Source organism: Paracoccus sp. SCSIO 75233, assembly GCF_027912675.1.
In the GTDB taxonomy this organism is placed as follows: domain Bacteria; phylum Pseudomonadota; class Alphaproteobacteria; order Rhodobacterales; family Rhodobacteraceae; genus Paracoccus.
This window is the reverse complement of the sequence record NZ_CP115757.1, coordinates 2,637,653-2,749,364: the sequence shown is the minus strand read 5'-3', so window position 1 is coordinate 2,749,364 and position 111,712 is coordinate 2,637,653. Positions and strand designations below refer to the sequence as shown.

Here is a 111,712-nt window from a genome sequence, read left to right as displayed (position 1 = left end):
CAGCTTGCGGATCCGGTTCCAGACCGGGGTTTTCGATGACCCGATCTTGCGGGCAATATCGTCCAGCGACTGGCTTGCATCGGCCTGTAGCTCGGTCAGGATTTTCCTGTCGAGCGGATCAAGGCGGAGTTTCTTTTCGCTCGTCTCGTTCATAGCGGGTGTTTGTCCTATCTGACCGTGATACCGGAACAGTATTCCTTATTCTGTCGGGATACTAGTATAAAGACGGAATAATATCCCATATTATGCCCAGCAAGCATGGAGATTCGTCATGGCCCGCAAATTTAAGCCGGTTGTCATTTCAGCCAACGACCTTTTCGACGGTCGCGTCATTTATTTGACCGGCAAGGACGAATGGGCCGATCAGCTCAAAGAAGCGGAGCTGATCGTCGACGAAGACCGCGCGAAACACCGTATGGCACAGGCGCTGGCACTGTCGGATCACGCAGTTGGGGTGTTCCTCGCCCCCGCTCGTCCGGGTGCTGACGGCAAGCCCGAACCCGGCCACCCGCGCGAGGCATTCCGCGCCAATGGCCCCTCCAATTATTTCCACGGCAAGCAGGCAGAAGCGTAATGTATCACCATTCCGAATTCGACCGCGCCTTCGTCGTCGACCGCGCCAAGCGGTTCCGCGATCAGGTCAACCGCCGCATCGACGGCTCGTTGACCGAAGAAGAATTTCGCCCGCTCCGCCTGATGAACGGCGTTTATCTGCAGTTGCACGCCTATATGCTGCGGATTGCGATCCCCTACGGCACGATCAACCCCGACCAGATGCGTCGGCTGGCCCATATCGCGGATCGCTGGGACAAGGGTTACGGGCATTTCACCACCCGCCAGAATATCCAGTTCAACTGGCCGAAGCTGGTCGATATCCCGGATATGCTCGACAGTCTGGCGGAAGTGGGGATGCACGCCATCCAGACCTCCGGCAACACCATCCGCAACGTCACTGCCGACCATTTCTCCGGTGCCGCAGCGGATGAGATCGCCGATCCGCGCCCTTATGCCGAACTGATCCGCCAGTGGTCCACGGACCACCCGGAATTCCAGTTCCTGCCGCGCAAGTTCAAGATCGCCGTTTCCGGCAGCCCGAATGACCGCGCCGTGGTGAAATCCCACGATATCGGCCTGCGCATGATCGAGCAGGACGGTCAGACCGGGTTCGAGGTCTCCGTCGGCGGCGGTCTGGGCCGCACCCCTCTGGTCGGCAAGGTGGTCCGCGATTTCGTACCCGTCGCCGATCTGCTGCCCTATCTGGAGGCGATCCTGTCGGCCTATAACTCCGTCGGCCGCCGCGACAACAAGTATAAGGCGCGGCTGAAAATCGCCGTGCATGAGCTTGGCATTGACCATATTCGCGAGCTGGTTGAGGCGCGCTTTGCCGAAATCCGCCCGCTGTTCGACGGCTCCGATCAGGAAATCCTAGCGGAGATCCGCAAGCGCTTCGTCTCGCCGGAACTCGTGCAGGGCCGCAGCACGGCAGATTATGACGCGGCGTATCAGGCAGACCCGATTTTCCGCTCATGGGCCGATACCAACCTGCACGACCACAAGCAGGCCGACCACGCCATCGTCACCATCTCGATCAAGAAACAGGGCGCGACGCCGGGCGATGCGACCTCGGATCAGATGCGGGTGCTGGCTGATCTGGCCGAAAAATACGGCCACGGCGACCTGCGTATCAGCCATGAACAGAACGTGGTCCTGCCGCATATCCACCGGGCCGATCTGCCCGCCATCCACGCGGCGCTGCGCGAGGCGGATCTGGCGACGGCGAATATCGGGCTGATCAGCGACATCATCGCCTGCCCGGGCATGGATTACTGCGCACTGGCCACGGCGCGCTCGATCCCGATTGCCCAGCAAATCGCCACTCGCTTCTATGAGTTGAAGCTGGAGCATGAAATCGGCGAGATGAAAATCAAGATTTCCGGCTGCATCAATGCCTGCGGGCACCACCATGTCGGCCATATCGGGATCCTCGGCCTCGACCGGGCAGGGGTGGAGAACTATCAGGTCACCCTTGGCGGCGACGGCACCGAAACCATGAGCGTGGGTGAGCGCGCTGGCCCCGGTTTCTCGAAGGACGAAATCATCCCGGCAATCGAACGCCTGATCTACGGTTATCTGGACGTCCGCGAGGACGCTGACGAAACCTTCCTGCAGGCTTATCGCCGTCTGGGTCCGGCCCCGTTCAAGGCGGCGCTGTACCCGGCCGAGGAAAAGGCGGCCTGATATGGCACAGGTTCAGACCATCCCGACCCGTCCGGCCCGCGTTGCCGCGCTGAACAAGCGCTATCGTCATCGCGCGGCCATTCAGGTGCTGCGCGAGGCGCTGACCGACCCGGAACTGGGCCGCGTCGCGATGGTGTCGTCCTTCGGGGCGGACTCGGTCGCGCTTCTGCATATGATCGCGCTCGTTGACCGTGACACGCCGGTTCTGTTTGTCGACACCCAGATGCTGTTTCCCGAAACGCTCGCCTATCAGACGGAGGTTGCGGCGAAGCTGGGCTTGACCGATGTCCGTACCATCCGTGCGACCCCGGCGGCGATTGCGGCAGGCGACCCGGATGGCGATCTGAACCAGACCAACCCCGATGCCTGCTGCGATCTGCGCAAGACCGCGCCGCTGAACAAGGCGCTGGCCGGTTTCGACAGCTGGATCACCGGGCGCAAGCGGTTTCAGGCCGCCAGCCGCGCCGATATCGAGTTTTTCGAGGAAGACCCGGCGGGCGACCGCATCAAGATCAATCCGCTGGCGCACTGGACGGCACAGGACGTCGCGGATTATATCACCAACAATAATTTGCCGCGCCATCCGCTGATTGCGAAGGGTTACCCGTCCATCGGCTGCATGCCCTGCACCAGCCCGGTGAAGGACGGCGAGGATCCGCGCGCCGGACGGTGGCGCGGTCAGGATAAGACAGAATGTGGGATTCATTTCGTGAACGGTAAGCTACAACGCATCATGCCCGCCGAGGCCGCGCCAGCCGCTTTCGAGCCCGTTGAGGGGCAGCCGGTGATCGTCCGGGACGAGGGGTTCGCATCCGATGATTTCGCGGGCGAGATCCTCGATCTGGACAGCGACACCGATCTGGACGAGGCGAATGTGAACTTCCGCGAAGCGCCGATGATCCGCATTGCCTTCCCGAGCTTCACCGACGGGCGCGGCTTCACGCTGGCGCGGCGGTTGCGGGTTGCGGGCTACAAGGGCCGGCTGCGCGCTGCGGGTCACGTCATTGCGGATCAGTTCCCGATGGCGCGCCGCTCTGGCTTCGATGAGGTGGAGATCGACGCCGATCTTGCCCGCCGACAGCCGTTCGAGCAGTGGAAAGGTGCCGCCAATGTCGCGCCATCCTATCTGAACAGGCTGGGCCGTCGCGCATCCTGAGCGGCGGACTCCGTGACGTCATGCTTGCCTCAGGGCGGCTGGTGGCAAATATATCAGGCGAAACCGTTTCTTAGGAGCCGCCCATGTCGTTGCCGCCCGTCCTGTCCCAACTCCGCATTCCGGTCATCGGGTCACCGATGTTCATCGTTTCGAACCCGGAACTGGTCATTGCGCAATGCAAGGCCGGCATCGTCGGCAGCTTCCCGGCGCTGAACGCGCGCGAGAAGGATGGCGAGCCGATCCAGCTTGAGGCTTGGCTGACCCGGATCAACGAAGAACTCGACCGGCATAATCAGGCCAATCCCGATGCGCCTGCCGCGCCCTTCGCCGTGAACCAGATCGTGCATCGCTCGAATGGCCGGCTGGAACGCGACATCGAGATCTGCGTGAAGCAGAAGGTGCCGCTGTGGATCACCTCGCTCGGTGCCCGGCCCGAGGTGAACGAGGCCGCGCATTCCGTCGGCGGGGTGGTGCTGCACGACATCATCAACAACCACTTCGCCCGCAAGGCCATCGAAAAGGGCGCGGACGGTCTGATCGCCGTGGCCGCCGGGGCAGGGGGCCATGCCGGAATGCAGTCGCCCTTTGCGCTCATTCAGGAGATTCGCGAGTGGTTCGACGGTCCCCTTGCGCTGTCTGGTTCCATCGCCACGGGTCGCGCGGTGCTGGCGGCACAGGCTGCAGGCGCGGATCTGGCCTATATCGGCAGCCCCTTCATCGCGACGGAAGAGGCCAATGCGGTTCCGGAATACAAGCAGATGATCTGCGATTCCGGGGCGGAGGACATCGTCTATTCCTCGCTGTTCACCGGCGTCCACGGGAACTACCTGAAGCCATCGATCCGCAATGCCGGGATGGACCCGGACAATCTGGAACAGGCCGATGCGTCGAGCATGAATTTCGGAGAGGGCCGGTCGAAGCCCAAGGCATGGAGCGCGATCTGGGGTGCGGGGCAGGGGATCGGCGCGATTGACCGGGTGCGTCCCGCAGCCGAATATATCGACCTCCTCGCTCAGCAATATGCCGAGGCAAAACAGGCCATCACAGCCTGACGTAGGGTGCGTTTCAGCGCACCAACCCGGTGATATGAAGGTGCGCTGAAGCGCACCCTACGGCGATCACGTTCCGACCACATCAGCGCATAGAGCAGCGGCGCAAACAGGAAATTAACCTCCTCACGCCGCAACGCCATCACAGCCCAACGTAGGGTGCGCTTCAGCGCACCATCACAATCACCATCACCGTCCCAATTGGCGCACCGAAGCCTACCTACGCCTTCACCACTTCCGGCTCATCGTCGACTTTGTCCTTCCGGCCAAGCGCACGCCGCATCAGCGTATAGAACAGCGGCGCGAACAGGATGCCGAAGATCGTCGCGGCAAGCGTCCCGCCCAGCACCGTCATACCAATCGCGTTCCGGCCAGCCGCGCCAGCGCCCGTGGACAATGCCAGCGGCAGAACACCCAGCGAAAACGCGATGGAGGTCATTATGATCGGACGGAAACGCTGTCGCGCCGCCTCGACCACGGCGCGGAACAGCGGCACACCCGCCTCCGATTGCTCCCGGGCAAATTCCACGATCAGAATGGCGTTCTTGCCGGTCAGACCGATCACCGTCAGCAGCCCGACCTGAAAGAACACCCCGTTGTCAAAGCCGCCAACCGTTGCGCCAATCAACGCGCCCAGAACCCCGATGGGCATCACCAATATGACCGCCAGCGGGATTGACCAGCTTTCGTAAAGTGCTGCGAGACACAGGAACACGGCGGCCAGCGACAGCGCATAAAGCAGCATCGTCTGATCGCCCGATTCCCGTTCCTCCAGCGACAGCCCGGTCCAGGCGACGTTGAACCCGGCGGGAAGCTGGCTCGCCAGACGCTCCACCTCCGCCATTGCATCCCCAGAGCTAACGCCCGGCACGGGACTGCCCTGTATCTGCATCGAAGGCACGCCGTTATAGCGGTTCAGACCCTGCGGCCCAAAGGTCCACTCCCCTTCCGCAAAGTTGGAGAACGGCACCAGCCCCCCGGTCGCGTTGCGCACCCGCCACTTGTCCAGATCGGTCGGCACGGCGCGGCTGTCGGCCTCACCCTGAATATAGACCTTCTTGATCCGGCCACGGTCGACGAAATCGTTCACATATGCGCCGGTCCAGGCGACCTGCAACAGATTGGCGACGTCATTCGCGTTGATCCCCATGGCCCCGGCCTTGCGCCAGTCGATGTTCAGCCGGTACTGGCTTGCATCTTCCAGACCGGAGGGCCGGGTCTGGGTCAGCAGCTCGCTTTGCGCGGCCATGCCCAGCATCATATTGCGCGCTTCCAGAAGCTGCTCATGCGTCTGTCCGCCGCGCGCCTGAAGATAGAAATCGAAGCCCGAGACGTTGCCAAGCTCGATCACCGCGGGCGGGACCACCGGGAACACCATTGCGTCCCGGATCTGGCTCAGCGCGCCATAGGCGCGACCGGCGACGGCCTGCACCGACAGGGCGGGGCTGGTCCGTTCCTCCCAGTCCTTCATCCGGACGAATGCCATGCCGACATTCTGGCCCTGACCTGCGAAACTGAAACCGACGACGCTGAACATCGAATCCACGGCCTCGGCTTCCTGAGTAAGGAAATATTCCTGAACCTGATCGACGACGGCCTGCGTGCGTTCGGTCGTGGCCCCGGTCGGCGCCTGGATCAGGACGAACATGATCCCCTGATCTTCCTCCGGCAGGAAACCCTGCGGGGTGCGCATGAACAGCGTCACCATGATTGCGCCCATGCAGACATAGACCAGCAGCATCCGCAGGGGTCGCCGGACCAGCCAGCCGACCGCGCCGGTATAGCCGCGCGTTGTCGAATCAAAGCCCCGGTTGAACAGCCCGAACAGCCCGCCCCGCTTGCCATGCGCAGGCTTCAGCATCGACGCGCAGAGGGCCGGCGTCAGGGTCAGCGCCACGACAACCGACAGCCCCATTGCAGAGACGATGGTGATCGCGAATTGCTGATAGATCACCCCCGTCGAGCCGCCGAAAAACGCCATCGGCACGAACACGGCGGACAAGACCAGCGCGATCCCGATCAGCGCGCCGGTGATCTGGCCCATGGATTTATGGGTGGCCTCGCGCGGACTCAGCCCCTCTTCCTCCATGATCCGCTCGACGTTCTCCACCACAACGATGGCGTCATCGACCAGCAGACCGATGGCCAGCACCATCGCCAGCATGGTCAGCGTGTTGATGGTAAAGCCGAACGCGGCCATGATCCCGAACGTCCCCAAGAGAACGATCGGAACCGCCAGCGTCGGGATCAGTGTCGCCCGCCAGCTTTGCAGGAAAATATACATCACCACAAAGACCAGCGCGATGGCCTCGATCAGCGTCTTGACCACCTCCTCGATGGAGATTTCCACGAAGGGCGAGGTGTCGAACGGGATGACATATTCGACGCCTTCGGGGAAGAACTGCGCGAATTCCTCCATCCGGGCCTTGACCCGTTGCGCCGTGTCGAGCGCGTTGGCCCCGGGCGCGAGGCTCAGCGCCATACCGGCAGAGGGGCGTCCGTTATACAGCGCGTCCGCCACATAGGACTCCGCCCCGATTTCCACCCGCGCGACATCCTGCAACAGCACCAGCCCGCCATTTTCCTGCGCACGCAGGACGATCTGGCGGAATTCTTCCGGCGTCGAAAGCAGCGACTGAGCGGTCACTGTCGCGTTAAGCTGCTGTCCCTCGACCGTCGGTTGCGACCCGAACGAGCCTGCGGAGATCTGGGTGTTCTGCGCGGAAACCGCCGCGACCACATCGGATGGCGCAAGCTCGTAAGCCGCCAGTTTCGCCGGATCCAGCCAGATCCGCATGGCGTATTGCGCGCCGAAAACCTGAACGGAGCCGATCCCCTCCACCCGGCTCAGATCGTCGACGAGGTTTGTCACCATGTAATCCGACAGGTCCGCCTGATCGTATTCCTCGTTGCCGATCAGGCCGATCACCATCAGGAACCCCGATGTCGCCTTTTCGACGGAAATACCCTGACGCTGCACCGGCTGCGGCAGAAGCGCCGTCGCCTGGCTCAGCTTGTTCTGAACCTGCACCTGCGCGATATCGACATCCGTGCCGGTCTCAAAAGTCAGCGTCGTTGACGACGACCCGGCGGAGGTGGAGCTGGATGACATATAGCGCATCCCGTCCAGCCCGGTCATCTGCTGCTCGATAACCTGCGTCACCGTGTTCGACACGGTTTCCGCCGAGGCCCCCGGATATGTCGCGCGGATCGAGACCGAGGGCGGGGCGATCTGCGGATATTGTGCCACCGGCAGCGACAGGATCGACAGCACCCCGATCCCCATGATCAGGATCGAAATAACCCATGCGAATACCGGGCGATCAATAAAAAAACGGGCCATGTCTCTGCCTTCGATGATCCGGGTTGATACGGCTCAGTTTTCGGTGCCGGCTTCGGCGGCTTCCGCTCCGCCTTCGGCGGGCGCTTCGCCATCCTGTGCGGCGGGTTCGGCCTCTGCCGGTGCTGCTGCGGCGTCATCGGCGGGGGCTTGTCCTGCCGCGCCGCCCTCAGCTGCGTTGCCACCCTGCTGGGCTGCTGCGCCCTCGGGCGGCGCATCCTGCCGTTCCTCCGGCGTCACCGGCATACCGGGGCCGATCCGCTGGAACCCGGCAACGATGATGCGGTCGCCATCAGCCAGACCGTCGCGCACCACCCACGCGTTGCCGCGATCCTGAATGATGTCCAGCATCCGCTCTTCGACGATATTTTCAGCATTCACCACATAGGCGACCGGGCGTCCCCGCCGGTCGCGGGTCACGCCCTCCTGCGGGGCAAGGATCATGCCGGTCAGCTCCGCCTGCGGAATATCGGCCAGCACATACATGCCCGGCAGCAGCAGCTTGTCGGGGTTGGCGACCTCCATTCGCAGCGTCACGACGCCGGTCGTTTCGTCCACCTGCGGTTCCGCCCCGGTGAGTGAGGCGGTCTGGTCATAGGTCGACCCATCTGCCAGCCGCAAGGTCACGGTCGTATCGCTGCCATGCGGCAACGATGCCGTCGCACCCTGACGCTGCCAGCGCACGATCTCTGCCGCCGACTGGGTAACGTCGACCTGCACCGGGTCAATGCTGCGAATCACGGCCAGCGGGGTGGCCTGACTTGCCGTCACCAGCGCCCCTTTCGAGGTCTGCGCCAGACCGATCACCCCGTCCAGCGGTGCCGTGATCGTGGTCCGGCTGAGGTCGATCTGGGCGGCCTGCAACCGTGCTTCCGCAGCCTGAACCGACGCAAGTGCCGCGTCCCGCGTTGCAATCGCGCTGTCTTCGGTCTGCTGGCTGGCAACGGCGCGGTCGCGCAGCGCGGCGACACGGTCCGCCTCACGCGTGGCGGCATCGGCCTGCGCCTGTGCCTGTGCAAGGGCAGCTTCGGCCTGCGCCACTGCCGCCTCGTAGCTGCGGGGGTCGATCCGGTACAGCGGATCGCCCTCGGTGACGACGCTGCCTTCTTCGAACAGCCGGTCGGTGATGATTCCGCTTACCTGCGGGCGCAGCTCCGCCACGGCGGAGGCGACGACACGTCCGGGCAGGCTGGATGTCAGCGTGACGTCCTGCGCCTCCAGTGTCACCACTGTGACCGCAGGCGGCGGCATGTCACCACCGGGTTGCTGGGCGAACGATGACGTTGCGACGGTCAGCCCGAAAAACGATGCGCGCCAAAGGATACGAAACTGTTTCATTCTCACCAAGCCAATGCCCGAAAACTGTTGAAGGACCGAAAGACGGAACAGACCATCCGTGACGGTTCACGATTGAGTGTACCCTATGAGAGCCCGCCGTGAGCTTCAATCGCCGTTTTTGTCCAGCACCGGCACTCTGCCACGGGGCTGAAACATTCCTGCAACGCCGGATCTGCGTCCAGCCGCGCCTTGCGCCACCCTTGTCTTTGCGTCACCTTCCGTGTCGCAGCATGAGGAGAGCCGATGCGCAAAGCCGGACCGGACAAACCGTTCCACAGAACCATCCTTGCCGATCTGGCGTCCTGGGGCATTACCAGCTTCGCCCGGCTGCTGACCGCAGTGCAGGCCGAATGGGCGGGGATCGACCCGGCCGCAAGGCGACAGCGGATCTATTTCGCCAATCATGTCAGCCACGGGGATTTCGTCCTGATCTGGACCGTCCTGCCCAAACCCCGGCGGCGTGAGACCCGGCCAGTCGCCGGCGCGGATTACTGGCGCAAGGGCGGGCTGCGTGAATTTCTCGGCACCGATGTGTTCAACAGCCTGCTGATCGAGCGGAACCGGACCGGCGCGCAGGACGACCCGATCAGCCAGATGGCCGGGGCGCTGGATCAGGGATCGTCGCTGATTATTTTCCCCGAAGGCACCCGCAATATGACCGATGCAGAGCTGCTGGAATTCCGCTCCGGCCTCTATCGTCTTGCACAGGCAAGGCCCGAGATCGACGTGGTCCCGGTCTGGATCGAGAACCTGAACCGCGTGCTGCCGAAAGGCGCTTTCGTGCCGGTGCCGCTGATGTGCAAGGTGATCTTCGGCGCGCCGCTTCATGTCGGCGCGGATGAGGGCAAGGATGCGTTTCTGGGCCGCGCCCGCGACGCGCTGCTGACGCTGAACCCGAAACAGGAGGGGTGAGGATGCAGAATATCAACTCCGACCTGCTCGCGGTCATTGCTGGGCTTGGCGTCGTGCTGGCCATCGCCTCCGTCATCGGGTTCGTCCTGCAACGCCGCCTGTCGCCGGAGGGTGAGAATGCGGCGATTGAAAATCTCAACGACCGCATCCGGGCATGGTGGGTGATGGCGGCGGTGATGTCTGTGGCACTCCTGTTCGGGCGCACCGGGGCGATACTGCTTTTCGCCATCTGCTCTTTCGCGGCGCTGCGCGAATTCATGACGCTGACCAATGCCAGCCGCGCCGATCACCGGACGCTTGCAGTGGCGTTTTTCATCGCGCTGCCGGTGCAGTATTACCTGATCTGGGCCGGGCGCTACGGCATCTATTCGATCTTCATCCCGGTCTATATGTTCCTGCTGCTGCCCATTGTGTCCGCACTGGCCGGGGAGACGAAGAATTTCCTGATCCGGGTCGCGGAAATGCAATGGGCGCTGATGATCTGCGTGTTCTGCGTGTCGCATGTCCCGGCGCTGATGAACCTGCAAATTCCGGGGTTCGAGGGCCGCATGGTGCTGATGATCGCGTGGCTGGTCATCGTCGTGCAGCTGAGCGACGTGCTGCAATATGTCTGGGGCAAGCTGATCGGGCGGCACAAGATCGCCCCCAGCCTGTCGCCATCCAAAACCGTCGAGGGCTTCGTCGGCGGCTGCCTGTCGGCCACCCTGATCGGGATGGCGCTGTCCTTCATGACGCCGTTCAATCTGGCTCAGGCCGCCGCAATGGGGTTTGTGATCACAATGATGGGGTTCCTTGGCGGGCTGGTCATGTCTGCGATCAAGCGCGACCGCGGGGTCAAGGATTGGGGTCATACCATTGCCGGACATGGCGGCTTCATCGACCGGCTCGATTCGGTGATTTTCGCCGCGCCGATCTATTTCCACCTGACCCGGTTCTTCTGGAGCCTCAACTGACACAACTGCCGACTGACCCGGAGACGTGATGCCTGACCCGACCAATCGCCGCCCGCTCGCCAGCCGCAGCACCGGCTGGGCGAATATGTTGTCGCGCCGCCTTGCCGCGACCTCGGTCACGCCGAACCAGATCTCGATCATCGGCATCGCCGCCGCCGCCCTGTCCGGCCTGCTGTTCTGGGCTTCCGGCGGGGCGGATGGCGTGGCCCGTGTGGTTCTGCTGATCGCCGCGGCGCTGTTCTGTCAAATGCGCCTGCTATGCAACCTGCTCGATGGCATGGTCGCGATCGAGGCCGGGCGAGCGGCACCGGATGGCGCATTCTGGAACGAAATGCCCGACCGGATCGAGGACGCGCTGATCCTTCTCGGCGTCGGGCTGGGCGTCGGCGCGTCCGGTCTCGGCTGGGCGGCGGTCAGCTTCGCCTTCCTGACCGCCTATATCCGGGCGTTCGGTGTCAGCCTCGGCCAGCTCGCCGATTTCCGGGGACCGATGGCGAAACCGCATCGCATGGCGCTCATCACCGGCGCGGCGGTGCTGACACTGTTCGAGCCGCTCTGGTCCGGCGAGGGCGAGGTGTTCCGCGTGGCACTCTGGATCGTTATCCTCGGCGCGGCCCTGACATCGGCCAGACGCGCCTGGCGTTTGCTCCAGTCCCTCCGGCACCCCGCCCCACCACCAAAGACCAACCCGTAGGGTGCGCTTCAGCGCACCTTGATCGGGATGGGTGGTGCGCTGAAGCGCACCCTACATCATAATTCCGTCCAGCTCTGCTCGATCACGGCTTCCATCGCCACGAAACTGCTGGTCGAGCTGACATAAGGCAGCGTCGAGATCCGATCCGCCATGATCTCCCGGAAATGCATCATGTCGCGGGAGCGGATTTTCAGCAGATAGTCGAACCCCCCGGCGATCATATAGCATTCCTCAATTTCGGATATGCCCCGCACCCGGGCATTGAACTCCTCCAGAGCCTTCTTGCGCGTGTCCGACAACCGCACCTCCATATAGGTCACATGCGTCAGCCCAAGCTGCAACGGCGACAGGATCGCGCGATAGCCCTGGATCAGCCCCATCTCCTCCATCTGCCGGATCCGTGCCGCGACCGGGGTTTTCGACAACCCGACCTTGCGCGCCAGCTCACTGATCGGGATGCGCGCATTTGCCACCAGCTCCGCCAGTATTTTGCGGTTGGTACTGTCCAGTTCTTTCATGAGGCTGATCCGAATTGAAATGAAAGGCTTTCGCTTCTGCCTATCCTGACCCGCAAACAGGATGAAGGTCCAGCCATCTGGGGACCGGAAAAGGCGAACCCGATCTGTCCTGGCATATGTGTTCAGCATCAATTTCAGCTTGAAATTGCCCGCGCATGAACCAGCGTCGGAATGATTGCCGGGTTTCGACGGATCGGTTGAAATTGACGTCGCAGGTGTTTCATCGCCGCCATGTGCAAATCACTCATATTAAGTTAAGATATTAAATTAATTAGGAATTATTTGCCGCTGCGATAGATATCCAGAAGGATTGTTTTAAGACGGCTGGTTTCTGGCGGACACGACCCGGAAGGGTGACCGCGCTTCCGGGCGATGTTTTCAGGGTGCCGAATTTCTCAACTCCAACGTGAAGCGAAGGGCGATCTTTGGTGACGCGTGTCTGATTTCGATTTTGCGAAATATTGCGACGCTGATGTCCGGAAAGACCGGCAAATAATATGCAGTTGTACAAATTTTCCCGCCATAGCGGCGTGCGCCTCCTTTCTCCGCCAAAAAATCTTGCCGAGCCGGTCCTTCTCGGAAATATCGTTGCGCATAATCTGGTAACCAACGACCGGCGGCGGGACGCCCTGACCACCCATATGTCGGAGTATTTCTGGCATCGTCGTATGCTGGCCGGCTTCTCGCTGAAATCCATCCCTGCTGAGGTTTCAAATCCGGGGTTCAAGCGTGGCTTTCTCGCGTCTGACGGACGTATTCTGCTGAACGGCGCAGCCGGTGACCGGGCGCGGAACATGATACGCCGGGCGCTGGATTATTCCGAAGAGAGTATCGAGTTCTTTGCGAAACACTTCGCGGAACGGGCTGATCCCGACAGCGTTCCGGTAGGCGACAGCACCGCCAGGCAGGTCTGGATCGAAGCGAAGAACTATTTCAACTTTTTCCACTTCCTGACCGAATCCCTGCACAAGATAAGCGTTTCGGACGACATTTTGCGGCAGGCTGAAAAGATATTGTTGTTCTCACGCGATAACGAAGTGAAGGGCTTCGTGAACAACTGGATCGCTGCGACGGCGCGTCCGGGCTGTCCAGCCCCTGTCGCGCTCAACGTGGGTCAGGCGAAGCCGGACGGTCCGATTATCACGCCGTTCTCTGCAAAACATCTTCTGTATCAGTTTGATGGCGCACACCACCTGCAGATCGAAGATGTTCATCCCGCGGGCTGGACATGGCAGGGCTATGACGCGCGGCCCCATCCGGTGACGACGCTGGCACTGAACTCTTTTGACGAAAGCCTTGCCGCTTTCCGGCATCAGATGATCGCGCTGGCCCGGCGAACGGTCAAGAAGCAGTGGGGCAAGAAGATCTACGTCGCCCGCGCCCCGAATAATTCCAGAAAGCGGGAGATGCGGGGTGAGGAGCGGCTTATCAGCGCGCTGACCGAACGCGGCTTCAAGCGGGTCTATTTCGAGGAGCTTTCGCCGCTTGAGCAGGTGAAGTGCATGAGCGGCGCGCGATGCGTCGTCATGCAGCATGGTGCCGGAATGGCCAACATGCTCTTCGTGCCGGAAAATGCGCATGTGTTCGAGTTGGGAACCTATCAGACCGCAATGGGTCGCTGGGGTGACTTCATAACGATATCCCATGTCCCGGGTTGCCATTATCATCATGTCTTTCTGGATATGGATTATGAGCACGAAGATGAGGATCCGGTATTTGTCCGGGATGGCCTGATCGCGCCGGTGATCTCCGATACCGATCTCGACAATATCCTGAACCTTGTTGCGGATGCGCTGCGGGACAAGCGGCCCGGCCGGACCGCTGGCTGGATCGCTCATGCGGATTATTTCGTATCGCGCGAGGCGTATCGGCAGACCTACCGGCTGCTCGATGTCGTTCGGCCCCATGCCGAGGGCGCCCATGAATACTGGGAGACGCGGGCAAAGGTGAACGAAGCCTGCGGCCATATCGGCGCGGCCCGCACCAATCTTCTGAAATCCTGGGAGATCGCCCAGAGCGCAACGGCCAAGCGGAATTTTCTTCGCCTAACAGATGACTCCGATGAACGGCGGCAGCTTTTTGCGTGAAGCGCGTTTCGCCGGGGTCTCATAGACGTTGGTGTCGCGAAGCTTCGGTCTGACGGCCCGAGCGGCACCAATGTTGTGCGCTATTCGGGCGTAGACGGATGCCCGGACTGATAGCCGGTAACTCCGGCGACCGGGCCTGAAAACGCCCGGATCATCCCCGAAAATAAGTCCATCCGACTATAAAACCCGCAAATTTCAGCCGCAATCGCCAAATCAGATTCGCTACTATGCCTTATTCAACAGGAGGATGGATATGAGCGCGACCGATCTGACCGCATTCACCACCGAGGCGAAGTTTCGTCCCGCCGAGGAATTGTTGCCCGAACTGACCGGCCTCGCCGCCCTGTCAGTCGAGGATCGCGCCCAGATTTCCGCCCGCGCCGCGGAACTGGTCCGCCGCATCCGGCGTGAGGACAAGCCGACGCTGATGGAGCATTTCCTGTCGGAATACGGCCTCTCCACCCGCGAAGGCATCGCCCTGATGTGCCTCGCCGAAGCGATGCTTCGCGTGCCCGACAAGATCACCATCGACGCGCTGATCGAGGACAAGATCGCGCCCTCCGACTGGGGCAAGCATCTGGGCGAGGCCTCCTCCAGCCTCGTCAATGCCTCCACCTGGGCGCTCATGCTGACCGGCAAGGTGCTGGACGACGATCAGCCCGGCGTCGTCGGCACGCTGCGCGGCGCGATCAAGAGGCTGGGCGAGCCCGTCATCCGCACCGCCGTCAACCGAGCCATGCGCGAGATGGGCAAGCAATTCGTCCTTGGCCAGACCATTGACGAGGCGCTGAAAAACGCCGCCGACCTTGAAAAACAGGGCTACAGCTACAGCTACGACATGCTGGGTGAGGCCGCGATGACCAGCGCCGACGCCGACCGCTATGCCCGCGAATATGCGAACGCGATCAAATCCATCGCCAAATCCTGCGACAAGGAAACGGTGCGCGACAATCCCGGCATCTCGATCAAGCTGTCCGCTCTGCATCCGCGCTACGAGGTCGCGCATGAGGATCGCGCGATCGCCGATCTCGTCCCGATCGTCCTCGGCCTCGCCCGGTCCGCCAAGGCGGCGAATATGGGCATGAATATCGATGCGGAAGAACAGGACCGGCTGGTGCTCTCGCTGAAGATTATCGAGGCTGTGCTGTCCGATCCCTCGCTGGAAGGCTGGGACGGGTTCGGCGTCGTCGTGCAGGCTTACGGCAAACGCGCGGGCATGGTCATCGACTGGCTGCACGCCCTGGCCCAAAAGCTCGACCGCAAGATCATGGTCCGGCTGGTCAAGGGCGCCTATTGGGATACGGAGATGAAACACGCGCAGGTGCAGGGCCTGCCGGGTTTCACGCTGTTCACCCGCAAGGTGGAAACCGATGTCTCCTACATTGCCAATGCCCGCAAGCTGATCGGCTATGCCGACCGCATCTATCCGCAATTCGCCACCCATAACGCCCACACCGTCGCCGCGATCCTCGATATGGCGGGCGATGTCGAATATGAATTCCAGCGCCTGCATGGCATGGGCGAGCGTCTGCATGAGATCATCATCAAAGAGGCAAAGAACCGCCGCTGCCGCATCTACGCCCCGGTCGGCGCGCATCGCGACCTGCTGGCCTATCTGGTCCGGCGTCTGCTGGAAAACGGCGCGAACTCCTCCTTCGTGCATCAGATTGTCGATGAGGATGTCCCGCCGGAGGAGATCGCGCAGGATCCCTTTGCCCAGCTTGAAACGGCGCGCGCGCCGCTGCTGCTGGAGCGACCGGAGAATATCTTCGGCGCGAACCGCCGCAACTCGCAGGGCTATGACCTCACCGATGAGGCGACGCTGACCCGCATCCGCGCCGCCGCGCCAGCGCGGATTGCCGATGCCGCGCCGCTGACCGTCTCCGACCCAAGCGGGACGACCCGTCCGGTCAGGAACCCCGCCACTGGCGAAACCGTGGCCGAGGTGACGGAGGCTGATGCCGACACGACCGCCCGCGCCATCGCGGATGCGGCGATCTGGGACGCGCCTGCCAGTCAGCGGGCAGAAACCCTGCGCCGTGCCGCCGATCTTTATGAGGAACATCACGGCGAAATCTTCGCAACGCTGCATCGGGAGGCCGGGAAATCCCTGCCCGACGCCGTGGCCGAACTGCGCGAGGCGGTCGACTTCCTGCGCTATTACGCGCTGCAAGGCGAAGCCCGCGACGAACCCGCGCGTGGCATCTTTACCGCGATCAGCCCGTGGAACTTCCCGCTGGCGATCTTCACCGGCCAGGTGGCCGCAGCCCTGATGGCGGGCAATGCCGTGCTGGCGAAACCCGCGGAACAGACACCGCTGATCGCGGCTGTCGCCACCCGACTGCTCCATCAGGCCGGTGTGCCTGCATCGGCGCTGCAATTGCTGCCCGGCGATGGCGGAACGGTTGGCGCGGCGCTGACCTCCGATCCTCGCATCAACGGGGTGGTCTTTACCGGCTCGACCGATACCGCACAGATCATTGCCAAGGCGATGTCGAAGAACCTCGCCCCCGGCACGCCGCTGATCGCGGAAACCGGCGGGCTGAACGCGATGATCGTCGATTCGACCGCGCTGCCCGAACAGGCCGTGCGCGACATCGTCGCCTCCAGCTTCCAGTCGGCGGGCCAGCGTTGTTCCGCGCTGCGCTGTCTCTATGTGCAGGAAGACGTCGCGCCGCAGATGATCGAGATGTTGAAAGGCGCGATGGATGAACTCGGCATCGGCGATCCGCGCAACCTCTCCACCGATGTCGGCCCGGTCATCGACGGCGAGGCGCAGGCAGATATCTCCGGCTATATCGAGGCGCAGAAGGACAAGCTTCTCCATAAGCGCGATGTCCCGGCGACGGGCAGCTTCGTGCCGCCGACCCTGCTCAAGGTCAGCGGCATCGACGATCTGGAACGGGAGGTCTTCGGCCCGGTCCTGCATCTCGCGACGTTCAGGAACCGCGATCTGGAGAAGGTGATTGCCGATGTGAACGCGCGCGGTTTCGGCCTGACCTTCGGCCTGCACACCCGCATCGACAGCCGCGTGCAAGAGGTCGCGGATGCGATCCATGTCGGCAATATCTATGTGAACCGTAACCAGATCGGCGCCATCGTCGGCAGCCAGCCCTTCGGTGGCGAGGGGCTGTCCGGGACCGGCCCCAAGGCGGGCGGCCCGAATTACCTGCCGCGCTTCTACGCCCCCGCAGCCCCTGCCGTGCAGCCGGTCGGCTTCGGCGGCAAGGCCGATGTGAATGCCGTGCAGAAATCGCTGACCGGCGCGGCGGAACGTGACATCACCGAAACCATCATGCCCGGCCCGACAGGGGAGCTGAACCGGCTGACGACCATCACCCGTCCGCCGCTTCTCTGCCTCGGTCCCGGCAAGCGGGCGGTCGAGGCACAGGCGAAAGCGGTCGAGGCGCTCGGCGGTCTGGCGGTTCCGGTGAATGGCGATCTTCCGGCGGAGGCGCTGAAAACCCTGACCGGCTTCTCCGCCGCGATCTGGTGGGGCGACGCGGATCAGGCCCGCGCCTATGCAGAGGCGCTTGCTGCCCGCGATGGCGAGATCAAGGCGCTGATCACCGCCATGCCCGACCTCGCCCATGTCGCCCATGAGCGGCATCTCTGCGTGGACACGACGGCCGCAGGCGGCAACGCGGCGCTTCTGGCCGGATAACCACCCCCCGTAGGGTGCGCTTCAGCGCACCCCACTCGAAAATTGGTGCGCTGAAGCACACCCCACAACCCCGCACCGAAACGAAAAACCGGGCGTACACACAACCTGTGTACGCCCGGTGTACAATCTGTGTACGCGCTGTGCGGCCCTCAGGCGGCGTATTTTTCGACCGCGCCGCCCTGCTTCGACCAATCCGCATACCACGCGTCGAACAGCTTCAGCTGAGCCTCGACAAAGCCCTTCTGGCTCTCGCTCAACGCGTCTGTTTCATTGAAATGCAGCGCAAATTCCGCGTGCCCGCGCAGCACCATCATATGCTTGAAATACAGCACCAGATCAGGCCCTTCGTCGAATTTCGACAGCACCGCCAGCGCCTCTTCCAGCTCTTTCGCCCGCACCCGCGCCTCGGCATCGCCTTGCGCCGCCGCCTGGCAGAGATTGACCAGATGCAGCACTTCCTTGGGCAGTACACAGCCGATCCCGGTGATCGCCCCGGTCGCGCCGCAATTGACGAAACCGTGGTAAACAGCGGTATCCACCCCGATCATCAGCGTCACGTCGTCGTCGCGACTTGTAATATTCTCGGCGGCGTAGCTGAGGTCTTCATTGCCGCCAAATTCCTTGAATCCGATCAGGTTCGGATGTTCTTCGCGCAGAGCAAAGAACAAATCCGCCCGCGTCGCGAAGCCGTAATACGGGCTGTTATAGATGACGGCTGGCAGGTCCGGCGCCGCCGCAAGGATCGCCTTGAAATGCGCCTTCTGCGCTGCGATGACCGGCCCACGCGACAACACGCGCGGGATCACCATCAGCCCTTGCGCCCCGACCTCTTGCGCATGTCGGGCATGCGCGACCGCGACCGCCGTATTGATTGCGCCGGTGCCGACAATGGTGGGAATTCCCGCCTCTACCAGACGGCGCACGCCTTCCATCCGCGCGTCATCGGTCAGCAGCGGCCAGTCGCCCATCGAGCCGCAATAGACAACGGCCGACATCCCCGCCTCGATCAGCATTTTTCCTTCCGCGACGAGCGCGTCAAAATCGGGGCTGCGGTCCGGTTTGCACGGGGTCATCAGCGCCGGAACGGTGCCGGAAAAAATCTGCGTCTTCATCACGTCCTCCAGTCATTCACCGGGCCCGCGCGAAAAGCTATCGGGCTATCTCAGGTTAAATAATACATCATGTATTTTATTTGTCGACAAAAATCTGTCGCGCTATGCGACCGCCCTGATCCAGCATGGACTGGGCTCAAAGCGCGATAGTCTGGCGTTTATCCTGTGACAGCAGCGTCTGAATCTGGCTCACGATCAGATCCGCATGCCGCGTTGCCAGCCGATCCGCTTCCGCCACGTCGCGGGCCTCAATCGCCTCGATCATACCGTCATGTCCGCTGGTATCGCGGTCGGGCGGTGCGTCGTCGTAGGAGGAGTAATACAGCCGCAGAATCCGCCGCCCCTCGTCGAGCAATCGGCAAAACAGCCCGGTATAATACGGGTTCCGCCCGGCCTCTGCGATGGCGGCATGAAATTCGCGGTTCGTGGCGATCATGCCAAGGGCGTCACGGTTCCGCAGCGCCTCCGCGAAGTCTTCCTGATGCGCGCGTATCGTGACCAGATCGGCTTCGGTCCGGTTCTCGGCCGCGAGGCGGGTCGTCACGCGATACATCAGTGTGATCGCGTCGAAGAACGCGTGAATGTTGAGAAAGTCGATATTCGACACGATGGTTGAGCGGTTCGGCAGCGTCGTCACCAGCCCGTCACCCGCCAGCCGGACCAGCGCCTCACGGATCGGGGTGCGCGACATCGACAGGCGTTCGGCAATCTGGACCTCGTCGATCGGACTGCCCGGCGGCAAGGTCAGGTTAATAATATCATCGCGCAGCGCCTCATAGACGAATTTGACGCCCTCGCCGCGCTTGCGTTCTGTCGGGACGGCGGTTTTTCTGCTCATTGGCGACACCTGCGGCGAAACAATATAACTCGACTGCCGGATTTGAACGGGTTTACGGCAAAGGTCAACGCGCGCCCCAGCTGTCGGTGACGCGGTATCCCTCCGGCCAGGGATCGGCGGGGTCCAGCATGTGCTGATGAATTCCGGTTATCCATCCCCGACCGGATATTTCCGGCAGGATCGCCGGTATGTCGCCGACCGTGGTGGTCCCGACGATCCGCCCGCCGAAGGTCGATCCGATCACCGACACGGCGGTCAGGTGGTCGTTTTCGGACATCTGCCCCCGTGCGTGCAGCACTGCCATTCGCGCGGAAAGTGCCGTGCCTGTAGGCGAGCGGTCGACCTTGCCGGGCTGAATGGCAACCGCGGCAGAGGCGCGCAGCCCGGTTTCGTCCCGTGAGACCGGACCGGCGAAAAGGCAGAAGCTGAAATGCTGCCAGTCGGGCAGGGTCGGGTGGTGAAAGCGCATCGCCTCATTCGCGGCATCGGTGATCCGCACGCCCAATCGTGCGATGTCATGCGCTTCATCGGCGTTGAGTGCGAAGCCCATGGCCTGCGCGTCGACGATGACGAAGCTGTCGCCGCCGAAAGCCGTGTCGACCGTCAGCGTCCCAAGCCCCTCGACCTCCAGCGGTTGATCCAGCGGTCCGGCGAAGCTGGGCAGGTTCCGCACGAATATCCGTTCCGCCTTGCCGTTCCGGCATTCGGCGCGGACCCGGACCAAACCGCCCGGGGCTTCAAGCGTCAGGTGGGTTTCCGGCTCGGTCATCGGGACCAGCCCGCCATCCAGCAGCACGGTTGAAACGCAGATGGAGTTTGAGCCGGACATGGGCGGCGTGTCCTCCGGCTCCATGATGATGAAGGCGGCGTCGGCCTCGGGGTGTTTCGGTGGCACCAACAGATTGACATGGCGGAACACGCCGCCACGCGGCTCGTTCAGCACGAAATTACGCAAGGTGTCGTCCTGCGCGATCCAGCGCGATTGCTCCCAGATCGTTTCGCCCGGCGGGGGCAGAACGCCGCCCACGATCACGTCACCGACCTCGCCCTCGGCATGGGCGGAGATGACATGGATTGTCTTGCTGCTGCGCATTGGGGCTCCTTTCGGCGGGTGCTCAGGTGACGACGAAACCATGTGCAAAGGGGTCGCGATCGTCGATGAAGATGGTGTTGTATCCGGTCATCCGCGCCCATCCGGCGACGGAGGGGATGATCGCGGGCTGCCCTGCGACCTGTGTTTCCGCCTCCACCCGGCCTTTGAAGATGGAGCCGATGATGGATTCGTGGTGGAATGTGTCGCCCGGCTTCAGCTTGCCTTTCGCCGCAAGCTGCGCCATCCGCGCCGACGTGCCGGTGCCACAGGGCGAGCGGTCGATGGCCTTGTCACCGTAGAACACGGCATTGCGGGCGTCGGCGCCATCCACTGTCGGCTCGCCGGTCCACAGGATATGGGACAGCCCGCTGATGCGGGGATCCTCGGGGTGGATGAAATCATATTTCGCGTTCAGCGTCGCTCGCAGCTTCGGTGACAGCCCGACAAGCTGCGAGGCGGCGAAGTCGGCCATATCGCGGAAATTCGCCTGCGGTTCGACGATGGCGTAGAAGTTCCCGCCATAGGCGACGTCGACGGCAATTTCACCCAGCCCCTCGACCTCGGCGGTCAGCCCTTCCGCGAACAGGAAGGCGGGAACATTGGTCAGCCGCACCTCTTCCACGAAGCGGCCCTGCTGGACATAGGATATATCCACCTTGCCCGCCGGGGTCTCGATCGAGAGCTGTCCCGGCTTTCGTGGTTGGATCAATCCGTTCTCGATCCCCATGGTGATCGTGCCGATGGTGCCGTGGCCGCACATGGGCAGGCAGCCGGAGGTCTCGATAAACAGCACGGCGACATCGCAATCGGGGCGTGTCGGCGGGTAGAGGATGCTGCCCGACATCATGTCATGCCCGCGCGGCTCGAACATCAGCCCGGTGCGGATCCAGTCGTAATCGCGCAGGAAATGGGCGCGTTTTTCCAGCATATCCGCGCCCTCCAACCGGGGCGCACCGCCCGAGACGAGGCGGACCGGATTGCCGCAGGTATGGCCGTCGATGCAGGAGAATGTGTGAGTTGTCATGGATCAGAACCGTGAGGGGGAGAAGGGCGTCAGGTCGATGGCGGGCGGCTGACCTGTCACCAGATCGGCGACTAGCTGTGAGGTGCCAGCGGATTGGGTCAGGCCCAGATGGCCGTGGCCGAACGCATAGATGACACGCGGCGAGGCTGGGGAGGGCCCGATCACCGGCAGGCTGTCGGGAAGCGAGGGGCGGAACCCCATCCATTGCTCCCCGCCTTCGGTGTTCAGCTCGGGCAGGAACGTCTTGGCCTTCTGCAGCATCGCATCTGCGCGTTTGTAATTGGGCGGCGCGCTCAGCCCGCCCAGCTCGACGGCGCCGCCGACGCGGATCCCGCTGTCGAGGGATGAGACGACGAAGCCGTGCCCGCCGAATGTCAGCTGCGTGCGCAGATCGAACGCGCCCGGCGGCAGGGTGGTGTTATAGCCACGCTCGGTCTCCAGCGGAATGCGGTCGCCGAGGCTGCGGGCAATGCGGTGCGAAAACGCCCCCGCTGCGACAACGACATGACCTGCGCGCCGCCCGCCCAGATCTACCCCGTCGGCAGTGGCGGCGAGCGTCGTGACGTCCGCCCGCTCGATGCGACCGCCACCCTGTTGGAACCGTTCCGCGAGCGCCAGAACATAGTCCTTCGGGTCAGAGATCGAATGCCAACCGGGCGTAAATGTCCCATGTGTGAAACGTGGCGATATGCCGGGCTGGATCTCCGCCATCTCCTCGGCGGTCATGTGACGATACGCGATGCCGTGATCGTCCCGCGCCTGCCAGCACGGCAGCGACGCGCGGAACTCCGCCTCGGATTCGTAGAGTTGCAGATTGCCGTCGGTCCGCAGCATCCCTGCTGTGCTGGTTGCGTTCAGAAACGGGGTGAGCGATGTGCGCGACAGCTCCATCAGTGCGGCCTGGGCGACCGTGGATTGCGCGACCCGGCCCGGCTGGCAGGCGCGCCAGAATCGGAACATCCACGGCGCGATCCGCAGCGCATAAGCGGGCGGCACGCTTAGCGGCCCGAGCGGGTCCAGCAGCCATCGCGGCGCCTTGCGCAGAATACCGGGCGAGGCCAGCGGCAGAATATCGCTGAACGCAAACGCCCCGGCGTTCCCGGCAGAGGCACCCGCCGCCGGTCCCTCCCGGTCCAGCACCGTGACCTGCGCGCCGCGCGACTGCAAAACCAGCGCGGCCGACAGCCCGACCACGCCTGCGCCGATGACGATCACTTCCGTCGCTGACATCCGCTGCCCTCCCTTACCAAGATGGCCTGACAACCGGCCTTGCTTACTGTTATCGATCCGAAGAAACCGAAAATCAAATTTAAAATACACTGTGTATACAAATAACCCTTGGCTGTCCGCTCTGGCGGTTTAATATGACGGAAAGATCCGAAACAGGTGGGATGGAAACAGCATGTCCGGCGGCGCGACACTCGATATCGAAGAACTGACGCGGCGCGTCACCGAGATTTTTGCTCTGGCCGGGCTGACGCCGCTTCAGGCCGAAACCGTCGCGGGGGTCATCGTGGCGGGGGAGCGGGACAACTGCAAATCCCACGGCATCTACCGCATCGATGGCTGCCTTCGCACGCTGGCGGCAGGCAAGGTCGAACCGAAGGCGGAGCCGGTGCTGACCGATGACGGCAGCTCGATCATCCGGGTCGATGCAAAAGGCGCATATTCCCCCGCTGCCTTCGCCATCGGTGCGCCGGTTCTGGCCGAGCGCGCAAAGCAGCAGGGTCTGGCCGCGCTTGTCATCAACACCTGCACGCATTTCTCGGCCCTTTGGCCGGAGGTTGAGGCCCTGAACGACATGGGCCTCGCCGCGATTGCCATGTGTCCGAGCTATTCCGCCGTTGCGCCAAGCGGCGGCACCGCGCCGCTTCTGGGCACCAACCCCTTCGCCTTCGGCTGGCCGCGCCCCAGCCAGCCGCCCTATGTGTTCGATTTCGCCACCTCCATCGTCGCACGGGGCGAGATCGAGCTTCACCGGCGGGCGGGCGATCCCCTGCCGGAGGGCTGGGCGATTGATGCCGAGGGCCAGCCGACGACCGACCCGGAGGCGGCGCTTGATGGCGCGATGCTGCCCTTCGGCGGGCATAAGGGCTCCGCCATATCGACGATGATCGAGCTTCTCGCCGGGGCGATGATTGGCGATCTGACCAGCCCGGAGGCGCTTGATTATCTTGGCTCGACGGAAATCCTGCCGCGTCATGGCGAATTGATCCTCGCCTTCTCGCCGGAGCGTTTCGCTGCCGGGCGCGGCGACCCGTTTGGGCGAGCGGAGAAAATGCTCGACGCAATCGCAGGGCAGGGCGCGCGGTTGCCTTCGCAGCGGCGTTTTGCGGCGCGGAAAATATCGCTCAGCGAAGGGATCAGCCTGACCGGGGAAGAAATGGCAAGCCTCGATGCCCTGCGGGATACCGCTGCCCGCATCGGCCAGAAAACCTAGCCGCCGAGCATTTCCGTCGCAGCGTCCGAAATCTCCGCCAATGGACCGTAGAAGATCAGCGCAGGTGCGTGGCTCGGTCCGTCCTGTTCCAGCGCATGGGCCAGTTCGGCCACCGTACCGCGCCGCAGCCGCTGCCCGTCCTGTGTGACCGCTTCCGCGATCAGGGCGGGTGTGTCGGCGGGCAGGCCGCGCTCGATCAGCATCCTCGCCAGCCCGGGAAAGCTGCGCTGCCCCATGAAAACCACCGTGACCGCATGCGGATCGGCCAGCGCCGCCCAGTTGAGATCCTCGGGCAGTTTTCCAGTCACATCCGCGCCGGTGACATACTGGACCCGCCGTGCCGTGAGACGCCGGGTCAGCGGCAGTCCGGCGACCGCCGCCGCCGCGTTTACCGATGAAACCCCCGGCACGATCTCGAATGCGATCCCGGCATTGCGGACCGCCGCAAGCTCTTCCTCCAGCCGCCCGAACATCCCCGCATCGCCGGATTTCAGGCGCACCACCCGCTTCCCGGCCCGCGCATGTTCCAGCATCAGCGCGTTCACCGCCTCCTGCTTCGCGCTTGGCCGACCGGCGCGCTTGCCGACCGGGATCAACTCCGCCTGCGCCGCTTTGGCGAGGATCGGGCCGGAGGACAAATCGTCGTAAAGCACCACCTCCGCCCGCGCCAGCCGGTCGGCAGCGCGCAGGGTCAGAAGCTCGGGATCGCCGGGGCCGGAGGACACAAAGGAGACAAAACCGCTCATACGGACTGAGTTACGCGATTTCGGGACATTGGCAAGGTCTCGTGATCTATGCGACCATTGCGACGAAAGCAAACCCGGGGTGGAGCAACCCAATGAGCGATTTTCGGCTGGACGACTTCCTGCCCTATCTGCTGAACAATGCAGCGGAATCGACCGGGCGCGCCTTCGCGGCCCATTATCGCGAGGGCTACGGCATGTCCCGGGCCCAGTGGCGGATCATGGCGCATCTGGGCGTGACTGACCGGCTGACCGCGTCTGATATCTGCCTGCGGGGCTATCTGGAGAAATCCAAAGTGTCCCGCGCCGTGTCGGGGTTGGAGGAGATGGGGCTGCTGACCCGAACCCGGTCCACCAGCGACCGGCGGGCAGAGATGCTGTCGCTGACGGACAAAGGGCGCGAGGTTTACGACGATCTCGCCACGCAGGCGCAGGTATTTTCCGGCAAGCTCCGCGACCGTTTGGGCGATGAACGCGCGGATCAGCTTGCCGGGCTTCTGCGCGACCTGACGGACCCGGCGGGCGATTAGACCATTGCTGAACAAGGATTTTCCTGTTAGTTGCTTTTGCAACTTATGGAGTTATCATGTCTGTTCAGTTGAAAAGTTGGGTTGAAACGGCAAACGATCCGGGCTGTGAATTTCCGATACAAAACCTGCCTTTCGGGGTGTTCTCGATAGGTGCGGAAGCGCCGCGTTGCGGGGTGGCCATCGGGGATCGGATCGTTGATCTGGCCGCATGCGAGGGGCAGGGACTGCTGGATGCGGGCGGGCATTTTGCATCCTCTTCGCTGAACGACTTCATTGCGCTTGGCCACGATAAATGGGCGGAAATCCGGGCCAGGCTGACCGAATTGCTGGCCGAGGGCGGCAATCGCGATACCCCGACCGTGGCGATGATGGATGCAAAACTGCATCTGCCGATCCGGGTGACGGAGTACACAGATTTCTATGCCTCGCGGAATCATGCCTTCAATGTCGGGAAGCTGTTTAGGGGTCCGGAAAACGCGCTGCCGCCGCAATGGACGCATATGCCCATAGGCTATAACGGGCGGGCATCGTCGGTGGTTGTGTCGGGGACCGATATTGTCCGGCCGATGGGTCAGATCAAAGGCGAGGAAGGACCGCTCTGGTCGCCCTGCAAGCGGCTGGATCTGGAGCTGGAGCTGGGCGCGATTGTCGGTGCCGACACGAAACTGGGGGAGCGGGTCAGCGTCGCGGAGGCGGAGCGGATGATCTTCGGCTACGTCCTGCTGAACGACTGGTCGGCACGCGATATTCAGGCATGGGAATATCAGCCGCTCGGCCCGTTTCAGGCCAAGGCCTTTGCCACCACGATCAGCCCCTGGGTTGTCACCCAGGCGGCGCTTGAGCCGTTCCGGAGCGAGGGTGCTGCGCGTGAAAACCCGCTTCTGCCCTATCTCAGCGAGGAAAAACCGGGGTTATATGACCTCAATCTGTCGTGGTCGCTGAACGGGCATGTGATGTCGCGGGTGAATTACAACGTGATGTATTACTCCTCTGCGCAGCAATTGGCGCATCACAGCGGATCGGGCTGCCCGATGCGGGTGGGGGATTTGCTGGGCAGCGGCACGATCTCCGGCCCGACGCGGGAGTCGACGGGGGCCTTGCTGGAAATGACCGAGGGCGGGACGCAACCAGTGACGGCTGGTTCTGCGCAGCGGGTGTTTATCGAGGATGGCGATACGGTCGCCCTGTCCGGCCATGCGCAGGGGGAGGGATACCGGATTGGCTTCGGTCCCTGTGCCGGTACGGTTCTGCCCGCGCGGGAATAAGCGGGGCACATTGCGACGACTCGCCGGTCGGGTCGTCTCAGCGCCGCAGATTGCTGCAACAGGGTGCGGGCGGGTGTGTTGCGCCGGGGTAGCGCGGAAACTGGCGGCGGGCCCGTAATTCGTGAAGTTTGGGGCGGCACAGCCGGTACGCGGCGCGTACACGCGCTGTACACAGGGCGTACACCGATTGCGGCACTGCCTGTGGTTGGTGTCCTGACCGATACGGTTTCGCGCGATTGAAAAAGCTATCGACCGGTCGCAGTGAGCCTCATCCGTTCGGGACGTAAATCTCCACGCGGCGATTCAGCTGGCGACCGGCGGGGTTATCAACGCCATTGATGTCATTCGGCGCAACCGGCTGGGTCAGACCAAAACCGCGCGTGTCGATTTCGCTGCGGACATCCCGCAGTTTGAGGGCCTGTCCGACCGTCATGGCGCGGCGCTCGGACAGGTCCTGATTGTAGTCGGCGCTTCCCTTGCTGTCGGTATGGCCGCGAATCTCCAGACGTGGAGGGCTGACCTCAACGAATGCGGAAGCGAGGGTATCGACCACGGTCGTGGCATCTTCGCGCAGGTCGGACTTGTCGAAATCAAAGAGAATGCTGTCATCAAGCGTGATGACGTAGCCGCAGGCGGCTGGCGGGACGCGAAATTTGGTCAGCAGCGGAAAGCGTCCCAAAGGCGGGACCGGCGGCAGGGGGGCCATTTGCACCTCATCGCCTTCGATGAGACCGGTGCCATCGCCGTTGTTGATGATGCGCTGCTCGCCGTTCCAGGTTCCACTGCCGTCGCCCTCATTGCTGATCTGGCCCAGCGGGCCATTCCATGTCCCACTGCCATCAGCCTCAACGGAGATCTGCCCCTTCAGCGGTGAGTTCCACGCGCCGCCGCCCATGCCGTCGAGCGAAATCTGTCCGAGAGGGCCGCTATAGGTTCCCGAGCCATCCGCCTCGATCGTGATCTGCACCTGAGAAGCCTCATCCGGGCCAGTGCGGTTTATGGTCCCGGACCCGTCCGCCTCGACGATGAACTGCGTATCGCCAAGATTGGCGATGCCGGACCCGTCCTGATCAATGATATAGGTTCCGTCGTCACCGAGATTGGCGATAATGCCGCTATCGTCCTGAAGCACCATGCCGAGGCTTGGTGTAAAGGCACCGGCTTCATCGCAGCGTGCCGGTGCAATCCGGATGCCGTCAATCTCCGCCAGCCTGTCGCCGAGCGCGTCCTCAAAGCTCTGCTGAACGGGTTCGACACCAATGAAATCGGGGACAATGATTGCAGGGATCGCCGGGATGACCGGCGCTTCCTGCGCCTGCGCCCCGCTTATGCCGCTTATCATCTGAAGGGCGATCAATACCGTCAGCGAATGACGGGCAAACAGGCGGGGCGAAAAACGCAAATCCAGTGTCATGAAACGCAATCCTGACAGCACCGTTTATGGGGCGATCAGTTCCATGCCGGTTCCATGTTGTCAATCTCGGTTCCGGCCGTCGCGGCATCGAGGGCAGTCGCCCGAGATGGCCGCGCCGGGTGGTGCGCAAGGGCAAAATAAAAAAGCCCGCCATCACGGCGGGCCTTTCCATGTCTGCAATCAAACAGCCGCGTTACAGCGTCCGTTCGACCTCTTCGCGTTCGAAGATCTCGATCACGTCGGCGGGGCGGATGTCGTCGTAGTTTTCGAACGCCATGCCGCATTCCTGACCGGACTGGACCTCTTTCACCTCGTCCTTGAAGCGTTTGAGGGTTTTCAGCGTGCCTTCGTGGATCACCACGTTGTCGCGCAGCAGGCGGACGCCGGCGGAGCGGCGGGCGACGCCTTCGGTGACCAGACAGCCTGCGACCTTGCCGACGCCGGTGACCTTGAACACCTCCTTGATCTCGGCATAGCCGATGAATCTCTCGCGCACTTCGGCGGAGAGAAGGCCGGAGGCGGCGGCTTTGATGTCGTCGACCAGATCGTAGATGATGGAGTAGTAGCGGATCTCCACCCCTTTCTGGTTGGCGGAGTTGCGGGCCGGGGCGTTGGCGCGGACGTTGAAACCGATGACCGGGGCGCGCGAAGCTTCGGCGAGGCCGATATCGGATTCGGTGATCGCGCCGACGCCGTAATGGAGGACGCGGACGCGGACCTCGTCATTACCGACTTTTTCGAGCGCCTGGACGATGGCTTCGGCAGAGCCCTGCACGTCGGCTTTGACGACGACAGGCAGTTCGGCGACGTTTTCGTCGGCCTTGGCCTGCGCCAGCATCTGATCCAGCGTGACGGCGGCACCGGCGGCGGCGCGTTTGTCCTTCGCGGCCTCCTCGCGGTATTCGGCGATCTCGCGGGCCTGCGCTTCGGTATCGACGACGTTGAGCACATCGCCGGCCTCCGGCGTGCCGTTGAGGCCCAGCACCTCCACCGGGACGGAGGGGCCAGCCTCATCCACGCGGTCGCCCTGATCGTTGATGAGCGCGCGGACCTTGCCCCATTGCTCGCCCACGACGAAGATGTCGCCGCGGCGAAGCGTGCCGTTCTGGACGAGAACCGTGGCCACGGGGCCGCGGCCGACATCCAGCTTGGCCTCGATCACGGCACCTTGCGCGGCACGGTCGGGGTTGGCGCGGAGTTCCAGGATCTCGGCCTGAAGCGCGATGGCCTCCAGCAGTTCGTCAAGGCCCTGCCCGGTCTGGGCGGAGACCTCCACATCCTGAACCTCACCGGACATCTCCTCCACGATGACTTCGTGCTGGAGCAGATCGGTGCGGACTTTCTGCGGGTCGGCCTCCGGCTTGTCGATCTTGTTGATGGCGACGATCATCGGCACGTTGGCGGCTTTGGCGTGATTGATCGCCTCCACCGTCTGGGGCATCACGGCGTCATCGGCGGCGACGACCAGCACGACGATGTCGGTGACATTCGCGCCGCGCGCCCGCATGGACGTAAACGCGGCGTGGCCGGGCGTGTCGAGGAAGCTGAGCACCGCGCCGCTGTCGGTTGTCACCTGATAGGCGCCGATATGCTGGGTAATACCGCCCGCCTCGCCGGAGACGACGTTGGCCTTGCGGATTGCGTCGAGCAGCGAAGTCTTGCCGTGGTCGACATGGCCCATGATGGTGATGATCGGCGGGCGCGGCTGGAGGTCTTCTTCCTTGTCGTCGACGGTGTCGATGACCTGTTCCACGTCAGCGTCGGACACGCGGACCGCCTTGTGGCCGAATTCCTCGATCACCAGTTCGGCGGTGTCGGCGTCGATGGGCTGGTTCATATTGACCATCATGCCCATCTGCATCAGCGACTTGACCACATCCGCGGCGCGTTCGGCCATGCGGTTGGCGAGTTCCTGAACGACGATGGTTTCCGGAAGCTGGACTTCGCGGGACTGTTTCTCGGCCCGCTGGCTGCCGCCCAGAGCTTTCTGCTTGGCGCGTTCCTGCTTGCGCTTCATCGCGGCGAGGCTGCGCTGGCGACCGCCTTCGCCTTCGAGGGCGTTGGTCACGGACAGCTTGCCGGAGCGGCGGTTGTTGCGGTCGTTCTTGCCGCGCGAATCACGATCGTCGGGGCGGGTGTCGCGGCCACGTTCGTTGCGGCCACCGCCGCCGCCGCCACCACGGTTGGAGACGCCCTTGGTTTCGGCGCGCGATGCTGCGGCCTGCGCGGCGGCTGCGTCGACAGGTGCGTCCTTGGCGGCCGGTTTGCGGACCTCTTCTTTCTTCTGGGCGCGGAGCTTGGCTTCTTCGGCCTTGCGGGCGTCCTCTTCGGCCTTGGCCTTCAGCGCCTCTTCGCGCTCGCGTTCCTCGCGTTCCTTGGCCTCGGCCTCGGCGCGGCGGCGTTCGCGTTCTTCCTCGCGTGCCTTTTCCTCGGCTTCTCGGGCTGCTGCCTCCTCGGCCTCGCGGGCCTTGGCGGCGGCGAGTGCCTTAAGGCGGCGTTCCATCTCCGCGTCGGAGATGCCAGCCGGGCGCTTCGAGGACGAGGCGATGGCCTTCGCGGCATTCTCGGGCGAGACCGTGGTGCGCGACTTGTCGCCCGCACCCGGTTTTGGGACCACAACGCGTTTGCGCTTGGTCTCGACCACGACGTTTTTCGTGCGGCCGTGGCTGAAGCTCTGCTTCACCTGCCCCGAACGGTTGCCGCCAAGGCCGAGTGGTTTTTTGCCGTCTGTATCGCTCATCTGCGTCTTATTCCTTCCCGGCCCGGATGGCCGATTGCCCCCGCAGGCCATTCAGCCTGCCGGCGTCCCGGATCACTTTGTCGGCGAGTCCGCCCTGCGAAAGCGCGCTGTGTATGACATGATCGCGTCCGAAAGCCAAACCCAATTCTGATGCGGTGAGACAGCCGAACCAGCGTGCCCCTTCCGGTGTCCAGAGCTTTCCCTTGCCGCGTTCGGACCCGTCCGACGCCTGAAGAAGCACCTTTACCTGACCGGCCGCGAGCCAGTCCTTCACCTTCTCATAACCGGCGATGGCACCGCCGGATTTTCGTGCCAGCGAAATCAGTTCGATTACCCGCTTCGCAAGCCCGTCTTCTATAAGTTCCGTCAGCCCGTCGGGCGCCTTGGCCGGGGCTTTCGCCCCGCGTGAGAACGCGCCCTTCGCAACCGCCTTGTCAATCACGGCCCGTTCCGAGGTCAGCCAGAAGCCGCGACCGGGCAGTTTTTCCGCCAGATCGGGCACGACCAGAGCGTCAGGCCCCAACACAAAACGGATCAAACCCGCTTTCGGTTGCACCTCGCCCGTGACCAGACAGCGGCGCTCGGCCACATCGGTCGTTTTTTCGCGCCCGCCCCGCGTCATCGCGCCCGCCGCAGATCCGGGGCGATCAGGCCCCGGCTTCCTCGGTTTCGGTGCCGTCGCCGGCGGTTTCGGTGTCTTCTTCTTCCTCCGATACCAACTCGGCGGGGTCGACCCAGCCCAGCATGACACGCGCGGTCATCACCATGTTCTGCGCGTCTTCCAGCGAAACGCCCATCGGTTCCAGCAGCCCCTCATCCTTGACGCGCTGACCGTCGACCGTGGTCCAGCCGCCAGCGAGTTCCCAGTCGGCGCAGGTGGCGAAATCTTCCAGCGTCTTGACGCCGTCATTCGCCAGAACCTCAACCATTTGGGGGGTCAGCCCCTCGAATTCAATAAGGCTGTCCTCGGCACCAAGGGCGCGGGCTTTCTCAAGCGCCTCGCGGTTCGCGGCCTCGATCACGTCGCGGGCGCGGGCCTGAAGCTCTTCCGCCGTTGCCTCGTCCACGCCGTCAATCGACAGAAGTTCGTCCTGTTCGATATAGGCGACCTCTTCGAGGTTGGTGAAGCCTTCGGCGACCAGCAACTGCGCGAAGAATTCGTCCAGATCCAGCTTGTCCATGAACAGCTGGGTGCGGGCGTTGAATTCGGCCTGACGGCGCTTCGATTCTTCTTCCTCAGTCAGGATGTCGATATCGAGCCCGGTGAGCTGCGAGGCGAGGCGCACGTTCTGGCCGCGACGACCGATGGCCAGCGAAAGCTGCTCCTCCGGTACGACGACTTCGATGCGGGGCGCGTCCTCGTCGACGACGACCTTGGAGACCTCAGCCGGTTGCAGCGCGTTCACGAGGAACGTCGCCTGATCTTCCGACCAAGGGATGATGTCGATCTTTTCGCCCTGCAATTCGCCTACAACGGCCTGAACGCGGCTGCCGCGCATACCGACGCAGGCCCCGACCGGGTCGATGGAGTTGTCGTAGGAAATGACGGCGATCTTGGCGCGGCTGCCCGGATCGCGGGCGACGGCCTTGATCTCGATCACGCCGTCATAGATCTCCGGCACTTCCATCTTGAACAGTTCCGCCATGAATTGCGGATCGGTGCGCGACAGGAAAATCTGCGGGCCGCGGGTTTCGCGGCGCACATCCTTCACATAGGCGCGGATGCGGTCATTCGGGCGATAGGATTCGCGGCCGATCTTCTCGTTCCGGCGCAGGATGGCTTCGCCGCGCCCGACATCGACGACGATATTGCCGTATTCCTCGCGCTTGACGATGCCGTTGATGATGGTGCCGGCGCGGTCCTTGAATTCTTCGTATTGGCGATCACGCTCCGCCTCGCGGACGCGTTGCAGGATGACCTGCTTGGCCGATTGCGCGGCGATCCGGCCCAGATCGACGGGCGGCACCTGTTCCTGGAAAATATCGCCGATCTGCGGGCCGCCGGTGAAATCCTGAACGATCTCGCCTTCGCGCACCCATGCGCTCTGCGGGTTCTTCTGCGGCTCGAAATAGGGTTTCGCCTGCTCCGGGGTGAATTCGGCCTGATAATTCTCGACCTCCTCATCCTCGACCACGGTGCGGACGCGGGTGAAGGTCGCGTTGCCGTTCTTGCGGTCGATGGAGACGCGGATGTCCATCTCCGCGCCGTAGCGGGATTTCGCGGCACGGGCGAGGCTGTCCTCCATCGCTTCGATGACAAGCTCAGGCTCGATCATCTTTTCGCGGGCCACGGCCTCGGCGGTTTGCAACAGTTCCAGCTGATTGGCAGAGGTGATTGCCATCACTTACTCCTTCGTTGCGGCGTCGTCTTCTGCGCCGCTTTCGGTTTGAACTTCGTCGAACATGGATTCGTCGAGATTGTCGATCTCGACCCCGGCTTCTTTCTTCTGGCGCAGCATTTCCGCGATCAGCTCGTCGGTCAGCAGCAGCTTGGCATCGGCCAGCCAGTCGAAATTCAGCCCGATGGTCTGGGTGTCGCCCGCGACCTCGATATTGATCAGCACGTCATCGCCCTCGACCCCCGCCAGAACACCGGTGAAACGCTTGCGCCCGTCGATCTGCTGGTTGGTTTCCAGCTTGGCGTCGTAACCTTCATAGGTTTCGAAATCCTTCATCCGGGTCAGCGGGCGGTCGATACCGGGGGAGGAGACCTCCAGCATGTATTTGTCCTCGATGGGATCCTCGACATCCAGCGTGGCGCTGACGACGGTGGAAATCTCGGCGCAGTCCTCGACATTGATGCCACCATCGGGACGGTCGGCCATGATCTGCAAGGTCGCCGTCTTGCCACCCTGAAGGCGGACGCGCACCAGTTCGAACCCCATATCCGCGATAACGGGGCTGATGATCTCCGCAAGGCGGCGGTCAATGGCGGTCTTGGCGATCAGGTCGTTCGACATGAGCATCCCTGAGAAATGAAAAACGGGCCGCAGCGGCCCGTTGCATGCTTCCGGTGGCGCAGGGGGTGGAGGCCTGCACCGCTGTTGAGCGTGGATATAGACCCGTGCCCCGGCGATTTCAAGCCGAATCGCAGTTATTACCGCGCTTCGTTACAAACTCATTCCAATTCTAATAGCGTGGGGCGGCGTCGACCGCCCCACTTGAAGCTATACACCTTTTGCCGCTGCTTCACTCTCGGGAAACGTTCGCCCTTTAAGCACTTCGTTGACGCGCCCAGGGTTAACATCGAAGCTAGCTGCAATTCGGTTCTGAAACTCTCCATTAAGATAGCGTTTCCAGATCTGTACAGCGTCTTCAAAGGTTAGCTTATAACTTGGTTGTCTGTTGGATTTCATCCCAACTTCTCCGCTATGGAGCCGTTAACATGGCGCTTGACCTCGGAATCCCAGTATGTCAAAACGACATGAGGATATCCTAAATCACCGTCAGCCAACGGCGGTTTGCAAAAGCCGCAGAGTGTTCCCGCACTCTGCGGTCCTTTATTTATATCTCAGTGATACTAATCGAGTCCACCGTGTTAATGTGGAATCTGTGGAGATATTGTGGCTCGATTTCAGTTCACTACTACAACTTACGCTCGCCCATAGGGGCGGGTCTACTTATTGCGATTTCGATTGGCCCGCCAGATCCGCCAGTTCAGCGCCCCGGCGAGGCCGATCCAGGCGAAATAGGGGATCATCAGCAGCCCGGCGATCAGGTCGGTTTGCAGGAACACCACGGTGATGGCCGCCATGACCAGCCACAGAAGTGCGATGACGATCATGCCCATGCCCATCCGTTTCGCGCCGAAAAACACCGGCGTCCAGAGCGTGTTCAGCGCGATCTGCAGCGACCATAGTGCGAGGCCCGGGCCGGGATTGTCGCTGATCGCGATGCGTGTGGCGGCGATGGCGGAGGCGACGTAAAGCGTCGTCCAGACGATCGGGAAGGCTTTCTTCGGCGGCGTCCAGCTTGGCTTTTTCAGCGATTGATACCACGCACCGGGCAGAAACACGCTGCCGGTTGCGGCGGCGGCCCCGCAGGCGGCCAGAAAGACGAAGAAATAAAACGCGGTCATGCCGAAACACCTTTCAACTCATCCATGACAGAGACCAGCTCGGCGGCGATTCGCGGCTCGGACAGGGCGTGGCCGGAAGCGGGTATCATCCGCAGCCGGCATTTCTGCCAGCCCGCGGCAAGCTGCCATGCGCCACTGGGCGGGCAGACCATGTCGTAGCGGCCCTGAACGATCTGGCAGGGGATATGTTCGATCCGGTCGCGGTTTTGGAAAAGCTGCCCCTCTTCCAGAAAACACTTGTTCTGGAAGTAATGGTTCTCCAGCCGCGCGAAGGCATGGGCGTAGTCGGGTGAGGCCCCTGCGGGATGGGCGATATCCATCGCCGCAAGCCCGTTTTCCCACATGATCCATGACCGGGCGAAGCGGCGCTCTTCCGATTTGTCGCCGCAGAACAGGCGGCTGTGATAGGCGGCGATCATGTCGCCGCGCTCCGCCTCCGGGATGGGCTCGCAGAAGGCCTGCCAGCGTTCCGGCCAAAAGCGCGCCGCGCCGCCGCCATAGAACCAGTCGAGTTCGGCTTGCGTCGCCAGAAACACGCCGCGCAGGATCAGCGCCGTCACCTTGTCCGGATGGGCCTGCGCATAGGCAAGCGCCAGCGTCGCGCCCCAGCTTCCGCCAAAGACCGAGAGCCTGCCGATGCCAAGTTCCCGCCGGATCGTCTCGATATCCGCGACAAGATGCTGGGTGGTGTTGGCCTTGACGCTCGCCCGCGGGGTGGACAGGCCGCAGCCCCGCTGGTCGAACAGGATGGCCCGGTAATGCGCCGGATCGAAGAAGCGGCGCATGAAAGGGCTGCAACCGCCGCCCGGCCCGCCATGCAGGACGATGACCGGATGACCGTCCGGATTGCCCGATTGTTCCAGATACAGCGTGTGGCCATCCCCGACCCCGATCTTGCGCCGATCGAAAGGGTCTGTCTGGGGATAAAGCCGCGCCGCGCCGATTTGCCCTGCTGTGCGATCCATGTTTTCCATATATACGCCGCAGGAAAGGTGCGAAAGGACCGAGCATGAACGCCGATAGCCGCGACCCGTCCGAGATCGCCAAATTCGAGGCAATGGCCGCCGAATGGTGGGATCCGAAGGGCAAATTCAAGCCATTGCACATGATGAACCCGGTCCGGCTGGGATATATCACCACGCAGATTGCGGCGGAATTCAGCCGAGACCTGAGCGCGCCGCGCCCGTTCGAGGGGCTGCGGCTGCTCGATATCGGTTGCGGCGGCGGGCTTTTGTCGGAACCGATGACGCGGCTCGGGGCCGAGGTTGTGGGGGCCGACGCGGCGGCAAAGAATATCGAGGTGGCGCGGCTGCATGCCGCGCAGGTCGGGCTGGAGATCGACTACCGGGCGACCACGGCCGAGGATCTGCTGGCAGCGGGTGAGACGTTCGACGCGGTTCTGGCGATGGAGATTGTCGAGCATGTCGCCGATCCGCCGGGTTTTGTCGCGACCTGTCACGATCTGCTGAAACCGGGCGGGGTGCTGGTCATCTCCACCCTGAACCGCACCGCGCGCAGCTTTGCCGCCGCGATTATCGGGGCGGAATGGGTGATGCGCTGGCTGCCGAAGGGGACGCATGACTGGCAGCGTTTCATCACCCCCGACGAGTTGGGCGAGATGATGGCGCAGGCCGGGCTGGGTGTCGTCGACCGCAAGGGCATGGTGTTCAACCCGGTCAGCTGGGACTGGTCGCTGTCGGATCGGGATCTGTCGGTGAACTATGCCGCAACCGGCGTGCGGGCGGCTGCGGGGCCTGCCTGATTTCCGGATATTTGTGCCAGGATGAATTTCAGCGGTCGGAGGGGTGATTGACCCCGTCACCCCACGGCACCGGGTCGAGATCACGGGGGTTGACCCCTTCGAGCGCGCCTGCGTTGACGCCGTATTCATTGGGGTTCGACCGACGCCGATGATGGGTATAGATGCCGCAATTCCGGCAGAAATAATGTTCCGCCGTATTGGTGTTGAACTGATAGAGGCTCAGCATATCGGCGCCATTGACGATCCTGACCCCGTCCGACGGGGCGGTGACGGCGATGGCACCCCGCCTGCGGCAGAAGGAACAATCGCAGCGGCGCCTGGTGTTCAGCCCGTCCGACAGGGTCACGGCAAGCTCGACCGCGCCGCAATGGCAGGTCAGGCGGTGCGGGGTCTGGATCGGCGGCAGGCTCATCGGCGGACCTCCGGGATGCGGCTGCGGGAATATTGCGTTGCCGGATGTGGCGGCAGTCCGTGCGTGCGGTTCCAGAAGCGCGGACCGCCGCGGCGCAGGAACAGCGGCACGGTCAGCACGATCCCGGCGATGAAGCCCCCGGCATGGGCCCAGTAGGCAACGCCCTCGCTGCCCATGAGCGCGAAGCTGCCGAAGACCTGCAGCAGGAACCAAAGCCCCAGCATGACCCATGCCGGTATGGTGAAAATCTTGATGATGATGATAATGATCGCCAGCACATCTACGCGGGCTTTCGGGAACATCAGCAGATATCCGCCCATCACCCCGGCAATCGCGCCGGAGGCACCCACCATCGGAACGCCCTCGAACGGGTTCGATGCGATCTGCGCTGCCGCTGCCGCCAGCCCACTGGCCAGATAGAAACCCAGAAACCCGCCATGCCCCATCTGATCTTCTAGATTATCGCCGAAGATGAACAGGAACAGCATATTGCCGCCGAAATGCATCAGCCCCGCATGCAGGAACATATGGGTCACCAGCCCCCACATATATTGCCCGTTCACGACCGCCACCGGATAGAGCGCCAGCCGCGACCACAGCTCTGTCCAGCCCAGTAGCCAGGGCGTGGTCAGCACGAACATCACCAGATTGGCGATGATCAGCGAATAGGTCACATAGGGCGTGCGTTCTGACGGGTTATGATCTCGGATCGGAAACATCGGTGTCCCTGCGGCTTTTGCGGGGACGATGCCCGAGCGCGCGGGCAGAGGCAAGCGTGACGGCGGGGCGTGCCGCCGGGCCGCATGGTCGCGGCCAAATTCATGCATGCCGGAAATCGGTTTGACCATTCCGGCCATTTGTCGGATTTTAGCGCCATCGCAGCCGGGATGGCTGCGCCGTTTTTTCAGGGGGTTCTCTGCGCCTGCCGCGAATCGCGCCGCAACACGCCCTGTAACCGAAAGGCTTTTTGATGGACCGTATCTTGCGCGATCCCCGCGCTTGGGGGCTGATGTTTGCCGCCATGCTCACCATCATGTCCAATGCGACGATCACCCCGGCGCTGCCGGGATTGCAGGCGATCTTTGCCGATAACCCGGATGCCGCTTTTCTGACCCGGCTGCTGATTACCGCGCCATCGCTTATGGTGGCGATCATCGCACCTTTTGCCGGGGTGATGGTCGACCGGCTGGGCCGCCGGGGACCGTTGCTGACCGGGTTGGCGGTCTATTTCATTGCCGGGACGGCAGGGCTTTATCTGCAATCGCTGGAGGCTATTCTGGCCAGCCGGTTGTTGCTGGGCTTCGGGGTGGCGCTGATCATGACCTCGCAGGCGGCGCTGATCGGGGATTATTTCGACGGGCCGGAGCGGGCGCGGCTGATGGGGTATCAGATCGCCTCGACAAATCTGGGTGGTCTGATCTTCGTCATGGTGGCGGGTGTGCTCGCCGTGCAGAACGCAAGGCTGCCATTTCTGATCTATGGACTCGCGCTGCCGATGATCCCTCTTCTGTCGCGCCTGCTGCCAGAGCCGCCGCGGGTGGAGCCGGGCGATCCGGCGCGCCACGCCGCTGCCGCTGGCGAGCCGGGGTGGCAGATGACCGTTGCCACGATGGCATTCGCGGCAGCGCTGACCTTCATGATCTTTTACGGCGTGCCGACCCAGCTTCCCTATCATCTGGCCCAGATCGGGCTGGACGATCCGCGTCAGGCGGGTGAGGTGATGGGGGCGATGATGCTGTCGGCGGCATTGATGGCGGTCGCCTCCGGCTGGTTGCGGCCTTATCTGGGCCGCATCGGCATGCCGGTCTGCGGTTTTCTGCTGATGGGAGCGGGGTTCTATTCGCTCGGTCAGGCCGACGGGCTGGTAAGCGCGATGGCCAGCACACCGATGATCGGCGCCGGGCTGGGGCTGGCCGTGCCGACCTTCGTCACGAGGTCGCTCAACGCGGCCCCCGCACATCGGCGCGGTCTGGTGTCGGGGCTGGTGACGGCTTCGTTCTTCTTCGGGCAGTTCCTGTCACCGATTGCCAGTCAGCCGCTTGTCGCCCGCTGGGGCTACCCGACCACGTTCACCATTGCGGCAGCGGCGTTCGTCTTTCTTGCCGTGCTGCTGACCGTCATGCTCTGGCGTCAGCCGACGGTGGTGGACACGTCAAGGCGTGTCCGTTAGCGTCGCGCGCGAAACTGAATGCGGAGACAGGCGATGAGCGCGATCATCGAAGTCGATCACCTCAGCAAACAATATGCGAACGGGCCAAAGGCGCTCGACGATGTGTCGCTGAGCATCGGCGAGGGCGAGATCATCGCCATGCTCGGGCCGAACGGGGCGGGGAAGACGACGCTGATCTCGATCATCTGCGGGCTTGTCGTCCCGACCGGCGGCACGGTGCGTGTCGGCGGGCATGACATCCGCACCAACTGGCGCGCGGCGCGCAAGCTGATCGGGCTGGTGCCGCAGGAGATCGCGCTGGAGCCGTTCGAGACGGTGATCAACGCTGTCCGCTTTACCCGCGGGCTTTACGGTGCGCCGCCCGATGATGCTTATCTGGAGAAGGTGCTGCGCAGCCTTTCGCTCTGGGACAAGCGCGACGCCGCGACGCGCGAACTTTCGGGCGGGATGAAACGCCGGGTGCTGATCGCCAAGGCGCTGTCGCATGAACCGAAAGTGCTGTTTCTGGACGAACCGACCGCCGGCGTCGACGTCGCCTTGCGCCGCGAGATGTGGCAGGTTGTCGAGCAGCTTCGCCGCGATGGCGTGACCATCATCCTGACCACGCATTATCTGGAAGAGGCCGAGGAAATGGCCGACCGGATCGGCGTCATCAACCACGGCAAGCTGTTGCTGATGCAGCCCAAGGATGAGCTTATGGGCGAGTTCGGCAAGAAACATCTGACGATTGAGCTTTATGAACCGCTGGACGCGCTGCCTGCCGATCTGGCGCAGCGCGGCATCACGCTGTCGGATGACCGGCGCAGGCTGGGCTACGACTACGACACCCGCTCTGACCGGACGGGGATCGCGCATCTGCTGGCCGATCTGGCGCGGCTTGGCATTCAGGTGCGTGACGTGGCGACCAAGCAGTCGAGCCTTGAGGAAGTGTTCATCTCGCTAGTTTCGGATGACGCCAAGCCATCGGGCGGGGCGCAGCAGGAGGGCGCGGCATGATCAATACCGGCGCGATCTGGTCCATCTACCGGCATGAGATGACGCGGTTTTTCCGCACCGTCTGGCAGTCCATTGCCTCGCCGGTGATCTCCACAGTGCTGTATTTCGTGGTGTTCGGGGCCGCCATTGGCGGGCGCATCCAGTCGGTCGAGGGGATCGAGTATGGCGCGTTCATCGTCCCCGGGCTGATGATGCTGACCATGTTGCAGCAATCGGTGTCCAACGCGTCTTTCGGTATCTATTTCCCGAAATTCTCCGGCACGATCTACGAATATCTCGTCGCCCCGGCGGGCTGGATCGAGGTGACGGCGGGCTTTGTCGGCGCGGCGGCGACCAAGGCGATCCTGATCGCGGTGCTGATCCTGCTGACCAGCTTCTTCTTTGTCGGTGTGCATATCGTGCATCCGTTCTGGATGGTCGCGTTCCTGCTGCTGACGACGGTTTCATTCTCGCTGCTGGGCTTCATCATCGGGCTGTGGGCGAAGAATTTCGAGCAGCTTCAGATCGTGCCGCTGATGGTGGTCACGCCGCTGGTGTTCCTTGGGGGTGCGTTCTACTCCGCCTCCATGCTGCCGCCCTTCTGGGAAGCCGTGGCGAAGATGAACCCGGTTCTATACCTGATCTCCGGCTTCCGCTGGGCGTTTTTCGATCTGGCCGATGTGCCGGTCGGGCTGTCGCTGTTTGCCGTGTCGCTGATGCTGATCGTCTGTCTGGGGGTGATCCGCTGGATCTTTTTGACCGGCTGGCGGCTCCGGGAATAATAACTGACCAAAACGCCATGTTTTCGCAATGATTTCGCCGTAAGACTGTCATGTCGTTGAATTAGCAAGAATTTACCTGTTGCTAATCAAGGATGAGTCTCATGCGTTATACCGTTGCTTTCCTCGCCTGCACCGTGGCCCTGCCGGCCTTCGCGCAGGAGGAACAGACCTTCCCCGCCACCCTTGCCGGTCACGCCCGGCTGCCTGCCATGACGATGGTGGCACCACCCGCCGATGCGCCGCGCGATCTGTGGGTCTCGGCCAAGTTCACCACCAACACCCGCAACGACACCCCGATGAGCGTCGAGGGCAAGTCGGGCGAACATCCGACCGGCGTTTTCCTGCCCTTCATGGGTCAGCCGGTTCAGGGCATGTCCGGTCTCGCCATGAACCGGGCCGAGGATGGAAGCTGGTTCGTGCTGACCGATAACGGTTTCGGTCGCAAGGTGAACAGCCCCGATGCGGCGCTGTTCTTCCATCGCATGATGCCCGATTTCGAAAACGGCACGGTCGAACGTCGGGAGACGATCTTTCTGCACGATCCTGACGGCAAGGTGCCTTTCCGCATCACCAACGAAGCGACCGACAGCCGCTATCTGACCGGCGCCGATTTCGACCCGGAAAGCATCCAGTATGTCGACGGTGAAATCTGGATTGGCGAGGAGTTCGGCCCGAACCTGATCCGTGCCGACCTGACCGGCAAGGTGCTTGGCGTTTACCCGACGCTGCTGGAAGGTGCGGTCCTGACCGGCCCCGACACCGCCGGGACCATCGTTCCTGCCGCCGCTGGCACCGATTATCGCGTGCAGCGTTCGGGCGGCTATGAAGGCATGGCGCTGAACCCGGAAACCGGCCTCCTTTGGGCGATGATGGAGAAGCCGCTTCTGGGCGAGAATGGCGAGCCGGAGGGCGATTCGCTGCTGGTTCAGACCTTCGATCCGAAAACCGGCGAATGGACCGGCGACCGCTACGGCTTCAAACTGTCCGAGGGTGCCGCCGCCATCGGTGATTTCAACTTCATCGATGCCACCCGCGCGCTGGTGATCGAGCGTGACAATGGCGAGGGCGACGCCGCCAATGCCTGTGCCGAGGGCGCGACGGATGTCTCGGCCTGCTACCCGAGCCCGGCTTTGGTCAAGAACATCGTTCTGGTCGACACCGCCAGCACCGATGAAGAGGGTAATATGCGCCGCATCGGCCATATCAACCTGCTCGACATCAACGATCCCGACGGTCTGGCGCTGCCCGGCACCGCCGCCGAAGAGGGCAAGCTGACCTTCCCCTTCGTGACCATCGAAGATGTCGCCCGCGTCGATGAAACCCATATCCTCGTCGCCAACGACAACAACCTGCCCTTCTCGGGCGGTCGCGAAATCGGCAAGGCTGCGGATAACGAGTTCATCCTGCTGTCCGTGCCGGAAATGCTGTCGGCGGAATAATCCTGCCAATCTGTCCGGGCTGCCTGAACGGGCGGCCCGGCATCCCGCGTCGCTGCCGGGAACCCGGTCAGTCGGGCATCGGACAGACCTTGGTTGCAGGGTCCAGCTTCAGATATTCCGGCGCGCCGATCCGCACCATCTCCAGACTATACCGCCACTCGCTATTCCAGCGCCGCAGGATCTCGCCCCGATAATGGGCGGCCATGATCTGATCGACAAAGGGCGGGATGATGTTCGTGCCCTTGATCCGTGGCGCATGAAACCCGATCATCGAGCGCGGTCCGATACAGGCATTCGGCAAGGTGATGAGCATTGTGCAGGCAGACCGGCAATAGCCGCGCAGGCGGATCTCCTTGCCTGACCGGGCCAGCTTGTTGCGAAGCTGCACCATTTCCAGCACATTTCCGCCGGAATGGTTCCAGATGTCGATATATGTGTCCCGCTCCACGATCCGCTGCTGCGCGACAGCCGGGGTGCAAATCAGCAGAAACAGGGCAAAAACGATGTCAAGCCGGATGGGTCTCATGCGCGGATATTGCGGCAGGGGATGCCGTACGGGAAAGCCACAATAGCGTGACATTTCGCGCCGCTGCTCGGCAAATTTGGCACAGCCCTTGGGTGGAATAATCACGAAGGGGTGATTCTGGCGCGCTATCGCCATAAGAAAGGGGGAACACGCGCTTACTTAACGTCTTAGGAGAGTTGCTATGACTGCTCGTATCTTGTGGATTATCGTCGGCGTGCTTTCGATCCTCGCCGGTATTCTCGCGCTTGCCAATCCTCTGGCCGCGACCCTGACCGCCGAACTGATCGCAGGCTGGTCGTTCCTGTTTATTGGTATTCTTGAAATCATCGCCGCTTTCCAGGTCAAGGGCTGGGGCGGACGGATCTGGATCATCCTTCTGGGCATCGCCTGTGTGATCCTTGGCATCGTGATGCTGCGCAATCCGCTGGCCGGCGTCGTATCGCTGACCATCCTTGCCGCGTCGCTGTTCCTCGTCAACGGCATCTTCAAGGCCGTTGCCTCGTTCTCGCTGCGCAAAACCGGCGGTTTCTGGCTGCTGCTGCTCAGCGGTGCGCTGTCGATCATCCTGTCGATCATGATCTTCTCCAACTTCCCGGCCTCGGCGCTGACCATCCTTGGCGTGATGCTGGCGGTTGAGCTGATCTCCAACGGTATCGCGCTGATCGGCCTGTCCGGGACCCGCGAAGCCACCGACGGGGCGGCCTGACGAAACTGCGGGCCGGTCGCCTCATGTGACCGGCCCGTCATGCACCGATCCCGGATCGCGAACGCGGCTTCTTGCTTTTGCAAATGGCTGCGCCTAGGACTCCGGCGATGAGCCAGAACCCGCCCCAGCTTCGCCCCGACCTTGCCCGCGCCGCCGTGCCGGATGCCCGTCGTGACGGCCAGCCAACCATCGGTATGGTCAGCCTTGGCTGCCCGAAGGCGCTGGTGGACAGCGAACGCATTCTGACCCGGCTGCGGGCGGAGGGCTATGCGATCAGCCCCGATTATTCCGGCGCGGACGCGGTGATTGTGAACACCTGCGGCTTCCTCGACAGTGCCAAGGCGGAATCGCTGGATGCGATTGGCGAGGCGCTGACGGAGAACGGGCGGGTGATCGTCACCGGCTGTCTGGGGGCGGAGCCCGATTATATCACCGGCGCACATCCAAAGGTGCTGGCCGTCACCGGGCCGCATCAATATGAACAGGTGCTGGACGCGGTGCATGGCGCGGTGCCGCCCAGCCCCGATCCTTTCGTGGACCTGCTGCCTGCCAGCAGCGTCAGCCTGACCCCACGCCATTACAGCTATCTGAAGATTTCCGAAGGCTGTAACCACAAATGCAAATTCTGCATCATCCCCGATATGCGCGGCCGTCTGGCCAGCCGCCCTGCCCATGCCGTCATCCGCGAGGCGGAAAAGCTGGTCGAGGCGGGGGTGAAGGAACTGCTGGTCATCTCGCAGGATACCTCGGCCTATGGGGTGGATCTGAAACATGCCGAAACCCGTGGCCATCGTGCGCATATCACCGATCTGGCCCGCGATCTGGGCGGTCTGGGCGCTTGGGTGCGGCTGCACTACGTCTATCCCTATCCGCATGTGCGCAACCTGATCCCGCTGATGGCGGAAGGGCTGGTGCTGCCTTATCTGGACATCCCCTTCCAGCACGCCCACCCGGATACGCTCAAACGCATGGCCCGCCCGGCAGCGGCGGCGAAAACGCTGGATGAGATCGCGGCATGGCGCGCGGATTGCCCGGACATCACCCTGCGTTCGACTTTCATCGTCGGTTACCCCGGCGAGACGGAGGCGGAATTTCAGACCCTGCTCGACTGGCTGGACGAGGCGCAGCTTGATCGTGTCGGCTGCTTCCAATACGAAAACGTCGCAGGCGCACGGGCGAATGATCTGCCCGACCACGTCCCGGACGAGATCAAGCAGGACCGTTTCGACCGCTTCATGCAGAAAGCTCAGGCGATCAGCGAAGCCAAGCTCGCCGCCAAGGTCGGCCAGCGGCTTGAGGTGATCGTGGACGAGGTCGACGAACAGGGCGCCACCTGCCGCACCAAGGCCGATGCGCCCGAAATCGACGGCAATCTGTTCATCGATGACGGGTTCGGGGCGCTGAACCCCGGCGACATCGTCGCCGTCACCGTCGATGAGGCTGGCGAATACGACCTCTGGGGTCGGTTGTGACGGGCTGGGTCACCGACGGCAAACCGCGCAAACCGCGCGTCGTTTGCATCGGGGCCCAGAAGGCCGGCACGACCTGGCTGCACACTCAGCTTAGCGCGCATCCGAAAATCTGGGCAGCACCCGTCAAGGAGCTTCATTATTTCGACGGCCGCCATGTGCCGGAGAACATGAAATGGCTGCCCTGGCATTTCAAACGCTCCATTCAGGGGATCGAGCGTCGCGCCACCGCGAAGGGGGAGCCGATCCCGCAGGATATGCGGCGCTATCTGGACGAGATGACATCGGAACAGATGTTCACCCCCGGTTGGTATCGCCGCATTTTCTCGCCCGCGCCGCCTGGCACCCTGCCGCTGGATTCGACACCCGAATATTCGACGCTGCCCGAAAAAGCTGTCGATGAGGTCGCGACATTTCTGCCCAATGCGAAATTCATCTACCTGATCCGCGATCCGGTGGATCGGGCGATCTCGCAGCTTCGGATGAATCTCAGCCGCCACAAGACACTGCCGAAGACCCCGGAGGGCTATCTGGCCCATCTCGACGATCCGGTTCTGGATAATCACGGCGACTATGCCACCTATATTCCCCGCTGGCAGGCGCGCTTTGGCCCCGACCGGCTGCTGATCCTGCCCTATGGCCGCATCGCCAGCGACCCGGCTGGGCTGATGCGCGAGGTCGAGGCGTTTCTGGGGATTGCAGAATATGACTATCCCACCCTGACCGCCCATGTGTTCAAGGGCAGCGCCGCGCCCGAATTCCCGGAGGAAGGGCGGCGGATGCTGCGCGCCCGCTTTGCCGCGCAATATGATTTCCTGCGCGCGCATTTCGACGAGGCGTTCAACGCCGCCCTCGGCGCGGCAGAGGCGTCTGCGCCGACCTCGCCGTCCGTCCCGCACATAGTGCGGCTGAATGAACAGCCCCCACTCTGGCTCGATCCGCCGCAACCGCGCCTGCCCAGCGTGATCGGCATCGGCGCGCAAAAGGCGGGCACAAGCTGGCTGCACAGGGCGCTTGCCCAGCATCCCGGCATCTGGGCGCCGCCGATGAAAGAGGCGCATTATTTCGACCATCTGTTCTGCCCAGGACACCGGAAATGGACACCGCAGCATGTCGCGGGCTTTATCCGGTCCGTCCGCAGCCGGTTTCGCCGCAAAAACCGCCCGATACCGTCGCAACTGGCCGCTTGGCTCGATGCGCTGGCGGGGGAGCCGTTCACCGATGACTGGTATCGCGGCATCTTCGCCCCGGCCTCCGCGAACACCCGCCCGCTGGACATCACCCCCGCCTATTCCTGCCTGCCTGACGATGGCGTCGACCACATCGCCAGTTATCTGCCCGACGCGCAGTTCATCTACCTGATCCGCGACCCGGTCGACCGCGCCATGTCGCAACTGCGCATGAACATGCACCGGCGCGGGCAGAAACCCGAAACCGATGATGAATGGTTTGAGGCGGCAGAGAATGAGCAGGTGTTGGCCGACCGTGGCGACTACGCCGCCTATCTGCCCCGCTGGCAAGCCCGGCTGGGCGCGGACAGGCTGCTGGTCCTGCCCTATGGCCATATCGCCAGCATGCCCGCGTCCCTCATGCGCCGTATCGAGCGCTTCCTCGACCTGCCGCCGCATGACTACACGGATCTGGACCGCCGCGTATTTTCGCTGCCCGAACCCGACAATATGCCCGATGCCGGGATCCGCGAGATTCTGTCGCGCCGCTTTTCCGCCCAATACGATTTTCTGAGATCGCATTTTGACCGGGATTTCAACGCCGCGCTGCGCTGATCTGCGCGCGCGTCCGACAGGTCCGTTTTGTCCGGGCCGACGGCGGAAACCACCCGCAAGCCCACGCGTTGCTTGATTGACTGATCCCTACAGTCCGCAATGAAGGAGATTGTAATGAAATATCTGACCGCGCCGCTTCTCGCCGGATTGCTCGTCTTGCCCGCGATCGGGCAGGAAACCGCACCCGACCGGGCGGCGATTGAAAAGGTCGCTCATACGCTGTCCCTGTCGAAAACCGACATCAATCCGGGCAATCGCCGCGGCCCGGATCTGGAAGGCACGCTGCCCGGCGGTGTCAGGATTGAAATCGACTTTCATCGCGACGGATCGCTGGAGGAGATCGAGGCCAGCCATTCCCGCCCCGCACCCGTCTCCGAGGTGCGTGCCGTATTGCCGGAGGTTCTGCTGAACGCGGACCGTTTCCCGGTAAATGGCGTATTCGAAAGCATCGAGTTCAAGGATGATGGTTTCGAAATCGACGCCCGCGATGCCGAAGGCCGCTGGTTCGAAGCCGAATACGCCCCGAACGGCGCATTGCGCGAATGGGACGCCGACTAGGTGCAGGATCAACGCCACAAGCGGATCGCCCCCCCGTTTTTGCCGTGCGGGGGCGGTCTTGCCGCCGCCCGTGCAAGTGAGCGCTTCAATTCGTCCCGATGATCGCCTAAATAACTCCGAACTCGTTTTTCCGACAGGAGCGCCCGATGGCAGCCTATGAATTCGTCTATCACATGGACGGCGTGTCCAAGACCTACGGCGGCGGCAAGAAGGTCTTCGAGAATATCCGCCTGAACTTCCTGCCCGGCGTCAAGATCGGCGTCGTCGGCGTGAACGGCGCGGGTAAATCGACGCTTCTGAAGATCATGGCGGGGCTCGACAAGGATTTCTCGGGCGAGGCATGGGCGGCCAAGGGCGCGCGCGTCGGCTATCTGCCGCAGGAGCCGCAGCTTGATGAAAGCCTGAACGTGCGCGAAAACGTCATGCTCGGCGTCGCCGCGAAAAAGGCCAAGCTGGACCGGTTCAACGAACTGGCGATGAACTACTCGGATGAGACCGCCGAGGAGATGGCGAAGCTTCAGGATGAAATCGACGCGGAGAACCTCTGGGATCTCGACAGCCAGATCGACGTCGCGATGGAGGCATTGCGCTGCCCGCCCGACGATGCCGATGTCTCGACCCTCTCGGGGGGGGAGCGCCGCCGCGTGGCACTGTGCAAGCTGCTGCTGGAAGCGCCTGACATGCTGCTGCTCGACGAACCGACCAACCATCTGGATGCCGAGACAATCGCCTGGTTGCAAAAGCACCTGATCGAATATCCCGGTACGATCCTGGTGGTCACCCACGACCGCTATTTCCTCGATGACATCACCGGCTGGATTCTGGAACTGGATCGCGGCCGTGGCATCCCCTACGAGGGCAATTACTCAAGCTGGCTGGAACAGAAATCCAAGCGCATGGCGCAGGAGGCCCGCGAGGACAAGGCGCGCCAGAAACAGCTTGATCGCGAACTGGAGTGGATCCGCGCCGGTGCGAAAGCCCGTCAGGCCAAGCAGAAAGCCCGGATCAACGCCTATAACGAAATGGCGGGCAAGTCCGAACGCGAAAAGGTCGGCCGCGCGCAGATCATCATCCCGAATGGCGAACGCCTCGGCGGCAAGGTGATCGAGGTCGAGGGGCTGAAAAAGGCCATGGGCGACAAGCTCTTGATCGAGGATCTGTCCTTCTCGCTGCCGCCCGGCGGGATCGTCGGCGTGATCGGCCCGAACGGTGCCGGTAAATCGACCCTTTTCCGCATGCTGACCGGGCAGGAAAAACCCGACGCGGGCGAGATCACCTATGGCGACACGGTGGAGCTGTCCTATGTCGACCAGTCCCGCGACGCGCTGGCCGGTGACAAGACCGTGTGGGAAGAAATCTCCGGCGGGGCCGAGCAGATCGAACTCGGCGACGTTCAGATGAACAGCCGTGCCTATGCGAGCGCGTTCAACTTCAAGGGCGGCGATCAGCAGAAAAAGGTCGGCCAGCTTTCCGGCGGTGAGCGTAACCGTGTCCATATGGCCAAGCTGCTGAAATCCGGCGGCAATGTGCTGCTGCTCGACGAACCGACCAACGATCTGGATGTCGAAACGCTGCAGGCTCTGGAAGCCGCGTTGGAAGATTTCGCCGGCTGCGCGGTTATCATCTCCCACGACCGGTTTTTCCTCGACCGTTTATGTACCCATATCCTCGCCTTCGAGGGCAACGCCCATGTCGAATGGTTCGAGGGCAACTTCGAGGATTACGAGGCCGACAAGATCAAACGCCTCGGCCCGGACGCTGTGGAACCGAAACGGGTGAAATATAAGAAGTTCACGCGGTGACGAATGTACCGGTGGGGTTTCTGGTTATTCTTCTCGTTTGTCTCTCTCGTTCCATCCGTCTTCGCTGCGATCATTTATTTTCGGGGACATGCCGACGAGTTCCAGCGGGCCGGTAGCTTGATGGTCGCGGGAGCGGTTATTTCGATTGCGTTCTTGCGACCGAAAATGCTTGAATTTGAGACCGCGCGGCGAGAGCAGGATGAGCGTGGAGTTGCAATGCATCTCGCTCGGCGTTGGGGCCATCAAGTCATTTTAGCTGAGGTTGTGATCTTCTACTTTGAGATAGTGATAATCGCTCTGGGTACACTTATTTCGGGATACGGTGATTTGATAATTTGACGTTGTCGCGAGAGCTGCGCGATGCCAAACCGTAGGGTGCGCTTCAGCGCACCAAAATTGCGTGGGATCAGGTATGCGGTGATTGGTAAACGGTGCGCTGAAGCGCACCCTACAGTGCACCCTACGCGCAACTGCCCCCATCCCGGCGATACGACGAATACGGCCAATCCTCCGGCGTATCGACCAACCCATGTTTTACCGGGTTGATCCAACAATACCGGATGGCCGCGATGCGTGCCTGCTCGCTGCGCAGATGATGCTCCCAGAACCGTCTCTGCCAAATGCCCTTCTCGCGCCGCATGACATGGCTGTGCCGCAATCGCCCCGGCGGCAACCCGCGCGAGAAACCCGCCTTGATCGCGGCCCAGCGGACCGCGTAGTCGCTGTCACGCTCCGGCAGGGTCCAGACGGCGTGAAGGTGATCGGGCAGGATCACCATTGCATCTATCGTGAACGGTCGCCGGTGTCTGGCCTGAGATGTCGCGTGACGCAGCCGGTCGATCTCGGTGACCAGCAGGTTGCTTCCGCGCTGCGCGAGGGCGACGGTGAAGAAGATGCAGGCGCCTTGGATCCGGGGGCGATGATAATTCGACATGGCCCGGATGATGGCACGGGGCGGTTAAGATATGGTCAAATTTGTGGTGCGCTGAAGCGCACCCTACGGGTTTTAACAATGCGCCGTAGGGTGCGCTTCAGCGCACCACAAACACATCCACCCCGTGCACACCCGGTGCACACGCTGTGCACACGCCGTGCATACACGGATCACACAGGAAAAAGGCACGCCGAAGCGCGCCCCCTATTTATTCTGCTTATCCACGGGACCGGATCAGAAATCCCAGTCCTCATCCTCCGTCGCGACCGCCTTGCCGATCACATAGCTCGACCCGGAGCCGGAGAAGAAGTCGTGGTTTTCATCCGAATTCGGCGACAGCGCGGCCATGATCGCGGGCGAAACCTTGCAGGTTTCAGCCGGGAAAAGCTGCTCATAGCCGAGATTCTGCAGCGCCTTGTTGGCGTTGTAATGCAGGAAATGCTTCACATCCTCGGTCAGCCCGACCGGATCATACAGCGTCTCGGTATATTTCCCCTCGATCTCATAGAGATCGAACAGCAGCGAGAAGGCGAAATCCTTCAGCTCTCCGCGTTCTGCCTCGGTCAGTTTTTCCAGCCCACGCTGGTATTTGTAGCCGATATAATAGCCGTGGATCGCCTCATCCCGGATGATCAGCCGGATCAGGTCGGCGGTGTTGGTCAGCCGCGCGCGGCTCGACCAGTGCATCGGCAGGTAGAAGCCCGAATAGAACAGGAAGCTTTCCAGGAAGACGCTGGCGACCTTCTTCTTCAGCGGGTGGCTGGCGCTGTCATATTCGTCGAGGATCAGCCGCGATTTTGCCTGTAATTGCTCGTTCTCCGAGGACCAGCGGAACGCCTCGTCGACCTCGCTCGTCTGGCACAGCGTCGAGAACACGCTGGAATAGCTGCGTGCGTGAACCGCTTCCATGAAGGAGATATTGCTCAGCACGGCCTCCTCATGCGGGGTCAGCGCATCGGGCATCAGCGACGGCGCGCCGATCGTGTTCTGGATCGTGTCGAGCAGTGTCAGCCCGGTGAAAACCCGGATCGTCAGCGTCTGTTCCTGCGGCTTGAGCTGTGACCAGCTTGGGATGTCATTCGACAGCGGCACCTTCTCCGGCAACCAGAAATTGGCGGTCAGACGATTCCAGATCTCCAGATCCTTGTCGTCCTGAAGCCGGTTCCAGTTGACGGCGGCGGGCACCGGGCGGGCGGTATTGATGGCGTCTTTCATGGTCTTGTCCTTCACAGCGTGCAGGAAACGCAGCCCTCGACCTCGGTCCCTTCAAGGGCGGCCTGGCGCAGGCGGATATAATAAATGGTCTTGATCCCCTTCTTCCACGCATAGATCTGGGCGCGGTTGATGTCGCGGGTGGTCGCGTCGGCGGGGAAGAACAGGGTCAGGGACAGGCCCTGATCGACATGCTGGGTCGCGGCGGCATAGGTGTCGATGATCGCCTCCGGGCCGATTTCATAGGCGTCGCGGTAGAACTCCAGATTGTCGTTCGTCATATAGGGGGCCGGGTAGTAGACGCGGCCGATCTTGCCTTCCTTGCGCACCTCGATCTTGGCGGTGATCGGGTGGATGGAGGAGGTCGCGTAGTTGATATAGCTGATCGAGCCGGTCGGCGGCACCGCCTGAAGGTTGCGGTTGTACAGCCCGTCCTTGATGATCGCCTCGCGCAGCGCAGCCCAGTCTTCGCGCGTCGGGATCTCGATCCCGGCGGTTTCGAACAGCTCCTTCACGCGGTCGGTTTCGGGCAGCCAGTCGCGGTCGGTGTATTTGTCGAAGAACGAGCCGTCGGCGTATTTCGAGTCCTCGAACCCGGCGAAGCTGCGCCCCCGTTCGCGGGCGAGCGCATTGGATTCGCGCAGCGCGTGATACAGTACCGTCGCGAAGTAGATATTCGTGAAGTCGATCCCTTCGGGCGAGCCGTAATGGATCCGCTCACGCGCCAGATAGCCATGCAGGTTCATCTGCCCTAGCCCGATGGCGTGGCTTTCGTCATTGCCCTTGCGGATCGACGGCACGCTGTCGATCGAGGACATTTCCGACACGGCGTTCAGCGCCCGGATCGCGGTGCCGACCGTGCCGCCCAGATCGCCGCTATCCATTGCCTTGGCGATGTTCAGCGAGCCGAGATTGCAGGAAATATCCGTACCCATTTCGGCATAGGACAGGTCTTCATTATATTTCGACGCCGTGTTCACCTGCAGGATTTCGCTGCACAGGTTGGACATGGCGATGCGGCCTGCAATCGGGTTGGCGGAATTCACCGTGTCTTCGAACATGATATAGGGATAGCCGGATTCGAACTGGATTTCGGCAATCGTCTGGAAGAAGGCGCGCGCATTGATCTTCTTCTTGCGGATGCGCGGGTCGTCGACCATCTCGTGATATTTCTCGGTCACCGAGATGTCGGAGAACGCCATCCCATAGACCTTTTCCACGTCATGGGGCGAGAAGAGGTACATATCCTCGTTCTTCTTCGCCAGCTCGAAGGTGATGTCCGGGATCACCACGCCAAGTGACAGGGTCTTGATGCGGATTTTCTCATCCGCGTTTTCGCGCTTGGTGTCGAGGAAACGCAGAATATCGGGGTGATGCGCGTTCAGATAAACCGCGCCCGCGCCCTGACGTGCGCCAAGCTGGTTGGCGTAGGAGAACGAGTCCTCCAGCAGCTTCATCACCGGGATGACGCCGGATGACTGGTTTTCGATCCCTTTGATCGGCGCGCCATGTTCGCGGATATTGGTCAGCATCAGGGCCACGCCGCCGCCGCGCTTGCTGAGTTGCAGGGCGGAGTTGATGCCGCGCCCGATGCTTTCCATGTTGTCTTCGATCCGCAGCAGGAAGCAGGAGACGAATTCGCCCCGTGCCTTCTTGCCGGCGTTCAGGAAGGTCGGCGTCGCGGGCTGGAAGCGACCGGCGATGATCTCCTCCATCAGCCGCGTTGCAAGCTCTTCGTCGCCGCGGGCCAGCGTCAGCGCGACCATGACCACCCGGTCCTCATACCGCTCCAGATAGCGCTGCCCGTCCCAGGTCTTCAGCGTGTAGGAGGTGTAGTATTTGAACGCGCCGAGGAAGGTCGGGAAGCGGAACTTCTTGCCATAAGCCTCGTCCCAGATCTTGCGCTGGAAGTTTTTCGAATACTGGTCCAGTACGGCGGGGTCGTAATAGCCTTCCTCCACCAGATACCCCAGCTTTTCATCAAGGCTGTGGAAAAAGACCGTGTTCTGGTTCACATGCTGCAGGAAATACTGCCGCGCCGCCTTTCGGTCCGCATCAAACTGGATCTGCCCGGCATCGTCATACAGGTTCAGCATCGCGTTCAACGCGTGATAATCCGTCGCCTCTGGCTTGGGACGGTTCAGGCGGTCGTCAAGCATGTTTCTCTCCAGAATCGCTGTAGCCCTTCGGTGACACGGGCAATGTCCTCATCGGTGCCCGCCAGTTCGAATCGGTATAACCGGGGCACATTGCACTTACGGGCGATTATATCGCCGGCGGCGGCGAATAATTGTCCGAAATTACGATTCCCGCTGGCGATAACGCCGCGGATCAGCGCGCGCCTGGCGGGATCGTTCAGAAATCTGATGACTTGCGGATGAACGGCACCCTTGCCGTTGCCATCTGCATAAGTCGGGCTGATCAGCACATAGGGCTGATCGGGTGTCGGCATCGGCTCATCCGGTGAAATCGGAATGCGCAGCGCGTCTATGCCCAGCCGGGCGACGAATTTCGCGGTATTGCCCGACTGCGAGGAATAATAGACGAGCTGCGCCATGTCTTGGGTGCCAATGCAGGTTGTCGTGTCGCGATCAGGAAAGCTGGCCGATCAGGTCCGGGCGGAAGCCCGACCAGTGCGAGTCGCCGGCGATCACGACCGGGGCCTGACGATAGCCGAGACCGGAGACATGCGCATAGGCGTCTTCGTTCTGGGTCAGGTCGACGACGTCGAATTCAATGCCACGCGCCTGAAGGGCGCGGGTGGTGGCGGTGCACTGCACGCAGGCAGGCTTGGAGTAAACGGTAATGCTCATCGGTTCCCTCATTCCTTTATCTGGTGTGAGGCGGCGCAGAATCAAGCGGCGAGGGGTCCCCCTCCGAGTGATCTGCCACGGCCCCGGCACCGTGGTTTGTTGTTGCTATGACCCTGGTTGACGACGAAAATCACGCAAGGGGATGCTCAGCCCCTGTTGCTACCTTTTCGGCGATGATTCCATTTTTAGTCAAAGCCCGACCATCTTGTGTCGAACCATGCCGCCCTGTCAACATTTTGTATGGCGGTCAGGCGCAATATCTAGGGGTTGACAGAATCGCCTTATTGTGGGGCGAAATGTCAGATTTGTCGGGCATCTAGCCATATGGACAGGTATAGTTGGAAATGCAGTCGAATTGGGCCGGGATTGCGCCCGTTGGCGGCCCGGTTCCGGCATGTCGCGCCGTGATCCCCGTGCAACGATTTGTCTCAGGTCAGATCGAGGATAAGCTTCAGCGCAAGCGCGGTCGAGGTCACGACCAGCAGCGGCTTTATCAGCCGTGCGCCGATCCGCACCGCCAGCCGGGAGCCGACCCATGCGCCTGCGATCTGCGCTGCACCCATGCCCAGCCCCGTGATCCACAGCGGCTTGCCGACAAGTGCGAATGCCACCAACCCGCCGAGATTCGACGCAAAGTTCAGCAGTTTGGTATGGGCGGTCGCTTTCAGGATGCCGTACCCCGCCAGCATCACGAAGCCGAGCATGAAGAACGCGCCCGTGCCGGGACCGATCAGCCCGTCGTAAAAGCCGATCAGCGGCACGACGAAGGCGGTAAATTGCAGCGGCGTAATCCGCGCGGCCCGGTCGGCATCCGACAACCCCGGCTTGAGCGCAAAGAATGCAGCGATGCCGATCAGGATCAGCGGCAGGATGTAGCGCAGCGCCTCGGTCGGGATAAGCGTGACGCAGAACGCCCCGGCCAGCCCGGCGGTAAATGACACCGCTGCCGCCCCGGTCTGGCGGCGCAGATTGACATGGCCCGAGGCGGAATAGCTGATCGCCGCCGTCGCCGCGCCGAACACACCCTGCACCTTGTTCGTCGCCAGCGTCTGTGCGGGCGGCACCCCGGCCAGCATCAGTGCCGGGACCGTAATCAACCCGCCCCCGCCCGCGATGGCGTCGATGAACCCCGCCGCAAAGGCGGCAGCGATCAGCATCAGCGTAACGTCAAGGGCGAGTTCGAACATTGCGCCTTGATCTGCCCGGCCCGGGGCATTGTAAATGGTAAAAAATGGAGGAGCGCATGCTGTTCGAAAGGATCGGGATCAGTGTCCCCGTGGTTCAGGCACCGATGGCGGGGATCACCACGCCTGCGCTGGCGGCGGCCGTGGCGAATGCGGGCGGGCTCGGCTCGCTGGGGGTGGCGGCGATGGATGCCACCCGAGCGGGGGAGGAGGTGCGGCAGACCCGCGCCATGACCTCCGCCCCGATCAATGTGAACGTGTTCTGTCATCGCCCCCCGCAGCGGGATGACGCGAAAGAGCAGGCGTGGCTGGACGCGCTTGCCCCGGATTTCGCGCGCTTCGGTGCCGCGCCGCCGGAACGGCTGACGGATGGGTACAGGCCTTTTGCGGATGATCCCGACATGCTGCGGATGCTAATCGAGGAAAAGCCCGGTGTGGTGAGCTTCCATTTCGGCTTGCCCGATCCGGCGATGATCGCCGCGCTGCGGGGCAGCGGCGCGGTTCTGCTGGGTTCGGCGACCTGCCTTGCCGATGCGCTGAAGATCAGGGATGCCGGGCTGGACGGGATCGTCGCACAGGGCTGGCAGGCGGGCGGGCATCGCGGCGTGTTCGATGAAGGCAGCCCCGATGACCGGCTGGAGACGCTGGACCTGTTGGCGGCACTGAAAGACCTCGGCCTGCCCCTGATCGCGGCGGGCGGCATCATGACGCGCGAGGATGTACGGGCCGTGCTGGATGCAGGGGCAATTGCCGCGCAATGTGGTACGGTGTTTCTGGTTGCGGAGGAGGCGGGGACATCCGCGCCGCACCGTGCGGGGCTAACCAGTGGCCGGACCCGGATGACGCGGGCGATCTCTGGCCGCCCGGCTCGGGGGCTGGAGAACATCATCAGCAGCCGTGATGACAGTGCCGCGCCGGACTATCCGCTGCCCTATTCGGCACTCAAGGCGCTGCATGGTGTCGCGTTGAAGGCCGGGGAGAGCGGCTATGGTCCGTTCTGGGCCGGGACCGGCTGCGCGCAGGCAAAGCCGGGAACAGCGGCAGAGATCCTCGCGCGGCTGGCCCCTTAACCGGGATCGGCGACAGGTGCCCACATCACCCCGTCAACCGAGGGCGCGGCGGTCGCCAGCATCACCAGACGGTCAAAGCCGAGTGCCGCACCTGCGGCCTCCGGCATCAGCGGCAGGGCGCTGAGGAAAGCCTCGTCCAGCGGGTAGGTCTCGCCATAGATCCGCGCTTTCTCCGCCATATCGGCCTGAAAGCGCCGCCGCTGTTCGCTGGGATCGGTCAACTCGCCAAACGCATTCGCAAGCTCGACCCCGCAGGCATAAAGCTCAAACCGCTCCGCCACGCGGGGATCGTCGCCAGACGGGCGGGCAAGTGCGGCCTCGGGCAGCGGATAACGGTCGAGGATCGTCGCCGCGCCGTGACCGAGATACGGCTCCACCCGCTCGGCCAGCACGCGGGAAAACAGGTCCGACCAGTTGTCGTCGGGCGCATGGGCGATGCCCGCACGGTCAAGCTGGGCGGATAGCCCGTCGCGATCTGTCGTGCCGTCCGCGCCAATGGTTAGCAGCAGGTCGATCCCTGCATGTTCGGCAAAAGCGTCCGCCACGCTGATCCGCTCCGGCGCGGCATAGGGGTCGCAGACCGCGTCCCGAAACCGGAATTCATTCGCACCAGCTGCCTCTGCCGCCAGCATCAGGAAGTCGGCGCAGTCGTCCATCAACGTCGTGTAGGGTTTGCCGGTGCGATACCATTCCAGCATGGTGAATTCCGGATGGTGCAGCGCGCCCCGCTCCCGGTTCCGCCAGACATGGGAGAAGGCGGCGATGCGCTGCTCCCCTGCCGCAAGCAGCTTCTTCATCGCGAATTCGGGCGAGGTGTGCAGATACATCGGATGCCCGATACCGTCATTGCCTATCATGCTGGTTGCGAAACCATGCAGATGGGTTTCGTTGCCGGGGCTGATGCACAGCGCCGCCGGATCGACCTCGGTGAAATCGTTATTCCCCAGCCAACCCCGGATCGCCTGCTGGATGCGGTTGCGGGCCAGCAGGGCAGGGCGGCGGTCGGCGTGGCGTTCGGGGCGCCACCAGGTCTTGTCGCTCATGGTTTCTCTGGAACTGGAGACTTCGTTGGGTTAGGGACGTGGCCAACGCGCAGACGCGCAAGCCAGAAAAAAGCGTAAGGAACCGCAGATGAAAGTCATCGCATCCAGCCTCCGTAAAGGCAATGTCGTCGAGATCGACGAGAAGCTGTATGTCGTGCTGAAGGCCGAGAATTTCCACCCCGGCAAGGGCACGCCCACGACCAGCGTCGATATGCGCCGGATCTCGGACGGCACCAAGGTGACGGAACGCTGGAAGACCACCGATCAGGTCGAAAAGGCCCATGTGGACGAGCGCAGCTACGACTATCTGTATAATGACGGCGAAGGTTATCACTTCATGGAGCCGGAAAGCTACGAGCAGGTCGTGGCGCCCGAGGACGTGATCGGCGATCAGGCGGTTTATCTGCAGGAAGGTATGCGGGTGTTCCTTCAGGTCTTCAACGGCGCGCCGATTGCACTGGAACTGCCGCAGAAAATGACCGTCGAGGTGACGGAGACGGAGCCGGTCGTTAAGGGCCAGACCGCCTCGTCCTCCTATAAGCCGGCAATGGTGGATAACGGTCTGCGGGTGATGGTGCCGCCGCATATCAGCACCGGCACGCGTATCGTCATCAACACGGCGGACAACACCTATGTGGAGCGCGCGAAGGACTGAGCGTCTTTCGCGGCATCGCTGATGGCTTTGCAGGGCGGCCCGGAACAAGGGGCGAAGCCCCGCCGGGCCAGCGTCCGACCGCCCCATGGGCGGACGCTTCTTTGCCGGTCCGCGCCGAGCGGTTGTTCAGCGGGATTGCGTAATAAAGCGATGCGCGGTCAGGTCGGAGGCGTCAGCCCGCGGTCGGACGCTGGCCCGGCTTTCCCGGTCCTACGCCGTCACAAACTCGTCCCGGCCATAGCCCTGAATATAAAGCAGCGCGGTCAGGTCGGCGTGGTCGATGCGCACTGCCGCCTGCTCCGCTACCACGGGCTTTGCATGAAGCGCCACGCCGGTTCCGGCCAGTTGCAGCATGCCGAGATCATTCGCACCGTCGCCAACCGCAATTGCATCCTGCGGCGTCACGCCACGCGCGGCGGTGATTTCGTTCAGCGCCTCGACCTTCGCCTCGCGCCCCAGCACCGGAAGGCCGACATGGCCGGTCAGCACCCCTTCATCGGCGAGCAGCGTATTCGCCCGATGCTCGTCGAAGCCCAGCATTTCCGCGACCGGCCCGGTGAAGGCGGTAAATCCACCGGAGACGAGCGCGGTATAGGCTCCCTGAGCGCGCATGGTCGCGATCAACTCGCGCCCGCCAGGGGCGAGGGTGATGCGTTCGCGCAGCACCTTTTCGATCACATTTTCGTTTAGTCCCGACAGCAGCCCGACCCGTTCGACAAGCGCCTCGTGAAAGTTCAGTTCCCCGTTCATGGCGCGGGCGGTGATCTCTGCCACACGCGCGCCGACGCCTGCTTCCGCCGCGAGTTCGTCGATGCATTCCTGCTGGATCATGGTCGAGTCCATATCGGCCAGAAGCACGGATTTCCTGCGCCCGGCCGTCGGTTGCACGACCAGATCGAACCCTGCAAGCCGGGTGTCTTCGGCAATCGCATCCGCGTCGTCCGGCAACGCTGTCGCCGAAAATTCGGCGGCGATCCGGTCCGCCAGCCAGATCGTGTTGTCGCCATCAAACAGATTGCGCAGCGCGTCGACGCGATCCGCGGTCAGATTGCCGCGCGCCGGTGCGGCAAGGATCGTTATGCTGTACATGGCGGGCTCCGCTTGTTTACTGTCAGGTAGCGCATTGCTCGGGGTGATGCCAGCGGGGAACCGGAAGGCCGGGCCAGCGTTAATGCGCGAAAGCAACCATCAGAGGATAAGCTTATGGGATTGTTCGACTTTGTGAAGGGTAAGGGCAAAAAAGTCCTGGACGAAGACACCGAGGCCAAACCGGAAGACGGCAAGACAGCGGAACAGGTGGAGACCGAGCGCAAGGTCGCGGCAATGGCGGCTGAGCTGAAAGAGCTGGGCCTTGGTGCTGACGACGTCAAACTGACGCTGCGCAGCGACAAGGAAACCGTGAAGATCGAGTCCAAAGGCGCTGACCGGGAGACGATGGAAAAGCTGATCCTCGCCATCGGCAACATTCAGGGCATCGCCAAGGTCGAGGCCGATCTGCCGAAGAAAGTCGCAGGCGCAGGCGGTGATGACAAGCTGGCTGGCGGCGATGATGAGCCCGTTTTCCACACGGTCGAATCCGGTGAAACCCTGTCGGCCATCGCGAAGAAATACCTTGGCAACGCGAATCGCTATAACGAGATTTTCGAGGCCAACCGCCCGATGCTCTCGGACCCTGACAAGATCTATCCCGGCCAGACCCTGCGCATCCCCGGCTGAGATTTGAACAAATAGTGCAACGGTTGACGTTGCGTTTTGGGGTCGCGGGGCCGCTGTCAGGCTTGCCCCGCGACCCTTTTCTGTCTCATGTTGTCCGTCAAGCCGGGCAACCGTTCCGGATTTGTAAAATTGGGGGGAGGAACATGGGGCGCTTCAGTTCGGTCGCCGATCGCGATGCTGTCGAACAGGAAATGCTGTATGAGCAGCGCGGCACGGCAACCACGATCTACGAATTTCTGTCGGGCACGGCGAAGCGGTTTCCCGACCGGCCCGCGATCTCGTTCCAGCTTCTCTCCGGTCCGCGCGACCATGCGACGACGCTGAACTGGCGTGAATTGCTGGAGCGGGTGACGGAGACGGCGAATCTGTTCCGCAAGCTTGGCGTGGGGCCGGATGATACGGTGGCCTATCTGCTGCCGAACAGCATCGAGACCCCGGTGGTGTTGCTGGCCGGGATGACCGCTGGTGTCGTCAGCCCGATCAACCCCCTGCTGGAGCCGGATCATATCGCGGCGATCCTGCGTTCCACCAATGCCAAGGTATTGGTCACGCTGAAGGCCTTCCCGAAAACCGATGTCGCGCAAAAGGCGGCGGAGGCGGTGAAGCACGCCCCGAATGTGCAGCATGTGCTGGAGGTGGACCTGAACCGGCATCTGACCGGGCTGAAGAAATTCATCGTCCCGCTGGCCCGGCCAAAGGTGAAGGTCGAACATCAGGCGCAGGTGCAGAATTTCGAGGCGGCGGCCTCTGCCGAAAATCACAACCGGCTGGACTTTTCCGACCCGAAACGTGACCGCGTCGCCGCCTATTTCCACACTGGTGGCACGACCGGCATGCCCAAGGTCGCGCAGCATAAATATTCCGGGATGATCTATAACGGCTTCCTCGGCGGCTCGCTGCTGTTCGACGAAAACGATGTGTTGATGTGCCCGCTGCCGTTGTTCCATGTTTTCGCGGCTTATCCCGTGCTCATGAGCTGTATCGATTCCGGCGCGCATATGATTATGCCGACCCCTGCCGGGTATCGTGGCGAAGGTGTGTTCGACAATTTCTGGAAGCTGATCGAACGCTGGCAGGCGACCTTCCTGATTACCGTGCCGACGGCGATTTCGGCCTTGATGCAGCGGAAGGTGGATGCCGATGTCTCGTCCCTGCGGACGGCAATTTCGGGTTCCGCGGCGCTGCCGATTGAGCTTTATAACCGTTTCAAGGCCGCAACCGGTGTAGAAATCGCGGAAGGCTATGGTTTGACCGAGGCGACCTGCCTCGTGTCCTGCAACCCGGTTGACGGGATGAAGAAGGTCGGCTCCGTCGGCTTGCCGCTGCCCTATACCCATGTCCGCATTCTCAACAAACGCGATGACGGGTTCGTGGAATGCGGCACCGATGAGGTTGGTGAGATATGCGTGGCGAATCCCGGCGTGTTCGAGGGTTCCACCTATACGGAGGCCGACAAGAACCACGATCTGTTCGCCGAGGATCGCTTTCTGCGCACCGGTGATCTGGGGCGGATCGATGCGGATGGCTATCTCTGGATCACCGGGCGGGCCAAGGATCTGATTATCCGGGGCGGTCACAATATCGACCCGGCGGAGATCGAGGACGCCTTGCTGTCCCATCCCGCCGTCGCCTTTGCCGGTGCCATCGGTCAGCCCGATTCATTCGCCGGTGAACTGCCCTGCGTTTATGTGGAGCTGGTCGAGGGCGGCAATGTCACCGAGGCGGAGCTTCTGGATCACGCGCGTCCGCGCATCCACGAACGCGCAGCGGTGCCGAAACATCTGGAGATTCTGCCGGAACTGCCGAAAACCGCTGTCGGAAAGATCTTCAAGCCGGATCTTCGCAAGCTGGCCATCAAGCGGGTCTACGACGCGGCACTTGAGGGGACCGGTGCCAGCGTGGCCGAGGTCATCGACGACAAGAAACGCGGGTTGGTTGCCCGCATCAATCGCGATGGCGCGGATGAGGATGCGGTTCGGAACAAGCTGGGCGAGTTCACCCGGCCTTGGGAGTGGGCCTGATCGTCAGGCCTCTCTCCGCACCGAAAACCAAGCCGACAATTAAAACGGGCCGCGCCATCCGGCGGGGCCCGCGAGATCTTCGGAGATGGTCCGGTTAGGGATTGGGTATCCGACCGTCCCAGCCAGGGTTCTGATCCCTTGGGGTTGCCCTCAGGCCGCGGCCCCCCTGACTGTCCCAACACCTCTCTCCAATATCACTCTCGACACTGGACCACCTCCTTTCGATATGTTGCCACTAGGGGAAGCCTGCCAGAGTCTGTGGATAAGTCAACTCAAAATGCGGGGTTCTGACGCAAGATATTGCGTACAATTAGACGGAAAGGCACCAGAGCCAGCAGCGCCAGCAGCATTTTCAGCATCCAGTCCGCGACCGCTAGCGACGCCCAGAGCGGCGATACCGGGCCGATCCCCAGCAATGGCAGCGTCTCGTTCGCCCAAGCGACGTCGTCCGCGGGCGCAATAAAGCTGAGCTGCGCGGCAAAGGCGATCGAGAAGAACAGTGCCGTATCGAGCGCGGAGCCAAGCAGCGAAGATACCAGCGGTGCCTTCCACCAGCCGGAGCGGTTGCGCATCGCATTAAAGACGGTGATGTCCAGAAGCTGCGCGGTCAGGAAGGCAGTCCCCGAGGCGAGTGCGATGCGTAATGTCGTCGTGCCGCTCTGCGCGGCGATCAGCGAACACAGCACACCGATCACGAAACCGGCCAGCACCACATGACGCGCGGCGGCAGGGCCATAGACGCGGTTCATGACGTCGGTGACCAGAAAGGCAAAGGGATAGGACAGCGCGCCCCATGTCAGCCAGTCGCCCAACTGATGTTGCACGAGGATATTGGAGGCCACAACGATGATGGCCATGGCGATAACGCCGGGAAGAAAGCGGGTCATATTTTTTCCGTTTTACAAGGTGGCGGAACAACTCGGCCCGCGTTTTGCGGACAGGGCCGGATAAAGCCGCGCCGCCTTGCTGTCAATGACGGAGAATCGCGGGTCTTTATTCGATCACCCGATACTCGACCAACTCCGTCCGCTGGAACGGCAGGAAATTACTGTCGGAGATCATGGTCATGCGGATGCCAAGCCCGTCCTGCCAGACGGCGATGCCTTCGAGATTGTCGTATTGCAGTGAATTCGTTTCCAGCAGGATTTCGTCATTGCCCAACCCGTTCTCGTCCAGTGAAAAGCGGCGAATGCGTGATGAAAACCCCAGCAGACCACGGAAATTGCGTTCCAACAGATAGAAGCGTCCGTCCGGGCCAATATCCGCACCGACCGCCTGCCATTGCGGTTCCGCGCTGACCGAGAAGGGCTGGTCCCATTCACCGTTCCGATAGCGCCAGACGGGGCGGGTTTCGCTGCCATCCGCGACATATTCCGGCAGCGTCAGCAAAGCCCCGTCCGGGGTGATGGCCAGCCCCTCGAACCCCTCGTTGACGGGCATGTCTTTCCAATCGTCCGGGCTGTCGATCCGGATCGCGGGCCGGTCGACATTGTCATAGTGTGCGATGCGGTTCAGCCCCTCGAAGCTGATCCAGATGCCGCCCGAAGCGTCCATTGCCAGCCCTTCGCTGTCCCCCAGCCAACCCGGCTGAAGTGCCTGCCCCTGACTGTCCTGCAAATTTGCGCGCCCTGCCATCTGCAATCCGCGGATGCGGCCCGCGCTGTCCCGCTCGAACGTGCCCCAGCGGATCCACGCCCGGTCGGAGATAATGTGAAAGCCGTTCCCGTCATCGCTGACCTCGATCCCGGAAAAGCCGCCGAAATCTTCACCCGGCAGCGACCAGACATAGGTTCCCACATATTCGACACTGGCCGCCCAAGCGAAAGGCGCGGCCAGCAGGTAACACAGGAAACCGAGGATCAGCGGGCGGTGGCGACGGCCTGACATTGTTTCGGCATCTCGCTCAGCCGGTAGCTCCGGGGGTGGCGATAATTCGGGTTCGGTGTACCCTTCGGACGGGTCGAGGGGTTGGCGCGATAGGCCAGCTCCTGCCGGGCCGCGCCGCAGCCATTGTCATTGCCCGACAGCGCCGCGACCGGGGCGGCGGTATTGGTGCAGCCCGTATTGCCCGCCGGGCAGTTCAGCCGGACGTGGAAATGATAGTCATGGTTCGGCGTCGGGCGAAGCTTCTGCAACCACTTGCCCCGGTTGCCGTTGGCGTCACACATGGCGACCTTGACCGCCGCGTCGATGAAAATCCGGTCCACGCGCGGATCCATCGCCGCCGACTGGATGATCGCGGCATGGGACGGGGTCCAGTTGCTGTTCACCCCCAGCCCGTTATTCGCGACAACCGAGATCGAGGAGATATTCTCGCGCTGCGCCCGCGACAGGCTTAGCGAGGATGGCGGCAGCATCCAGATATCGGCATCCAGCCCCATCTGATGGCTGGCGTGACCCGACAGCATCGGACCGCCGCGCATCTGGCTCATATCGCCGATATAGAGGCCCCGGAACCCCATCTTGCTGGCGGCTTCCGACAGGGCGATGACGAAGCCCACCATGTCGGGATGCGCCCAGTTCCGGTTGCGCGACAGGCGCATCGCCTGCCAGGTCGGGCCGGTTTCGGGCAATTGTACCGCGCCGGAGACGCAGCCCTTGTTATAGGTGCCGATGGCAACGCCGGGTGCCGCTGTCGGGCCGGGGGTTTTGCCGAACACATCCTTGGCCAGCGGGTCGGCGGCCATTGCGGGTACGGCGAGGCCCAATATGGCCGTCGCGGTCAGGAAGAATTTGCGGATCACTGCTCTGCCTCTCCGTTCTTGTCGACCCAGCCTAACAAAAAAACCGCCAGAAGGAACATCACGATCAGAGGAGAGATTCCGATCCGTTGATTTCCGGTCAGATCGGTGGTCACGGCGATCAGGAAGGGGGCGAGAAATGCGGTTGCCTTGCCGGAAAGCGCGTAAAGGCCGAATATTTCGGTCGCGCGAGCCTCTGACGTGTGGCGGACGGTCAGGGTTCGCGATGCCGCCTGCATCGCGCCGCCCGCGCCGCCGATCAGGGCGCCACAGACGAAGAAAACCGCGTCCGGCAGTTTTGAACCTTCGGCCAACGGCAGCCCGAACAGCGATTCGCGGCTCATCCCGACCACGATCACGCAGACCAGCGTCAGCGTCAGGATGGTTGCGATGATGACCGGCTTCGGTCCCCAGCGTTTGTCGGCCTTGCCGCCCAGCCATGAAATCAGCGCCGCCGAGCTGGCGCTGACGATGCCGAACACGCCCGACAGGATCACCGGCCAGCCCAGCACCGTCCCGGCATAGACCCCGCCGAAGCCGTAAAGCGCGTTCAACGCATCGCGCGACAGCATGGAGGAGATCAACCATGTCGCAAGGCTTCTGCGGTGACGCAGGCTGCGCAGCAGGTTCAGCAGGTCGCGGACTGCGGCACCGGGCCGGATCGGGCGTCCGGTTCCGGGTGGCTCTTTCACCCACAGGAAGAACGGCACCATGAAGATCGCGTACCAGAGCGCCGTGAACGGGCCGACGAAGCGGGTGCCCTCTCGTGCCGCGGGGTCCAGCCCGAAGGCGGGGGGCAGGCCGACCAGCGTTTTGCCGCTGTCGCCTTCCGCGAAAAACACCAGCATGATCGCCAGCGACACCAGCCCGCCCAGATAACCGAAGGCGAAGCCGGACCCGGAGATGCGGCCGATTTCGTCGCGGGGGGCGAGGCCGGGCAGGATGGCATTGGTGAAGATCGTGGCGAATTCCAGCCCGATCATGCCAAGGCCGAAAAACGCGACCGCCGTCACCAGCCTCGGGTCTGTCGGCGTCAGCCCCCAAAGCCCTGCCGCGCCGACCACCACCAGGCCGGAGAAGAACCAGACCCAAGGCAGCCGTCTGCCCGTGGTATCCGCCACAGCGCCGAGCACCGGGGCGAATATCGCGATGAATGCCCCGCTGATCGCCAGCCCGTAGCCCCAAAGCGATTGCGCCCGCGCCCCGGCCCCTGCGGCGTCAAGGCCGGTCGCGATGAAAGCGTTTTGTGCGGTTTCCGCGAAGTAGATGGAGAAGATGAACGTCACCAGCAGCGTATGGTATGGCTGCCCCGCCCAGTCGAAAAACCACCAGCCCCAGATGCGTTTGCGGTCCATTTGGCGTGTCCCCTCCGTCCTGCGCGACCTTCAGGCCATTGGCTTTGGGGGAAATAAGGCTGAACCGAACCGTATTGGCAACCCGCTAAGTCATGACGGCCAGCGTCGACTAGCTGGCTGCGATTGCGGCTTTTGCGTCATCAGGCATGACCGGGGGCCAAGGTCGCTGTGCATCTGCGGCAATCCAGGCCTGTACCCAATCCGGCAGCTCCGGGCTTTCCGGGTCTTCACCAAGCGCCTTGACGGCCTCCGCCGGTGGCAGGATGCCGTTCGGGCCGACCACGGCGCTGCGCAGAAGCATCTGATTGCAGCACTCCCCTTTGCGCCACATGGATTGCTCCAGATAGATGAACCGGCTGTCCCAGCCAAGCGCGCGCGTCACCATCGTGAAACGGTCGAAGCCACGGACACGGCGGCGATAACGCACCGAGTTTCCGGCCACGGTGATGTTCCAGCGATTTTCACGCATCAGGCGCAGCAATCCGGTGCGTGAGGCCATCGGCAAGCGCCCGAGGTCATACAGCGTCAGCGTCCGGCCGTTATTCAGCTCGATCCACGGGTCGAGATCCCACGGCCAGCAGATATGGGTCGAGATATGGGCATCCAGCAGCCCAAGCTTTGGCGCGTTGCGGAATTTCACGAATTCCTTCACGAAACGGATCAAAGGGTACATGCGCAATCTCCTGTTGGTCCGCTGCTACCAGCCGTCCGGCCTGTGTCAATCGGGACGTCGCGCAACCTTGCTTATGCGGCGTGGCTGTCATAGGTCAGGGGGCGAAATTTACAGGGGAAACGGCGATGGCGATGAATGATACGCCGCGGGTCGGCCTGATCGGCTGGCGGGGCATGGTAGGTTCGGTTCTGATGGACCGGATGACGACCGAAGGCGATTTCGACAAGATCGAGCCGGTGTTCTTCTCGACCTCCAATGCGGGCGGCAAAGCTCCGCTGGGCGATGCGCCGCTGGCCGATGCCTATGATCTGGCGGCCCTGAAAAGCTGCGAGGCGATCCTGACCTGTCAGGGCGGCGACTACACCAAGGAGATTCACGGCAAGCTGCGCGCCGAGGGCTGGGACGGTCACTGGATCGACGCGGCATCCACCCTGCGGATGAGCGATGACGCGCTGATCGTGCTGGACCCGGTCAACCGCCCGCAGATCGACGCGGCGATGTTAGCGGGCAATCGCAACTGGATTGGCGGAAACTGCACGGTGTCCTGCATGCTCATGGGGGTCGGCGCGCTGTTCAAGGCCGGGCTGGTCGAATGGATGTCGACCCAGACCTATCAGGCGGCCTCCGGCGGCGGTGCCAAGCATATGCGCGAGTTGCTGACCCAATTCGGCACGCTGAACGCCGAGGTGCGTGACCTTCTGGACGATCCGAAATCCGCAATCCTCGAAATCGACCGCAAGGTGCTGGCCCGCCAGCAGGCGATGCTGGGCAGCGATGAGGCCGCGCAGTTCGGCGCGGTTCTGGGCGGCTCGGTCATCCCGTGGATTGACGCCGATCTGGGCAATGGCGTTTCCAAGGAAGAATGGAAAGGCATGGCCGAGACGAACAAGATCCTCGGTCGCGGCCCCGACGCTCTTGGCGGCTCGGATGAACGCGCGATCCCGGTGGACGGGTTCTGCGTGCGGATCGGTGCGATGCGCTGCCATTCGCAGGCGCTGACATTCAAGCTGAAAGGCGATGTCCCGGTCGGCGAGATCGAGGCGATGATCGACGGGGACAACCCGTGGTCCAAGGTCGTGCCGAACGAGAAAGAGGCGACGATGCGCGATCTGACCCCCGTTGCCGTTACAGGCACGATGACCATTCCGGTCGGTCGCATCCGCAAGCTGGCTATGGGGCCGGAATATGTGGGCGCGTTCACCATAGGCGACCAGCTGCTGTGGGGTGCGGCAGAGCCGCTGCGCCGGATGCTGCGCATTCTGATCGAGGGGTAATCCGATGACGACGATTTATCAGGTGATCATGTTGTTGCTGGATGTGCTCTGGTTCATCATGATCGCGCATATCATCATGTCCTGGCTGATCAATTTTCAGGTGCTGAACCTGCGTCAGCCTTTGGTGGCGCAACTCTGGAACGGGCTGTCCTCGCTGCTGGAACCGATTTACGCGCCGGTGCGCCGCATCCTGCCCGCGACGCCCGGTCTGGACCTTGCGCCGCTGGTGGTGTTCATCGGGATCATCATCATCCGCATGGCGCTGCAGAATAACGCGGGCTTCTTCTACGGCTACTGATGCAAGCGGACCTGCTGCGCCAGATCTTCGGTTTCGACGGTTTCCGCCCCGGCCAGCAGGAAATCGTCGAGGCCGTGGCGGACGGCCGCGACGTGCTGGCGATCATGCCGACGGGTGGCGGCAAGTCGCTATGCTACCAGCTTCCGGCGATCACGCGGGATGGGGTGACGGTTGTGATCTCTCCGTTGATTGCACTGATGCGCGATCAGGTGCGGGCGCTGCGTGAGGCGGGGGTTGCTGCGGGTGCGCTGACCTCTGGCAATACCGAAGCCGAGACGGACGAAGTGTTCGCCGCATTGCGCGAAGGTAGCCTCAAGATGCTTTATATGGCGCCGGAGCGGCTGGCCTCGGGCGGGACGCTTAACTTGCTGCGACGTGCCGGGGTGACGGCCATCGCCGTGGATGAGGCGCATTGCGTCAGCCAGTGGGGCCATGATTTCCGCCCCGACTACCTGCGCATCGGTGAGCTGAAACGGGCGCTGAACGTCCCGCTGTCGGCCTTCACCGCCACAGCCGATGCCGAGACGCGGGCGGAGATTGTCACGCGGCTGTTTGCCGGGACCGAGCCCGTCACCTTCCTGCGGGGCTTTGATCGCCCGAATATTCATCTGGCGTTCCAGCCCAAGAACCAGCCGCGCCGTCAGATCATGGATTTCGTCGCCGCCCGTCCCGGTCAGTCGGGCATCGTCTATTGCGGATCGCGGGCGAAGACGGAGGCGCTTGCCAATGCTCTGAACGCGTCGGGCCACCCGGCCCTGCATTATCATGGCGGGATGGAGGCGGAGGCGCGGCGCGAGGCGGAGGCGCGGTTTCAGCGCGAGGACGGGCTGATCGTCGCCGCCACGGTGGCCTTCGGGATGGGCATCGACAAGCCGGATATCCGCTGGGTTGCCCATGCCGATTTGCCGAAATCCATCGAGGCCTATTATCAGGAAATCGGCCGCGCTGGTCGCGATGGTGAACCGGCAGAAACGCTGACGCTTTACGGGCCCGACGATATCCGCATGCGCCGCGCCCAGATCGATGAGGGGCTGGCGGAAAATGACCGCAAGGATGCCGACCACGCGCGGCTGAATGCGCTTCTGGGGCTGGCAGAAGCGACCTCCTGCCGCCGTGTGATGCTGCTGGCCTATTTCGGGGATGAGGCGCAGCCCTGCGGCAATTGCGATCTGTGCCAGACCCCGCCGGATATATTCGACGCGACGAAGCCGGTGCAGATGGCGCTGTCGGCCATGCTGCGTACCGGCGAGTGGTTCGGTGCGGGCCATATCATCGACGTGCTGACCGGGAATGAGACCGACAAGACCCGCCAGCGCGGCCATGACAAGCTGCCGACATGGGGGGTCGGCAAGGATTGGTCACGCCCGCAATGGCAAGCGATCATCCGCCAGATGATGGGCCGCGACCTGTGCCGCCCCGATCCGGCGCGCCACGGTGCGCTGCATATCACCGAAACCGCCCATCCGATCCTGCGCGGCGAGGCGCAGATCAGCCTGCGCGAGGACCGCATCAAACGCGCGAAACCGGCCTTCACCCCCAAAATGCAGGTTGCGGAGGAGGACGCGCCGCTGTTTTCCGCGCTCAAGGCCAAGCGTCGGGCCCTGGCGGAGGCGCAGCGGGTGCCTGCCTATGTCATCTTCCCCGACCGGACCTTGCAGGAAATGGCCGAACGCCGCCCGCAGACGCTGGATGAGATGGCGCGAATCAACGGTGTCGGGGCCAAGAAGCTGGACAGCTACGGCGATGCGTTCCTCGGGGTCATTGCCGGAGAGGCCGCGCCGATGCATCCGCAACGCCGCGCGCTTGCCGGGCGGGAGGCCGGAACGCTGTTCGACCGGCTGGCCGAGACCCAGATGCGGCTGGCCCGGGGCGAGGATGGAACGGAAAAACCGCTGAGTTGCTCGACCAGCCAGCTGCGCCGCATCGCCGAAGCGCGCCCCGCCAGCCGCGAGGCCTTGTCGCGTGTTCTGGACGATGCCCGGCTTGACCGCTTCGCCTCGGCCTTTCTGGACGACATCGCCTCACGATGACCCTTGCGGCTCCGCGCGCATCGGGTAGGCTCGCGGCATCTCAAACAGAAAGGATGCGCAATGGCACTCTCTGAAGGCGATAGGCTGCCTGATGGCAAGCTTCTGAAAATGACCGAGAACGGCCCGGCGGAGGTCGATCTGGGGGACTATCAGTCGGGGCGCGTGGCGATCTTCGCGCTGCCCGGTGCGTTCACCGGCACCTGCTCGACCCAGCATGTGCCCAGCTTCATGCGCACCGCCGATCAGTTCCGGGCCAAGGGCGTGGACCGGATCGTCTGCATCAGTGTCAACGACCCGTTCGTCATGGGCGCATGGGAGAAAGATACCGGCGCAGGCGAGGCCGGGCTGACCTTCCTGTCCGACGCGGATGGCAGCTTCACCAACGCAATGGGCATGAGCTTTGACGCGCCCCCGATCGGGCTGATCGGACGGTCGAAACGCTATGCGATGCTGGTTGAGGACGGGGTGATCAAGACCCTTCAGGCCGAGGAAAACCCCGGCGAATGCGCAATCTCGGGCGGCGAGGCGCTGCTGGAGAAAGCCTAAACCGGGATCATGGTGCCTTGCAGCATGGCGACATGCTTGCGGGCACTGTCCTTCTCGGCGAACACATCCGCGGCGACCACGACAATCCGGCGGCCGGCGCGGATCACCCTGCCTTCAGCGACGAGCCTGTCACCGATCGCGGGCGCCATCAGGTTGATCTTCATCTCGACCGTCATCACCTCGTGGCCCGCCTCCATCACCGTCAGCGCCGAATAACCCGCCGCCGAATCGCCGATGGAGAAGGCCAGACCGGCATGACCGGCACCGTGTTGCTGCAAGCTGGTCGGCAGAATCGCGGCGGCGATGACGACGCGGCCCTGATCGACGCTGAGCAGTTCAGCACCGAGCGTCTGCATCATGGTCTGCTTGCCGAAGCTCTCACGGATCCGCTGTTCGATGTCCATCCGGCTTTCCTCCCCCTTTGCGCCGACGATACGCCGGTCAATCTCAATCCTCGAACAATCCCGCCTGCTGTGCCGGGGCGGGCGCGTCCAGCCCCAGATGCCGCCACGCTTTCGCCGCCAGCATCCGCCCCCGTGGCGTCCGGGCGATCAGACCTTGTTGCAGCAGATACGGCTCGATCACTTCCTCAATCGCGTCCCGGCTTTCGGAGAGTGCGGCGGAAATCGTCTCCACCCCGACCGGGCCGCCGCCGTAATTCTCGGCAATCAGGCTGAGATAGCGCCGGTCAGCCCCGTCCAAGCCCAGATCGTCGACACCGAGGCGGGTCAGCGCGCTGTCCGCAATCTCCCGCGAGATCCGGCCGTCGCCATCGACAAGCGCGAAATCCGCCACCCGCCGCAGCAACCGGCCCGCGATCCGGGGCGTGCCGCGTGCGCGCCGTGCGATCTCCCGCGTGCCGTCGGGGTCGGCGTCGTAACCCATCAGCCGCGCGCCGCGTCGCACGATCTCGTCCAACTCGTCGATAGTATAGAATTGCAGCCGTGTCGGGATGCCGAACCGGTCGCGCAGCGGCGTGGTGAGCAGGCCGAGCCGCGTGGTCGCGCCGACCAACGTAAAGGGCTGTAACTCGATCCGCACGGTGCGGGCGGCGGGGCCTTCACCGATCATCAGATCAAGCTCGAAATCCTCCATGGCCGGATAGAGCACCTCCTCCACGGCGGGGTTCATCCGGTGGATCTCGTCGATGAACAGCACGTCGCGCGATTCCAGATTGGTCAGGATCGCCGCCAGATCGCCCGCGCGCGCCAGCACCGGGCCGGAGGTCATCTTGAAGTTCACGCCGAGTTCGCGCGCGATGATCTGTGCCAGCGTGGTCTTGCCCAGCCCCGGCGGGCCGTGGAACAGCGTGTGATCCATCGCCTCCCCCCGGCGTCGCGCGCTTTCGATAAAGACGCGCAGATTGGTGCGGGCTTCGGCCTGACCGATGAATTCCTCAAGCGCCTGCGGACGCAGGGCGCGGCCCGGCTCGTCCTCGGGCATTGGTTCGGGGCGCAAGGTTGGGTCGGGGGCGTCCATCGGTCAGGCTATTCCTTCGGGGCCAGCGAGCGCAGCGCGGCACGGATGAGGGCCGGTGTCGCCGCCTCCGGTTCCGCCTGTGCGGCGCGGGCCACGGCAGTGGCGGCTTCGGAGGGGTTATAGCCGAGATTGGTCAGCGCGGACAGCGCCTCGGACTGGGCGGCGGCGGTGCCCTGTGGCGGATTGGCGGGTGATGGCTGTGCCGGGGCAGGAGCGGCGGTCGCGGCGGTCTCTGCCTCGATCACTGGTGCGCCGGTGTCCACGGTCAACTCACCCCCCATTGCCATGACGGATGGGGCCTTGTCCTTCAGCTCCAGAACGACGCGCTGCGCCAGTTTCGGCCCGACGCCCTGTGCCTTGCGGACCGCCGACCAGTCGCCAAGCGCTATGGCCCGGCCCAGCCCGTCTGCCCCCAATGTCCCGAGGATCGCCAGCGATGCCTTCGCCCCAATGCCCTGAACCGAGGTCAGGAGCTTGTGCCATTCCTTCTCCAGCAGCGTCGGGAAGCCGAAAAGCTGCAACAGATCCTCACGCACCAGCAGATCGGTATAAAGCGCCGTCGCCTGCCCGACCGGCGGCATGCTGGCGGCGGTGCGTTCGCTGATATGGACGATATAGCCGACGCCGCGCACGTCGATCATCACCTGATCCGGCGCACGGTGAAGGATGATGCCTGCGATGCGCCCGATCATGCACTCACCTTGATGCGGATGCTGCGCGATTGCAGGTGATGGGCGTGGCAGATGGCAATGGCGAGCGCGTCCGCAGCGTCGGCCCCGGCGAACTCCACCCCCGGAAGCTGGTGGCGGACCATGTGCTGCACCTGCTCCTTCGCGGCATGGCCGACACCGACCACGGCTTTTTTCACGGCGTTCGGTGCGTATTCCCCGATTTCCAGCCCGGCCTCTGCCGGGGCCAGCAAGGCGATGCCGCGCGCCTGACCCAGTTTCAGCGTGCCGACCGCGTCCTTGTTGACGAAGGTCTGTTCCACGGCGGCGTCTGTGGGCGCATGGGCCGCGATCACATCCACCAGCCCGCGATAAAGCAGCAGCAGCCGCGGGCCAAGCGCGCCCTGACCCGATTTGACGATGCCATTGGCGATGTGGCGCAGGCGCGCGCCGTCCAGTTCGATCACGCCCCAGCCCATATTCTGCAATCCGGGGTCGATGCCCAGCACCCTCATGCCTGCCCTCGTCTTTATCTTTCTTTTAGACAGGCTAGCACGAAACGCGAACATCGCGAAAGGGGCATGATGCGGGGCTGGCTTGCTTGACACTCGCGGCGGCATCCCTGACACAAATACAAACAAGAAAGAAAAAGACAGCGGAGGACAGATGTCGCCAGCCCTGATCGCCGTGCTGCCCTTCCTTGGAGCGCTTCTTCCGGGATTATTGATCCGTTCCGGTCGCAACGTCGCCGCGTCGGCCTGCGGGACGATGACGTTTCTGGCGCTTGTCGGGCTGTGCCTGCATATCCCGACGGTGCTGGCGGGCGGGGTCGTGACGGACAGTTTCGACTGGCTGCCCCGCATCGGGCTGAATGCCAGCTTTCGCATTGACGGGCTGAGCCTGCTGTTCGGGATCCTGATCCTCGGCATCGGGCTGCTGATCATCACCTATGCGCGATATTACCTGTCCAAGGACGATCCGGTCGGGCAGTTCTATACCTATCTGATGCTGTTTCAGGGCGCCATGGTCGGCATTGTCCTGTCGGATAACATCCTGCTGCTGCTGGTGTTCTGGGAGCTGACCTCGCTGTCGTCCTTCCTGCTGATCGGCTATTGGAAGCATCTGCCGGAGGGCCGTCAGGGCGCGCGGATGGCGCTGACCGTGACCGGGATGGGCGGGCTCGCGATGATCGCGGGGATGATGATCCTCGGCAATATCGCCGGAAGCTACCGGATCACCGATATTCTCGCCGCGCGTGATGTCATTCAGGCCTCGCCCATGTATCTGCCGGCGCTTGTCCTGATCCTGATCGGGGCGTTCACCAAATCCGCGCAGTTCCCGTTCCATTTCTGGCTGCCGCATGCAATGGCCGCGCCGACGCCGGTTTCGGCCTATCTCCACTCTGCCACGATGGTGAAGGCCGGGCTGTTCCTGATGGCGCGGTTGTGGCCGGTGCTGGCAGGAACGCCGGAGTGGTTTTATATCGTCGCGACAACCGGACTGGTGACGATGCTGATCGGGGCCGTGATCGCGTTCTTCAAGGACGATCTGAAAGCATTGCTGGCGTTTTCGACCGTCAGCCATCTCGGCCTGATTACCATGCTGCTCGGCATGGGGACGGAGGCGGCGGCAATTGCGGCCGTGTTCCACATCATCAACCACGCGACCTTCAAGGCGGCGCTGTTCATGACCGCCGGGATCATCGACCATGAGACCGGGACGCGGTCCATTGCGCGGCTTGGCGGGTTGCGGAAGCTGATGCCGGTGACCTTCCTGATCGGGACGATTGCGGCGCTGTCTATGGCTGGCATCCCGCCGTTCAACGGGTTCCTGTCGAAAGAGATGATGCTGTCAGAGGCCGCCGATACGGTCTGGGCGGGCAGCCAGAACGGGTTTTTGATCGTCGCCGGCGTGGCCTCGCTGTTTTCCGTGGCCTATTCGCTTCGTTTCATCTGGCATGTCTTCTTCGGGCCGGAGCGGGACGATTATCCGCATCACCCCCATGATCCCGGTTTCGGGCTGTTGGTTGGTCCCGCCTTCCTGACAGTGCTGGTTGTGCTGATCGGGCTGATCCCGATGACGATGGTGGGATGGTTGGTGCGGATCTCTGCCGATGCGGTTACCGGGCTGGAAACCCATCCGAAGATCTATATGTGGCACGGCGTGAACCCGGCGCTCATCACCACGATCATCGCCGTGATCGGCGGTATTATTCTGCTGTCCGCGCATCGGGTGCTGCAAGCGGGCTGGGATGCCGCGCCGCGACCGGAAGCGAAAACCATGTTCGACGCCGTCATCCGCCGCGCTGCCCGCTGGTCGCAGGCGGTGAACGACGCCCTGCATGACGGGCGGCTGGCCCGCGGCGGCTCGATGATGGCGATTACGGTTGTGATGGCGGGGGTATTTGCCTGGGCTACCGGCTCCGTCGGTCCCATGACCCGCGACATGCTGCCGATAGAGCCAATTCCGGCGGTCGGCTTTGTCCTGCTGATCGTCGCGACGGGCTGCATGGTCACGTTCCATCGCAACCGCCTTCTGGCGCTGGTGCTGATTGGGATTGTCGGGCTGATCGTGTCCTGCGCCTTTGTCTACCTGTCCGCGCCGGATCTCGCCCTGACCCAGATCTCGGTGGAGGTCGCCACGGTCATGCTGATGCTGCTGGCGCTCAACTTCCTGCCGAAGCGGACCTGGGTGGAGACCGGCGGCCTCAGACGCGGCGCGGATGCGCTGATCGCGACGGCGGTCGGACTGGCTTTCGGCGGGCTCAGCTATGCCATCCTGCGCCGCGATTTCGCGTTCGAGACGATTTCGCGCTACCATCTGGAGAACAGCCATGACCTCGGCGGCGGCGACAACGTGGTCAATGTGACGCTGGTCGACTTCCGTGGCTATGATACGTTTGGGGAAATCACCGTCCTGGGCATCGCCGCGCTCGTCATCTACGCGATGACAGAGACGCTGATGACCGGCAGTTCCAACCGGCGATTGCTGAACTGGAAGCACACGCAGCGCAAGGCCGGGGACCGGCACCCGCTGCCGCTGGTCATCGCGACACGGCTGATCCTGCCGATGTCGCTGACCGTCGGCCTGTTCATCTTCCTGCGTGGCCATAACCAGCCGGGTGGCGGGTTCGTCGCCGGTCTGATCGTCGCGATTTCGCTGCTGATGCAGTACATGGCCTCCGGCTTCGCGTGGGCGCAGGAGAGGCAGCGCGTGCCATTCCACGCCATGATCGGTGCGGGGGTGGTCGTCGCGGCGGCGACCGGCATGGGGGCGTGGCTGTTCGGGGTGCCGTTCCTGACCTCCAACTACACCTACGTCAAGCTGCCCTTCCTTGAAGAATTCGAGCTGGCGACGGCGATGGCGTTCGATCTTGGCGTCTTCCTTTGCGTGCTGGGTGCGGTGATGCTTGCCCTGAACTCGCTGTCGCGGATCGCACGGCGGGCGGGGGAGACGGTGAACCGCGAGCCGATGGATGTCGATCCGTCCCGTCATTCGCATCAGGAAGGGGAGGCGGTCTGATGGAAGCTCTCGTCGCCATTGCAATTGGTGCCATGACCGCAGCCGGAATATATCTGGTGCTGCGCCTGCGCACCTTCCCGACGGTGATCGGGATGACGATGATGTCCTATGCGATCAACCTGTTTCTGGTCGCCTCGGGCCGTCTGGCCGTGAACAAGCCGCCGATCCTGCATGGGGATGCGCCCTGGACGGCCTACACCGATCCGCTGCCGCAGGCGCTGACGCTGACCGCCATCGTGATCTCCTTCGGGATGACGGCGGTCGTGGTGCTGCTGGCGCTTGGTGCCTATGTCGAAAGCGGGGACGACTATATCGACATGCCGGATGCTGACCGGCGTGAGGACGGGGACGCGGAATGAACCACTTTATCATTGCCCCTGTCGTGCTTCCGGCGGTTATCGGCGGTCTCATCATCCTGTGGATGCGCCATGACATGCTGCTGCAAAGGGTGTTCTCGACCGCCGGATCGGTGATCCTGCTGGGGGTCTCGCTGTATCTGGCATTCTACGCCAGCAGCGGCGAGGTCTTTGTCTACCGGCTGGGCAACTGGCCTGCGCCGTTTGGCATCGTGCTGATGCTGGACAAGCTGGCCGCGCTGATGCTGGTGCTGGGCGCATTTCTGGCCGTGGTTGTGCAGCTTTATGCCATCGGTTCCGGCTGGGACCGGAAGGGCTGGCATTTCCACGCGCTCTGGCAATTCCAGATGATGGGGGTCATGGGCGCGTTCCTGACCGGCGATGCGTTCAACCTGTTCGTGTTTTTCGAGGTGCTGCTGATCGCGTCTTACGGCCTGATGATCCACGGTGGCGGCTCGCTCAGGCTGCGGGCAGGTGTGCAGTATGTCATCATCAACCTGCTCGGCTCGACCCTGTTTCTGGCGGCGCTCGGCACGCTTTATGCGGTCACCGGCACGCTGAACATGGCGGATATGGCGGTGAAAGTCGCGCTGATGCCGCCCGAGGATACCGCGCTGCTGCGCACCGGCGCGGTGCTGCTGGTGCTGGTTTTCGCCATCAAGGCCGCGCTGGTGCCGCTGCATTTCTGGCTGCCCTCCACCTATGCCAACGCGCCCGGCCCGGTTGCGGCGCTGTTCGCGATCATGTCGAAGGTCGGCGTGTATGCGATCATCCGGTTCTACACGCTGGTGTTTCCGGGGGATTCGGTGGTCGAGACCATCGTTGCCGATATGCTGCTTCCCGCAGCCCTGATCACGCTGGTCATCGGCCAGATCGGGGTTCTGGGCGGGCGCAATCTGGGCCGGGTGGCGGCGCTTTCGACAATCGCGTCCATCGGGACGCTGGTGATTGCCGTATCGATGTTCACACCGGCGTCGATCTCGGCGGCGCTGTATTACATGATCCACTCCACGCTGACCTCTGCCGCGCTGTTCCTGATCGCTGACATGATCGCCGCGCGGCGGAACGGGGAGCTTTGGCTGACGCTGCGCCCGAAGATACAGGATGCCGGGCTGATCGCGGCCATGTTTTTCGCGACCGCCATCGCCGCAGCCGGGATGCCGCCCTTGTCGGGCTTCATCGGCAAGCTGCTGATCCTTGACGTGACCCGTGCCGACCCGTGGTGGATCGGGATATGGTCGACCATCCTCGTCACCTCGCTGTTCGCCATCGTCGGGTTTGGCCGGGCCGGTTCGACGCTGTTCTGGCTGCCCCATCAGCTTCAGCGGATCGAGGCGCAGGCCGAGGCGGAGGGCAAGCCGCGCCCCGAGGGACCGATCCCGCCCAAGCTGGAACCGGACGAGCATATTCAGGACATCGGCGACGCCGTCTCGCCCACGCTGGGCTTCGTCGCGGCAGGGTCGCTGCTGGCCGGGTTGGTTGCGCTGACGATCTTCGCGCGACCGGCGATGCAGATGACCGATTCGATTGCCGAGCAGCTTTTCGATGTCAGGCCCTATGTCGGCTCGGTCCTTGAAGATCAGGAGGGCGCGCGCGAATGAAACGGCTCTTCCCGCATCCCTATCTCTCGGTTCTGCTGGTCATCACCTGGCTGCTGCTGGTCAACGAATTCCGCTGGGGCTCGCTGGTTTTCGGGATCATCATTTCGGTCGTGATCCCGATAATGATCGCGCCATATTGGCCCCGTGCCTCGTCGATGCGCGCGCCCGGACGGCTGGCCGTCTATGCGCTTCTGGTGATGTGGGATATCGTGCTCGCCAATATCGACGTTGCCAAGATCGTGCTGTTCAAACCTCGGGATGAACTGAAACCGGCCTGGATCACGGTGCCGCTGGAGCTGCGCGCGCCGGAGGCGATTGCGATGCTGGCGGGGACGATCACGCTGACGCCCGGCACGGTCAGTTGCGATCTGTCGGAATGCGGCCATGCGTTGCTGGTGCATTGCCTGCACGCGCCCGACCCCGACAGCGTCGTGACGGAGATCAAGACGCGCTACGAGGCCCGGCTGAAGGAGATTTTCGTATGATCGAATATGCGCTTCTTTTCGCCTTCACCTGCTACGGCATTGCCCTGCTGTTCAATCTGTACCGGGTGGTCATCGCGCCGGGCGTGCCGGACCGTATCCTTGCGCTCGATACGATGACGATCAACATGATCGCGGTGCTGACCCTGTTCGGTATCCGGGAGGGCACGGCGATGTATTTCGAGGCCTCGCTGCTGTTCGCAATGGTCGGGTTCGTGTCGACCGTGGCCTATGCGAAGTTCATTCTGCGCGGCGATATTATCGAATAGGGGGCGGCGATGGATCTGGTTTTTGAAATAATCGTGTCGGCGCTTCTGGTCATCAGCGGCATCTTCGGCTTTGTCGGCTCCTACGGGCTGGTCAAACTGCCCGAGCCGATGACCCGGCTGCACGCGCCGACCAAGGCCGCGACGCTTGGAGTCGGGGCGGTGCTGATCGCCTCGATGGTCTATTTCGCGTGGTTCGGGGGGCAGATCAGTTGGCACGAACTGATGATCACGCTGTTTTTGTTCCTGACCGCGCCCGTCACCGGGCTGATGGTGGCCAAGGCGAATATCCATCTGCAATGGACGCGCGAGGAACTGCCGCCGACCGGCACCGGGACAAGCTGGTCAACACAGTCCGACCGCCCCAGCCTGATGGATGACGGGGCGGACGAGCGATTAACGCATGAGGGTGACTGATCGCGGTCAGTAAAGCCCGGCGAAACGCATTGCTTCGTCGATCCGCTTCTTGGTCGGCCGGGTCAGGCTGACCAGCGGCAGGCGCACCCGCTCATCGCACATGCCAAGCTGAGACAGGGCGAATTTCGCGCCCGCCAGCCCCGGTTCCAGGAAGATCGCGATATGCAGCGGCATCAGCCGGTCCTGCAATTCGAGCGCCTGCTTGTAATCGCCCGCAAGCGTCGCCGCCTGCATCTCCGCGCAAAGGCGCGGCGCGACATTGGCCGTCACGCTGATGCAGCCGACCCCGCCATGTGCGTTGAAGCCATGCGCGGTTGCGTCTTCGCCCGAAAGCTGGATGAAATCCTTGCCGCAGGTGATCCGCTGCTGGCTGACCCGCTCCAGCTTACCGGTGGCGTCCTTGACGCCGACGATGCGGGGAAGCTGCGCCAGCTCTCCCATTGTTTCCGGCGTCATGTCGACGACCGAGCGGCCCGGGATGTTGTAGATGATGATCGGAATATTTGTGGCGTCGTGAACGGCGGTAAAATGCGCGATCATCCCGGCCTGTGTCGGCTTGTTGTAATAGGGCGTCACCACCAGCACACCGTCCGCGCCGACGCTTTCCGCGTGCTGCGCCAGCCCGATCGCCTCGCGCGTGGAGTTGGACCCGGCCCCCGCGATCACCGGAACCCGGCCATTGGCTGTCCGCACGACCTCTTCGACAACGCGGCGATGCTCGTCATGGCTGAGCGTCGGGGATTCGCCCGTGGTGCCCGTCGGGACCAGACCGTTGCTGCCCTGTTCGATCTGCCATTCGACAATCTTCTTCAGCGTGTCCAGATCCAGCTCTCCGTCCTGGTCGAACGGGGTGATCAGTGCGGGCATTGACCCTTTGAACATGACACGCTCCTGTTGCATGAGGTTGAAAAAGTAGCGGGACACTAGACGCAGGCGCGTCGATTGCCAAGCTTGTGAATTGCAGCCAGCGGAGGATCGCCGCAGATTGAGGCCAATGATGTATCCTTTTCGTGACATGATACGCGCCGGGCTGTTCGCTTTGGCGATGCCGTTGATGGTGCAGGCCGAATCGGTGTCGGATATGTCGACGGCGCTGACGGCGGCGGGTTCGGGGAACTGGCTGGCTGCTGAGGCGGCAGCGGCGCAGTCCGGTCCGTTGGCGGAAGCGCTGGTTCAGTGGCATGAATTGCGTGCCGGGCGCGGCAGCTTTGCGGATTATCTCGGCTTTGCGCGCGATCATGCGGATTGGCCGGGGATGGAGCTGCTTTATAATCGGGGTGAAGCCGTGATCCCCGATGGTGCCGCGGCGACGGATGTGATCGCGTGGTTCTCGACCCATTCGCCCCGGACGGGCAGGGGGGCAACCGCGCTCGTCGCGGCCCTGCGGGTTGAGGATGCCGACGCGGCGAAGGCCGAGGCGCGGCGGATCTGGACCACTCTGCCGATGACGGAAGCTGATGAGACCGCGTTCCTCGCCGCGCATGGCGATCTGGTGGACGACCTGCATGACGTGCGCGTCTTTGCGCTGCTCGACCAGTTTGAGTGGCAGGCGGCTGAGCAGAATCTGGCACGGATGACCGACGCCGCCCGGCCGCTGGCGGAGGCGCGCATCGCCACGCAGGCGCGCCGCAGTGGGGTGGACGACCTGATCCTGTCGCTGCCCGCCGATCAGCAGGCCGATCCCGGCCTCGCAATGGATCGCTTCCGCTGGCGCGTGGATTCGCGGCTGAACGACCTCGCGCGCGACTTGATGTCGCAGCAATCCACCTCTGCCGAGGCGCTGCGGCGGCCGGAGATCTGGGCGTCGATGCGGGCCGATTATGCGCGCGCCTCGCTCCGGGCCGGGGACTGGCAGGCGGCGGAGGACATTGCCGCGCCGCATTTCCTCGAACCCGGAACCGATGCTTATGCGGAGATGGAGTTCCTTGCCGGTTATGCCGCCCTGCGTGGCGGTGCTGCGGATCGCGCCTTGCAGCATTTTGAAAATCTGGGTGAGAAGACCACCAGCGTCATCAGCCAGTCCCGCGCGTATTATTGGCAAGGCCGCGCGCAGGAAGCCGCAGGCAATGCCGAAGCCGCACAGGCGGCCTTTGAACGCGCCGCGACGATGCAATCCGCCTATTACGGGCAACTCGCCGCCGAGCGTATCGGTGCGCCGACAGATCCGGCCCTTTCGGTTCCCGGACGTGCGGAGGCTGCCTTGCCGCAATGGCGCCGCACCGATCTTCGCGAGAACGAGGTGTTTCAGGCCGGTGTCTACGCCTTCGCCGCCGGCCATCCCGATCTCGGCCAGCGGTTTTTCCTGCAACTCTCGGAAACAGCCGCGCCCGATGATATTGCGCGCATGGCCCGCCTGACGCTGGAGATGCGCTATCCGTGGTACGCGCTCCGCCTTGCCAAGCGGGCGGCCTCTCGGGGGGTGGCTTATCCGGCGGCCTATTATCCGCTGACCGGGCTGGAGGCGGAGCCGCTGGATCTGCCGCCGGAACTGGTCATGGCGATCTCACGGCAGGAGTCGGAGTTCAACCATACCGTATCCTCCCATGTCGGTGCGCAAGGTCTGATGCAGCTCATGCCCGCGACGGCGCAGATGATGGCAGAGCGGGTCGGCGTCGAATATGACCGCGCGCGGCTGACCGAGGATCCCTATTACAACGCCATGCTCGGCGCGGCCTATCTGTCCGGGCTGCGCGACAGTTTCGGGCCGTCTTCGGCACTGGTCGCAGCGGGGTATAACGCCGGGCCGGGCCGCTCGCGCCAGTGGACGGAACGGTTCGGGGATATTCGCAACGGTGCCGATCCGGTCGATTGGGTGGAGATGATCCCGTTTGACGAAACCCGCAACTACGTCATGCGGGTGACGGAGGCGCTGCCGATCTACCGGTCCCGTATCGCAGGTCAGCCGGTGCCGCTGACGCCGACGCAGGATCTGACAGGCGGCGGCATCATCCCGCCCCCGCCGAAAGCGCGGCAGACGCTGGCCGAGGTGCTGACCCAGTCCCGTCGACCGCCGCAGGAGGGCGATGCCATGTCGCCCGAAGCGGCGGCATTCGAGGAGCCGGAGACGCCCCCGCCACCCGCTGCCATCCGCCCTGTTCCGCGACCGACGAGCGGATAGGGATCGGCCTGCAATCAAGTGTGCAGCCTGCGGTCGGACGCTGGCCCTGATGTCGTCGCATTTGACCTCAGCGCAGTCGCCCGCGGCTCATATGGCGCTTGCCCGCATAACCCGGTGCGCGCGCCACCTCGAAACCCGCGGCTTCCAAGGCACGGCGGACATGGCCCGCAGCGGAATAGGTGGCGAAAGTTCCGCCCGGAGCTGTGTGTGCCCCGACCTGCGCCAGCAGATCATCCGACCAGAGTTCCGGGTTCTTCGCCGGTGAAAACCCGTCCAGAAACCACGCATCCGCCAGCCCGTCCCAGACCGGCAGCGTCTCGCGGGCGTCCCCGACGATGATGTCCACCTCGACCGTGCCAACCATAAAGCGCCGCGCCGGATAACCGTCGCGCAACTCCCGCGACAGTGTGGCGAGTTCGGGAAACGCCTCATGCGCGCGCTCCATCTGGGCGGCATCCATCGGAAACGCCTCGAAGCTTGTGAAGCGCGTCGGCTGATCCGCGATCTCCGCAAGTGCCAGCAGGTTCAGCCCGGTGCCGAAACCCAGTTCCGCAACATGAAACCCCGGTTGCAACCGTTCGGGCAGATCATTGCCGCGCAGAAACACATGCCGCGTCTCGTCCAGCCCGCCTGCGAGGCTGAAATAAGGATCGTCGAAACGGGTCGAGACGGGCACATTGCCGTCACGCCAGTTCAACTCGGGCGTCTGGTCCTGATCGCGCATCGCGGGTAACTCCTTCACCAGCGGAATGACGAAAGGGCGCAGCAATGGCAAGCATCACGGTGATCGGAGCGGGCATCGCGGGGCTGAGCGTCGCGTGGGAACTGACCCGGCGCGGCGCATCCGTCCGGGTGGTGGAGGCGGATCGCATCGGTGCAGGTTCCTCTGGGGGGACGGTCGGCGCGCTCGCCCCGCATGCGCCGGAAAGCTGGAACCTGAAGAAGCAGCTGCAGCTCGACAGCCTGCTCGGCGCGGCTTCGTTCTGGGATGAGGTGGCGCAGGCAGGCGGGGTCGATCCCGGCTATGCCCGCACGGGGCGCATTCAGGCCGTAGCTTTGGCGGATCTCGACAAGCTGCGCGCGCGTGTCGATGGCGCGGCGCGGCACTGGCAGGGCGCGGCGCGGATGTGGCTGACTCAGGCACCCGAAGCGGCATTGATCCCGCGAAGCGAGGATGGCTGGTGGCTGATGGATGACCTGACCGCCCGCCTGTCACCAAGGCAAGCGGGCGCGGCGCTTGCCGCTGCAATCCGTGCCAAGGGTGGGGAGATCGCGACCGGCCAGCACGCGACACCTGATGCTGTCGCGACACCGGCGATCTGGGCAACCGGCACGCCGGGGCTGGAGATGCTGAGCTGCGATCTCGGGCGCAAAATCGGGCAGGGGGTGAAGGGCCAAAGCGCTTCGCTGCGGTTCCCGGCACCCGATACGCCGCAGGTCTATGCCGAGGGGCTGCATATCGTGCCCCATGCCGATGGTACGGTCGGGGTCGGTTCAACCTCCGAAAACCAATACGAGCATACGGGCGTCGATACCCTGCTTGATGATGTGATCACAAATGCCCGTGCCACCTGCCCGGAGCTGAAGGACGCAGAGGTGCTGTCTTGCTGGGCTGGAATACGCCCGCGCGCCCGGTCCCGTGCGCCGTTGCTGGGTGCATGGCCGGGGCGGGCGGGGCATTTTGTCGCGAATGGCGGCTTCAAGATCGGCTTCGGCATGGCCCCGGTCATGGCGCGGATGACGGCGGATCTGGTGTTGGAGGGGCGTGACACGATCCCCGATCTGTTCCGGCTTCAGGGCAGCGGCGACACACCGATCACGGCGGGATGAAGATGCAGCAGCGCCGCCCAGATAACGGCGGCGATCAACAGCCGGATGAGGGAGGGCCAGCGGCGCGGACGCCAGTGGCCTGACAGCAACGCCGCCCCGGGCCAGAGCGAGCTATGTGCGGCGAGACGGTCGAAGTCCGGCAATGCGCGCCGCGCCCGTCTCTCGGCGGCAAAGACGCCCGACAAAGCGAACGCCAGAAGCGGGCCGAACAGCAGCACATGCGCCAGATCGCCATTCGCCAGCAAATGCGCTCCGGCCCAGATCGCGAAGGCCCACATCAGCGGATGCCGGGTCAGCCCGACAATGCCCGGACGCTCGGGGTCGAACCCCTCGGCATGTCCGCCAAATGCAAACGGGTTCTTCGCACCGACAGCGAAGACGGTCAGCAGGATCGCGACCGGCATGGCGATATTGACCAGCCAGCGTTGCCAGACCGCCTGCGGCCAGATCTCGACATAAGGCGCGCGCCCGGCGGCCATCAGCAGCCAGTAGAGCAGGCCGAGCGACAGCAGGCTGAACAGGACGATATAGCCCCGCCTGCCGAGTGCGGAGGTGATCGCGGCTTTCAGCTTCGGGTGCATCGGAATGATATGCGCCGCAAGGAAGGCGATGAACGCGGCGATGAACTCTGCCCAGCCGGACATTTTGTCCCCCGTCTTGTGATTGCGCGTGGCGCGTGTTTGGCTGATGCAGCCTTATCCAAATCCAGAAACGGACACCAGCATGCCGCGCCCTGTTATCATCGTCGCACATGGTCAGCCCTCGGACCCCGGCCCCCAGCAACAGGCGATCGAGGCGCTGGCGGCGCAGGTCGCCGACTGTGCCGACCGGCAGGTTATTGGGGCGACACTGGCCGCACCGGATGCGCTGGCGCGGGCGGTTCAGGCGGCACCGGGCGCGCTGGTCTATCCGATGTTCATGGCGGAAGGTTGGTTCACCGGCACTGAATTGCCGCGTCGTCTGGCGGGGGCTGGCGGGGCAACGGCGACGGTCCTGCGCCCCTTCGGCACCGATCCGGCGCTGCCTGACCTTTGCGCGGCAAAGCTGGCGGGGGAGATGGCGCGGCGAGGCTGGCAGGCGCGGGATACGACGCTGCTGCTGATCGCCCACGGCTCGCAACGGGCGCGTGGTTCGGCCAACGGCAACGAGGCGATGGCGGAGAAGCTGCGTCCCCGCATCGGCAAGGTGGTGACTGCCTATATCGAGGAAGCACCGTTTCTGGCCGACGCCGCGCGCGATCTCGGGCCGCAGGCGATTGCGTTGCCGTTCTTCGCCACCCGGGCGGAGCATGTCACGGACGATATTCCCACGGCGCTGACGGAGGCCGGGTTCGACGGTCCCTGCCTGCCGCCCATAGGGCTGGCGCCAGAGGTTCCTGCGCTGATCGCCGCAGCGCTTCTGCGAGGGGATGTCGCGATTGCGTCAGCCGGTCGGGGCGCTTAGGGTCCGCGCATCGAAATTCAGCAGGAGAGATTTTCATGACCCAGCGGCTTCATCTCGTGTTCGGCGGCGAACTGACCGAACTTGATGGCACCGAATTCCGCGACACCTCAGCCATCGATGTGGTCGGCGTATTTCCCGATTTCGCCTCGGCACAAGCCGCGTGGAAAGCTGCCGCGCAACGCACCGTGGACAGTGCCCAGACCCGCTATTTCATCGCGCATCTTCACAGGCTGATGGATGAGGAGCGTGAAACCAGCCCGACGGCAGAGCTGGGCAGCTGATGACAACCGGCTCGGGCAGTGGGGGCAGTGGCTGGCTTCGCCGCGTTCTCGGCCCTGCGGCACCAACGGCTGCCCGGCCCCTGCCCGAGCTGAGCTTGCCCCCGGGCGACGGTGATCTGGTCTGGATGCGGATCGGGGCGGGTTACGATCATGACAACCCGGCGGAGGCGGCGCTTTCGCCGGTCATGGGTCAGCTTCTGGATCAGCTTCACCAGTTGGGATTGCGTGTCGTCGTCAGCCGTGCCGAAGGCAGTGTGCCAAAGGTTGCGAAGACGGATGCCGCGATCCCGGAGCCTGCATCGACACGCAGCCAGATCGAGGGATATCTGAAGCTGCTGCAACCGGACGTCATTCTTCTGATCGGTGCGGAATTGCCCAATATGCTGATCGAGGTCGCGGAGGCGGAGGATATTCCCGTGATCCTAGCCGAGGCACGCATCCGGCCCCGGACATTTGGCGATGTCTTCAAACCCTTTTCGCAGCGGACGGGTCTCAGCCGGGTCACCCGGTTGTTGCTGCCTGATCGCGGTAGTCTCGACGCCGCATTGCAGCGTGGTATCCCGTCCGAGCGGCTGGAAATGGTCGGCCCCCTGACCGCCGCACATACGCCGCTGCCGCATAACGAAGTCGAACGGAATTCACTGGCCGAGGCGTTCGCTGGCCGCCAGCTTTGGCTTGCCGCATGTGTGAATGAGGCGGAGGAACATGCCATCATCGAGGCGCAGCTTACCCTGCTGCGCTATAGCCACCGGGCCTTGTTGATTGCGCTGCCCGCCGATCCACGCCGCTCTGCCGGAATGGCGGCCCGGATGACCGAAGCCGGGCTGATCGTGGCGCAGCGTGCGGAAGATGAAGACCCGACCGAGGAAGTAAATGTCTACCTCGTCGACGATGTCTTCGAGATCGGGCTGTGGTATCGCATGGCGCCGGTCTGCTTCATGGGCACAACCCTTGAAGGCCCGCTCAACGCCCAGCGTAATCCGTTCGAGGCGGCTTCGCTCGGCTCCGCGGCGATTCATGGCCCGCAGCTTGGTATCTATGCACCGGAATGGACCCAGATCGACGCTGCCGGTGCCGCCTGCCGGATCGAGCGACCGCAACAGCTTGCCGAAGCGGTCGTCAGACTGCTCGCCCCGGATCAGGCGGCAATTCTGGCGACAAATGGGTGGGAGCTGGCGACGGGTGGTGCCGGGGTTGCCAGCCGGATCGCGCATGCCGTGCGCGATGCTGTGGAAGGAGAATTTGAATGAGCCGTCGCGCCCCCGCCTTCTGGTTTCGTCGTCCGGCATCGCTGTCGGCGCAATTGCTGCGACCTCTCGGCGGGATTTACGCTGCCGGGACGGCGCGGCGGCTTGGCAAGGGCGCGCGGGCGCGTGTCGGTGTTCCGGTGATCTGCGTGGGTAATATCAATGCTGGCGGGACCGGCAAGACCCCGACCGTGATCGCGCTGGCCCAGCATCTTCTGGCGAAAGATATCGCAGTTCAGATTGTCAGCCGGGGTTTTGGCGGAACGATCAAGGCACCGACGCGCGTCAGCGAGCGGGAACATACTGCCGATCAGGTGGGTGATGAGCCGCTGCTGATGTCGGCCTTCGCGCCGGTCTGGGTTGCGGATGACCGGAAGGCCGGTGCGCAGGCCGCCGTCGCGGATGGCGCGCAGATCATCCTTCTCGATGACGGGTTTCAGGACCCGGCGCTTCATCATGATATTTCGCTTGTCGTCGTTGACGCGGCGAAGGGGTTCGGCAACGGGCTTTGCCTTCCTGCGGGTCCGCTGCGGGAGCCGGTGTCCAAAGGGCTGTCACGCGCCGATGCGGTCATCTCCATCGGGCCGGACGCAATGCAGGCGCGGTTCGACAAGGCTTGGGGCGATGCGATCGATTTGCCGCATTTTCGCGGCGCATTGCGGCCGCTTCAGACCGGCATCGACTGGGCGGATCAGCGGGTGCTGGCCTTCGCCGGGATCGGCCATCCGGAGAAATTCTTCGCCACGCTGCGCGACCTCGGCGCGGATGTCGTAAGGGCGGAGGCGCTTGAGGATCACCAGCCCTTCACAACCGCCCTGATCCAGCGCCTGGCCACGGAATCGCATCTGACCGGCGCACAGCTTGTCACGACAGAGAAGGACGCCGTTCGTCTGCCACCAGATTTCCGGCGGCATGTTCTGGCGGTTCCGGTCCGGCTTGAGCTTGACGATTGGGCGGGGCTGGACGCGTTGCTGCAACCGCTGATGAAAGACGCCCGCGAAGCCGGCTGATCCGGCCGATACGAAACCGCCCGGATCGCGTGATCGCCTGATATGGCAGTTTATTCCGCCGCAGCTTCGCCGGTATCAGCCTCGGCCAGCTTCTCGTCGATGACGGCCTTGAGGTCTTCCCAAGGCTGGTTCTGGACCAGCTCGCCACCGATGACGAAGGTCGGGGTGCCTTCGATATTGTCTTCGGTCGCGTTTTTCTGGAACGTCGCGACAAGGTTTTCGACGCGGGTCTCATCGGCCCAGCAGGCATCGATCTGCTCGGGCGTCATCCCCGCCTTCGCGCCGATCTTGCGCAGTGAGCCGACCAGCTCCTCGCCATTCGCGGCACTCATCCAGTCGTTCTGCTCGCTGAGCAGCATGTCGGCGATCGGGTAGAACTTGTCCTCCTCACAGCGGGCGAGGATACCGGCCCACAGCCCGACCTGATCGAAATACACGTCCCGCTGCGCAAAGCGGACCTTGCCGGTGTCGATATATTCGGCCTTCAGCTTCGGAAAGCTCTCGACATGGAAATTCGCGCAATGCGGGCAGGTGAAGCTGGCATATTCATAGATCGTCAGCGGCGCGGTTTCTTCGCCCAGAAACAGATCGTCGAGGATCACCGGCTCCACGGCTTCCGCCTCGGCGGCTTCTGCCGGCGCGGTTTCGGTTGCCTGCGCTTCGGCATTGTCTGCCTCCGCCGCGCTGTCTTGCGCCAATGCGGGCATTGCGAGCGCCGCCGAGAAAATCGAGACGGACAGAAGGTAACGAAGTTCGAAGCTCATAAACAGGCCTTTCGGTTTTTTCGGCCCTCGCGGGCCAGTTTGAGCTCTGCCAGACGCGTCAGGGCGGCTTGCAGATCGGGGTCGTCTATTCCTGCGGCCAGGGCAGCGGCGGCACGGCGGGTTTCCGGGTCCGGGGCGGATGGTGCCTGACGGGGCTGTCCGAGTTGTGCGTGACCTTGCGCAAAGCCGGTTGGCGCGGTCTGGGTCAGCTTGACCCGGGACACGGCGTTATAACCGTAACAGGCGTTCACCCGGTCACGGATCTGGGGAAGCTGCATTTCCAGCAGCGGCGCATGGGCCCCGGTCGTCAGCAGGGTCAGGGTCGCGCCGAAGCTGCCACGGGAATGCGATATCTTCACCGGGCGCGCGCGGGCTGCGGTTTCCGGCCCGACGGTTTCCTCCCAATGGGTCAGCAACCGCGCCACGGCGAAACCCCGCCCCTCGGCGGCGCTTCGGATCGGTGCGGCGACAAGGCTGGCGGCCTGCCGGAACCCGCGCGATCTGCGAGGGGGCTGTGACATGCGGCGCTCCGCAGTTAAAAACATGTGCATAGTATCAAGCCGCGACCGGGATGCCAGTGAGCCAGATCAAAAAAACCGTGAACCATGCGTGAAATCGCGCCCGAGCTTCTGGCCTGGTATGACCGCCATGCGCGCCAGCTTCCGTGGCGGGTGCCGCCCGGGCAGGGGCGGGCCGATCCGTATCGGGTGTGGCTGTCAGAGATCATGTTGCAGCAGACGACGGTTGCAGCGGTCAAGGCGTATTACGAGCGTTTCACGACGCTCTGGCCCGGCGTGGGCGATCTTGCCGCCGCGCGTGACGAGCAGGTGATGGCGGAATGGGCCGGGCTTGGCTACTACGCCCGCGCCCGCAATCTGCTGGCCTGCGCGCGGCAGGTGGTGGCTTCGGGCGGGGCGTTCCCTGCCACGCGGGCGGGCCTGCAGGCGCTGCCGGGGATCGGCCCTTACACCTCGGCTGCGATTGCGGCGATTGCCTATGATCAGCCGGAAACGGTCGTGGATGGCAATGTCGAACGGGTGGTCGCGCGCCTCTTTGCTGTGCAGACGCCCTTGCCCGCCGCCAAGCCCGAGCTTGTGAAGCTGGCGGAGACCCTGACCCCGCAGCAGAGGCCCGGCGATTTCGCGCAGGCGATGATGGATCTCGGCGCGACGATCTGCACGCCGCGCAATCCGGCCTGTGCGATCTGCCCGCTTGTCCAGAAATGCGACGCCCGTGCCCAAGGGATCGCCGCAGACCTGCCCCGCCGTGCGGCGAAACCCGCCAAGCCCCGGCGCGAGGGCGTGGCCTGGGTTGTGCTGAGCGGGGAGCGTATCCTGCTGGAACGCCGCCCGCCAAAGGGTCTGCTGGGCGGAACGCTGGCTTTCCCGTCAGCCGGTTGGGACGGGACGGAGGCGGCCCCTCCGGTGAAGGCGGATTGGCAGCGGCTCGATCCGGTTAACCATGTCTTCACCCATTTCTCGCTGGATATGGAGGTGCGGGTGGCGCGCATCGGCGAGCAATTGCGGACGGGTTCTGCACAGGAATGGGTCGATCTGAACGATTTCAGCCCCAGCGACCTGCCGGGGCTGATGCGGAAAGTGTGGAAACGCGCGAAAACGGCGCTGCCTTGATCAGGTCTCGCGGCCGCGCTCGATCCGGGCGTATTCGCTGGTTTTGCGGCTGTCATCGCCATCGCGGCCATGCGGGCGGCGGTGTAGCGCTGCAATTGAGGGGTGGATGCCCGATTTCCGTTCCTGCGTCACATAAGAACGCACGCGGCCATTACCGGTGCTGCGCTCGTGATCGGTCAAGGTTTTCGTCATTGAACAGTCCTCCTGCTGTATCTGACGAATATAGGGGCGAATCGGCTTAACGCCAAATCACGCCGCCTGTACCCCCGGACCCGAGGACAGAATGGCATGCAGCGCCGCCGCGTCGTTATTCGCCCGCAGCTTATCGCGCAGATCCGCGTCCCTGAGCGTCCGGGACACCAGTGCAAGTGCCTTCAGATGGTCCACGCCGCTGCCCTTGGGCGCCAGCAGGGCAAAGACCAGATCGACGGGCTGCCGGTCGACCGCGTCGAAATCCAGCGGTTTTTCCAGCTTTACGAAAACCCCCGCAACCGAGGGCAGCCCGTGCAGCCGCGCATGAGGCAGGGCGACGCCGTTGCCGACGCCGGTCGGGCCAAGGCTCTCGCGTTCCTGCAACGCGTCGAGCGTCACGCTCGGGTCGACCCCGTAGGCTTGCCCGGCAAGCTCCGCCATGTCCTGAAATAGTCGCTTCTTCGATCCAACCTGCGGAAATGCCCTCACGGCGGCAGGTTTGACGATGTTGCTGATCTGCATTGTTGCGCGTCCTCTTACTGCCCCGGACCGTCCTGATCCGGGACAGTATTCCGCCAGATGCGGTTACCTGATATTGCGCGGGTCGATCCAGCCGATATTGCCGTCATCGCGGCGGTGCACGACATTCACACCCCCGTGTTTCTCGTTACGGAATACCAAAAGGGGTGCCCCCGCCAGTTCCATTTGCATAACTGCGTCGCCAACCGAAAGCGTCGGCACGCGCGATTCCATTTCTGCGACGATAATGGGTTGCAGGCCGGTCTCGTCCTGTGATTCCCACTCTTCCTCGTCGGCGGGCAGGACATACAACCCGGCCGCACCGTATTCAACCGGGGAAGAACGGTCTTTGTGATGATCTTTCAGCCTGCGTTTGTAACGGCGAAGCTGCTTGTCCATCTTCTCGCGCGCGGCCTCGAACGCTGCGTAAATTTCGTTCGCCTCGCCTTTTGCCTGCACGGTCAAGCCAGTGGACAGATGAACAAGTGCATCGCAGACCAGCATATGCGCCTTCTTGGAGAAGGTGACGATGGCTTCGGTCGGCCTCTGGGAATATTTACCGATCGTTTCACCCAGCTCATCCTGAACATGCTGGGTCAGTGCCTCACCCACGTCTATCTGTTTACCACTGATCTGATAGCGCATTGTTTTTTCCTTTCTTTGCCCGGCCCTCACCTGAACGGGGCGAGGCCAAACCGGGCTGATTCAGTCTGGAAGAGGGCCGCGTTTCTGTCAACGATGCGGGTGCAGCGGAAATCGCCCAATTTGTCCGGCGCGCACGCAACGCAGCGTCAGTTGAGCGAGAAGCTGTCGCCCAGATAAACCTCACGCACACGCGGGTCGGCAACGATGTCATCTGTCGTGCCCGACATCAGCACATGCCCGTCATGCAGGATATAGGCGCGATCCACGATGCCCAGCGTTTCGCGGACATTGTGATCGGTGATCAGAACCCCGATGCCGCGCTGCTTGAGGTCCTGCACCAGCCCGCGAATATCGTTCACGGCGATCGGATCGACCCCGGCAAAGGGTTCGTCCAGCAGCAGATATTTCGGGTCCGACGCCAGACAGCGGGCGATTTCCGCGCGCCGCCGCTCCCCGCCTGACAGGGCCATCGCGGAGGCGTTGCGGATATGACCGATGGAAAACTCGCCCAGCAACTCCTCCAGCCGCTCCCGCCGGTGATGGGGGCTGGGTTCGGTGACTTCCAGCACGGCCATGATATTATCCTCGACCGAAAGACCACGGAAAATCGACATTTCCTGCGGCAGATAGCCGATCCCCATGCGCGCGCGGCGATACATCGGCAGGCCGGTGGCATCTTGCGAATCGATCATGACCTGACCGGAATCGGGCGCGACGAGGCCTGCGATGCAATAAAAACACGTCGTCTTGCCGGACCCGTTCGGGCCAAGCAGCGCCACGACCTCGCCCTGTGCCAGATCCATCGACATATCGCGGATGACCAGCCGCTTGCGATAGGATTTGCGCAGATTGCGGACCGACAGCCCCTCATGCAGCCCGATCTCGTCGCCGCGCATCAGTTGCTTCCGGGCTGCAAGACGGTGCGCACACGGCCCGAGGCCTGCGCGGTGCCATTGGCCAGATTGACCGTCAGCCGCTCGCCGGACATGACGTTATCGCCCTGCGTCAGCAACACATCCCCGATCAGCGTGATATCGCCGGTGGAAACCTCGTAGACCGCCTCCTGCGCCTCCGCCGCGCCGGGTCCGTTGACAAGCGTGACATTGCCGGTCGCCCGCAGGTTCCGGATACGGCTCTCGCCACCCTCGGCATATTCCACCACGACCTGATCGGCGGACAGCTTCATCTCGCCCTGACCGATCAGCACATTGCCGGAGAACTCGGCCATGCCGGTGCTCTGGTTTATGCTGAAATTATCCGCCGCCACCTCGACCGGCAGGGACACATCGGCCTTCATGGCACCGAAAGCGACGCTCTGCGCCATCGCTGCGGAGGTGATGAGGGGCAGGGCGGTTATCGCAAGGGCTAGTCTCAGGGCGCGGAGCATCTGCATTCCTTCCGGGGAAAGGTCAGGGTTCGTATATCAGACGAACATTGCCGGTTAAATTCAGAACATGCTCGCCGTCTGCGTTGCGTTCAACCGACAGCTTATCCGCATCCAGCCTGCCCATCGGGGCGAAGGCAGTCAGCCCGTTGCCGCCCTCCAGCCGGCCTGCCTCAAGATCGGTGTCGATGCTGGGCATGGTCAGCGCCCATCCGTCGGAGGTGGTCATGTAGACCCCACCCTCCAGCCGGATCAGCGTATCCTCGACCTGCGCGCGCGGCGCGGTCAGATCGGCAGCGATCCCGTCCGGCGCGCGATAGGTGAGACGCAGCGATTCGGCCTCCGCCCGTTCGGTGCTGCCCGGCGTGGCGCGGCTGGCAGTCAGCGTGATTTCCGAGCCGCTATCGGTGACGCCGGAAAACTGCGGGCGTGTCATGCGCGGATCGCGGGCCAGTTCCTCGGCATCGACCTCGGCATAGGGAATCGCATTGTCGGGGTCCGGTTTGCTGCCGAACAGGAACAGCGTCGACAGGATCGCCAGCGCCGCCAGCGGCAACGCCACGCGCAGCCATGCCACCAGCCGCGAACGCATCAGACCATCCCGGCGCGCAGGCAGTCATGGATATGCAGAATGCCGCGCGGCACGCCTTCATCGACGGCGAACAGGCAGGTGATCTTGCGCGACTGCATCTCCGCGAGCGCTGCCTCGGCAAGCTGATCGGCGCGGATCGTGCGGGGCGAGGCGGTCATCACATCCGCCGCCCGCCGGTCCAGCAGCCCATCCATGTGCCGCCGCAAGTCACCGTCGGTAATGATCCCGACCAGACGCCCGTCCGCGCCGGTCACGCCGGTCACACCATAGCCCTTCTGGCTGATGGTCAGCAGCGCGTCGGTCATCGGCGTGTCCTCGGCGACGAGCGGCATGTCTTCGTGCATCAGATCGCCGACCCGCGACAGCTGCGCGCCCAGCTTGCCGCCGGGATGGAAGGTGCGGAAATGCTCCGGTGTGAACCGGCGATGCTCCATCAACGCAACGGCGAGCGCATCGCCAAGCGCCAGCGTCATCGTGGTCGAGGTGGTCGGCACGATCCCCTTGCCGCAGGCTTCCTCTGCCGTGGGCAGCAACAGGGCCACGTCGCTTTGCCGGATCAGCGTGGAATTCTCCCGGCTGGCAATGCCGATCAGCGGAATGTCGAAACGCCGCGTATGGGCCACGATGTCGGCAATTTCAGGTGTCTCGCCGGAATTGGAAATCACGATGGCCACATCGCCCTTTGCCACCATGCCCAGATCGCCGTGGCTCGCCTCCGCCGGGTGGACGAACTGCGCCGGCGTCCCGGTAGAGGCCAGCGTGGCCGCAATTTTCCGCCCGATATGCCCGGATTTCCCCATGCCGGAGACGACAACACGCCCCGTTGCCGCAAGGATCGTCTCGACCGCCTGATCGAAAGACGCGCCAAGGCTGTCGGAAAGCGCCGCAAGCCCCGCATTCTCGGTGGCGATGACGCGGCGGGCTGTATCGAGATATCTGCTCATTGCTGGCATCTAGTGATGATAGATGTCGTTGTCATCCCCCCAGCCCAGCAGATCCAGCCGGGAACGGGTGGGCAGAAAGTCGAAGCAGCTCTGCGCCAGTTCCAGCCGCCCTTCGCGGATCAGCAGGTCTTCCAGCGCATGTTTGAGCTGGTGCAGATACAGCACATCGGACGCGGCATATTCCAGTTGCGCCTCGCTCAGCACCTCGCTGCCCCAGTCGGAGGTCTGCTGCTGCTTGGATACGTCGATATCCAGAAGCGAACTCAGCAGATATTTCAGCCCGTGCCGGTCGGTATAGGTGCGGATCAGCTTGGAGGCGATTTTCGTGCACCAGACCGGGGCCGTCAGCACGCCGAACGCGTTGTACAGCGCCGCGATGTCGAACCGTCCGAAGTGAAACAGCTTGATGACGCCCGGATCGGCCAGCAGCCGTGTCAGGTTGGGTGCCGTGCTTTGCCCCTGTGCAATCTGGACAAGATGCGCATTTCCGTCGCCCGATGACAGCTGCACGACGCAAAGCCGGTCGCGGCGCGGGTCGAGCCCCATCGTTTCCGTGTCGATGGCCACCACCGGGCCGAGATCCAGCCCATCGGGCAAATCGTTCTGATAGAGATGAATGGCCATGAAAACTCCCGTTTGCGCTTTCTATAGGCCGCATTTCCGGTCGCGTCAGCCCCCTGTGCCCGTCCTCTTTCGGGCGCGTTGGCGGGACGCTGGCGGGCTGTGGGCGTTCAGCCATCAGGGCCTTGCCGATCCTGTCGCTTGACGATGCGTGCGGCCAATGGAAGCGCCAGCACAATCGCGAAGATCCTGATGACGTGATGGGCCGCGACCATCGCCGGCTGGATCATCAGGGCAAGCGCCACGACGCTCAATTCGGGCGCGCCGCCGGGAAGGTAGGAAATATACAGCGCCGCCGACCCGTAACCCAGCAACGGCGCCAGGATGAGCGCGGCCAGCAACGCACCGGCGGCCATGAAGACCGCGACAACTGCGCCCATCCAGCCATGCCGGACAATATCCAGCAGCCGGTATCCGCCGAAACGGGTTCCGACACTGGCACCGACGGCGATCTGGGCAAGGTTGGACAGATGTGGCGGCACATGGGCATAGATCGTTCCGGTCATATGCAGCGCCGCCGAGATGAAAAGCGGAACCAGCAGCATGGCCGAGGGGATCGGGATACGTCTGGCCACGAACCACGACAGCACTGCCGCAAGGGCGAGTATCCCGTGTTGCCGGGGAATGATGCTCTCCGCATTCGTGAACGCCGCCTGATTGGCATCGGCCACGTCGATCCCGGAAATCGCCTGAATGACGAAGGGCGCGGTTATCAGCAGCACCATGACGCGCGAAATATGGCTCAGCGCGACCTTCCCAGCATCCGCACCATATTCTTCCGCCAGCAACGTCATTACCGCCATCCCGCCCGGCATGGCCGCAAACAGCGCTGTCGTCCGGTCCATCCGGCCCAGGCGGCGGAAGGCCCAGTAATTGACCGCGAAAAAGACCGCGGACAACAGCAGCATCGCCAGAATGCTGATCGCCCAGTTGGCCGCGCCGGAAATGACCTCTGGCGTAAAGCCCGCCCCCAGCATCGTGCCGATGATGATATGCGCGACATTACGCCATCCCGCTGGCAATGCAGGCCTGAACTCTGTCGTCAGGCTGATCAGCGCCGTCGCGGAAAGGCTGCCCAGAATCCACGGCAGCGGCAGGTTCAGCCAGAAGAAACAAAGCCCCCCGAGCGTGCCAATCCCGAGGGTGGCGATGCCGCTGAAAACTGCTGATCGAGGCATTTCCGGGGGTCAGTCCTCGCGAAACCGGCGCACTACAGATGTGATACGAGATGCATACATCGAACATACATGCTGAGATCACAACCCTGATCCGCGATACCGTGCGGAAAGCGTTTGTGCGGAAAATAAAAAAACGGCCTTCGGAAAGGCCGCTCTTTAATGGTGCCCAGGAGAAGACTCGAACTTCCACGCCTTGCGGCACACGGACCTGAACCGTGCGCGTCTACCAATTCCGCCACCTGGGCAGGTGTCGTGAGGCGGGTGATTAGTCCGCCGTTGCGTGGGTGTCAACGTGATTCTCGCAAAAACTTGGCCGGTCACATGGTCTTGGCTGTCGGGCTGTGCTTGCCCGCCTCTACGGGGCGCGGTATCAGCGGGGGAACAGCCATTTGGAAAGGGGCAGATCATGTCCAGAATCGTTACGATTTATGGTGGGTCGGGGTTTGTCGGGCGTCAGATCGCGCGCCGGATGGCGAAGCAGGGCTGGCGCGTCCGCGTTGCCGTCCGCCGCCCGAGCGAGGCGCTGTTCGTGCGCACTTATGGTGCCGTCGGTCAGGTGGAGCCTGTGCCATGCAATATCCGCGACGATATGTCCGTCCGCGCCGCAATGGCGGATGCCGAGGTTGTGGTGAACTGTGTCGGCATTCTGGTGAATGAAGGCAAGAACCGGTTCGATGCCGTTCAGGCCGAGGGCGCGGGCCGCATCGCCCGCATCGCCTCGGAAACCGGGGTGGCGCGGATGGTGCATATTTCCGCCATCGGTGCCGACGCCGCATCGGAAAGCGATTATGCCGCCACCAAGGCACAGGGGGAGCAGGCGGTGCAGGAGCATTTCCTCGCGGCTGTGATCCTGCGGCCTTCGGTGATTTTCGGGCCGGACGGCGGCATCTATGACCGCTTCGCCGCGATGGCGGGCTGGGGGCCGATCATGCCGATCACCGGCGGCGACGCGAAGATGCAGCCGGTCTATGTCGAGGATGTGGCTGCTGCCGCCGAAAAGGCGGTGCTCGGGCAGGCTGAGGCCGGGATATACGAACTCGGCGGGCCCGACGTGATGACGCTGCGGGAGATCGTGGAGCAGACGCTCGCCGCCATCTATCGCCGTCGTGCGATCGTCAATCTGCCGTTCTGGATCTCTGGCATTGTGGCTGGCGCGCTGGATATTGCGTCCTGGATCACCTTCGGGCTGTTCACCAACCGCATTCTGACCCGCGATCAGGTCCGTCTGCTGCGCAGCGACAATGTTGTCGCGGAAGGGGCAAGGGGCCTGTCCGATCTGGGGATCGTGCCGACCTCGCCCGGTGCCGTGGTGGACGACTATCTCTGGCGTTTCCGGCCGAGCGGGCAATATGCGGAAATGACCGCCTCGGCGAAGAACCTGCGACCGCGCTGAGATGGATAATACGATTGTTGCCGCCCTTCTCGGCCTGCTGGAAGGGCTGACCGAGTTCATTCCGGTTTCCTCGACCGGCCATGTCTTGCTGGCCGGATATTTTCTCGGTTTCGAAAGCCCCGGCCGTGCCTTTGAAGTGCTGATCCAGCTTGGCGCGATCCTGGCGATTCTGGGTGTCTATGCGTCGCGGCTGTGGCAGATTTTCTCCTCCGCGCCGCATGACCCGGAGGCGCGGCGATTTATCCTCGCGGTTCTGCTGGCGTTTCTGCCAGCGGTCGTGGTGGGTGTGCTGGCGCATGGCATCATCAAGACGGTGCTGTTTGAAACGCCAGCCCTGATTGCGACGATGCTGGTGATTGGTGGGGTTATCCTGTTGATCGTCGACCGCAACCCGCCGACGCCGACGGTGATGGAGGCTGAGAAGATCGGTCTGAAGAAGGCGTTCTATATCGGCATCATTCAGTGTCTGGCGATGATTCCCGGCGTCTCGCGCTCTGGTGCGACGATTGTCGGGGCGATGTTGCTGGGGGTTGGCAAGCGGGCCGCCGCCGAGTTCTCGTTTTTCCTGTCCATGCCGACGATGGCGGGCGCATTTGCCTATGACCTGATGAAGAATCGCGATATTCTGGATGCGGAGGCCTTCGGCAATATCGCCATCGGTTTTATCTGCGCCTTTATCTCGGCGGTCATCGTTGTGCGCTGGCTGCTCGGCTATGTGTCTCGCCACGGATATGCCCTGTTCGGCTGGTGGCGCATTATCGTCGGAAGCCTTGTTTTGCTGGCCTTGGCGGTCGGCGGGTAACGATTACTGACCTAATATCCCAAGAATGCGGGCAGGGTGGCAGAAGCGCCGCATAAAATATCGCCAATAGGTAAGCTTTGCTGCCTTTTATTCGTGTTCGTCCTTGTATAGTGGGGAATGCGTAATATTTGGGGGCGCAGCGATATGGCCACGCAGAAAATGCTGAAATTCGTCAATATCGGGCGCGAAATGCCCGAAAAACGCGCGGCGGACGAGCGTAGCGATGATTTTCACGAGATTTACCGCGAATTCGCAGACGCCAAGGCGAAGGAGCAGGCCAGCCGGTGCAGCCAATGCGGCGTGCCCTATTGTCAGAGCCATTGCCCGCTGCACAACAATATCCCCGACTGGCTGCGCCTGACCGCCGAGGGGCGGACGCAGGAAGCCTATCTGCGCAGTCAGGAAACCAACACTTTCCCGGAAATCTGCGGTCGCATCTGCCCGCAGGACCGTCTGTGCGAGGGGAATTGCGTGATCGAGCAGTCGGGCCACGGCACGGTCACGATTGGCGCGATCGAGAAATACATCACCGATACCGCGTGGGAGGAAGGCTGGGTTCAGCCGATCCGGCCCGTGCAGGAGCGCAGCGAATCCATCGGCATCATTGGTGCCGGTCCCGGCGGGCTGGCAGCGGCGGACCGGCTGCGGCGGATGGGATTTCAGGTCACCGTGTATGACCGCCACGACCGCGCGGGCGGGCTGATGATCTACGGCATTCCGGGCTTCAAGCTGGAAAAGGAGATCGTCGAGCGCCGCAATCGCCAGCTTGAGGAAGGCGGGGTTGAATTCGTGCTGAACGCCAATGTGGGCGAGGATATCAGCTTCGATGCGATCCGGGGAAAACACGATGCGGTGCTGATCGCGACCGGCGTTTACAAGACCCGCGATCTGGATCTCGACAACGCGAATGCGCATGGTGTTATCCGCGCGCTCGACTATCTGACAGCGTCGAACCGGATCGATCTGGGGGATGAGATCCCCGATTACGCCGACGGCGAGCTGGACGCGAAAGGCAAGCGTGTGCTGGTTATCGGCGGCGGCGACACGGCGATGGACTGTGTCCGCACGGCGATCCGGCAGGGTGCTGAATCGGTGAAGTGTCTTTATCGCCGGGACCGGGCGAATATGCCCGGCTCGCAGCGTGAGGTGCAGAACGCGGAGGAGGAAGGCGTCGAATTCGTCTGGCTTTCGGCACCCGGCGCTTTCGTCGGCGCGGCTGAGGGCGAAAGCGGGCCGCACAGCAATATCAACGCCGAACATGCAGCTATCGCTGCGCTTCGCGTGCAGAAAATGCGGCTCGGCAAGCCCGATGTTTCGGGGCGGCAAAGCCCGGAACTGATCGAGGGCGCGGATTACGACGAGCCTGCGGATATGGTCATCAAGGCGCTTGGTTTCGAGCCGGAGGAGCTGCCGCGGCTCTGGGGTGTGGACGGGCTGGAGGTCACCCGATGGGGGACGATCAAGGCCGATTTCCGCAGCCACCAGACCAGTCTGGACGGGGTTTTCGCGGTTGGCGATATTGTGCGCGGTGCCTCGCTTGTGGTGTGGGCGATCCGTGACGGGCGGGAGGCGGCGGACAGCATCGCGGCTTTCCTTGCCGGCAGCGAAGCGGTCGCGGCGGAATGAGATATCGCGGCGCACAGGGCGTACACCGCGCGTACACAGCCCGTATACAGGCTGTACACCGAGAGGTTAACGGCTGGAAATTCGCCGGTTTCTGGCTGATCGCCATTACGGCATTGATACTGACCCTTTTGCCCGCGCAATCCGCCGTCTTCGCGCCGCCTGCCGGATGCGATCTGACGATGACGGTTCAGAACCGGGGTTGCCGGGTGACGCAGTATTATATCTGCGACGCCGATCCGGCAGGCGATCAGCGCTCGACCACCTTCGACGCGGAAGGGCCGGTCTCGATGACCCGGATCGACGCGGAGACGCGCTGGATGGAGACCCGCGATCTTACCAATGGCATCATTGACAAGCTGGTCCCGCTGGCAGCCGATCACGCCTCTTTCGCGACGCTGATCGAGACCGGGCGTGACAATTTCGATTTCTGGACGCTCGACGATCGCGGTCAGCGGTTGCGCAATATCGGTGAGGACGTGCTGACCGGCGAGACGCAGGTGATCGACGGCGTCGAGCTGGAGCTGACCGAATTCCGGCTGCGCATTTTCGGTTCCGGTGGCGAGCAGCTTTTCGATGCCAAGGGGCAGCAATTCATCAGCCGTGAGCATGGCCGGTTCTACGGCGGTATCGAGACCTGGGCGGACTGGACCGGCGAGGTCAGCGATGTCGACAATTCGCCGATCAGCTTTGCCATGCCGGGCGACCCCGGTTTCGGTTCGACCACCCCGCTTTACGATTGCAGCATGCAGATGGTGCAGGCAGCGTCCCGCCCCGTGAATGACGGCTGAAACTCAACCTATTCTGCGGACGGTCTTTCGGCCTGCCGCCAATAATGTCTCTGGTCAGGAGGTTGTCCAATGACTGAACTCGCGCAAAACTGGCAAGCCAATGAAGAAGCCCGCCGCAACTGGATGGCGGAGAACGGTCTTTACCGCGAGGATGACGAACATTCCTCCTGCGGGGTGGGGCTTGTGGTCAGCATTGACGGGACGCCTTCGCGGCAGGTGGTGCAGAGCGGGATCGACGCGCTGAAGGCGATCTGGCATCGCGGCGCGGTCGACGCGGATGGCAAGACCGGCGACGGGGCGGGTATTCATGTGCAGATCCCAGTGCCGTTCTTCTATGACCAGATCCGCCGCACCGGGCATGAGCCGGATGCCGACAAGCTGATCGCCGTCGGTCAGGTCTTCCTGCCGCGCACCGATTTCGGCGCGCAGGAACGCTGCCGGACGATTGTTGAGACCGAAGTGATCCGCATGGGCCATTATATTTATGGCTGGCGTCATGTTCCGGTGGATATTTCTGTCCTGGGTGAAAAGGCCAATGCGACGCGCCCGGAGATCGAGCAGATCCTGATCCGCAACGAAAAGGGGCTGAGCGCTGTCGAGTTCGAGCGTGAGCTTTATATCATCCGCCGCCGGATCGAGAAGGCGGCGGCGGCGGCGCAGATCACGCAGCTTTACTTCTGTTCGCTGTCCTGCCGCAGTGTGATCTACAAGGGCATGATGCTGGCCGAACAGGTGGCGGAGTTCTATCCCGATCTGAAAGACCCGCGTTTTGAAAGCGCATTTGCGATCTATCACCAGCGCTATTCGACCAACACCTTCCCGCAATGGTGGCTGGCCCAGCCCTTCCGCATGCTGGCCCATAATGGCGAGATCAACACGCTGAAGGGCAATATGAACTGGATGCGCAGCCATGAGATCCGCATGGCGTCGAGCGCCTTCGGTGACATGGCCGGGGACATCAAGCCGATTGTGCCGGGCGGGTCTTCGGATTCGGCGGCGCTTGATGCGGTGTTCGAGGTGATGGTTCGTTCGGGCCGCTCCGCCCCGATGACCAAGACCATCCTTGTGCCGGAAAGCTGGTCCAAGGCGGTCACCGACATGCCGAAGGCCTGGGCGGATATGTATGCCTATTGCAATGCGATCATGGAGCCGTGGGACGGGCCGGCGGCGCTGGCGATGACCGATGGCCGCTGGGTTTGCGGCGGGCTGGACCGCAATGGTTTGCGGCCGATGCGCTATGTCGTGACCGGGGATAATCTGCTGATTGCTGGCTCCGAGGTGGGGATGGTTCCGACGGATGAGGCGAGCGTGCTGGAGAAGGGCGCGCTTGGCCCCGGTCAGATGATCTGTGTCGATATGGAGGATGGCAGGCTCTACCACGATTCGGAGATCAAGGACCGGCTGGCGGCATCGCAGCCCTTTGGCGAGTGGATCGAGAAGGTCGTTCAGCTTTCCGAGGAGATGCGCGATCTGCCCGAAGAGCTTGTCTTCAAGGGCGAGGAGTTGCGCAGGCGCCAGACCGCTGCGGGCTACACGATCGAGGAGCTTGAAAACGTGCTGTCCCCGATGGCGGAGGACGGCAAGGAAGCGATTGCCAGCATGGGCGACGACACCCCGCCCGCGGTGCTGTCGAAGCAATACCGCCCGCTGAGCCATTTCTTCCGGCAGAATTTCAGCCAGGTGACCAACCCGCCGATTGACAGCTTGCGCGAACAGCGGGTGATGAGCCTCAAGACCCGGTTCGGGAACCTCAAGAACGTGCTGGATGAAAGCTCCAGCCAGACCGAGATACTGCTGCTGGAAACGCCCTTCGTCGCCAATGGCGAATTCGCGGAGATGATGAAACTGTTCGGCAGTTCGGTGACGCGGATCGACTGCACCTTCCCGAACGGGGCGGGGGCGGAGGCCCTGGGCGAGGCGCTGGCGCGGATCCGGGTCGAGGCGGAGGATGCTGTCCGCTCCGGCGCGGGTCATCTGGTGCTGAGTGACGAGCAGATCGGGGCGGATCGCGTCGGGATGCCGATGATCCTTGCGACCAGTGCGGTGCATAGCTGGCTGACACGCAAGGGGCTGCGGACCTTCTGTTCGCTGAATGTACGTTCGGCGGAATGCGTCGATCCGCATTATTTTGCCGTGCTGATCGGTTGCGGTGCGACGACGGTGAACCCGTATCTGGCGCAGGACAGCGTCGCTGACCGGATAGACCGGGGGCTGCTGGAAGGCAGCCTGATCGAGAATATGCGCCGGTATCGCGATGCCGTGGATGCGGGCCTGCTGAAGATCATGGCGAAGATGGGGATTTCGGTTCTGTCGTCCTATCGTGGTGGGCTGAATTTCGAGGCGGTCGGTCTGTCCCGTGCGCTGGTCAACGAGTATTTTCCGGGCATGCACAGCCGGATTTCGGGGATCGGGCTGCATGGTATTCAGAACAAGATCGAGGAAATCCACGCGCGTGGCTTTGCGGGCGATGCCGATCTGTTGCCGGTTGGCGGGTTCTACAAGCTGCGGCGTTCGGGTGAGAAGCACGCCTGGGAGGCCAACACCATGCGGCTGTTGCAGCTTGCCTGCGAGAAGGCGAGCTATGACGTCTGGAAGCAGTATTCCAAGACCATGCGGGCAAATCCGCCGATCCATATCCGCGATTTGCTGGACATCAAGCCGATTGGCCGGCCGGTTCCGATTGAGGAGGTGGAGTCGATCACCTCCATCCGCAAGCGTTTCGTGACGCCGGGGATGTCGCTGGGCGCGCTCAGCCCCGAGGCGCATATGACGCTGAACATTGCCATGAACCGGATCGGGGCGAAGTCCGACAGCGGCGAGGGCGGCGAGGACCCGGCGCATAGCCATCCGCTGCCGAATGGCGACAACCCGTGTGCGAAGATCAAGCAGGTTGCGTCGGGCCGGTTCGGGGTGACGGCGGAATATCTGAACTCTTGCGAGGAACTTGAGATCAAGGTTGCGCAAGGTGCGAAGCCCGGCGAGGGCGGGCAATTGCCGGGTATGAAGGTGACCAAGCTGATCGCGCGGCTGCGGCATTCGACGCCGGGTGTCACGCTGATCTCGCCGCCGCCGCATCACGATATCTACAGTATCGAGGATCTGGCGCAGCTTATCTATGACCTGAAACAGATCAACCCGCGTGCGAAGATCACCGTGAAGCTGGTGGCCTCAAGCGGCGTGGGTACGATTGCGGCGGGTGTGGCGAAGGCGAAGGCCGATGTCATCCTGATCTCCGGCCATAATGGCGGGACCGGCGCGTCGCCCGCGACCAGCATCAAGTTTGCCGGTCTGCCGTGGGAGATGGGCCTGACCGAGGCGCATCAGGTTCTGGCGATGAACAACCTGCGCGAGCGGGTGACCTTGCGGACCGATGGCGGGCTGCGAACGGGGCGCGACATCGTCATGGCGGCGATGATGGGGGCCGAGGAATACGGCATCGGCACGGCTGCCCTGATTGCAATGGGCTGTATCATGGTGCGCCAGTGCCAGTCCAATACCTGCCCGGTCGGGGTCTGCACGCAGGATGAAAAGCTGCGGGCGATGTTCAATGGCTCGGCGGACAAGGTGGTGAACCTGATCACCTTCTATGCGACCGAGGTGCGGGAGGTTCTGGCCTCCATCGGGGCGCGCTCTCTTGACGAGGTGATCGGGCGGGCGGATCTGCTGACGCAGGTCAGCCGCGGGGCCGCCAATCTGGACGATCTGGACCTGAATCCGCTGCTGATTACCGTCGATGGCGCGGACAAGATCGTCTATGATCGCACCAAGCCGCGCAATGCCGTCATGGACACGCTGGATGCGGAAATCATCCGCGATGCGGAGCGGTTCTTCAGTGCGGGCGAGAAGATGCAGCTGCATTACGCGGTGCGCAACACGCTGCGCACGATCGGCACGCGGACGTCGAGCATGATTGTGCAGACCTTCGGGATGCGCAACGATTTGCAGCCGGATCACCTGACCGTGCGCCTGACCGGCAGCGCGGGCCAGTCGCTTGGCGCTTATGCTGCACCGGGGCTTAAGATCGAGGTGTCAGGCGATGCCAATGATTATGTCGGCAAGGGCCTGTCGGGCGGCACGATTGTGGTGCGCCCGCCGATGGCCTCACCACTGGTTGCGGGGGATAACGTCATCATCGGCAATACGGTGCTGTATGGCGCGACCAACGGGTATCTGTTCGCCGCAGGCCGCGCTGGTGAGCGTTTCGCGGTCAGGAACTCCGGTGCCTCGGTCGTGATCGAGGGCTGCGGGACCAATGGTTGCGAATACATGACCGGCGGTGTCGCGGTGATCCTTGGCCGGATCGGGGCCAATTTCGGTGCGGGCATGACCGGCGGCATGGCCTATCTTTATGACCCGGAGGGTGTCGCGCCGAACTACATGAACATGGAATCGCTGGTGACCTGCCCGGTCACGGTCGCCCATTGGGAGAACCAGTTGAAAACCCTGATCGAGCGTCATGCGGAGGAAACCAACTCCGTCAAAGCGCGCGAAATTCTGGATAACTGGGATATCGAGAAGGCGAATTTCCTGCAGGTCTGTCCGAAGGAAATGCTGGCGATCCTTGAGCATCCGATTGCCGAATCGGGCGATCTGGCGGCGGTGCCGGCAGAATAGGTCAATCACCATCAATTTAACGGGGGTCTGGTAGCCCCCGTTTTCATATTCTGTCATATCCCGGCGTGATATGAGAGGCTGCGAAACGACGGGAGCGGCGTGATGAAGCGTGAATGGCTTTTATCAATGGCGGTTGGTTTGTTGTTGGCCCCGGTTGCGGGCAATGCGGTTGCGGCGGAGATGGTGCCCAATCGGTTCTACAAGGTCGTGGTTCCGGGCATGCTGAGCGGGCGCGTGGCGTTTCTGGACGATGGCCGGGTCATTGCGCAGCGGTCGCGCGAACCGGAGCTTGAGCAGAAGGGGACATGGTTCAACCGGGACGGGCTGCTTTGCCTGGTCGATGAACCGGGTGACAAGCCGATCTGCCTGAAGATGCTGCCGCACCCGGATGCCGGGGCGTTCAGCCTGAAATACATGATCTGGCAGGCGGATCTGACACCGGAACAGTAAAGAGTGAGGCTTTGGGAGGGGTTAGTGATGCGATTCTGGTTATGCGGTGTAGCCGCGATGTTTCCGGCGATGGCGATGGCGCAATCCAATATGGCTGCGGTCGACTATGACTGCGCTGACAATCGCGCGCTGTCGGTTGCCTATATCAATGCCGGGGAAGAGAGCTTTGCCGTGGTGCAGGAAGCCGGGCATATCGTTCCGATGAAAATCGCCATGTCCGGCTCCGGCGCACGGTATCTGTCGGCGGATGACCGGCTGGAGCTGTGGACGAAGGGGCCGGAGGCGATGCTGACGCTGAAGGGCGATGCGGATATCCCGCTCTACCGTGACTGTGTCGAGGCGGCTCAGACCCGGTGATAGGGCTGCCCGGCAAGGATGGAGGCCGCGCGGTATAGCTGTTCGGCCAGCATGACGCGGACCAGCATATGCGGCCAGACCATGCGTCCGAAGCTGATCTGCCAGTCGGCGCGGGCGCGCAAGCCGGGATCCAGCCCGTCCGCCCCGCCGATAATCAGGCAGATGTCGCGCCCCTGATCGCGCAGTTCTCCGATCCGCGCCGCGAAGTCGGGAGAGGCGGGCTGTTCGCCGCGCTCATCCATCATGATGACATAGGCCCCTTGCGGGATCGCGCGTTCGATCAGCGGCGCCTCGGCGGCCATGCCCGAGGCACGGCGGTCGTCGATCTCGGTGATCTGAACCGGTGGCAGGCCAAGCTGGCGCCCGGTTTTCGCGAAACGGTCGAGATAATCGTCGATCAGAGCGAGTTCGGGCGATTTTCTGAGCCGTCCGACGGCGAGAAGGGTGATGCGCATGGGCCCTTGTCGCAAAGCCCCGGTCGGAAGTGAAGCACAGAGAGAGACGTCAGTACGACTTCGCGGCGATGGCCCAACCCTGGGGAAGGGTGGGCACCTGCGACGCGGGGGTGCGTCCGGTCGCAGGCTAATGTGCAGTCGCGCTACCTTGTTGCCAAAGCAAACGCTGCCCTCTGTGCTTCTTGCCGCCTGGCGGCAAATTGGCCACATCCGCTAATAGCGCGACATGACCAAACTCAAGAACTAGTTCGTTGGTACCTCGCCACGCAGCGCTTTGAGCTGATCTGCGGGCATCCACATTTTTTCCAGTTGATAGAAGTCGCGAACTTCGGGGCGGAAGACATGGACCACGACATCATCCGTGTCGATCAACACCCAGTCGCCGGCATCCTTGCCCTCGATCCGGGCGGAGCGACCGGTGGCGTCCTTGACGCGCTGAGCCAGTTTTTCCGCAATTGTGGCGACCTGACGGGCGTTGCGGCCCGACGCGATAACCATGTGATCGGCCATGGCCGACCGGCCGCGAAGATCGATTGTCACGACATCCTCGGCCTTGTCATCGTCAAGAGAAGTGAGAATACGCTGCAAGATCTCGTCGCTGCTGAGATCGCGCGGCGCGGCGGTCACATTCGGCTGTTCTGCCGATTGGACGTGAGTGGACAGGGGTACATCCTCCGGTCATCGCGCCTGATCTCCCCGGCGCCGGGATAATTGTAATATAACACCGACAGATTTTTTCTCAATCACCGGAGATGAATTTCGGCGGGGTCATGCCGTCCTGATCGCCGAGCATGCGAACCTCACGTTGTGGGAAGGGGATGGAGATATCGTTTTCCTTGAATGCGTCCCAGAGGGCCAGGAAAACCTGACCGCGAACATTGGTCAGCCCGCCTTGCGCGTCCGAGATCCAGAAGCGGAGGACGTAATTGACTGAACTGTCACCGAAACCCGTGATCCAGCAGACCGGGGTGCGCTGTGCGAGCACCCGCTTGACCGACATGGCGGCGTTGATCGCGACCTTGCTGACCTTGTGGGGGTCGTCCTCATATGCGGTGCCGAAATGGACATCGAGGCGGACGAAGTTGTTTGTGTGTGACCAGTTTACAACCTGATTGGTGACGAGATCTTCGTTCGGGATCAGATATTCCTTGCCGTCGCGCGTTACGACCGAAACATAGCGCGCGCCGAGCGCGTCGATCCAGCCGAAGGTCTCGCCCAGGCTGATGACATCGCCGGGCTTGATCGACTTGTCGAGCAGGATGATGACACCGGAGACAAGATTAGAGACCACCTTCTGCAACCCGAAGCCGAGCCCGACACCAACCGCGCCGGAGAAGACAGCAAGCCCCGTCAGGTCCACGCCGATGGCCTTCAGCCCGACGATGATCGCCAGGGTGAACAATCCGATCTGGAGGATTTTCGCCGTCAGCACCCGCATCGTCGGCGACAGATCCGCCGATTCCGACAGACGCTGCGACAACCCCCGCGACAGCAGCCGTGCCCCGGCCAGCAGTGCGGTCATGACGGCGAGGGCCTGAATCATCGTCAGAAGCGACAGACGGAACGTGCCGATGCCGATGGCGATACTGTCCAGCAGCTCTGCCGCAGCGGGCGTCAGGTCCAGCAGATACAGCACCGCCCAGATCCACGCCGCCCATTTCGCGATGCGCCGCGCCAGCGAGTTACCGATCAGCCGTGACAGGAAGGCGATGGCAAGGACCGCCGTCGCGATGGAGGCAGCCAGCTTGATGACATTGCTCAGCGACGGCCAGGTGATCTGCTGCATGACCAGCACGACGGCCCAGGAGATGAGGGCAAACAGGATCAGCCGCAACCGCCGGTCGATCATCAGCCCGACCCGCAGCCGGTATTTCGGCCAGCCTTCGCGCGCGCGCAGCCAGTCGCGCAGCCGTGGCGACAGGAAGCGTGCCAGAAGATGCGCGATCAGCATGATGACCAGCACCGCGCCGACCTGATTCAGCCGGTGCGGCATAAGCAGGTTGCGCCCGAACAGGTCCAGCTGGTCCCAGAACCCCCCTGCGGCGTCAATGATCGCGTCTGGTGGTGCGATATTCTCCATAAGCTCGATTAGACAATCGGCGCGTGGCCGCTGCAAGCCTTTCGCGAGGCCAGATCGCGGTTTTGCCGGCCCGGTCACTCACTTCTCCATGATTAACCCGCGGCCCAGATTCTGCTTGCCTGCCGTCTCTGCCGCCGCTAGGCGTAAATGCGGAAAACGGGAGACGCTGACGCAGGTCAGGGCCGAAGGAGCAACCGCCCCGGTAATCTCTCAGGCAAAGGGACCGTTTCCGCATAAACTCTGAAGAGAGGTCCGTGAGGGCCCGCCGAAGGATAACGATCTCAGGCGCCGGAACCGGCAGGGACAGAGGGGGCAGCCAACCGCGCCGAACCGGTGCAAGGAGGATGCCTTGAGCGAACTGAAACGAACGCCGCTTTACGATCTGCATATTTCTCTGGGCGCTAAGATGATGCCTTTTGCTGGCTGGGAAATGCCGGTGCAGTATCCGATGGGGGTCATGGGCGAGCATCTGCATACTCGCGAGAAGGCCGGGCTGTTCGATGTCAGCCATATGGGTCAGGTGATCCTGCGCGCGCCCTCCGGTCAGGCGACCGATGCGGCGGCAGTGCTGGAAACCGCTGTCCCCGCCAATATCGTCGGGTTGGGTGAGGGGCGGCAGCGCTACGGAATCTTCACCAACGATCAGGGCGGGATTCTGGACGATCTGATGATCGCGAACCGGGGCGACCACCTGTTCCTTGTGGTGAATGCCGCCTGCGCCGATCAGGATATTGCGCTGCTGCAAAAGCTCGACGGCGTCAGCGTCGAGCCGATCACCGACCGCGCGCTGCTGGCGCTTCAGGGGCCGGAGGCGGTGCGCGTGCTCTCCGGGCTGATCCCGGCTGCTGCGGAGATGAAATTCATGGATGTCGCCGTGTTGGACTGGGACGGGGCGGAGATATGGCTCTCGCGCTCCGGCTATACCGGCGAGGACGGGTTCGAGATTTCCCTGCCCGCCGACCTGGCCGGGGCATTTGCCGAGGCGCTGCTCGCGGATGAGGCGGTTGCGCCAATCGGGCTTGGCGCGCGGGATTCGCTGCGGCTGGAGGCGGGGATGCCGCTTTACGGTCACGACATGGATGCAACCGTCACGCCGGGTGCTGCGGCGCTTGGCTGGTCGATCCCGAAAATTCGGCGGGCAGGCGGCGCGCGCGAAGGCGGTTTTCCCGGCGCGGATGTGATCCTGCCCGAACTGGCGGCGGGTGCCGCGACCAAGCGCATTGGCCTGCGCCCGGAGGGTCGCGCGCCGATCCGCGAAGGCGTGGCGATTTTCGACGAGCCGACAGGTGGCGCGCAGATCGGCACGGTCTGTTCGGGCGGCTTCGGCCCCTCGGTCGGCGGGCCGGTCGCGATGGCGATTCTGCCAGCTTCTCTTTCTGGCGGCGATACGGTCTATGCTGAATTGCGAGGCAAGCGGCTGCCGGTCACCGTGACTGACCTGCCCTTCATCAAACCCGATTACAAACGCTGAGGAGCGCGACCCAATGCTGAAATACACCGAAGATCACGAATGGCTGAAGCAGGACGGCGACGAGGTCACCGTCGGCATTACCGCGCATGCCAGCGAACAGCTTGGCGATGTCGTGTTTGTCGAACTGCCCGAGGTCGGCCGCGAGGTCGAGAAGGGCGAGGAGATCGTGGTGATCGAATCGGTCAAGGCGGCGTCGGACATCGTCGCGCCGATCTCGGGCGAGATCGTGGCTGTGAATGACGATCTGGCCGACAATCCCGGTGCGGTGAATGACGACGCGATGGCGGCGTGGTTCTTTCGCATCAAGCCC

The 111,712-nt window shown here is 63.1% G+C and carries 107 protein-coding genes, 1 tRNA gene, 1 pseudogene and 1 riboswitch (2 of these 110 cut by a window edge); of the genes and pseudogenes, 53 read left to right on the top strand and 56 right to left on the bottom strand.

Annotated elements, in window-relative coordinates:
- Positions 1 to 153, bottom strand: partial view of an Lrp/AsnC family transcriptional regulator gene (locus PAF12_RS13380; RefSeq protein ID WP_271107471.1) — the 5' end (the start) only. It extends 327 nt beyond the left edge of the window; 153 of the gene's 480 nt are visible here — the first part of the coding sequence; the start codon lies at positions 151 to 153; its stop codon lies off the left edge, out of view.
- 118 nt (positions 154 to 271) lie between these two features.
- Here PAF12_RS13380 and PAF12_RS13375 point away from each other — a divergent pair, with 118 nt between their 5' ends.
- The 5 genes and pseudogenes from PAF12_RS13375 to PAF12_RS13355 all read left to right on the top strand — a co-directional run bounded on the left by PAF12_RS13375 (position 272) and on the right by PAF12_RS13355 (position 4,446).
- The gene (locus tag PAF12_RS13375) at positions 272 to 574 is read left to right on the top strand and encodes a DUF2849 domain-containing protein (protein WP_271107470.1); all 303 of its coding nucleotides are present in this window, start codon (positions 272 to 274) and stop codon (positions 572 to 574) included.
- Positions 574 to 2,238, top strand: a complete 1,665-nt coding sequence (locus PAF12_RS13370) for a nitrite/sulfite reductase (protein WP_271107469.1) — start codon at positions 574 to 576, stop codon at positions 2,236 to 2,238. Before PAF12_RS13375 ends, PAF12_RS13370 begins: the two co-directional genes overlap by 1 nt.
- Before the next feature lies 1 nt (position 2,239).
- Positions 2,240 to 2,962: pseudogene (locus PAF12_RS13365) on the top strand (phosphoadenylyl-sulfate reductase); the annotation flags it as partial.
- A gap of 9 nt (positions 2,963 to 2,971) precedes the next feature.
- The gene (locus PAF12_RS13360; protein ID WP_271109712.1) at positions 2,972 to 3,394 is read left to right on the top strand and encodes a DUF934 domain-containing protein; all 423 of its coding nucleotides are present in this window, start codon (positions 2,972 to 2,974) and stop codon (positions 3,392 to 3,394) included.
- Positions 3,395 to 3,477: 83 nt separating this feature from the next.
- Entirely contained in the window at positions 3,478 to 4,446 is a 969-nt protein-coding gene (locus tag PAF12_RS13355) for a nitronate monooxygenase family protein (protein ID WP_271107468.1), read from the top strand.
- Positions 4,447 to 4,663: 217 nt separating this feature from the next.
- Here the strand turns inward: PAF12_RS13355 and PAF12_RS13350 are convergent, their stop codons facing one another.
- Both PAF12_RS13350 and PAF12_RS13345 read right to left on the bottom strand, forming a co-directional pair.
- Complete coding sequence (locus tag PAF12_RS13350) at positions 4,664 to 7,786, bottom strand: efflux RND transporter permease subunit (RefSeq protein ID WP_271107465.1); 3,123 nt, start codon at positions 7,784 to 7,786, stop codon at positions 4,664 to 4,666.
- A gap of 33 nt (positions 7,787 to 7,819) precedes the next feature.
- Positions 7,820 to 9,121 (bottom strand): efflux RND transporter periplasmic adaptor subunit, encoded by a 1,302-nt coding sequence (locus tag PAF12_RS13345; RefSeq protein WP_271107464.1) that lies wholly within the window; start codon positions 9,119 to 9,121, stop codon positions 7,820 to 7,822.
- Positions 9,122 to 9,364: 243 nt separating this feature from the next.
- Here PAF12_RS13345 and PAF12_RS13340 point away from each other — a divergent pair, with 243 nt between their 5' ends.
- The 3 genes from PAF12_RS13340 to PAF12_RS13330 are packed head-to-tail and all read left to right on the top strand — an operon-like array spanning position 9,365 to position 11,680.
- On the top strand, positions 9,365 to 10,033 hold the full coding sequence (locus PAF12_RS13340; RefSeq protein WP_271107463.1) for a lysophospholipid acyltransferase family protein: 669 nt from the start codon (positions 9,365 to 9,367) through the stop codon (positions 10,031 to 10,033).
- Between the two features lie 2 nt (positions 10,034 to 10,035).
- Entirely contained in the window at positions 10,036 to 10,986 is a 951-nt protein-coding gene (locus PAF12_RS13335) for a phosphatidate cytidylyltransferase (protein ID WP_271107462.1), read from the top strand.
- 28 nt (positions 10,987 to 11,014) lie between these two features.
- Entirely contained in the window at positions 11,015 to 11,680 is a 666-nt protein-coding gene (locus PAF12_RS13330) for a CDP-alcohol phosphatidyltransferase family protein (protein WP_271107461.1), read from the top strand.
- A gap of 56 nt (positions 11,681 to 11,736) precedes the next feature.
- Here the strand turns inward: PAF12_RS13330 and PAF12_RS13325 are convergent, their stop codons facing one another.
- Complete coding sequence (locus PAF12_RS13325) at positions 11,737 to 12,198, bottom strand: Lrp/AsnC family transcriptional regulator (RefSeq protein WP_271107460.1); 462 nt, start codon at positions 12,196 to 12,198, stop codon at positions 11,737 to 11,739.
- A 497-nt stretch (positions 12,199 to 12,695) separates the two neighbouring features.
- On the opposite strand from PAF12_RS13325, the gene PAF12_RS13320 reads away from it, so the two are divergent.
- Positions 12,696 to 14,285, top strand: coding sequence for a DUF563 domain-containing protein (locus tag PAF12_RS13320; RefSeq protein ID WP_271107459.1), 1,590 nt, complete (start codon positions 12,696 to 12,698; stop codon positions 14,283 to 14,285).
- Between the two features lie 253 nt (positions 14,286 to 14,538).
- Complete coding sequence (putA, locus tag PAF12_RS13315; protein WP_271107458.1) at positions 14,539 to 17,949, top strand: bifunctional proline dehydrogenase/L-glutamate gamma-semialdehyde dehydrogenase PutA; 3,411 nt, start codon at positions 14,539 to 14,541, stop codon at positions 17,947 to 17,949.
- A 149-nt stretch (positions 17,950 to 18,098) separates the two neighbouring features.
- Here putA and PAF12_RS13310 read toward each other — a convergent pair whose 3' ends face one another.
- The 5 genes from PAF12_RS13310 to PAF12_RS13290 all read right to left on the bottom strand — a co-directional run bounded on the left by PAF12_RS13310 (position 18,099) and on the right by PAF12_RS13290 (position 23,246).
- Positions 18,099 to 19,061, bottom strand: a complete 963-nt coding sequence (locus tag PAF12_RS13310) for a dihydrodipicolinate synthase family protein (protein WP_271107457.1) — start codon at positions 19,059 to 19,061, stop codon at positions 18,099 to 18,101.
- Positions 19,062 to 19,197: 136 nt separating this feature from the next.
- Entirely contained in the window at positions 19,198 to 19,899 is a 702-nt protein-coding gene (locus PAF12_RS13305; protein ID WP_271107456.1) for a GntR family transcriptional regulator, read from the bottom strand.
- 64 nt (positions 19,900 to 19,963) lie between these two features.
- A complete protein-coding gene (locus tag PAF12_RS13300; RefSeq protein WP_271107455.1) occupies positions 19,964 to 20,992 on the bottom strand; it encodes a proline racemase family protein in 1,029 nt (342 codons plus the stop codon).
- Positions 20,993 to 21,014: 22 nt separating this feature from the next.
- Positions 21,015 to 22,016, bottom strand: a complete 1,002-nt coding sequence (locus PAF12_RS13295) for a 4-hydroxyproline epimerase (RefSeq protein WP_271107454.1) — start codon at positions 22,014 to 22,016, stop codon at positions 21,015 to 21,017.
- Between the two features lie 3 nt (positions 22,017 to 22,019).
- Positions 22,020 to 23,246 carry an FAD-binding oxidoreductase gene (locus PAF12_RS13290; RefSeq protein WP_271107453.1) on the bottom strand — a complete coding sequence of 409 codons (1,227 nt, stop codon included), beginning with the start codon at positions 23,244 to 23,246 and terminating at the stop codon, positions 22,020 to 22,022.
- Positions 23,247 to 23,418: 172 nt separating this feature from the next.
- Between PAF12_RS13290 and PAF12_RS13285 the strand changes: the two genes are divergently transcribed.
- Positions 23,419 to 24,456 carry an Ldh family oxidoreductase gene (locus PAF12_RS13285; RefSeq protein ID WP_271107452.1) on the top strand — a complete coding sequence of 346 codons (1,038 nt, stop codon included), beginning with the start codon at positions 23,419 to 23,421 and terminating at the stop codon, positions 24,454 to 24,456.
- Here the strand turns inward: PAF12_RS13285 and cobA are convergent.
- A complete protein-coding gene (gene cobA, locus PAF12_RS13280; RefSeq protein WP_271107451.1) occupies positions 24,453 to 25,202 on the bottom strand; it encodes a uroporphyrinogen-III C-methyltransferase in 750 nt (249 codons plus the stop codon). The genes PAF12_RS13285 and cobA overlap by 4 nt on opposite strands.
- A gap of 92 nt (positions 25,203 to 25,294) precedes the next feature.
- Here cobA and PAF12_RS13275 point away from each other — a divergent pair, with 92 nt between their 5' ends.
- Together PAF12_RS13275 and fahA are read left to right on the top strand one after the other, a co-directional pair.
- Positions 25,295 to 25,729 carry a MarR family winged helix-turn-helix transcriptional regulator gene (locus PAF12_RS13275; RefSeq protein WP_271107449.1) on the top strand — a complete coding sequence of 145 codons (435 nt, stop codon included), beginning with the start codon at positions 25,295 to 25,297 and terminating at the stop codon, positions 25,727 to 25,729.
- Between the two features lie 56 nt (positions 25,730 to 25,785).
- Positions 25,786 to 26,994: a fumarylacetoacetase gene (gene fahA, locus PAF12_RS13270; RefSeq protein WP_271107447.1), complete on the top strand. Its 1,209-nt coding sequence runs from the start codon at positions 25,786 to 25,788 to the stop codon at positions 26,992 to 26,994.
- 268 nt (positions 26,995 to 27,262) lie between these two features.
- Here the strand turns inward: fahA and PAF12_RS13265 are convergent, their stop codons facing one another.
- The 8 genes from PAF12_RS13265 to pip form a co-directional block, all read right to left on the bottom strand.
- Positions 27,263 to 28,408 carry an OmpA family protein gene (locus PAF12_RS13265; RefSeq protein ID WP_271107445.1) on the bottom strand — a complete coding sequence of 382 codons (1,146 nt, stop codon included), beginning with the start codon at positions 28,406 to 28,408 and terminating at the stop codon, positions 27,263 to 27,265.
- A 193-nt stretch (positions 28,409 to 28,601) separates the two neighbouring features.
- On the bottom strand, positions 28,602 to 31,148 hold the full coding sequence (infB, locus tag PAF12_RS13260; protein WP_271107443.1) for a translation initiation factor IF-2: 2,547 nt from the start codon (positions 31,146 to 31,148) through the stop codon (positions 28,602 to 28,604).
- Between the two features lie 7 nt (positions 31,149 to 31,155).
- A complete protein-coding gene (locus PAF12_RS13255; RefSeq protein WP_271107442.1) occupies positions 31,156 to 31,770 on the bottom strand; it encodes an RNA-binding protein in 615 nt (204 codons plus the stop codon).
- 25 nt (positions 31,771 to 31,795) lie between these two features.
- Positions 31,796 to 33,490: a transcription termination factor NusA gene (gene nusA / locus PAF12_RS13250; RefSeq protein WP_271107441.1), complete on the bottom strand. Its 1,695-nt coding sequence runs from the start codon at positions 33,488 to 33,490 to the stop codon at positions 31,796 to 31,798.
- A 3-nt stretch (positions 33,491 to 33,493) separates the two neighbouring features.
- Positions 33,494 to 34,108 (bottom strand): ribosome maturation factor RimP, encoded by a 615-nt coding sequence (rimP, locus tag PAF12_RS13245; protein WP_271107440.1) that lies wholly within the window; start codon positions 34,106 to 34,108, stop codon positions 33,494 to 33,496.
- 207 nt (positions 34,109 to 34,315) lie between these two features.
- The gene (locus PAF12_RS13240; protein WP_271107439.1) at positions 34,316 to 34,504 is read right to left on the bottom strand and encodes a hypothetical protein; all 189 of its coding nucleotides are present in this window, start codon (positions 34,502 to 34,504) and stop codon (positions 34,316 to 34,318) included.
- Between the two features lie 260 nt (positions 34,505 to 34,764).
- The gene (locus PAF12_RS13235; RefSeq protein ID WP_271107438.1) at positions 34,765 to 35,226 is read right to left on the bottom strand and encodes a TspO/MBR family protein; all 462 of its coding nucleotides are present in this window, start codon (positions 35,224 to 35,226) and stop codon (positions 34,765 to 34,767) included.
- Positions 35,223 to 36,191: a prolyl aminopeptidase gene (gene pip / locus PAF12_RS13230; RefSeq protein WP_271107437.1), complete on the bottom strand. Its 969-nt coding sequence runs from the start codon at positions 36,189 to 36,191 to the stop codon at positions 35,223 to 35,225. The genes PAF12_RS13235 and pip overlap by 4 nt, the downstream gene beginning before the upstream one ends.
- Before the next feature lie 44 nt (positions 36,192 to 36,235).
- Between pip and ubiG the strand changes: the two genes are divergently transcribed.
- Positions 36,236 to 36,988, top strand: a complete 753-nt coding sequence (gene ubiG, locus PAF12_RS13225) for a bifunctional 2-polyprenyl-6-hydroxyphenol methylase/3-demethylubiquinol 3-O-methyltransferase UbiG (protein ID WP_271107436.1) — start codon at positions 36,236 to 36,238, stop codon at positions 36,986 to 36,988.
- A 28-nt stretch (positions 36,989 to 37,016) separates the two neighbouring features.
- Here ubiG and PAF12_RS13220 read toward each other — a convergent pair whose 3' ends face one another.
- Both PAF12_RS13220 and PAF12_RS13215 read right to left on the bottom strand, forming a co-directional pair.
- Positions 37,017 to 37,400: a GFA family protein gene (locus PAF12_RS13220; protein ID WP_271107435.1), complete on the bottom strand. Its 384-nt coding sequence runs from the start codon at positions 37,398 to 37,400 to the stop codon at positions 37,017 to 37,019.
- Positions 37,397 to 38,119: a rhomboid family intramembrane serine protease gene (locus tag PAF12_RS13215; RefSeq protein ID WP_271109711.1), complete on the bottom strand. Its 723-nt coding sequence runs from the start codon at positions 38,117 to 38,119 to the stop codon at positions 37,397 to 37,399. The genes PAF12_RS13220 and PAF12_RS13215 overlap by 4 nt, the downstream gene beginning before the upstream one ends.
- Before the next feature lie 251 nt (positions 38,120 to 38,370).
- On the opposite strand from PAF12_RS13215, the gene PAF12_RS13210 reads away from it, so the two are divergent.
- From PAF12_RS13210 to PAF12_RS13195, 4 genes are all read left to right on the top strand, one after another.
- Positions 38,371 to 39,570: an MFS transporter gene (locus tag PAF12_RS13210; protein WP_271107434.1), complete on the top strand. Its 1,200-nt coding sequence runs from the start codon at positions 38,371 to 38,373 to the stop codon at positions 39,568 to 39,570.
- A 33-nt stretch (positions 39,571 to 39,603) separates the two neighbouring features.
- Positions 39,604 to 40,566 (top strand): ABC transporter ATP-binding protein, encoded by a 963-nt coding sequence (locus PAF12_RS13205; protein ID WP_271107433.1) that lies wholly within the window; start codon positions 39,604 to 39,606, stop codon positions 40,564 to 40,566.
- Positions 40,566 to 41,327 carry an ABC transporter permease gene (locus PAF12_RS13200; RefSeq protein ID WP_271109710.1) on the top strand — a complete coding sequence of 254 codons (762 nt, stop codon included), beginning with the start codon at positions 40,566 to 40,568 and terminating at the stop codon, positions 41,325 to 41,327. Before PAF12_RS13205 ends, PAF12_RS13200 begins: the two co-directional genes overlap by 1 nt.
- Positions 41,328 to 41,428: 101 nt before the next feature.
- A complete protein-coding gene (locus tag PAF12_RS13195; protein ID WP_271107432.1) occupies positions 41,429 to 42,766 on the top strand; it encodes an esterase-like activity of phytase family protein in 1,338 nt (445 codons plus the stop codon).
- A gap of 67 nt (positions 42,767 to 42,833) precedes the next feature.
- Here the strand turns inward: PAF12_RS13195 and PAF12_RS13190 are convergent, their stop codons facing one another.
- Positions 42,834 to 43,292, bottom strand: a complete 459-nt coding sequence (locus PAF12_RS13190) for a hypothetical protein (RefSeq protein WP_271107431.1) — start codon at positions 43,290 to 43,292, stop codon at positions 42,834 to 42,836.
- Positions 43,293 to 43,473: 181 nt separating this feature from the next.
- On the opposite strand from PAF12_RS13190, the gene PAF12_RS13185 reads away from it, so the two are divergent.
- The 5 genes from PAF12_RS13185 (at position 43,474) to ettA (ending at position 49,611) form a co-directional block, all read left to right on the top strand.
- Positions 43,474 to 43,998, top strand: a complete 525-nt coding sequence (locus PAF12_RS13185; RefSeq protein WP_271107430.1) for an HdeD family acid-resistance protein — start codon at positions 43,474 to 43,476, stop codon at positions 43,996 to 43,998.
- Between the two features lie 107 nt (positions 43,999 to 44,105).
- Entirely contained in the window at positions 44,106 to 45,470 is a 1,365-nt protein-coding gene (rimO, locus tag PAF12_RS13180; RefSeq protein WP_271107428.1) for a 30S ribosomal protein S12 methylthiotransferase RimO, read from the top strand.
- Positions 45,467 to 47,251: a sulfotransferase gene (locus PAF12_RS13175; RefSeq protein WP_271107427.1), complete on the top strand. Its 1,785-nt coding sequence runs from the start codon at positions 45,467 to 45,469 to the stop codon at positions 47,249 to 47,251. Before rimO ends, PAF12_RS13175 begins: the two co-directional genes overlap by 4 nt.
- A gap of 114 nt (positions 47,252 to 47,365) precedes the next feature.
- Positions 47,366 to 47,809 carry a hypothetical protein gene (locus tag PAF12_RS13170; protein ID WP_271107426.1) on the top strand — a complete coding sequence of 148 codons (444 nt, stop codon included), beginning with the start codon at positions 47,366 to 47,368 and terminating at the stop codon, positions 47,807 to 47,809.
- A 146-nt stretch (positions 47,810 to 47,955) separates the two neighbouring features.
- Positions 47,956 to 49,611, top strand: a complete 1,656-nt coding sequence (ettA, locus tag PAF12_RS13165; RefSeq protein WP_271107425.1) for an energy-dependent translational throttle protein EttA — start codon at positions 47,956 to 47,958, stop codon at positions 49,609 to 49,611.
- Positions 49,612 to 50,071: 460 nt separating this feature from the next.
- Here ettA and PAF12_RS13160 read toward each other — a convergent pair whose 3' ends face one another.
- From PAF12_RS13160 to PAF12_RS13135, 6 genes are all read right to left on the bottom strand, one after another.
- Positions 50,072 to 50,545 carry a transposase gene (locus PAF12_RS13160; RefSeq protein WP_271107424.1) on the bottom strand — a complete coding sequence of 158 codons (474 nt, stop codon included), beginning with the start codon at positions 50,543 to 50,545 and terminating at the stop codon, positions 50,072 to 50,074.
- Positions 50,546 to 50,779: 234 nt separating this feature from the next.
- Positions 50,780 to 51,760 (bottom strand): class 1b ribonucleoside-diphosphate reductase subunit beta, encoded by a 981-nt coding sequence (gene nrdF, locus PAF12_RS13155; RefSeq protein WP_271107423.1) that lies wholly within the window; start codon positions 51,758 to 51,760, stop codon positions 50,780 to 50,782.
- 11 nt (positions 51,761 to 51,771) lie between these two features.
- Positions 51,772 to 53,916 carry a class 1b ribonucleoside-diphosphate reductase subunit alpha gene (gene nrdE / locus PAF12_RS13150; protein ID WP_271107422.1) on the bottom strand — a complete coding sequence of 715 codons (2,145 nt, stop codon included), beginning with the start codon at positions 53,914 to 53,916 and terminating at the stop codon, positions 51,772 to 51,774.
- Positions 53,898 to 54,314: a class Ib ribonucleoside-diphosphate reductase assembly flavoprotein NrdI gene (gene nrdI, locus PAF12_RS13145; RefSeq protein WP_271107421.1), complete on the bottom strand. Its 417-nt coding sequence runs from the start codon at positions 54,312 to 54,314 to the stop codon at positions 53,898 to 53,900. Before nrdI ends, nrdE begins: the two co-directional genes overlap by 19 nt.
- Positions 54,315 to 54,348: 34 nt before the next feature.
- A complete protein-coding gene (nrdH, locus tag PAF12_RS13140) occupies positions 54,349 to 54,570 on the bottom strand; it encodes a glutaredoxin-like protein NrdH (RefSeq protein ID WP_271107420.1) in 222 nt (73 codons plus the stop codon).
- A 428-nt stretch (positions 54,571 to 54,998) separates the two neighbouring features.
- Positions 54,999 to 55,757: a TSUP family transporter gene (locus PAF12_RS13135; protein WP_271107419.1), complete on the bottom strand. Its 759-nt coding sequence runs from the start codon at positions 55,755 to 55,757 to the stop codon at positions 54,999 to 55,001.
- A 56-nt stretch (positions 55,758 to 55,813) separates the two neighbouring features.
- On the opposite strand from PAF12_RS13135, the gene PAF12_RS13130 reads away from it, so the two are divergent.
- On the top strand, positions 55,814 to 56,824 hold the full coding sequence (locus tag PAF12_RS13130) for a nitronate monooxygenase family protein (protein WP_271107418.1): 1,011 nt from the start codon (positions 55,814 to 55,816) through the stop codon (positions 56,822 to 56,824).
- Here PAF12_RS13130 and epmA read toward each other — a convergent pair.
- Positions 56,821 to 57,867, bottom strand: coding sequence for an EF-P lysine aminoacylase EpmA (epmA, locus tag PAF12_RS13125; RefSeq protein WP_271107417.1), 1,047 nt, complete (start codon positions 57,865 to 57,867; stop codon positions 56,821 to 56,823). The two genes, PAF12_RS13130 and epmA, sit on opposite strands and share 4 nt — an antisense overlap.
- An 88-nt stretch (positions 57,868 to 57,955) precedes the next feature.
- Here epmA and efp point away from each other — a divergent pair, with 88 nt between their 5' ends.
- Entirely contained in the window at positions 57,956 to 58,522 is a 567-nt protein-coding gene (gene efp, locus PAF12_RS13120) for an elongation factor P (RefSeq protein WP_271107416.1), read from the top strand.
- A gap of 210 nt (positions 58,523 to 58,732) precedes the next feature.
- On the opposite strand, the gene serB is transcribed toward efp, so the two are convergent.
- Positions 58,733 to 59,611: a phosphoserine phosphatase SerB gene (gene serB / locus PAF12_RS13115; RefSeq protein ID WP_271107415.1), complete on the bottom strand. Its 879-nt coding sequence runs from the start codon at positions 59,609 to 59,611 to the stop codon at positions 58,733 to 58,735.
- A 114-nt stretch (positions 59,612 to 59,725) separates the two neighbouring features.
- Between serB and lysM the strand changes: the two genes are divergently transcribed.
- Together lysM and PAF12_RS13105 are read left to right on the top strand one after the other, a co-directional pair.
- Positions 59,726 to 60,238 carry a peptidoglycan-binding protein LysM gene (lysM, locus tag PAF12_RS13110; RefSeq protein WP_271107414.1) on the top strand — a complete coding sequence of 171 codons (513 nt, stop codon included), beginning with the start codon at positions 59,726 to 59,728 and terminating at the stop codon, positions 60,236 to 60,238.
- 143 nt (positions 60,239 to 60,381) lie between these two features.
- Positions 60,382 to 62,259: an acyl-CoA synthetase gene (locus PAF12_RS13105; protein ID WP_271107413.1), complete on the top strand. Its 1,878-nt coding sequence runs from the start codon at positions 60,382 to 60,384 to the stop codon at positions 62,257 to 62,259.
- 272 nt (positions 62,260 to 62,531) lie between these two features.
- Here the strand turns inward: PAF12_RS13105 and PAF12_RS13100 are convergent, their stop codons facing one another.
- From PAF12_RS13100 to PAF12_RS13080, 5 genes are all read right to left on the bottom strand, one after another.
- A complete protein-coding gene (locus tag PAF12_RS13100; RefSeq protein WP_271107412.1) occupies positions 62,532 to 63,146 on the bottom strand; it encodes a VUT family protein in 615 nt (204 codons plus the stop codon).
- Positions 63,147 to 63,252: 106 nt separating this feature from the next.
- A complete protein-coding gene (locus PAF12_RS13095) occupies positions 63,253 to 64,146 on the bottom strand; it encodes an esterase-like activity of phytase family protein (RefSeq protein WP_271107411.1) in 894 nt (297 codons plus the stop codon).
- A complete protein-coding gene (mepA, locus tag PAF12_RS13090; protein WP_271109709.1) occupies positions 64,119 to 64,946 on the bottom strand; it encodes a penicillin-insensitive murein endopeptidase in 828 nt (275 codons plus the stop codon). The genes PAF12_RS13095 and mepA overlap by 28 nt, the downstream gene beginning before the upstream one ends.
- A 53-nt stretch (positions 64,947 to 64,999) precedes the next feature.
- A complete protein-coding gene (locus tag PAF12_RS13085) occupies positions 65,000 to 66,355 on the bottom strand; it encodes an MFS transporter (RefSeq protein WP_271107410.1) in 1,356 nt (451 codons plus the stop codon).
- A 109-nt stretch (positions 66,356 to 66,464) separates the two neighbouring features.
- Positions 66,465 to 67,028 carry an acyl-CoA thioesterase gene (locus tag PAF12_RS13080; protein WP_271107409.1) on the bottom strand — a complete coding sequence of 188 codons (564 nt, stop codon included), beginning with the start codon at positions 67,026 to 67,028 and terminating at the stop codon, positions 66,465 to 66,467.
- 125 nt (positions 67,029 to 67,153) lie between these two features.
- Here PAF12_RS13080 and asd point away from each other — a divergent pair, with 125 nt between their 5' ends.
- From asd to PAF12_RS13060, 4 genes are read left to right on the top strand one after another with little or no spacing between them, the layout of a single operon-like run.
- Entirely contained in the window at positions 67,154 to 68,302 is a 1,149-nt protein-coding gene (gene asd / locus PAF12_RS13075; RefSeq protein ID WP_271107408.1) for an aspartate-semialdehyde dehydrogenase, read from the top strand.
- A gap of 4 nt (positions 68,303 to 68,306) precedes the next feature.
- Positions 68,307 to 68,600, top strand: coding sequence for a YggT family protein (locus PAF12_RS13070; RefSeq protein ID WP_271107407.1), 294 nt, complete (start codon positions 68,307 to 68,309; stop codon positions 68,598 to 68,600).
- On the top strand, positions 68,600 to 70,630 hold the full coding sequence (gene recQ, locus PAF12_RS13065; protein WP_271107406.1) for a DNA helicase RecQ: 2,031 nt from the start codon (positions 68,600 to 68,602) through the stop codon (positions 70,628 to 70,630). The genes PAF12_RS13070 and recQ overlap by 1 nt, the downstream gene beginning before the upstream one ends.
- Before the next feature lie 60 nt (positions 70,631 to 70,690).
- Positions 70,691 to 71,176, top strand: a complete 486-nt coding sequence (locus tag PAF12_RS13060; RefSeq protein WP_271107405.1) for a peroxiredoxin — start codon at positions 70,691 to 70,693, stop codon at positions 71,174 to 71,176.
- Here the strand turns inward: PAF12_RS13060 and PAF12_RS13055 are convergent.
- From PAF12_RS13055 to ruvC, 4 genes are read right to left on the bottom strand one after another with little or no spacing between them, the layout of a single operon-like run.
- Positions 71,173 to 71,580 (bottom strand): PaaI family thioesterase, encoded by a 408-nt coding sequence (locus PAF12_RS13055; protein ID WP_271107404.1) that lies wholly within the window; start codon positions 71,578 to 71,580, stop codon positions 71,173 to 71,175. The two genes, PAF12_RS13060 and PAF12_RS13055, sit on opposite strands and share 4 nt — an antisense overlap.
- A 43-nt stretch (positions 71,581 to 71,623) precedes the next feature.
- On the bottom strand, positions 71,624 to 72,655 hold the full coding sequence (gene ruvB, locus PAF12_RS13050; protein WP_271107403.1) for a Holliday junction branch migration DNA helicase RuvB: 1,032 nt from the start codon (positions 72,653 to 72,655) through the stop codon (positions 71,624 to 71,626).
- 8 nt (positions 72,656 to 72,663) lie between these two features.
- Positions 72,664 to 73,347: a Holliday junction branch migration protein RuvA gene (ruvA, locus tag PAF12_RS13045; RefSeq protein WP_271107402.1), complete on the bottom strand. Its 684-nt coding sequence runs from the start codon at positions 73,345 to 73,347 to the stop codon at positions 72,664 to 72,666.
- Positions 73,344 to 73,838: a crossover junction endodeoxyribonuclease RuvC gene (ruvC, locus tag PAF12_RS13040; protein WP_271107400.1), complete on the bottom strand. Its 495-nt coding sequence runs from the start codon at positions 73,836 to 73,838 to the stop codon at positions 73,344 to 73,346. The genes ruvA and ruvC overlap by 4 nt, the downstream gene beginning before the upstream one ends.
- Before the next feature lie 151 nt (positions 73,839 to 73,989).
- On the opposite strand from ruvC, the gene PAF12_RS13035 reads away from it, so the two are divergent.
- From PAF12_RS13035 to PAF12_RS13010, 6 genes are read left to right on the top strand one after another with little or no spacing between them, the layout of a single operon-like run.
- Positions 73,990 to 76,845, top strand: a complete 2,856-nt coding sequence (locus PAF12_RS13035; RefSeq protein ID WP_271107398.1) for a monovalent cation/H+ antiporter subunit A — start codon at positions 73,990 to 73,992, stop codon at positions 76,843 to 76,845.
- Positions 76,845 to 77,204, top strand: a complete 360-nt coding sequence (locus PAF12_RS13030) for a Na+/H+ antiporter subunit C (RefSeq protein WP_271107397.1) — start codon at positions 76,845 to 76,847, stop codon at positions 77,202 to 77,204. Before PAF12_RS13035 ends, PAF12_RS13030 begins: the two co-directional genes overlap by 1 nt.
- Positions 77,201 to 78,802, top strand: coding sequence for a monovalent cation/H+ antiporter subunit D (locus tag PAF12_RS13025; protein WP_271107396.1), 1,602 nt, complete (start codon positions 77,201 to 77,203; stop codon positions 78,800 to 78,802). The genes PAF12_RS13030 and PAF12_RS13025 overlap by 4 nt, the downstream gene beginning before the upstream one ends.
- Positions 78,799 to 79,287: a Na+/H+ antiporter subunit E gene (locus PAF12_RS13020; protein WP_271107395.1), complete on the top strand. Its 489-nt coding sequence runs from the start codon at positions 78,799 to 78,801 to the stop codon at positions 79,285 to 79,287. The genes PAF12_RS13025 and PAF12_RS13020 overlap by 4 nt, the downstream gene beginning before the upstream one ends.
- Entirely contained in the window at positions 79,284 to 79,553 is a 270-nt protein-coding gene (locus PAF12_RS13015) for a K+/H+ antiporter subunit F (protein WP_271107394.1), read from the top strand. Before PAF12_RS13020 ends, PAF12_RS13015 begins: the two co-directional genes overlap by 4 nt.
- A 9-nt stretch (positions 79,554 to 79,562) precedes the next feature.
- Positions 79,563 to 79,967, top strand: a complete 405-nt coding sequence (locus tag PAF12_RS13010; protein WP_271107393.1) for a Na+/H+ antiporter subunit G — start codon at positions 79,563 to 79,565, stop codon at positions 79,965 to 79,967.
- A 6-nt stretch (positions 79,968 to 79,973) separates the two neighbouring features.
- Here the strand turns inward: PAF12_RS13010 and dapA are convergent, their stop codons facing one another.
- On the bottom strand, positions 79,974 to 80,849 hold the full coding sequence (gene dapA / locus PAF12_RS13005) for a 4-hydroxy-tetrahydrodipicolinate synthase (protein ID WP_271107392.1): 876 nt from the start codon (positions 80,847 to 80,849) through the stop codon (positions 79,974 to 79,976).
- 112 nt (positions 80,850 to 80,961) lie between these two features.
- Between dapA and PAF12_RS13000 the strand changes: the two genes are divergently transcribed.
- A complete protein-coding gene (locus PAF12_RS13000; protein WP_271107391.1) occupies positions 80,962 to 83,085 on the top strand; it encodes a lytic transglycosylase domain-containing protein in 2,124 nt (707 codons plus the stop codon).
- Between the two features lie 67 nt (positions 83,086 to 83,152).
- Here PAF12_RS13000 and mnmD read toward each other — a convergent pair whose 3' ends face one another.
- Positions 83,153 to 83,809 carry a tRNA (5-methylaminomethyl-2-thiouridine)(34)-methyltransferase MnmD gene (gene mnmD / locus PAF12_RS12995; RefSeq protein WP_271107390.1) on the bottom strand — a complete coding sequence of 219 codons (657 nt, stop codon included), beginning with the start codon at positions 83,807 to 83,809 and terminating at the stop codon, positions 83,153 to 83,155.
- A gap of 44 nt (positions 83,810 to 83,853) precedes the next feature.
- Between mnmD and PAF12_RS12990 the strand changes: the two genes are divergently transcribed.
- Positions 83,854 to 84,915, top strand: a complete 1,062-nt coding sequence (locus PAF12_RS12990; protein WP_271107389.1) for an FAD-binding oxidoreductase — start codon at positions 83,854 to 83,856, stop codon at positions 84,913 to 84,915.
- Here PAF12_RS12990 and PAF12_RS12985 read toward each other — a convergent pair.
- A complete protein-coding gene (locus tag PAF12_RS12985; RefSeq protein ID WP_271107388.1) occupies positions 84,879 to 85,559 on the bottom strand; it encodes an NnrU family protein in 681 nt (226 codons plus the stop codon). The two genes, PAF12_RS12990 and PAF12_RS12985, sit on opposite strands and share 37 nt — an antisense overlap.
- A gap of 79 nt (positions 85,560 to 85,638) precedes the next feature.
- Here PAF12_RS12985 and PAF12_RS12980 point away from each other — a divergent pair, with 79 nt between their 5' ends.
- From PAF12_RS12980 to lpxK, 4 genes are read left to right on the top strand one after another with little or no spacing between them, the layout of a single operon-like run.
- Positions 85,639 to 86,358: a CbiX/SirB N-terminal domain-containing protein gene (locus PAF12_RS12980; RefSeq protein ID WP_271107387.1), complete on the top strand. Its 720-nt coding sequence runs from the start codon at positions 85,639 to 85,641 to the stop codon at positions 86,356 to 86,358.
- Positions 86,359 to 86,393: 35 nt separating this feature from the next.
- Positions 86,394 to 86,639, top strand: a complete 246-nt coding sequence (locus PAF12_RS12975; protein WP_271107386.1) for a DUF4170 domain-containing protein — start codon at positions 86,394 to 86,396, stop codon at positions 86,637 to 86,639.
- Positions 86,639 to 87,889, top strand: coding sequence for a 3-deoxy-D-manno-octulosonic acid transferase (locus PAF12_RS12970; RefSeq protein WP_271107385.1), 1,251 nt, complete (start codon positions 86,639 to 86,641; stop codon positions 87,887 to 87,889). The genes PAF12_RS12975 and PAF12_RS12970 overlap by 1 nt, the downstream gene beginning before the upstream one ends.
- On the top strand, positions 87,886 to 88,896 hold the full coding sequence (gene lpxK, locus PAF12_RS12965) for a tetraacyldisaccharide 4'-kinase (RefSeq protein WP_271107384.1): 1,011 nt from the start codon (positions 87,886 to 87,888) through the stop codon (positions 88,894 to 88,896). Before PAF12_RS12970 ends, lpxK begins: the two co-directional genes overlap by 4 nt.
- A 50-nt stretch (positions 88,897 to 88,946) precedes the next feature.
- On the opposite strand, the gene PAF12_RS12960 is transcribed toward lpxK, so the two are convergent.
- Positions 88,947 to 89,660, bottom strand: coding sequence for a DsbA family protein (locus tag PAF12_RS12960; protein WP_271107383.1), 714 nt, complete (start codon positions 89,658 to 89,660; stop codon positions 88,947 to 88,949).
- Positions 89,657 to 90,181, bottom strand: a complete 525-nt coding sequence (locus PAF12_RS12955) for a DUF721 domain-containing protein (RefSeq protein WP_271107382.1) — start codon at positions 90,179 to 90,181, stop codon at positions 89,657 to 89,659. Before PAF12_RS12955 ends, PAF12_RS12960 begins: the two co-directional genes overlap by 4 nt.
- An 84-nt stretch (positions 90,182 to 90,265) precedes the next feature.
- Here PAF12_RS12955 and mutY point away from each other — a divergent pair, with 84 nt between their 5' ends.
- On the top strand, positions 90,266 to 91,291 hold the full coding sequence (mutY, locus tag PAF12_RS12950; protein WP_271107381.1) for an A/G-specific adenine glycosylase: 1,026 nt from the start codon (positions 90,266 to 90,268) through the stop codon (positions 91,289 to 91,291).
- Here the strand turns inward: mutY and PAF12_RS12945 are convergent, their stop codons facing one another.
- The 10 genes from PAF12_RS12945 to PAF12_RS12900 all read right to left on the bottom strand — a co-directional run bounded on the left by PAF12_RS12945 (position 91,292) and on the right by PAF12_RS12900 (position 97,611).
- Complete coding sequence (locus tag PAF12_RS12945; protein WP_271107380.1) at positions 91,292 to 91,483, bottom strand: hypothetical protein; 192 nt, start codon at positions 91,481 to 91,483, stop codon at positions 91,292 to 91,294.
- A 57-nt stretch (positions 91,484 to 91,540) separates the two neighbouring features.
- Positions 91,541 to 92,005, bottom strand: coding sequence for a PTS sugar transporter subunit IIA (locus PAF12_RS12940; RefSeq protein WP_271107379.1), 465 nt, complete (start codon positions 92,003 to 92,005; stop codon positions 91,541 to 91,543).
- A 63-nt stretch (positions 92,006 to 92,068) separates the two neighbouring features.
- On the bottom strand, positions 92,069 to 92,647 hold the full coding sequence (gene raiA, locus PAF12_RS12935) for a ribosome-associated translation inhibitor RaiA (protein WP_271107378.1): 579 nt from the start codon (positions 92,645 to 92,647) through the stop codon (positions 92,069 to 92,071).
- Positions 92,648 to 92,793: 146 nt separating this feature from the next.
- Positions 92,794 to 93,543, bottom strand: a complete 750-nt coding sequence (gene lptB / locus PAF12_RS12930; RefSeq protein ID WP_271107377.1) for an LPS export ABC transporter ATP-binding protein — start codon at positions 93,541 to 93,543, stop codon at positions 92,794 to 92,796.
- The gene (lptA, locus tag PAF12_RS12925) at positions 93,543 to 94,040 is read right to left on the bottom strand and encodes a lipopolysaccharide transport periplasmic protein LptA (RefSeq protein WP_271107376.1); all 498 of its coding nucleotides are present in this window, start codon (positions 94,038 to 94,040) and stop codon (positions 93,543 to 93,545) included. Before lptA ends, lptB begins: the two co-directional genes overlap by 1 nt.
- Positions 94,041 to 94,056: 16 nt before the next feature.
- Positions 94,057 to 94,623, bottom strand: coding sequence for a hypothetical protein (locus PAF12_RS12920; protein WP_271107375.1), 567 nt, complete (start codon positions 94,621 to 94,623; stop codon positions 94,057 to 94,059).
- Positions 94,623 to 95,567, bottom strand: coding sequence for an SIS domain-containing protein (locus tag PAF12_RS12915; protein WP_271107374.1), 945 nt, complete (start codon positions 95,565 to 95,567; stop codon positions 94,623 to 94,625). Before PAF12_RS12915 ends, PAF12_RS12920 begins: the two co-directional genes overlap by 1 nt.
- 9 nt (positions 95,568 to 95,576) lie before the next feature.
- Positions 95,577 to 96,191, bottom strand: coding sequence for a ribonuclease D (locus PAF12_RS12910; RefSeq protein ID WP_271107373.1), 615 nt, complete (start codon positions 96,189 to 96,191; stop codon positions 95,577 to 95,579).
- 107 nt (positions 96,192 to 96,298) lie between these two features.
- Complete coding sequence (locus PAF12_RS12905; RefSeq protein WP_271107372.1) at positions 96,299 to 97,366, bottom strand: AbrB family transcriptional regulator; 1,068 nt, start codon at positions 97,364 to 97,366, stop codon at positions 96,299 to 96,301.
- Positions 97,367 to 97,526: 160 nt separating this feature from the next.
- Positions 97,527 to 97,611: transfer RNA gene (locus PAF12_RS12900), tRNA-Leu, on the bottom strand.
- A gap of 161 nt (positions 97,612 to 97,772) precedes the next feature.
- Between PAF12_RS12900 and PAF12_RS12895 the strand changes: the two genes are divergently transcribed.
- From PAF12_RS12895 to PAF12_RS12865, 7 genes are all read left to right on the top strand, one after another.
- Positions 97,773 to 98,759, top strand: a complete 987-nt coding sequence (locus PAF12_RS12895) for a complex I NDUFA9 subunit family protein (protein WP_271107371.1) — start codon at positions 97,773 to 97,775, stop codon at positions 98,757 to 98,759.
- 1 nt (position 98,760) lies between these two features.
- Positions 98,761 to 99,561, top strand: coding sequence for an undecaprenyl-diphosphate phosphatase (locus PAF12_RS12890; protein WP_271107370.1), 801 nt, complete (start codon positions 98,761 to 98,763; stop codon positions 99,559 to 99,561).
- Positions 99,562 to 99,705: 144 nt separating this feature from the next.
- Positions 99,706 to 101,187 carry an NAD(P)-dependent oxidoreductase gene (locus tag PAF12_RS12885; protein WP_271109708.1) on the top strand — a complete coding sequence of 494 codons (1,482 nt, stop codon included), beginning with the start codon at positions 99,706 to 99,708 and terminating at the stop codon, positions 101,185 to 101,187.
- Positions 101,184 to 101,975 carry a hypothetical protein gene (locus PAF12_RS12880; protein ID WP_271107369.1) on the top strand — a complete coding sequence of 264 codons (792 nt, stop codon included), beginning with the start codon at positions 101,184 to 101,186 and terminating at the stop codon, positions 101,973 to 101,975. Before PAF12_RS12885 ends, PAF12_RS12880 begins: the two co-directional genes overlap by 4 nt.
- 69 nt (positions 101,976 to 102,044) lie before the next feature.
- Complete coding sequence (gltB, locus tag PAF12_RS12875; protein WP_271107368.1) at positions 102,045 to 106,589, top strand: glutamate synthase large subunit; 4,545 nt, start codon at positions 102,045 to 102,047, stop codon at positions 106,587 to 106,589.
- Positions 106,590 to 106,715: 126 nt separating this feature from the next.
- Positions 106,716 to 107,039 carry a hypothetical protein gene (locus tag PAF12_RS12870; RefSeq protein ID WP_271107367.1) on the top strand — a complete coding sequence of 108 codons (324 nt, stop codon included), beginning with the start codon at positions 106,716 to 106,718 and terminating at the stop codon, positions 107,037 to 107,039.
- Positions 107,040 to 107,066: 27 nt separating this feature from the next.
- The gene (locus PAF12_RS12865; protein ID WP_271107366.1) at positions 107,067 to 107,396 is read left to right on the top strand and encodes an MliC family protein; all 330 of its coding nucleotides are present in this window, start codon (positions 107,067 to 107,069) and stop codon (positions 107,394 to 107,396) included.
- Here the strand turns inward: PAF12_RS12865 and rlmH are convergent.
- From rlmH to PAF12_RS12850, 3 genes are all read right to left on the bottom strand, one after another.
- Entirely contained in the window at positions 107,384 to 107,851 is a 468-nt protein-coding gene (gene rlmH / locus PAF12_RS12860) for a 23S rRNA (pseudouridine(1915)-N(3))-methyltransferase RlmH (RefSeq protein ID WP_271107365.1), read from the bottom strand. The genes PAF12_RS12865 and rlmH overlap by 13 nt on opposite strands.
- Before the next feature lie 243 nt (positions 107,852 to 108,094).
- Positions 108,095 to 108,478 carry a ribosome silencing factor gene (gene rsfS, locus PAF12_RS12855; protein WP_271107364.1) on the bottom strand — a complete coding sequence of 128 codons (384 nt, stop codon included), beginning with the start codon at positions 108,476 to 108,478 and terminating at the stop codon, positions 108,095 to 108,097.
- A gap of 112 nt (positions 108,479 to 108,590) precedes the next feature.
- A complete protein-coding gene (locus tag PAF12_RS12850) occupies positions 108,591 to 109,931 on the bottom strand; it encodes a mechanosensitive ion channel family protein (RefSeq protein ID WP_271107363.1) in 1,341 nt (446 codons plus the stop codon).
- A 147-nt stretch (positions 109,932 to 110,078) separates the two neighbouring features.
- Positions 110,079 to 110,167, top strand: a riboswitch (glycine riboswitch).
- 113 nt (positions 110,168 to 110,280) lie between these two features.
- Between PAF12_RS12850 and gcvT the strand changes: the two genes are divergently transcribed.
- Together gcvT and gcvH are read left to right on the top strand one after the other, a co-directional pair.
- On the top strand, positions 110,281 to 111,402 hold the full coding sequence (gene gcvT / locus PAF12_RS12845; protein WP_271107362.1) for a glycine cleavage system aminomethyltransferase GcvT: 1,122 nt from the start codon (positions 110,281 to 110,283) through the stop codon (positions 111,400 to 111,402).
- A 13-nt stretch (positions 111,403 to 111,415) separates the two neighbouring features.
- Positions 111,416 to 111,712, top strand: partial view of a glycine cleavage system protein GcvH gene (gene gcvH / locus PAF12_RS12840; RefSeq protein ID WP_271107361.1) — the 5' portion only. It continues 63 nt past the right edge of the window; only the first 297 of its 360 coding nucleotides appear in the window; the start codon lies at positions 111,416 to 111,418; the stop codon falls past the right edge of the window.

What these genes read in the sequence shown, in the direction of transcription:
- rimP (WP_271107440.1), bottom strand. Translation starts at nt 34,108, where the DNA reads ATGTCGAACGACCTGATCGCCAAGACCGCCATTGACCGCCGCCTTGCG.
- recQ (WP_271107406.1), top strand. Translation starts at nt 68,600, where the DNA reads ATGCAAGCGGACCTGCTGCGCCAGATCTTCGGTTTCGACGGTTTCCGC.
- PAF12_RS12865 (WP_271107366.1), top strand. Translation starts at nt 107,067, where the DNA reads ATGCGATTCTGGTTATGCGGTGTAGCCGCGATGTTTCCGGCGATGGCG.
- PAF12_RS12960 (WP_271107383.1), bottom strand. Translation starts at nt 89,660, where the DNA reads ATGAGCTTCGAACTTCGTTACCTTCTGTCCGTCTCGATTTTCTCGGCG.
- pip (WP_271107437.1), bottom strand. Translation starts at nt 36,191, where the DNA reads ATGGATCGCACAGCAGGGCAAATCGGCGCGGCGCGGCTTTATCCCCAG.
- PAF12_RS13375 (WP_271107470.1), top strand. Translation starts at nt 272, where the DNA reads ATGGCCCGCAAATTTAAGCCGGTTGTCATTTCAGCCAACGACCTTTTC.
- PAF12_RS13335 (WP_271107462.1), top strand. Translation starts at nt 10,036, where the DNA reads ATGCAGAATATCAACTCCGACCTGCTCGCGGTCATTGCTGGGCTTGGC.
- PAF12_RS12940 (WP_271107379.1), bottom strand. Translation starts at nt 92,005, where the DNA reads ATGCAGATCAGCAACATCGTCAAACCTGCCGCCGTGAGGGCATTTCCG.
- PAF12_RS13130 (WP_271107418.1), top strand. Translation starts at nt 55,814, where the DNA reads ATGCTGTTCGAAAGGATCGGGATCAGTGTCCCCGTGGTTCAGGCACCG.
- PAF12_RS12850 (WP_271107363.1), bottom strand. Translation starts at nt 109,931, where the DNA reads ATGGAGAATATCGCACCACCAGACGCGATCATTGACGCCGCAGGGGGG.
- infB (WP_271107443.1), bottom strand. Translation starts at nt 31,148, where the DNA reads ATGAGCGATACAGACGGCAAAAAACCACTCGGCCTTGGCGGCAACCGT.
- dapA (WP_271107392.1), bottom strand. Translation starts at nt 80,849, where the DNA reads ATGTTCAAAGGGTCAATGCCCGCACTGATCACCCCGTTCGACCAGGAC.
- efp (WP_271107416.1), top strand. Translation starts at nt 57,956, where the DNA reads ATGAAAGTCATCGCATCCAGCCTCCGTAAAGGCAATGTCGTCGAGATC.
- ruvC (WP_271107400.1), bottom strand. Translation starts at nt 73,838, where the DNA reads ATGAGGGTGCTGGGCATCGACCCCGGATTGCAGAATATGGGCTGGGGC.
- PAF12_RS13190 (WP_271107431.1), bottom strand. Translation starts at nt 43,292, where the DNA reads ATGAGACCCATCCGGCTTGACATCGTTTTTGCCCTGTTTCTGCTGATT.
- asd (WP_271107408.1), top strand. Translation starts at nt 67,154, where the DNA reads ATGGCGATGAATGATACGCCGCGGGTCGGCCTGATCGGCTGGCGGGGC.
- PAF12_RS13080 (WP_271107409.1), bottom strand. Translation starts at nt 67,028, where the DNA reads ATGTACCCTTTGATCCGTTTCGTGAAGGAATTCGTGAAATTCCGCAAC.
- PAF12_RS13035 (WP_271107398.1), top strand. Translation starts at nt 73,990, where the DNA reads ATGTCGCCAGCCCTGATCGCCGTGCTGCCCTTCCTTGGAGCGCTTCTT.
- PAF12_RS13085 (WP_271107410.1), bottom strand. Translation starts at nt 66,355, where the DNA reads ATGGACCGCAAACGCATCTGGGGCTGGTGGTTTTTCGACTGGGCGGGG.
- PAF12_RS13060 (WP_271107405.1), top strand. Translation starts at nt 70,691, where the DNA reads ATGGCACTCTCTGAAGGCGATAGGCTGCCTGATGGCAAGCTTCTGAAA.
- PAF12_RS13070 (WP_271107407.1), top strand. Translation starts at nt 68,307, where the DNA reads ATGACGACGATTTATCAGGTGATCATGTTGTTGCTGGATGTGCTCTGG.
- nusA (WP_271107441.1), bottom strand. Translation starts at nt 33,490, where the DNA reads ATGGCAATCACCTCTGCCAATCAGCTGGAACTGTTGCAAACCGCCGAG.
- nrdI (WP_271107421.1), bottom strand. Translation starts at nt 54,314, where the DNA reads ATGGCGCAGCTCGTCTATTATTCCTCGCAGTCGGGCAATACCGCGAAA.
- PAF12_RS13290 (WP_271107453.1), bottom strand. Translation starts at nt 23,246, where the DNA reads ATGTCAGCGACGGAAGTGATCGTCATCGGCGCAGGCGTGGTCGGGCTG.
- serB (WP_271107415.1), bottom strand. Translation starts at nt 59,611, where the DNA reads ATGTACAGCATAACGATCCTTGCCGCACCGGCGCGCGGCAATCTGACC.
- lysM (WP_271107414.1), top strand. Translation starts at nt 59,726, where the DNA reads ATGGGATTGTTCGACTTTGTGAAGGGTAAGGGCAAAAAAGTCCTGGAC.
- PAF12_RS13235 (WP_271107438.1), bottom strand. Translation starts at nt 35,226, where the DNA reads ATGACCGCGTTTTATTTCTTCGTCTTTCTGGCCGCCTGCGGGGCCGCC.
- PAF12_RS13025 (WP_271107396.1), top strand. Translation starts at nt 77,201, where the DNA reads ATGAACCACTTTATCATTGCCCCTGTCGTGCTTCCGGCGGTTATCGGC.
- PAF12_RS13360 (WP_271109712.1), top strand. Translation starts at nt 2,972, where the DNA reads ATGCCCGCCGAGGCCGCGCCAGCCGCTTTCGAGCCCGTTGAGGGGCAG.
- PAF12_RS13185 (WP_271107430.1), top strand. Translation starts at nt 43,474, where the DNA reads ATGACTGCTCGTATCTTGTGGATTATCGTCGGCGTGCTTTCGATCCTC.
- nrdF (WP_271107423.1), bottom strand. Translation starts at nt 51,760, where the DNA reads ATGAAAGACGCCATCAATACCGCCCGCCCGGTGCCCGCCGCCGTCAAC.
- nrdH (WP_271107420.1), bottom strand. Translation starts at nt 54,570, where the DNA reads ATGAGCATTACCGTTTACTCCAAGCCTGCCTGCGTGCAGTGCACCGCC.
- lpxK (WP_271107384.1), top strand. Translation starts at nt 87,886, where the DNA reads ATGAGCCGTCGCGCCCCCGCCTTCTGGTTTCGTCGTCCGGCATCGCTG.
- PAF12_RS12990 (WP_271107389.1), top strand. Translation starts at nt 83,854, where the DNA reads ATGGCAAGCATCACGGTGATCGGAGCGGGCATCGCGGGGCTGAGCGTC.
- raiA (WP_271107378.1), bottom strand. Translation starts at nt 92,647, where the DNA reads ATGCGCTATCAGATCAGTGGTAAACAGATAGACGTGGGTGAGGCACTG.
- PAF12_RS13330 (WP_271107461.1), top strand. Translation starts at nt 11,015, where the DNA reads ATGCCTGACCCGACCAATCGCCGCCCGCTCGCCAGCCGCAGCACCGGC.
- PAF12_RS12980 (WP_271107387.1), top strand. Translation starts at nt 85,639, where the DNA reads ATGCCGCGCCCTGTTATCATCGTCGCACATGGTCAGCCCTCGGACCCC.
- PAF12_RS13300 (WP_271107455.1), bottom strand. Translation starts at nt 20,992, where the DNA reads ATGCGCAGCAGCAAGACAATCCATGTCATCTCCGCCCATGCCGAGGGC.
- PAF12_RS13160 (WP_271107424.1), bottom strand. Translation starts at nt 50,545, where the DNA reads ATGTCGAATTATCATCGCCCCCGGATCCAAGGCGCCTGCATCTTCTTC.
- PAF12_RS13030 (WP_271107397.1), top strand. Translation starts at nt 76,845, where the DNA reads ATGGAAGCTCTCGTCGCCATTGCAATTGGTGCCATGACCGCAGCCGGA.
- PAF12_RS13220 (WP_271107435.1), bottom strand. Translation starts at nt 37,400, where the DNA reads ATGAGCCTGCCGCCGATCCAGACCCCGCACCGCCTGACCTGCCATTGC.
- PAF12_RS12985 (WP_271107388.1), bottom strand. Translation starts at nt 85,559, where the DNA reads ATGTCCGGCTGGGCAGAGTTCATCGCCGCGTTCATCGCCTTCCTTGCG.
- gltB (WP_271107368.1), top strand. Translation starts at nt 102,045, where the DNA reads ATGACTGAACTCGCGCAAAACTGGCAAGCCAATGAAGAAGCCCGCCGC.
- PAF12_RS13345 (WP_271107464.1), bottom strand. Translation starts at nt 9,121, where the DNA reads ATGAAACAGTTTCGTATCCTTTGGCGCGCATCGTTTTTCGGGCTGACC.
- PAF12_RS13305 (WP_271107456.1), bottom strand. Translation starts at nt 19,899, where the DNA reads ATGAGCAGAAAAACCGCCGTCCCGACAGAACGCAAGCGCGGCGAGGGC.
- ruvA (WP_271107402.1), bottom strand. Translation starts at nt 73,347, where the DNA reads ATGATCGGGCGCATCGCAGGCATCATCCTTCACCGTGCGCCGGATCAG.
- PAF12_RS12895 (WP_271107371.1), top strand. Translation starts at nt 97,773, where the DNA reads ATGTCCAGAATCGTTACGATTTATGGTGGGTCGGGGTTTGTCGGGCGT.
- PAF12_RS13310 (WP_271107457.1), bottom strand. Translation starts at nt 19,061, where the DNA reads ATGAAGACGCAGATTTTTTCCGGCACCGTTCCGGCGCTGATGACCCCG.
- PAF12_RS12915 (WP_271107374.1), bottom strand. Translation starts at nt 95,567, where the DNA reads ATGAGCAGATATCTCGATACAGCCCGCCGCGTCATCGCCACCGAGAAT.
- PAF12_RS13370 (WP_271107469.1), top strand. Translation starts at nt 574, where the DNA reads ATGTATCACCATTCCGAATTCGACCGCGCCTTCGTCGTCGACCGCGCC.
- PAF12_RS13020 (WP_271107395.1), top strand. Translation starts at nt 78,799, where the DNA reads ATGAAACGGCTCTTCCCGCATCCCTATCTCTCGGTTCTGCTGGTCATC.
- nrdE (WP_271107422.1), bottom strand. Translation starts at nt 53,916, where the DNA reads ATGCTTGACGACCGCCTGAACCGTCCCAAGCCAGAGGCGACGGATTAT.
- lptA (WP_271107376.1), bottom strand. Translation starts at nt 94,040, where the DNA reads ATGCAGATGCTCCGCGCCCTGAGACTAGCCCTTGCGATAACCGCCCTG.
- PAF12_RS13195 (WP_271107432.1), top strand. Translation starts at nt 41,429, where the DNA reads ATGCGTTATACCGTTGCTTTCCTCGCCTGCACCGTGGCCCTGCCGGCC.
- PAF12_RS13095 (WP_271107411.1), bottom strand. Translation starts at nt 64,146, where the DNA reads ATGTCAGGCCGTCGCCACCGCCCGCTGATCCTCGGTTTCCTGTGTTAC.
- PAF12_RS13265 (WP_271107445.1), bottom strand. Translation starts at nt 28,408, where the DNA reads ATGACACTGGATTTGCGTTTTTCGCCCCGCCTGTTTGCCCGTCATTCG.
- ettA (WP_271107425.1), top strand. Translation starts at nt 47,956, where the DNA reads ATGGCAGCCTATGAATTCGTCTATCACATGGACGGCGTGTCCAAGACC.
- fahA (WP_271107447.1), top strand. Translation starts at nt 25,786, where the DNA reads ATGTCTGTTCAGTTGAAAAGTTGGGTTGAAACGGCAAACGATCCGGGC.
- mutY (WP_271107381.1), top strand. Translation starts at nt 90,266, where the DNA reads ATGCGTGAAATCGCGCCCGAGCTTCTGGCCTGGTATGACCGCCATGCG.
- rimO (WP_271107428.1), top strand. Translation starts at nt 44,106, where the DNA reads ATGAGCCAGAACCCGCCCCAGCTTCGCCCCGACCTTGCCCGCGCCGCC.
- mepA (WP_271109709.1), bottom strand. Translation starts at nt 64,946, where the DNA reads ATGGCCGCCGACCCGCTGGCCAAGGATGTGTTCGGCAAAACCCCCGGC.
- PAF12_RS13055 (WP_271107404.1), bottom strand. Translation starts at nt 71,580, where the DNA reads ATGGACATCGAACAGCGGATCCGTGAGAGCTTCGGCAAGCAGACCATG.
- rlmH (WP_271107365.1), bottom strand. Translation starts at nt 107,851, where the DNA reads ATGCGCATCACCCTTCTCGCCGTCGGACGGCTCAGAAAATCGCCCGAA.
- PAF12_RS13340 (WP_271107463.1), top strand. Translation starts at nt 9,365, where the DNA reads ATGCGCAAAGCCGGACCGGACAAACCGTTCCACAGAACCATCCTTGCC.
- PAF12_RS12945 (WP_271107380.1), bottom strand. Translation starts at nt 91,483, where the DNA reads ATGACGAAAACCTTGACCGATCACGAGCGCAGCACCGGTAATGGCCGC.
- PAF12_RS12890 (WP_271107370.1), top strand. Translation starts at nt 98,761, where the DNA reads ATGGATAATACGATTGTTGCCGCCCTTCTCGGCCTGCTGGAAGGGCTG.
- PAF12_RS13295 (WP_271107454.1), bottom strand. Translation starts at nt 22,016, where the DNA reads ATGACAACTCACACATTCTCCTGCATCGACGGCCATACCTGCGGCAAT.
- PAF12_RS13135 (WP_271107419.1), bottom strand. Translation starts at nt 55,757, where the DNA reads ATGTTCGAACTCGCCCTTGACGTTACGCTGATGCTGATCGCTGCCGCC.
- PAF12_RS12955 (WP_271107382.1), bottom strand. Translation starts at nt 90,181, where the DNA reads ATGTCACAGCCCCCTCGCAGATCGCGCGGGTTCCGGCAGGCCGCCAGC.
- lptB (WP_271107377.1), bottom strand. Translation starts at nt 93,543, where the DNA reads ATGCGCGGCGACGAGATCGGGCTGCATGAGGGGCTGTCGGTCCGCAAT.
- PAF12_RS12920 (WP_271107375.1), bottom strand. Translation starts at nt 94,623, where the DNA reads ATGCGTTCGCGGCTGGTGGCATGGCTGCGCGTGGCGTTGCCGCTGGCG.
- PAF12_RS12970 (WP_271107385.1), top strand. Translation starts at nt 86,639, where the DNA reads ATGACAACCGGCTCGGGCAGTGGGGGCAGTGGCTGGCTTCGCCGCGTT.
- PAF12_RS13320 (WP_271107459.1), top strand. Translation starts at nt 12,696, where the DNA reads ATGCAGTTGTACAAATTTTCCCGCCATAGCGGCGTGCGCCTCCTTTCT.
- PAF12_RS13010 (WP_271107393.1), top strand. Translation starts at nt 79,563, where the DNA reads ATGGATCTGGTTTTTGAAATAATCGTGTCGGCGCTTCTGGTCATCAGC.
- PAF12_RS12910 (WP_271107373.1), bottom strand. Translation starts at nt 96,191, where the DNA reads ATGGCCATTCATCTCTATCAGAACGATTTGCCCGATGGGCTGGATCTC.
- PAF12_RS13105 (WP_271107413.1), top strand. Translation starts at nt 60,382, where the DNA reads ATGGGGCGCTTCAGTTCGGTCGCCGATCGCGATGCTGTCGAACAGGAA.
- PAF12_RS13355 (WP_271107468.1), top strand. Translation starts at nt 3,478, where the DNA reads ATGTCGTTGCCGCCCGTCCTGTCCCAACTCCGCATTCCGGTCATCGGG.
- mnmD (WP_271107390.1), bottom strand. Translation starts at nt 83,809, where the DNA reads ATGCGCGATCAGGACCAGACGCCCGAGTTGAACTGGCGTGACGGCAAT.
- ubiG (WP_271107436.1), top strand. Translation starts at nt 36,236, where the DNA reads ATGAACGCCGATAGCCGCGACCCGTCCGAGATCGCCAAATTCGAGGCA.
- PAF12_RS13015 (WP_271107394.1), top strand. Translation starts at nt 79,284, where the DNA reads ATGATCGAATATGCGCTTCTTTTCGCCTTCACCTGCTACGGCATTGCC.
- cobA (WP_271107451.1), bottom strand. Translation starts at nt 25,202, where the DNA reads ATGAGCGGTTTTGTCTCCTTTGTGTCCTCCGGCCCCGGCGATCCCGAG.
- PAF12_RS13205 (WP_271107433.1), top strand. Translation starts at nt 39,604, where the DNA reads ATGAGCGCGATCATCGAAGTCGATCACCTCAGCAAACAATATGCGAAC.
- epmA (WP_271107417.1), bottom strand. Translation starts at nt 57,867, where the DNA reads ATGAGCGACAAGACCTGGTGGCGCCCCGAACGCCACGCCGACCGCCGC.
- PAF12_RS13215 (WP_271109711.1), bottom strand. Translation starts at nt 38,119, where the DNA reads ATGTTTCCGATCCGAGATCATAACCCGTCAGAACGCACGCCCTATGTG.
- PAF12_RS12905 (WP_271107372.1), bottom strand. Translation starts at nt 97,366, where the DNA reads ATGCCTCGATCAGCAGTTTTCAGCGGCATCGCCACCCTCGGGATTGGC.
- PAF12_RS13275 (WP_271107449.1), top strand. Translation starts at nt 25,295, where the DNA reads ATGAGCGATTTTCGGCTGGACGACTTCCTGCCCTATCTGCTGAACAAT.
- PAF12_RS13350 (WP_271107465.1), bottom strand. Translation starts at nt 7,786, where the DNA reads ATGGCCCGTTTTTTTATTGATCGCCCGGTATTCGCATGGGTTATTTCG.
- PAF12_RS12880 (WP_271107369.1), top strand. Translation starts at nt 101,184, where the DNA reads ATGAGATATCGCGGCGCACAGGGCGTACACCGCGCGTACACAGCCCGT.
- PAF12_RS13000 (WP_271107391.1), top strand. Translation starts at nt 80,962, where the DNA reads ATGATGTATCCTTTTCGTGACATGATACGCGCCGGGCTGTTCGCTTTG.
- PAF12_RS13100 (WP_271107412.1), bottom strand. Translation starts at nt 63,146, where the DNA reads ATGACCCGCTTTCTTCCCGGCGTTATCGCCATGGCCATCATCGTTGTG.
- PAF12_RS12975 (WP_271107386.1), top strand. Translation starts at nt 86,394, where the DNA reads ATGACCCAGCGGCTTCATCTCGTGTTCGGCGGCGAACTGACCGAACTT.
- PAF12_RS13240 (WP_271107439.1), bottom strand. Translation starts at nt 34,504, where the DNA reads ATGAAATCCAACAGACAACCAAGTTATAAGCTAACCTTTGAAGACGCT.
- PAF12_RS13170 (WP_271107426.1), top strand. Translation starts at nt 47,366, where the DNA reads ATGAAATATCTGACCGCGCCGCTTCTCGCCGGATTGCTCGTCTTGCCC.
- PAF12_RS12885 (WP_271109708.1), top strand. Translation starts at nt 99,706, where the DNA reads ATGGCCACGCAGAAAATGCTGAAATTCGTCAATATCGGGCGCGAAATG.
- ruvB (WP_271107403.1), bottom strand. Translation starts at nt 72,655, where the DNA reads ATGGACGCCCCCGACCCAACCTTGCGCCCCGAACCAATGCCCGAGGAC.
- putA (WP_271107458.1), top strand. Translation starts at nt 14,539, where the DNA reads ATGAGCGCGACCGATCTGACCGCATTCACCACCGAGGCGAAGTTTCGT.
- PAF12_RS13285 (WP_271107452.1), top strand. Translation starts at nt 23,419, where the DNA reads ATGTCCGGCGGCGCGACACTCGATATCGAAGAACTGACGCGGCGCGTC.
- PAF12_RS12870 (WP_271107367.1), top strand. Translation starts at nt 106,716, where the DNA reads ATGGCGGTTGGTTTGTTGTTGGCCCCGGTTGCGGGCAATGCGGTTGCG.
- PAF12_RS13255 (WP_271107442.1), bottom strand. Translation starts at nt 31,770, where the DNA reads ATGACGCGGGGCGGGCGCGAAAAAACGACCGATGTGGCCGAGCGCCGC.
- PAF12_RS13210 (WP_271107434.1), top strand. Translation starts at nt 38,371, where the DNA reads ATGGACCGTATCTTGCGCGATCCCCGCGCTTGGGGGCTGATGTTTGCC.
- PAF12_RS13325 (WP_271107460.1), bottom strand. Translation starts at nt 12,198, where the DNA reads ATGAAAGAACTGGACAGTACCAACCGCAAAATACTGGCGGAGCTGGTG.